Source organism: Pristimantibacillus sp. Z349TD_6, from assembly GCF_056173205.1.
Window position 1 is genome coordinate 5,363,650 of the sequence record NZ_CM149662.1, and the last position, 115,343, is coordinate 5,478,992.

The following is a 115,343-nucleotide window of genomic DNA, read 5'->3' on the forward strand; positions in this document are numbered from 1 at the left end:
CATCCCTTTTTTGTGCAGGTGCTGATATGATATACCCGCTACGACCATCAAAACCTGATTGATCAGGGTTCTTAGCATCTTTTGTAAATTTTAAAATTGTAAGTTTACTAAAATCGTCGTTAATAAAAATATTACCGTAAGAAAAATGTTTAGGCTGTCCCTTTTCATTATAGGTATAAAATAGAACTGCTTCACCATATTCGCTCAGTGTAATCTTTAATTTTCGGTGCTCTTCTGGAACAGGTATATTTTCACCTTTAATATCGATTATTCCTGTGAATGTTCTTACTCCTTTTATGCTCTTTTTCATTTTACCATTTACAAATATGGTATCTGGCTTCACAAAATCACTATTTTCTTCTCCCAATTGATACAATACCCCTTGAATCGTAAATTTATAGTGCTTTGGGTATGTATACATTAATATCCATACAATAAATGCCACTATAAGAAGTACAATTGGTATCCATAGTTTTTTCTTCAATTATCAACCACCACCTCAACTATCATTAAATGCAACTATCCGAAAGTACGATGAAAGGCTTGAATCACACCATTAAAGTATTGTAGCAGTGATTACAAGTATCCTGCCCGTATGCTCAATGAATGATCAACGCAGGGGCGAATGCCAGATACGTAAAGATGATATTAGACTTGAAATCTCCAAAGTGCTACTTATTATTTTTCAGGTGCTTTAAAATTGTTTTACCCCCACAAAAATCAGCCATCAATGCTGCAAGAACACACAATCCTAATAACTTAGAAAATTCGACATCTACTAGTATTGTAATAATCCAAGATACCAACCAAGTCCATCCCGCCTACCAAGATGAATATCCCAATTAAATAACGCTTGGTGAATCCGTAATTTTATAAAGTATTGTACCAACAACTAAGAAGCTAATGGATATATATAATTGCTCCAAAAAAAAACACTTTCATAATATTTGCAAACCTGCCTGAAGCATCGTCGCAGCGTCAGTCTACAACTTTATTTTCCTAATCTAACACTTTATTTTTCAGTCTAGAAATTATTTCCTTCTAACTTCTGCTACTCCTGTTATGCTTACGACTAATAAAAATTACTAGTCAGCTCCGTGCTTAATCCCCATAGTTTCTCCGAAATTTCGATGTCGATAGCGTATTTAGGATAGCTTCCTGAACCAAATATGTTCTTCAATTGCTCTACACCTTTTTCGCTTTTGGATGGTGCAACTATCTCTCGCTTGTGGTTAATTAGGTGGCCTGTCACATCGCGGAATTCATCCGAAGTACAAATATAAAAATAGTTGTCTGCCATGCCGGCTGGTGGCGGATTCGTTAAATTTTGAGCCGTAGCAAGCACTTTCCAAAATGGGCTAAGTTTGCTAATCGTTTCTTTTGATAATTTTACTCGGTTAATTTGAAGCGCATTGATTTTAATTCCTTTACTTTTCAATTTATCTGCTAATTTGAAGGTTAATATCAATAATGCCATTTTGGAGTCTCCGTACATCTTATATACACTGTGACGCTGCTTGTTTTGCAGTTCACCGCGCAAATTATCGAAATCGATTTTTCTTTTGGGATCGAAAAAATTTTTAATATTGGTCGTACAGGCATTTAGAATTCTCGGATCCTGCGATTTTTGAAGATGGTCTGTCAGCAAATTAGTCATTAAGAAGGGACCAAATGTGTTAGTAGCAAAAGATAGCTCAATATGTTCAGGACTAAGCTTATATTGCTTTTCTCCATGATTTAAGTAAGCTGCGTTATGTATTAAAATGTCCAAACGTGAGTATTTAGCTTTGAATGCAGCACAGAATAAACGAATAGAATCAAACGATGAAATATCCAGCTCCATCAAATCTACATTAACATTGTTTGCTACTAGTATGATTTCTTGTTGCACAGGTCTACTAATCTGCAAATTGCGGCAAGCCATGATAACATGATATCCTTCGGTAGCAAATTTCAGCGTTGCCGCTTTTCCGATCCCCGAATTTGCTCCTGTTATAATAACAATCTTAGCTTTCATGCCGAACCTCCTATTGGATATTTCACGGGATATTTTACGGTTACCCTTCAAAGTCTGGTTCCTACGAGCTTAAACAAATGGATTACATGATTAAAAAAACATTTTAGGTTGTAGTAGCTTGCAGAGCTTGTAGTGCTTTTAGTGCTTTTAGTGCTTTTAGTGCTTTTAGTGCTTTTAGTGCTTTTAGTGCTTTTAGTGCTTTTAGTGCTTTTAGTCAATTATGTCTTCTCTATTATGAAGGTATTATGGTGCGAAGGATTGTTTCGATTTTATAAGCTGAGTTATCAGTTGGGTTCTTGAGAAAAATTGATTAGATATCAATTGTTTTGGCGTGTTTCTCAAGCTGTATATCAATAATATATCGTATTTGTTCAATTAATAGTGCATCTTACAAAAACTCTGAGACACTTATAAATATTAGAAATAACAGCTATTGATGAAATAGTCAGCTGAAGATATACTGACAACATAGGTCGTGAAGAACACGCCGCTGCCATACAACCATTCCCTGCTTGGGAGTGTTTGTATGACAGCGGCATTTTTATTTTACAGAGGGGAAGTGTATGTTATGGCATCTCAATTTGAACACAAATATAAGGAATGGTTACAATCCAATATTGATTCAGAGAGTAATCATAGAAGACTTGAATTGCTCAATAAGGGACTTGGCCACGGCACAATTGAATTTCTACGATCAGTATGGTTCCCTGCTGTCGGACATTTCGATCATCTGCTGCCTGAATGGGAAGTGCGCGATTTCAATAATGGCTATCGATATCTGGATCTTGCCTATATGCCAGGTGGCGCAAAAGGTGGAATTGAGATTCAAGGTTATGCGTCCCATGCTCGAGATCTTGATGTAAAACGATTTAAAGATTTGTGTAGAAGGCATTGTTTGTTATCTCTTGACGGTTGGATGCTGCTGCCTGTTGCTTACCCCTCTATCACGGACGAACCGCAACAATGCCAGCAGCTCGTTCTTGCTTTCATAGGTAAATTCATTTCTTCAGATGTGCCTTCTCAGCTAATGAGCTCTGAAGCGGAAACATTACGACTAGCACGACGTTTGCTCCGACCCATAACTCCTTTAGAACTCGCAGAGCATCTCAGAGTAAGTGATCGACATGCAAGGCGTATTTTGTACAAACTCGTTGAACTCCAACTGTTAGAGGTATCAAGTGGACACCAACGTTGCCGTACTTTTAAAATTCCATTGTAACGGTATACGTCTAGTAGCATGAGAATAAGTAATGTGACGGTGATAGTCAAAATTACGTGGGTGTGGACTTGTGTCGGTAATGCTCAATGTAATATCGGCGTGGGGTTATTTCGGTAATACTCAATGTTGCTTGGACGTGGGTTTGTTCCGGTAATACTAGATGTAACTTGGGCGTAGGTTTGTCTCGGTAATACTCAATGTAACATCGGCGTGGATTTTTATCGGTATTCTCAATGTTGCTTGGGCCTGGGTTTGTGTGGGTCAAAGTTGCATGGGGCGTTTGAATTCTTACTGTGACAGAAGAAGCAGCTTGGGTGGCGGGTGTTACGGACATAGGTTCCGCTATTTAACAGATTTAGCTCTTTTTTTGATCTTAACGGACATAGGTTCCGTTATTTACTAAAAAACCAGAGTATCTGGAGTGTTTCAACACATATAACGGAACCTATGTCCGTAACATTCTCAAAAACCTCCCAAGGTTCTCAAATAGCGGAACTGATGTCCGTTAGAAAAACTTGAGCAGGTTACGATTGTAGATAAGCATACAGATGTTGTATTTTCGCCATTGAATGGTCAATGTTCCTACGGTTCTCCCTAATCATATCCATGGTTTGCTTAAACTCTGCGAAATGCAGCTGTTACAGGTATCATGTGGTAATCAACGTTTCCGGACCTTTAAAATTTGGTTGTAGTGATGTATATCATAATAGCATGGGAATGGTTTTGTGACGATAATACTCAAAGTTGCGTAGGTGCGGGATTCAGAAGGTGACAGATAAAGTAGCAGGGGTGGGATTAATAACTTCGTCGATAATATTGGAATATTCATAAATAAATTATAATAACCATCGTTTACAAGCGTCAACTACAGTCCGAAGTTACTTTTTACTAAAATTCCCCCAATGACAAATGCCCCGAGTGCTGTACACAGCAAAACAAAAACAAGAACCCCCTCGGACGAAGTGGTTCTTGTTTCTGTTCTTGTTTGTTGCGCCTTCTTAAGAAGACCTCATTAACAAATACAAAAAATAAGGAACGCTAAGCATCGTTACAAATATTCCAGCTGGCATATCAGGTCCTGACACAAGTGCCCTGACAATTGTATCCGCACTAAGTAGAATGATTCCACCGATCATACCTGATGCAGGCAATAGAAACTTATGGTCCGAGCCTACTAGCTTGCGTGCCAAATGCGGACTAATTAAACCGATAAAAAAAATCGAGCCTCCCAAAGCAACACTGCCTGATGCCAAAGCAACTGCTGCGAGCGCCAAGCTCACAAACGACTTTCGGACGTTCACGCCTACTCCTGTAGCTGTTGTATAACCAAGACCTATCGTATTCAGCAGGCTAGATTTATACCATACGTAACCGGATAAGAGCAAAACCCAAGGGGCTAGAATAGCGATATAGCTCCATTCGTCTCCCCACAGATAACCGGCTTGCCATTTTTGCGCGAATACAAACTGATCGTTATTAAGCTTAAGCGTCAGGAACAACGTTACTGCACCGAGTCCTACATTAATAGCGACACCTGTTAAAATAAGACGGGTTGGAGAAGGAAACGCTCCTTTTCTATAAGCCAGCAAATAAATCAATAATGCAGCCAGCAATCCGCCTACAAAGGCGAGCAATGGCAAAAAAATAGCAGAGGACATACTTGTAAGTCCGACAGTAGAAATAAAGAGTAATACAGCTAAGCCTGATCCCGCGCTAATGCCAATCATTCCCGGATCAGCCAGATCATTGCGAAGAATGCCTTGCATGACTGTACCTGAAGCGGCCATCCCCATGCCAACTAACACAGCCAGCACGATGCGGGGAAGTCTAAACTTAAATACGACCAACTCGTTTTTCGCTGTACCATTGCCAAATAACGTTTGAATGACATCGACTGGACCAAGCGACATTTTACCGAGATTCATACTGCATATCGCGCCAGCGATAAGAAGAACGAACAATGAGACCACGATAAAAATCCGTTTGCGCTTCGCTCGTTGGTTATATGGATCAGCTGCTGATGGCTTTATACGACTTAGCTCAGCATTCATTCAAGGTCACTCCTCACTCTGCTCGAAATGAACAGAAAAAGCGGGACACCAAGCATTGCAAACACAATGCCAAGTGCTACTTCATTCGGACGATTAACTAACCGCCCCGTCAAATCCGCAGCCAACATGAAAATGCCGCCATATACAGCTGATGCTGGGATGATATATCGGTAATCAACACCGACGATTAGCCTCATTAAATGGGGAACGATTAGCCCAACAAATGCTATAGGGCCAACAAGTACAACAGATAAGCCGGAAAGGATGAGAACCGCTAGCGTAGATAATAGCTTGATTTGCGTTATACGCTGCCCGAAGCCCACCGCAATATCTTCTCCAAGACTTAATATGGCAATGGAAGGAGACAAAACAAAAGCAAGAATCATTCCTCCTACAAACCAAGGCGCAATTAGTGAGAGCTCACTCCAAGTTGCCCCGGCCACACTGCCGGCTGTCCAATAGGAAAGCGCTTGTCCAACGTTAAATCGAATAGAGACAAAAGTACCCATTGCCCCAAACAGCATTGTAATGGACATGCCGGCAAGGACGAGCCGCTGGGGAGTCATGCCTCGTTTGTTAAGTGATGCGACTAGGTAAGTCATGACGGCTCCAAGACCCGCTCCTGCAAAACATACAAGCAGCTTATCCATATAACTAATACCCGGTATAAATGCAAGAACGAGCACCATGGCAAAAGCTGCCCCCGAGTTTACGCCCATTAAGCCTGAATCAGCAAGCGGATTGCGGGTCGTTCCTTGCATGATCGCTCCAGCCACCGATAAGCTGATTCCTACTATAATGTCAGCAACTGTTCGCGGAAACCTTAGTGCTTGAATGATTTGATGTTCTGGTATGTCCGGATTAAAAGAAAATACTGCAGTCCAAGCAATAGAAATATCCATTCGTGCTGCACCGAATGAAATTGATGCGGCAGCGGCTATCAAGAGCAGCAGTATGCCAAGGAGAAGAAATAGCCCAAAGAAAGCTCTGCCGCGAAATACGGGATTTAAACGGTTGGTTTTTATCGCAGCCATCCTAAATTACTTGCCTGCAGCCGTAGCTAACAAGCTATTCGTAATCATATCAAGCTGAGTCCTTAGGGAATAGATATCCGTGTAATAAAACAAACCAAAAGGAGCCTCTATTACACGCTTTTCCTTAACTGCAGCTATACTGCTCCAAACCGGATTGTCTGACAAATCGTCCATACCTTCCCACGAACTACGCAGCAATATATCCCCAACATATTGCGGCATTACTTCCATAGAGATCGTTTGGCTTTCAGCTGCTTTCGACTTTTCAAGCTTCTTCTGAATGATCTCTGGTCCTTTCATGCCTAAATAATCGTAAACGATTTGGGAGCCACGACCATACTGCTTGCTCTCGATAACCAGCATTTCCTTCTTGTCGCCTTCGACAATCGTGATCGTTTTATCAAGTATTCCAGCCGAACGAAGCTTCTCCTTGCTAAGTTCCACTTTGTTGTTGAAATCATCCAGAAACGCTTTTGCTTCCTTCTCCTTGCCGAATACCTCGCCTAGCTTCATAATCCGCTCTTCTGTAGATACCTGATCGGCAGCAATGAGAACAGTTGGCGCAATATCCTTTAAATTACTGTAGCTATTCTCAGAATTCACGATAATCAGATCAGGATCAAGCGCCATTACTGCTTCTGGACTCGTTTCATCCCAATGTCCTAATGATTCTGCCCCTTTCAATTGCTCTGAAAAAGCCGCCCCGTCATACACCTCGGAAATCCCGATTGGATTGACACCTAGTGCAACGATGTCTCCTAGCATATACAAAACAACAACACGTTTTGGGTTTGCTGGAACGATGACATCTCCTTTAATAGTAGAGATCGTGCGAGTGCCTTCTTCACTTACCGTCTCGGAATTTGGTGAAGCCGTTGCGGTAACGTTTACTGCAGATCCAGTAGAGTTAGTCCCAACATTCGTCCCCCCACCAGAGCAAGCGCCTAGCAGTAACGTTAAACTGAGCAGCGTGCTCAGGATTAGTAAAGATTTTTTATTCCTTTTCATACTAATAAAACCTCCGCTTTTGTATTGGTAATGATTATCACTACCAATTACACTATAGCGTCGTAATCTTGAGGCGCCAATGGACAATTTAGAACTGAAGCGCGGACTATCTTCCGATGTTGCCTTTTCTCGTTCCATGGCCTGATATCGTACTGGAGACAAACCGGTCTGTTTTTTAAACAGTCGGCTAAAATAATATTCATCCGCATACCCGACTTGCGACGCAATAACCCGCAAGGATGACCTCGTCTCCAGCAGCAGCTTTTTGGATTCATTTATACGGATCTGAATGAGATATTCAATGGGACTAGCTCCCGTTTGCTGCTTAAATTTCGTCGATAAATAACGAGGACTATAATTGTATTGATTCGCAAGAAAATCAAGCGTGATTCCTTCTTGATAGTGATTATGAAGATAACGTATCACTAGCTTCACGAGATCCTTTTGACCGTTTTTCGAATCGAACGTTTTTTGATTCCGCAATACCTCATGAACAAATTGATAAAATAAACCCTTTATCTCCACACTGCCAAGGCTGCCTGAATTTTTCAATGTCTGCTCCATCGAGGACATCAGAAATAACATGGCGCGCGGTTCCTCCGGTTCAAATCCATATTGGATTTCAAACGGACTTTTACGCTCGAGCCACTGCCTCATTTCCCTCCAGCCAGAAAAAGCGAGCTTCGCTCGATAAAATAAAAAATAAAACTCAAACTCTTCCTTCGCTTCAATCTCCAATATCATCCCTTTTGACCCGTGCAGCAAATAAGATCGCCGTGTCTGATGAATGACATCGTCAAGTATCAGATCCGCCGAGCCACGAACTCCAAAAATAAAGCCACTAGCGGGAAAGCGATAATTTAACATACACTCTCCGGCATTCATGACCGTGTGCCTAATATCAAATATTTTAGCAGCTGAATGATTCCAAATCGCAATTTGCTCTTCGAACTTCATGATGTTTCTCCTCTAATGCATTTCTTTTTTATTCATTATAATTGAAAATCGTTCTCAATTAAAGTGTGACCAACGAAATATTCGTTTATGGAGTTCCAACTAACATAAAAAAACACACCCGTTTCGATGTGTTTATCATGCGTATCCGTTATTTTTTTATTGCCTGAGCATCTATCGCCGATAAGTTAAATCCTTTTACAATCAGCCATATTGGAAAAATGATTTCAAAGATTGCCCCCGGAATATACAGTACCATTCCTACGTCATGGCCAATAATACCGAAACATCCACTTGCGAATAAAGCTGCGTATCCAATTAGTCCAATAATTGATATGATTCTTGGAATAAGTTTTGATCTATACAATAAATAACAAAATATCAAGCTACCCACGCTAAGAGCTAACATCCCCATATCAAATGCCGCAAAATGTCCTTTTACAGCTAAAGCTGCCACGGTCTGAAAGTCATTTCTATCCGCTGCTCCTGAAGCAATATACTGCTCACTTAATAGGACTAGCAATTTCAAGGCGACTATACTCACGATGAGAAGTACAGAATCAATAATTCTCGAACCAAAGTAACCAAGTGCCAAAGCCTCATCCTGTTTTTTCAGTATGGGATACATCAGCATGGCAATACCGACAACGGCTGCGCAATTTATCAATTCTAAAAACATACCTGTTATTACTTTCGTTCTGTCCGGGTAGAGATGTTCAAGAAACAACTGCTAGTTTATAACCGATTCTATAAGCCCATTTCCCGCCATATAGACAGTCGTTGCTATAAAAAACAATACCCCAACCGTTATTGCCGTCTTCCTGTTTGCATTCATATTCTAACTCCTTTGCATAATAATTACCCGCTCGATATAAGTAATATATCTACAAAGAAGTGATGCATATAGATACTAAAGTATGTTTTTGAAGTATGGTTTTGAGTCGACACCTTCACACTCAGAGTTATGGCGGAGAATAGAGTTCAGATTCATCCAGCAATCGCCTTTGTGGATTGGAAACATTGCATTCTCATACCATTACAGTTCCTTAAAAATAGGCCAAACCCCGCTGCACGAGCATGTTACGGGCATACGTTCCGCTCTTTACGTAAATCGCTCCGATTGCATGTCTAACAGACATAAGTTCTGCCATTTGTGTAAATTCGCCCACTTTTGCGTGTCTAACGGACATACGTTCCGCTATATACGTAAATTCGCCTACTTTTGGCTGTCTTACGGACATAGGTTCCGCTATTTGCTTTAAATCGAGTCTTTTTTGAGTGCTACAGCACAAATAGCGGATCTCATGTCCGTTAAAATGTCAAAACCCACTAAAATTCAAACTTAACGGAACTGATGTCCGTTAGCACTGCACGTCACCGTCCCTCGGCTCAAAAACGGGGAATTGGCAGCAAAATATACGTTTAAAAAAAGAGAAACCACTCCTACCAAAGGAGTGGCATCTAATCAAACTAATATAGCCTAATAACTAACTAATGTAGCTTAATAACTATTTTGTAATGAAGCCTGCGATAAAACCGCTTTTTCTCTCTTAAAACTTGCAGCAAGCAGAATTAGAAGGAAGCCTCCTCCGATGTACCACAACATGTACGCGTTGGAGCTGACTGCATCCAGTCCTCCGAAGTACATTACCTCCCTCATTCCTACAGCGGCGAATCGAAGCGGCGTCCAAGAATAGATCCAATCATGCGATGTTTGGGACAGAAACTCCGGTGCCATATTAAGCAGCGGCATAGAGAAAAACATAAGCAATACGAGAATCCCCATTGCCGGCATGCCAATCCAGTTCAGCAGTGCGGACTGCAGCATATAGAATGTCGCACCCACCAGCCATAGGAATAACCACGTATCCCACGCCTGCGACAGCTCCATCCCATACCAAGAAGAAGCCATCCAGACGAGAAATCCTGATGCAATACCAACAATGACAACTCCAGCTACAGGCTGCATCGAGATTGAGGACAATCTGCTTGCCCCAGCTTTCATCGCATTGCCGCAAGCCATAAACAGAATCAAAGCTGTCACTAAGCTGCCCATCCACATAATTTGTGTCAATAAACCTGGTGCATTGCCAGCAGCATTATTCGTACCGACCGCATGCACAGTCTCATCCTGTACATTGATTGGAGAGAGCAAGGCTTGGGCAACAGCGACCGGTACTTGCTGCGTCTTCTCACCCATTTGTACAAGCATCGACTTGGACAACTCTGCTCCAGTCATTTTCATCACTTGACCGAGACTTTGTTTGACTAGCGTTGCTGCTTGCGAGCTTGCTCCTTCACTCACAATAATCTGCACAGTTGCCGGCTTTGGTGACGGTCCAGCTAATGAAGCGATTCCTGCGCTCAAATCAGCTGGAAGAATCATTGCTCCATAATACTCTCTATTATCAATCCCCGCGCGTGCTTCTTCTTCCGAACTAACAATCGTCCAAGAAATGGGCAGCTGATCGTTTTCCGTCAGCTTTTGTTTCAACATTTCACCCACCGCAAGCGAACCTCCAGTTGGGATGTTCACAGATTGGTCGAGCGTGACAAGCGCCACAGGTACATCCTTAGGCTTTGTGCCAAGCACCGATCCCATCATTGCCGCTCCAAAGACGACGAGCACGACCAGAACGATCAACATTCCGATCCATGTTATTTTTTGTTTAAAAATCCCCATGATTTCTATCCGCTCCTTCTCTCTATTAATTAACAAGGTGTTGATTAGCGTTCATGTTGTTAATTATAATGAGATGAGGGAAAAGTACAATAATCACTTCTATCCGCAGTGTTCATTACTCATCATTCCTTTTAACGTCTGTTCATTAACTCGAAAAATAGGGGGATTATATACCTTGAGTGATAAACTTGATCGCAGGCAAATTCGCACCAAGCAGCTTTTATATGAAGCGCTGATGAGCTTGATTGAAGAAAAAGGTGCTGATACCGTCACTGTGACTGATGTTGCTAACCGGGCGAATGTGAACCGAGGCACTTTCTACTTGCATTACCGAGATGTGCCTGATATGCTACAGCAGCTGAAAGACGAAGTATTTGCCACCGTAGAAGCATGCGTCATGAAATTCGATATCATGGAAGCGAGAACGTATCTCGACAAAGATGAACCGTATCCGCAAAGCATCAAAATTTTCGAAGAGCTAGCCCGTCATGCCGATTTTCTTCGCATTATGTTTGGACCAAAGGGTGACATGTCGTTGGCCATTCAATTTCGCACATTGCTCGCTTCACATATTTATGAGAAAATCAAAATCTTGCCTCAGCATAAAGTCGTCATGCCGCCCGAATATGTCGTAGCCTATATGACATCGGCCAACTTTGGCATTTTCATGCACTGGATCGAATCTAGACTAAGCCAAACCCCGACGCAAATGGCCAAAATGATGATCCGAATCATGAACTATGGGCCCTTGGTATCATTTGGCCTTAGAGATGCGCCGTCTGGGAGTATAAATGACTTATAGGTTATCTGCCATCTTCTGTGACTTGTCATAAAAAAGACAATGAAGCCCCATTAGCTCCATTGTCTTCATCCCAACATACTCAATCATCCAACGTACGAAATGATCGCAAATAATTTTGGATGTCCCCTTGCGGGGTTTCAAGCAAGCCGGAAAGCATCCTTTGCATGCCATGCAGCTTTTTAACTTTTTCATCGATCTCCACAATTTTATTCCGTACTAAATCCTTTAACAGCTCCGCATCCATGTCTTGACTAAGCATTTGCAAACCTTCTTGGATTTCCTTTAACGAATAACCTAATGATTTCGCATCTTTGATGAATTTAATCTTTACGAGATAATCATCAGAATATATTCGGTACCCACTTGCTACCCGGCGGGGAGCAGGCAAAAGCCCTCTCTCCTCATAGTAGCGGATAGCAGCCATGCTTAATCCCGTTTGCTTTGCCAATTCACCGCGTGTCATCCCTTCCATGAGTGTCCCCCAGACTATTAGCAAAAATAGTTCAATTACATTCTCTTTTTTGTATAAACCTCATCAAACTTCACTTCGGGATACTCCGGCGACCACCCGTTAAGGAGTGCCTGCTGTTCACCTTTTAAATATTGATCAAAAAAGGCTCTTACATAGGACCGAGTTATATCAATATTATGCGCTGCTTTAATGCCCTTAGCAAAAATTGATGGCGATATAAGCGCTATATCCGTGAAGCTCTGGTGGTTAAAATGATCGATGGTCAAATAGTAAGTGTCATTTGTGCTTCTCGTCATCACCGACTCCAAATCAGGAGTAAACTCCTCATAGAAGTAATTGTTCTTTTTCGTATTCGTTGGATCTAAGCTCGCAGCTGTACTGCTTGACATCATATACATAAAGGGCTGCTGCAATCCGGTATGGGCAACTTCACCCCAGAAACCGCCTTCTAAGCTAACACCTGCCTTGAATCGCTTGTCCTGTGCGAGTGCTTCAGCAGTCGTTGCTCCTCCATAGGAGTGTCCAAATATGCCAACGTGATCTAAATCGAGCTTGCCTTCGAACAAGCCAATAGGGTCCGACGTGTTCCATTTTGTTATCGTATCCAGCACAAAGGATGCATCTGCTGCACGAATGCCAACGCCTTGGATGTTGTACTTGTATAGCTCTGCCGTAGTTGGAAACTCAGGTGTTGCTTCATAAAAAACAGAGCGTCCATCAGGAAATTTAACTTTTGCTGACGTATAGGGATGGTCGATACCGACAACAATATAACCGTGACTGACCAGCTCCTCGATAGCTGTCATGCTCTGGAACCGGGTTGATCGAATCCCTGGGGAGAACAGCAATACCGGATAGATGCTTTTATCTGAAGACAACTCCGCTCCAGCAACAGCATGCGTAGGAATTGCTGTGACATGACTGAATATCTGCTTCGGAATACCAAATACCAAACTGATCGCATCCCCGAGCTCAGCTGGATAATGCTCCACTTTCTTACCTTCCATTTTACTCCGATCAGCAGGATACCAAATATTCACCATAAGCTCCCGTTTGTCACTCAGGTCATCTCCAGTTAAGATCTCATCGCGCGTCACATCTGTTAAATGCTGTGAAATGGTCCCAATCCCATAACTCCCGGTTGGTTCAGGCATTGTAAATACGGGCAGCAGTCTGCTCAAATATACAGAAGAAACCGAAAGAGCCAATACGACAACAGTTAGCAAACTGTTTTTTAACAAACGCTTAGTGCGGACTTTGCTGTGCGGCTTAACCAATCTAAGGAGCAATACAAAGATTAGCATTAAAACAGCACCATAGGCCGGAACCATCTGTATGCGAAAATGATCGATTATTCCATGCAAGAATACAACCAACACTAAGGACATACATAACACTGCATTCAGCCGCCGCTCCCTTTTGCCAAATAGGATTCCCGCCGTGACTGCAATAATGAGTAAAATAACAACTACCTCTAATATTCGCATCATACATAACCTCCAACTTCATCTCAAACTTCAATTATGGATAGCCGTAATTGATAAGATAGAGCATAAATGTTGAAGTATACTTCAAGGTCAAGCTTTAATTGGGACATATAATAAGATTTCGAATTCACCATTTCTGACGACAACTTCCAGAAATATATCGTTGATCTCATATTTGTTGCTGAACCTTCACTTTCCATCTGCCTCGTTCTGTTTTTATCGCCTAATTAAATGTTAGAATAGAGAGATCAATTCAATCTATATTAGGAGCATGAAAAGTGCGAGGACATCCAATTCACATTTTACGAATCACAGGTTTTTTAGATGGTATTTCATTGCTTTTATTACTATGTATCGCTATGCCCTTGAAATATATATGGGGAATAGAGCAAGCCGTGACGCTTATGGGAAGTATTCACGGGGGGATTTTCAGTTTATATGCTGTAGCGATACTTTATGCAGCTATTCGAGTGAAGTGGAGTTTGCTTTGGCCTGCAGCAGCAGTAATTGCGGCTTTTGTGCCATTAGGCAACTTTTTGCTCGATTGGCAGCTTAAGAAGGCACAAGCCAAATATAGCGTAAAGCCTTTTAACTATGCCATATTAGTGTACAGTATCGTGTTTTTCTCTTTTATAGATTTATTTGCACAGCTGCCGGTTATGAGTACTTTTGCCGCTTCCGTTGGTGCAAGCTCGTTTATTGTAGGCATTGTTGTTGGGCTTTATTCGTTAACCAATACGTTTGGCAACATATTGTCTGGTATTATGACGGATAAGGTAGGGCCGTTCAAAATACTAATGATCGGTTTGCTTCTGACAAGCAGCGCACTGCTGTTATATCAATTTGTTGACTCTCCAGTCGTATTAATAATCGTACGAATCATTCATGGTTTTGTGGCCGGCTTAATTGTTCCAGCTGCGTTTACTTTCTCTGCAAATACTACGATAAATAATGAGCAAGGGAAAAAAGTTGCCTTCACAGGTACCTTTGTTGGATTAGCCGCCATTATTGGACCTGCTTTCAGCGGAATTATGGCAAGCAAAACTTCCGTACCCTTCGTTTTTACTTGTGTGGCTGTATTAGGGTTTGCACTCGCCATTTTGTCTGCTATTTTTCTAAGCAAGTACAAACCATTAAAGAAAGAAAAAGAAAAAACGGTCGAACAAGCAGCAGGCTCATTCTTTAATGCAGGTGTTGTAAAAGCTTATGGCGGTGCCTTTTTCTTAATGTTCTCTCAAGGTGTAATCGCATATTTGTTGCCGCTGCATGTTCAAACGCTTGGATATGATTCCAAATTAAGCGGTACGCTAATGAGCACTTTCGGGATCATTGCCGTTCTCATGTTTGTACTTCCTACAAACCGTATATTCGATCGCGTTTCCCCATCAAGAACGATGGCATTAGGCATGGGTTTAATGGGATTAAGTCAGCTGCTTATTAGCCAATCATCAACGACATTAGGACTTTATTTTGTTTTAGGACTATATGGTATCGGCTTTGCTTTCTTGTTCCCATCCATCAATACGATGCTCATTAGAGCTACGCCAGCTGAGCTTCGCGGGAAAGCTTATGGATATTTCTATGCCTTCTTCTCTCTTGGTGTTGTTGCAGGCTCATCCGTTCTGGGATGGCTTCCTTTCAACATTATCGAAGGGTTCATCTTTACTGGAATCATCCTTCTGTTATTTACTGTTTTCATCGCCTTGAACAAGCAAAAAGAGCAAGCCTTCAATCACTAGTGCATAGCTGCAAAAAAAAGACAGCCTTCCATTCAACTGGAGGCTGTCTTTTTCTTTCTCCACTTTAGCCGCCATTTACTGCTGTTCTCTCCAGCGGGGTTCGTCAGGACATTCTCCAACTCTAGCCGCAATGATTACCGATAAATAGTCTTGTATCATTTCACGGGTAACCTCCATTAGGACAAGATACAAATCTGCCAATGTTCTCTTTAATCCCCTAACCACTTTTATATCCTCTGTACCTTCAGGCACGGGTGTATACTCCACCAAAAATACAGTTCTTGCAACATCATATAAAAAATGTCCGTGGCACACATTCATGAAATCGATAACTTTGGTCTGGCCATTGGATAATAAAATATTGCCTGGATGAAAATCACCATGACAAAGTATGTCTCCATCCTTCAATTCACTCCATTTTTGCAATACACCTTCTTGTTCCACTCCATTAGCCGATGACGCATTTGTTATATTGTATTTTAAAAATGATTTGTAATCCGGCACATCGCTAGTGCTAACTCTGTTCTCTAAAATCGACTTATGAAGCTTGGACATATGTTCCGCGCATCCATGAAGATCACCTGTTTTCAAAACCCAATCGAGCAGTGATTCGCCCTCCACTTTGTCATAAATAATACCCATACGCTCTTCACAACTAATCATTTCATATGCCTTTGGTTTTGCGAAGTTCATTTCATTAATGGCTTGTGCGTTTCTAAACTCTATTTCTACATCACTTTTTGGATAACCGTGAACGAAAAGCTTAAGCACTGTACCTTCTTCCCATTCATATACCGATGCGGTATTGCCTTCACCGATTAATTTCCCATATTTCATTGATGTCATCTTTCCTTTCCAAATGGCTGATTCGTTTCATGATATCCTCTATACTTTTCTACCAATGATCATAGCATATTATGGAAATTCGTGGACTTCACTAGAGCTCACTATAAAAAAATAAAACAAAAAAACGGCATTTCTGCCGTTTTGATTAAAGTGATTGGTGGAGCTTGGCGCTAGCATCAAATGAACTCCACGCTGTTCATTATGTCCGGCGCATATAGGCACGAACCGTAATCGGTGCAAAGATCGCTACGATCACAATTGCTCCGATCAGAGAAATAGCCAAATCCCAGCCTACCGTTCCAGAGTTGGTCAAATCACGAACGGCACTCACAAGATGCGAGACCGGATTGATGTTGACAAACCATTGAAGCCATTTCGGCATTGTATCAACCGGTACAAAGGCATTGGAAAGAAACGTCAGCGGAAACAGCACAATCATCGATATCCCTTGTACGCTTGAGGCAGTACGGGCAATGACGCCGAAGAAAGCGAAGATCCAGCTGATTGACCAAGAACAGAAGATGACAAGTAGAGCAGCGATGGCCACATGATCGAGGCCTCCATCAGGACGATAGCCCATAATGTATCCCATAGTTAAAGTGAGTACAGTAGCAATCGTATACCTAATGGTGTCTGCAAGCAAAGCTCCAGCTAACGGAGCAATTCGTGAGATGGGCAATGACTTGAATCGATCAAATACACCTTTGTCCATGTCCTCGCGCAATTGAACGCCAGTAACGACTGAGGTCGTAATTACAGTCTGTACGAGAATGCCGGGAATGATGACGGGCAAATAACTGATTACGTCGCCTGAGATGGCACCGCCAAAAATATAGGTAAACATTAAAGTAAAGATGATTGGCTGAAGTGTAACATCAAACAATTGCTCGGGTGTACGCCGAATTTTAAGCAGGCCGCGATAAGCCATCGTTAATGAATTACGAATGGTTTGACCAAAGCTCGTGTGGTTTTTCAGCTCACGATCAAATCCTGATTGTATGGAAGTGCTTTTCATACTTTTACCGCCTCCGCTTTATTGGATACATCGGACGCTTGTGCAGTGTCCTCTTTAACACCATGACCTGTGATTGTGAGGAACACCTCATCTAGGGTCGGTTTTTGTACGCTCATTTCTGCCAAATGAATCCCTCTCTCACGCAGTGCGATAAGCAGATCTGTGACCAAATCGGCATCCGCCATAGGGGCCGTAATCATTCCGGCTTCATATAACACAATTGATTGTGTTTTCAGCACATGTTCAACCGTTTGACGAGCTGCTTCGATGTCCAGCGGGTTTACTACTCTCAATTGCAATGAGGAGGTACCTACTGAAGCTTTCAGTTCATCCACCGTGCCCTCTGCCACTACCCGACCGCGATCGATAACTGCGATTCTATCAGCCAATTGATCCGCCTCATCGAGGTACTGTGTCGTTAACAGCACGGTCGACCCCGTCTTTACCAACCGGCGAATCGTATCCCACATCTGAGCACGCGTACGCGGGTCAAGCCCTGTAGTCGGCTCATCCAAGAAGATAAGCGGCGGCTGTGCAATAAGACTAGCCGCCAAATCCAAGCGGCGGCGCATACCTCCGGAAAAGTTTTTCAAAGGCCGCTTCGCCGCTTCCGTCAAACCAAACTCCTCAAGCAATTCATCTGCTTTACGCTTCGCTTCTGAACGCCCAAGCCCTAGCAGCCTAGAGAAGATAACCAGGTTTTCTGTAGCGCTTAGTGATTCATCAACCGATGCGTACTGGCCGGTTACCCCAATTAATTGACGAACAATCTGCGATTCCTTTACTACATCGTGCCCGAAGATTCGCGCCGAGCCTGCGTCTGGACGAAGCAAGGTTGCGAGCATACTAATCGTTGTGGTCTTGCCTGCTCCATTCGGACCAAGCACACCGTAAATTGAACCCGCGCGTACATTCATATTCACGCCATCCACAGCCCGATTTTCACCAAAAGTTTTTACGAGTCCGTTCGCTTCGACAGCCCAGTCACCGTGGTTTGGCTCTATTTTCTTGTTATTTACATGAACCATTGTAATTCCTCCTATACAACTGTTGATAACGTGATGGTAACGTACCTTTGTAAACTGAATTTAAACAAAAAAAATCTGCAGTTTAAATCTTACGTTTTATCGAGCGCTAAAATTCTATCCCTGACCTTAAATCCACAGAAATAAAACATCCCACTTAAAAGCAGATCACCAAAAAAAGCCCCTATTTCTCTGCCGATTGCAGGAAATACGGACTTTCTTACTGACCGTCGATTTGAAACAGGGGCTGTTTTAGAGTTATGTCATAAACTTAAGGCTGTGATACGATCAGAGTATTTCAAAGCTTTTCATTATATTTCTTATAATTCTAAACGTAAGAAAAGCAGCTCAATCCTCTTGTCCGTAGAATCTAACAAAATAACAACCTCTTTCATAAATCAAGTTATATCGATAAACACTTGATTTTAGTTATGCAATCGAAGAGATCATAGATGCAGATGTCGTTATTGTCACTCATTTACATCCTGATCATTTTGACGACGCGGCGATTGAAGCATTGCCGAAAACTATTCCTATTATTGCACAGTCTGAAGATGATGTCGCAGTCATCCGAAAAGCAGGTTTTCAAAATGTACAATCGATAGATCGTATTTCGTATATAGAAGGCATTAGCTTAACTAGAACAAACGGAAAACATGGCATTGGTGAAATTGGAAAGATGATGGGCGAGGTTTCTGGCGTTGTCTTTAACCATCCGGATGAAAAAACGCTTTATCTTGCAGGAGATACGATATGGTGCAACGATGTTGAAGACAGCATCAGACTGCATCATCCTGACGTCATCATTGTAAATGGAGGGGCTGCACAATTTCTTCAAGGCGATCCGATCATTATGACAAAAGAAGACATTTATCAAACCTATATGGCAGCTCCGCAATCGACCATTATCGTTTCACATATGGAAGCACTCAATCACTGCTTATTAACTCGAAGAGAATTACAAGCATTCCTTGATGAAAAGGAACTTTCAAAACATATTTTAATACCCATTGATGGTGAATCCATCACTTTTTAAATAAAAATCATTTGCCTCTGGCGTAATTAGGCTGTCGAGAAACTCTCGGCAGCCTTCAATATGTCAATTTATATAAAACCTACCGCCTAGTAAAGGATTCAAAGTACTTTACATCTAACTATTTTGTTCCATAACCTTATAAACACAGTTTCTTCCGCCTGACAAAATATGCTCTACGCGTTCGATCTGAACTTCACTGCCTAGCACGGATTGAAAGAGGCTTAACTCATTTTTACATAACCCGGCACAAGCAGCAGCAGCTTCACAGATCGGACAATGCTTCTCTATAAACAACAGGCTTCCATCGCCTAGATCCTTGATCTCAGCCATATAACCTTCTTTTGTGCGAATATCAGCCAGTTTCTCCAGTTTTCCAATTAGATGAGGTTCCCCGCCAAGTTGGAAAAGATATTGCTCCAGCATATTTTTATTTCGAACCGCCAGCAGCTTATCCAGTCCCTCGATTCCGAAAGCCTCTCTCATAGATTGAAGCAGACTAACTGACAATTCTGAATACCCGCTTGGAAAAAATCGATCAGCTTCAGGCGTCAATCTCCACAGCTTAGCCGGTCGTCCCATCGGACGAGCTTCTTCTTCATACGTAACTAATCCTTCTTCTTTCAGCGCATTTAAATGCTGGCGAATAGCCATTCCAGATAATAGAAACTCTGAGGCTAATGCCATAACATCCATACCACCCTGCTGCTTCAGCAGATTAATAATTCCTCTTCGCGTCTTTGTTGAGGAATCTTTGTTCGTTTGACTTCCACTCATTATAGGGACCTCCTTTTGAGGCAACTGACTCTATATCACTCTCTACATTTTAAATAAAAATGTTGACAAAGTCAAAGCCGAACGGTAGCCTGAACTTTATAATGAAATATGTTTACTAAGTATCCGGATATGGCGTATACATAAAAAATTTTGTTGGAGGTTAAAGGCAATGCCGAATCATCAAAGCATTTTCAGTCCGCGTTACTTTGCACTATCGATAGGAATTATTTTGTCAGTGATGGCAGTAGGATTTGAGGGCTTAGCCGTAACTACGATCGCTCCTTCCATCGCCGGTGATTTGAATGGCATTCATCTCTTTGGCTGGATATTCAGCACTTATCTGCTTGCTCAGATTGTTGGCACCCTGGTTGTCGGTCGTATTATTGATAAAAAAGGGCCAGCAGCACCGTTTACGATTGCACTTGTTTTGTTTATAGCGGGTCTGATTGCTGCAGCTGCTGCCAGCGATATGTTCGTTATGATTGCGGCGCGAGCGCTGCAAGGCCTTGGTGCTGGTGCGATGATGACTTGCGTATACACCGCTATATCCTTAAGCTATCCCGATGAATTGCGTTCCAAAATACTCGGTGCATTCGGTACAGCCTACGTCCTTCCGTCTATGCTCGGTCCATTCGTTGCCGGTTTGATTGCAGAACAGTGGTCTTGGCGATTTGTGTTCTGGGGCATATTGCCGATTATTGTTTTGTCAGCCATTCTTAGCTTGCCGGCTTTTAGAAAATTGAAGGTACAAGGTACAAGGGAGGGAAATGGTGCCGCCGCTACGTGGATGGCTTTATTTTTAACGATAGGTACTGGTATTTTCCTCGTTGGACTTGGCATGCTGCCCAAAATTACAGGAGCTGTATTAAGCATTGCCGGCTTAGCCGTCATGTCATATCCACTGCGCAAGCTGCTGCCTACGGGCACACTACTATTCCGAAGAGGAATGCCGGCTATTCTAGCAACGCGTGGACTTTTCTTCGCCGCATATGTCAGTACACAAAATTTTCTTGTGTTAGCTCTAATTGATATCAAAGGCATTAATCCCGCTCATGCCGGATTAATTGTTGCCAGCGCAGCACTCAGCTGGTGTCTCTTTGCTTATTTGCAAGGGCGCTGGGATACAGCAGACCAAGGCCGCGGGCGCAACAGAAGAATTATTTTAGGCGTGCTGCTGCTCACATTAGGTTTTGCTTTAGTCGTTTGGATTCCAAACGTAACGGTTGCCTTGGCTGTAATAGGGCAAATCATCGCAGGAATTGGAATGGGATTATCCCATCCAACGAGCGGTGCGGTTGCATTTGCCCATACTAGTGATGACGGAGCTGGCGAGACGTCCGCTAATCTGCAATTTGCAGATTCTTTCACACCGGGTGTGGTCATCGGTATAGGCGGCGCTATCCTTGTCGTTAGTCAGGCTGCCGGAATGACGTTGCAATCGGGATTGATTGTAACGATGGGATTTAATCTTTTGTTAATACTAATGAGTTTATTTGCAAGTATTCGTATTTCTTCTAAGAAACCAATGGCAGGATAAAACGCGATGAGAGGATCTGGAGGAGGAGAGATTATCTCAAGCGAATGAATGAGTGAGTTACTCTGTCAGTTAGTTCATAAAGAAGACGAGGAGCCTAATTGCAGGCTCCTCTTCTATCGTGTACGACATTAATATAAAGTTTTTGTAGCGCCTGCGTCATAGCTCAGCAGCTCATCTGTTCGATTGTCGCGTATTTTGGCTGCCCATTCTGGATCAGCAAGCAGTGCACGGCCTATGGCTACCAGATCAAACTCTTCCATTTCCAGTCTTTCAATTAAGCTGTTCAGAATGGCCGGCTTCGCTGCGTCCCCGCTGCTGCTTCTAAATTCATTGTCCAGCCCAACTGAGCCTACAGTTATCGTTGGTTTTCCTGTCAGCTTCTTCGTCCATCCTGCCAGATTTAGATGAGAATCCTTGAACTCCGGCTCCCAATATCGCCGCGTTGAACAATGGAAGACATCCACTCCCGCATCAGCAAGCGGCGTCAAAAATTGCAAAAGCTGCTGAGGTGTTTCCGCCAATTTGGCATCATAATGACCTGCCTTCCATTGTGAGAATCGGAATACGATTGGAAAATCTTTTCCGACTGCACGACGGCAAGCCTCAACTATTTCAACGGCGAAACGTGTCCTCGCTGCAAAATCACCGCCATAACGATCAGTCCGTTTATTGGTTTGGTCCCAGAAGAACTGATCGATCAAATAACCATGCGCGCCATGAAGCTCAATACCATCAAAGCCGATTCGTGCTGCATCTGCCGCTGACTGTGCGTAAGCTGCGATAACATCCCCAATCTCTTTCTCCGTTAGAGGCTCTGTTATTTTCTCACCTGATAGATTAAGTCCCGAAGGACCAATTGGCAATGCTTCGTTATTGGGGAGGTCGCCAATTTTGCGCGTTAACCCAACATGCCATAGCTGCGGAATAATTTTACCGCCGGCTTCATGTACTTCTTTTACCACGTTGGACCAGCCGCTCAGCGCAGCCTCTCCATGAAAGTGAGGCCAATTCGGACTTGCAGCAGCAGCCTTATGATCGATTACGGTTCCTTCAGTAACGATAAGACCAACGCCATTCTCCGCCCGCCGACGATAATAAGCCGCAACATCAGCCCCTGGAACTCCATTTGGGGAGTATCCTCTTGTCATTGGCGCCATTACAATACGATTGGCAACCTGCAAATTTTTGGAGACAAAGGGCTTAAATAAAGCTTCAACCGATGTTTCATTTGTGGTATTAGACATGTACATTCCTCCTATATATTGGATTTGAGTTTAATTAGGTTTGTGTACTATAGATACTATCATGAATTACCGTGTATTCCCAGCACTTTACTTATTTTCAATGCTATAAAACCGAAAACCTTTTAATCTAAAATAGCCCTCTGATGGTATAATGGAAAAGGAATCCAAATAAAACAGTTGTCCAACAGGAGGGTTTGTATGGATTATCTTCGAGATTACACTATGTATGCAGCTATATTTGGCATGTTTAGTTTCAGTTGGTTTGGCTGGGCACAAGAAAATCCTAGAGCGAGTTGGCGCAAATACATTGGCATAGCTTCTGGCATTGCACTTCTAGTATGCTTGGCAGGCGTCTACCTAAGTATAACGAACTGGGACGCACCCTCCGCTTTGTCTAATCAATCATCTTTCAAAAACTATTTGATTTCGGTATATACTGAGATTATTTTGGCTGGTGCGGGTGCTTTTGTATTTATAAAAACAAAACGCAGCAAATACGTTTCCCCTTGGATTGCCTTTATTGTTGGTATTCATTTTATTAGTTTGAAACATGTTTTCAATGATCCCAGCTTATATGTACTTGCTGCGTTGTTGGTTGCCGTTTCCATCAGTACGTTATTCATATCTCCAAAGCTTAAGGTAGCCCATAGCGCAATTACAGGTATTGGTTCTGGTACCGTTTTATTTTGCTTCGCACTTTTAGGCTTGATTCGATATTTCTTGGTCTAATACGAGCCAAAACAACCATAACTGCATCTCTGCTGTTATGGTTGTTTTTTTTATTTATTTTCTATTTATTAAAATGGCGCAGCTTCTCTGGATTCATGACGATATAAATGTCCGAAATGACGTTGTCTTTGATATGGAAGGTAATAACCGAAAACGTAAGCTGACCAGACTTAATCACAATGCCGCTATTTCCATTTAGTTCAACAACATCACAAGTGAAATCTGAAGGAACTTCCGGCCTAATCGCCGTAAAATAACGGATAATAAGATTTTGCCCAACAATCGGACGCAGAGCCGCATTTGTTTTGCCGCCTCCATCCGTATACAATACTGTTTCCGTGGAAAGAATCGCCAGCATGCGATTGATATTGCCAGAAATGATCGCGTTTACGAATTCCTCCATCATAGGACTAGCAATCTCCTGCGGAGCCAATTTACTGCTGGAAGAGGACCCTATGCTTTTTTTTGCCCTATAAAAAATTTGCCTACAGTTTCCGCTGCTCTTATCGAGAATAGCGGCAATATCTTGAAATGGATAATGAAATAACTCTCTTAGTAGAAAAACAACACGCTCTACGGCGGTCAGCTGCTGCAATAACAGCAAGTATGCGGTAGACAACATTTCCTTCGAAATGTATAGTTGGAGCGGATCGTTTGAGTTAACACCACTCGTAACGAGAGGCTCTGGCAGCCATGGCCCCACATACAATTCCCGCTGCCTGCTTGTCGAATTCAACTTATTCAGGCATTTATTCGTAACTACTTTGCACATATACGCTTTAATAAACTGAATATGATCAGACTGATCTTCATGCAAAGAGATAAACGCGTCCTGAACAATATCCTCCGCATCCGCGACACTGCCCATCATTTGATAAGCGAGCGAAAATAATAACGGCTTCAATTCAACATAAAGCTGTTCCGTATTCACATGTCACTCCCATTCATACCTTTATGTTGTTTAATTACGGCTTGTGCGGCTCTTCTAGCGCCAGCAAGCACAGCATCTACCAAAGTTTCTCCAACATGACCGGTCCAATCTCCTGCAACATAAAGACCTGGGATTTCCGGAACTTCCGGCCCTGGATAAATGCCATTCTTATCAATAGAAGCAAAATCATGAGCAACCGTTATATTCGGTAAAAACTGACGGGCAGCTTCTACTTCGCGCCATCCCGGCTGCATAAGATCTAGCGCTTGCTCCAAGTGCTGTTCATCCTCTTTGGGATAGCTCGTATTTTCTCCAAGCTGCTTAATCATATGAATGACGACAGAATCCCCATCGTCGTTATGGCTCGCAACGGAGGTTGGGTTGTTATAAAAAATAGGAGCATCCAACCAGAAGCCAGCGATGAAGGACGCGCTTGGATTCGGTAGACGATGCAATACAAGATCCAAACAAGCCGCTTTTATCGTATGCGCTTGCTCCTTCCAATTAGAAAGCAGGTTCTGATTAGCGTCCTTTACAAGCTTGCATGCATCTCCTAGACCAGCGGCCACGATGACAGACGAAATCACCAATGACTCACCATCCGTAAAACTGACTCGCAAACCCTCTTTGTCTGGTACAATTCCAACTACTGAACGACCAGTCACAATCGTAACCGAGGCTTGCTCTGCTTTTTGCTTTAGCGCATCTACAAGATTTGCCCACCCCTTTTCAATATAAAATGCCTTTCCGCCAAACGTCCGCTGCAATTGCTTCACAGCGATTGAGGCTATTAGCAGCTCTGGGTGCGGTACAAAGGTGTTCATCCGACAAATCGAATAAATAACATGCCTAATCATCGGATCTTGAACTTCCTTTTCAGCCCATTCTCGGAATGTTACCCTTTCGAGTTTCGTTGTATCGATTTTAGCTAATTTCATCATAAACCGTGCAAGCTCTATTTTCCCAGTAAACGAGAACAATTTAGATGTCATCAATTGAACGGGTCCAGTTGGCAAAGGAAACACTTTATTGTTCCATATTGCGGCCACTGATGGTGGTGGATTGGCACCTTTTAGCTTAACATCAAGCTCTTTTAGCACTTCCTCGCCTACCCCATCCTGATAGAAAGCATGCACACCCAGGTTGAGATAAGCTCCTTTCTTTTTCACCGTTAATGCTCGCCCGCCCAATCGACTGGACTTTTCGACTAGCAGCACGCGTAATCCTGCTTTAGCCAAATAAATAGAAGCTGTCAGACCAGACAAACCGCCGCCAATAATGACAGCGTCATAGGCTGTTTTGAGCTCATTCATAATGATCACCTCATGTTTTTGCTTATATGACAAATAACAAAGGTGTTTTGTTACAGAAAAGTATTCATTTTTCTGCCCTGATCAGTGCTTAAAATGAGAATACTACGATCCTCCCACTTTTCTTTGGATAATTTAACGTTGGTTTGTTGGGTAAGAGGCAAGTTGTCGGTTAAACTCGCTCAGGCAAAAAAAGATTATTGAAATCATTTTCATTATCGTTATACTATCAATATAACGTCGGTCGTGAAGCACACGCCGCTTTGGCACATTATGCCCTTTTATGGGTGCATATGTGTTGAAGCGGCTTTTTCGTTTTTACCACCACTGATTGAGAGGATGAAAACTGCGATGTCAAGATTTGAACAAGCTTATGAGGAATGGATGCATTTAGCCATTGCCCAAGAACAAAATCATAGAAGACGGGAATTACTCGAGAAAGGACTTGGCCATGGCACTCTTGAATTTTTACGTTCCGTTTGGTTTCCTGCTGTAAAAAATTTCAACCATCTTTATCCTGAATGGGAAGTTCGTGATTTCAACAATGGATTTCGTTATCTGGATCTAGCTTATATGCCCAGCGGTGATGTTAAGGGAGGGATTGAAATACAAGGTTATGGACCTCACGCAAGAGACTTGGATGTGAGGCGGTTTAAGGACTTATGTTGGCGGCATTGTTTATTAGCACTTGATGATTGGGTATTTTTACCGATTGCCTATTTATCCATTATCGATGAACCGAAGCGCTGCGAGCAGCTCGTTCTTTCTTTTATTGGGAAGTTTATCGCTATGGATGCTCCTTGTGATTTGACTTGGCTAGAAGCAGAAACATTCCGTTATGCAAGGCGACTATTTCGTCCATTTTCACCATCGGAACTCGGATCCCATCTAGCAATAACTGACCAGCATGCACGGCGAATTCTTCACATGCTAGTCGATCTCCAGCTATTAACTGTAGTCAGCGGCAATCAACGTTATCGAACATACGGCTTACGAACCCAGTAACTCTTATCCTCAGCTATTGACTGTGGTCAGCGGCAATCAACGATATCAGAAAAATGGCTAACGAACCCAGGAACTCTTAACCCAGGCTATTAACTGTGGTCAGCAGCAATCAACGATATCAGACAAATGGCTAATGAACCCAGTAACTCTTATCACAGGCTATTGATTGTGATCAGCAGCAATCAACGATATCCGGCATTTGGCTAACGAACCCAGTAACGCTTATTTGCTCAAAATGTAACGATTTATTTTTCTTACGAACCTCACATTCGTTATTTCGAGTAAAACAGCTCATTTCGCGCTGAATATGATGCGATAACACCAATAGGGTTCGTTAAAATAAAAAAGATGTAGTTTTCTCCAACATAAGCGCACTACGGTTCGTTAGAAAGATCTGATGGATACAATTCGTTTACTCTTCAATCTTATATAGAGGGGGTGAAGCTAGGTGTTCGCCCCTTTACTAAAAAGGTTACATCGTTTACTCGGCATGTAATTACAGAGGGAATGGTAATCAACCTATGAATTACAGCAGAGTATGCGATGTGAATCCTCCATAATCTAGTCAATTTCAGTTACATACTGTTCTCATATTCAGCAGCAATCAACGTCATTAGATTAGCTACTTAAGAACTCTGTAACTTGTATACCCAACTTCTTACTGTACTCAGCCGAAATCAACTTTAGGGGACATCCAGCTAACGAATCCAGTAACGCTTATTTGCTAATAATGTATCAACTTATTGTTCTTACGAACATCACAATCGTTATTTCGAGTAAAACAGCTCATTTTGCGCTGAATATGGGTCGATAACGCCAATGGAGTTCGTTAAAATAAAAAAACCTTAGTTTTCTCCAGTATAAGCATAGTACGGTTCGTTAGACAGGTGCCGCCTTTCGTTAAAACAAATAATCCTTAGTTTTCTCCAATATAAGTATGGTACGGTTCGTTAGACAGGTGCTCATCATTCGTAAAAACACATAACCCCAGTCTTCGATAATATAAGCACGCTACGGTTCGTTAGACAAAATAAACACGTATACATTCCGTCTATCCTATAATCTCTCCTATATGTAAATCGTAGCATATTGTGTTTGGTCACATTTAATAGTGACCGACCGATGAAATACGACTTGTATGTTGACACTTTTCTACTTCATTCAGTCCAAAATGTTACTTAAAATGAGTCTGCATTCATTCGGCTAATCCTAAAAACGCTGCAGAGTTTTCATTTGCCTTCATTCTCCATAAGAACGCAGCCAAGCTTATTCGTTCAGAGTCTGTATAAAGCCACTGTTTTCTTCTAGACAACAAGAGAAAAGTGAGCTACACTTTGTTAGAATTTGGCAAGATCATGAGGAGAATGGAGCAGGTTGAAGATGCGTATTGCCGCAGATATGAAACGTTTTTTGCAGGTGGATGGTGCAGGCAGGATGCTTTTCACCTTATTTTGTTATGGCATCGGCATGGGCATTCTAGCACCGATGAATGCAATTTATTTAAGTGAGAGCATCGGGCTTTCAAAGAATGAAGTCGTATCGATCTTCGTTGTGTCGCTGCTGCTCAATATGGGAACTACGATTACAGTTGGACTGTTAAGTGATAAGCTGCGCAGCAGAAAGAGACTGGTCATTGCCGCTGCTTTGTTATGTCTCGTCGGTTTGTTCATTTACATGAACGCAGAAGGTTATGTCCAGGCACTGATCGGCATGTGTGTTGTGAGCGCTCCGTCCGGACTCATTATGGGACAATTGTTCGCTATATCTCGGAATCATTTTGCTAGACTTGCCGGGGATATTGTGGAGATGGCACAAATTTGGCTGCGCGCAGGGTACAGTGTTGGTTTTTTTTGCGGTTTGCTGGCAGGAGCGAATTTGTATTTGATTGCTACGTTTCAAGGTGTATTATGGGGCAATTTTGCAGGTTACGCAATGCTCGTTATCCTGCTGTTGTTCTACCGGGAACACTCTGAAGAGAAAAAACAAGCTAATATGGGGGCGAGCGAACCTTTTTCCCTCATTATGCTAATCGCTCTACTGCTGCTTGCATGCGCAGATGCCATTCGCGGATTGTATTTGCCGCTTGTTGTAAAAACGTTGTTCGGCAAGCCGGAATATATGGCATATATTTGGAGCTCCCAAGCCGTATTCGAGCTGTTGTTCATGACCATCGCCGGTTATTGGGCGGCGAAATACGGCAGCAAAATAATTATTTTAATCGGCGGCTTTGGGGCGCTTATTACTTATACGATTTATGCCTTGCACTCGCCATTGATCGTTTTTTTCCTCATTCAGCCGATTTATTCTTTTTTTGTATCCATCTTGTACGGAGTAGCGATGGGGTATGTGCAGCGCATGTTCGCAGGCCGGACCGGATTCGGCGCTAGCTTGTACGTTTTCATTTCACTAACGGCATCATTAATCGGATATTTGTTACCATTATTTATCGAAGGGTACGATCCATCCATATTCGTCATTCCAATTGCGCTAGTCTCTATTTCAATAACGATTATGTCTATCGTGCTGATAAGGGAACGTCGTCTGTCACAGCTGCCTCAATAACAAAACAAGCCTTGAGCCCAATCGGGTTCAAGGCTTGTTCTTTGTTGCACAATGAACCTCAACAATCACTTTTCAACCCCGCAATTAACGGTAAGTTGGATTTACGACGCCAATTGCACGCTCCACACTAAACTTGCCGTTCTCATAGGCCAAATACTCATTGCCTTTCACATGAAAAGGAATCTCTTGATTATTATAAATCATTGCACCCTGAATCTCACGCACACTCATACCAATGATCCCCTTCAATTGACCCTCACGATCGGTAATCACGCGAATGCCGCTTGGAAAACGGATGAAGCTTTCTCCATTCCGATACAACTCCGACCCCGTCTGCAAATTTAACAGTTCATAGGTAACACCATCCACGATTCGGCTGTAGCCTGTCTCACCAGTAATCTCTTCTCCATGATCCATATTGTAGGGTACAAGTCCCGTAAACCATAGTTCGCCGTCTGGTCTAGGCAAAATACCGCATAAACGCTCTACATAATCCAACAGGCACAATATCGATGGAGAATACGCCTCAGTAAATCCCTCGTCTCCCGTCCATGGGCTAACCGCCTGCGCAAAGCGGGTTGCTTTGGTAAATGAAGCTAAGATCGGGTACATCACCCAAGTGAGTTCAACGTGACGTCCATGATGCTCGAAAGCATGAGGTGCGCGAATCAAGCTAAGGAAGTTCGATGCGCCTCCCCAGCTATTGTAGCTAGAGAACGGATCAAAGCGCGGATCGTCCATAGCCATCGAAGTAAATGGATATTTGGCAAAAAATTTGCTTGTATTCAATAAATAACGTCTGAGCATCGTATCAAAAAAAGCCTGATCCCCTACTTCGCATGCCATTACGCGCAGCAGCACATCCGATTGTACTCGCACAAGCTCGTCGTTTCGGTCTCGATCATAGAAGAAATGATCCTCTTCATCAAAGCAATAACGATACAAGCTCTCTAAGCTCTCTTCGGCTTTCGCTAGCCAGTGCTGCTTGCTAGGAAGCCCAAGCTCTTCTGCAATTCGAGCCATGTAAAGACGTTGACAATACACATTTGCGGTTAAATCCGGCGCCAAAAAAGGTAATATCGGAGAATCAGGATTCATTTGCGCCGCATCATTAAAATGAGGGGTGTCAGGGACATGCCAGAACCGCGGTGAAAGATCATGCCCCGTATCAAAAGTACTGAATGCCTCTACACAACCTGTTCCACGGGTATTTCGGTACTGAACCAGCCACTCATCGTAGCTTGCCATCGCAGTATACATCGTTTGCAAAAACGGCTTCCCCGCTTGATTCAGCTTATAGTGGTTCCATATACTGCGTGCAAGCGGCGTCACGAGCTGAATCTGCCGAAATGCAGCACCATGCTCCGTTACTTTATAGGGCAACAAACCATCCTCACGCTGGTGCACGGCAAACGAGCGGAAAGTTGCATCCGATACGGATGGTATAAAGCGAGAAAGCAGCTCAGCATTAATCGTTCCTGTACTTTCCAGCCAACAGCCGAGATAGATTCCTCCTTCTTGCAAAATCGGCTCTTCGCCGCCCGTTGGAACAATACAATCAAGCAGTTTGCGCACTGCTGCATAATAGACCTGCTCAAGCTTGCCTGAACGTGTAGTAAAACGTATTCCGGATTGCTTCCATTCCTCAAGGCTATTTTTATGAGATGGAATCTTCAACTCGCCAATCTTCTCATCTATAGACAGCTCTCGAAGCTGCTTCAGCAATGATTCGCTCATCCTAATCGCCTCGCTTTTCCGATTTAAATGCTTTCTCGACTAAATGTAAAACAGACTGCCGCGAGGCAGCCTGTCTATTAATGCATTGCTAATCCCAACTCACAGGAAACTATTGATTGTTTTTGAATATTTTCAGAGTGCCATTATAAAAGTCCTTAACAGCCACTTCTACGCTCTTGCGTCCGAAACCAATTTCATACATCGTCGATTCGGCAAGCTTGGAATATTCAGAGAAGCCCGGAGGATTGTAGCTGACCGCAAACGGCTCCTTGTTTGTCGCTTCTGAAACGCGGCTCGTGTAGTCATAAACTATTTTCTCTACGCTGTTTGCGCTAGTTTCAAGAAGCTTGCGGTTAGCCGCAACCACTGGTACACCGCGATCATTGCCTAACAATTTAGCAACATCGGGATCATTAATGAAGAAACTCAACAACGTCGCTACCTCGTTTGGATGTTTGGTCTTGGCATAACCCGACAAACCTTGGCTTGACTCGAACACTACGCCTGTTCCCTTCTCGCCGCGCGGCAGCTGTACCATAATCAGCTCATCTTGCGTAAGTCCTTGCAATGCTGCCAATTGATTGGACGGAATTAAGCTCATCGCTACTTTTCCTGTGACAACTAATGATTTACTTGTATCGCCGGGAGGATTGGATACTTGCAGCTCGGAAGGGACAACACCGCCGGCTTTCATCGTTTCATCCCAATATTGGAACCATTTTAACACGTCAGCCTCTTCGAAGCCCAGCGTCCCTTTATCCATATCATAAAGCTGTTTACCTTGCTGCTTCAGTCCGATATCCATTCCATCAATGGACATGTTGTAAGTACCATAGACACCGCTGCCCAGTTTGTCCGAGATCTCTTTGCTGATTCGTGCAAAGTCTTCCCAATTCCAACCATCCTCAGGAACGGGAAGGCCCGCTTTCTCGAACATCGTCTTATTCACAACGACTCCGCGTGCATTAGCACCAGCAGAAATATGAAGAAGCTTGCCGCCGATCGTGCCGTAATGAATCATCGATTGATCCATATCGCTTAAATTAAGCTCTTTATCCACGTATGGAGAAAGATCTAGAAGCACTTCCTTATTCGCATAATCGACCACATTTCCTCCTAAGAAAAAAATGTCTGGCGCTGTGCCGGAAGCAAGCTGCGTATTAAGCTTATCGAAATAACCAGTGGATGGGGCAAACTCGCCAACAACCTTAATGGATGGGTTTTTCTCTTGGAAAATTTTCAACGCCTCGTTCGTAATATCCGCCCTCTTTTGATCTCCCCACCACATAATGCGCAGTTCTACTTGTTTTGCTTCACTTGACTCATTTCCGTTTTTCTCTTTTTCATTGCTTGATCCTCCACTGCCCGTACCACCTGAGCATGCCGCAGTGAACACCATTAACATTCCTAAAGCCAAAATAAGCAACCGCTGTTTCATTTTGATTTCCCCCAATACTCTATTATGAATTCGCTTTCACTTATGATGCTACCCTGATTTCCGTTTATACGGAATTTCATTCCTTCGGGTATTCATTATCAATTTTTTCGGTTATCAAGAAAGAATACACATTATCATTTCAAACCGGTAGTTGCGATGCCATCTAAGAAATAGCGTTGAAAAATAAGGAATATTAGCGTGATTGGCACAAGCGACAATGCCGACATGGCAAGCAGCGCGCCCCAATCCGATTGACCAGTAGGATCAAATAAAGAACGAATTCCCAGCTGCACTGTAAACAGCTTAATATCACTCAAGTAGATCATTTGGCTGAAAAAATCGTCCCAGGACCAAATAAATGTGAAAATAGCGGCGGATATCAAAGCGGGTACTAAGAGCGGAATGATAATGCGGAAATAAATTTGCCGCGGACTGCAGCCGTCAATCGTCGCACTTTCATCCAGCTCTCTCGGAATTCCGCGGATAAACTGCACCATCATGAGAATAAAAAAGGAATCATGCGCCAGCCATTTTGGCAGAACGAGCGGAAAATACGTATTGATCCATTGCAGCTCATTATAGATGACGTATTGCGGAACAAGCGTCACATGATAGGGAAGCATAATCGTCACCAGCATTAACGAAAACCAAAGCTTCTGAAACTTGAAATTCAAGCGCGCGAACGCAAAGGCTGCTAAGGAGCACGTAATCACATTGCCAAGCACGCTCAGAATCGATATCAGCCATGAGTTTGCAAAAAACTTACTAAATGCGATTCCCTGAAAGCCGCGCCAGCCGTTAATGTAATTATCCAGAGTGAATGAGCTTGACCATAATCCCGGCTGTGTAAAGATCAGCTCATTAGGCTTAAAAGAGCTGCTTATTAACCATAGTACCGGGTAAAGCATGGCAATGCCAAAGATGATGATGATCGTATGTTTAGTTAATCCGTTTAACTTTCTCACTTGCATAGCTGCCTTACCTCCCTTCCTTGCTGTCACCGTAAAATACCCAATATTTCGATGTTGCAAAAATAATGGCTGTAAACGCCCCGATGATCAGCAGCATAATCCAGGCTAACGCGGATGCATAACCCATATCGAAGAACGAGAAGCCTTTCATATACAAGTACAGGGTGTAGAACATAGTCGCATCAAGCGGGCCTCCACGGCCGTCGCCAATGACAAATGCAGGTGTAAACGCTTGAAAAGAATTAATAATGCTCATCACAAGATTAAAGAAAATAACGGGAGAAATCATGGGAAGCGTAATGCGAAAAAATTGACGCGCCTTGCCTGCTCCATCTACTTGAGCTGCCTCATACAGATCAAGTGGCACTTGTTTAAGGCCTGCAAGGAAGATTACCATCGCTGAACCAAATTGCCATACGGACAATGAAATAATCGTATAAACAATGTAGCTCGGATGGGAAATCCATGAAGGTCCTTGAATGCCGAACCAGCCAAGAAACTGATTCACAAGGCCGCTGCCATCAAAAATCTGTCTCCACACAATCGCAATAGCGACACTGCCCCCGAGCAACGAAGGGATATAGTACACGGTGCGGTAAATGCCTAGCGCTCGAATCCCTTTGTTTAGAACCATAGCGACCATCAGCGCAAAAGCAAGACGCAGCGGAACGGAAATGAACACGTATTTGATTGTAAGCCACAAGGAATTCGAGAAGGTTTCGTCATCTTTAAAAATGTTAATATAATTTGAAAAACCAATCCATTTTGGCGACGTTAATAAATCATACTTCGTGAGCGACAAATAAAACGATCCAAGCATTGGACCGAGCGTCAGGCAGAAAAACCCGATCAGCCATGGCAGCAAAAAGGTATATGCGGTTAAGTTATGCTGATTGCTAAGCGGCTTGAGGCTTTTTCTCATCATGAATACCCCTCTCTTATTGATGTAGTTCCATCATAAGGGAGGGGCTATGAACATAGAATGCTAATTCTTTGGGTGTTCACTATCATTTTTTTCAGATTTTAATTCCGATTGCTGCTGACGATAATCCGATGGAGTCATTCCGTACATCCTTTTAAATTTGGAGCTGAAGTAGCTTGCATTGGAGAATCCAGTAAGCTCTGCAATATCCCAAAGGTTCAGCGTTGTTGTTTTTAGCATCCGAACAGCCTCAGCAATTCGCACCTCATTCAAGTAGTGAATAAAGGTTTTGCCTACTTTAGCTTTGAACATTTCTGAGAAATAAGATGAATTATAATTGTACTTCTCTGCTATCATCGTCAAATTCAATTCATACATATAGTTCTCGTCAATAAACTGCTTAGCTGCCAAGATCAAGGATGGATCGCTTTCCTGAGAGTCGCTTTGCCGCTTGCGCTCGATTTTAGCTGCAATTCGCATCAGAAACCGCTCCGCTTTCTCTACTGTATCGAGTCCAAGTGTCATTTCCGGCCTTAGCCAAAGCTGTTCGCCGCTCTCCAAAGTGATTTGCGATTCATGCGCAATGGTCTCAAGCATCAAGTAAAGCTGGAAAATCAATTTGACAAAACGAAGCTGCGATTTCATTCCGCGCTGTAATTCTTGTCTAATCGCTGCTTCAAACGATGAAAGCTCTCCTCGAATTAAATACCGCTCAATAACCTTAATGGTATGCTCAGGTATAGCCGTATGCCCCTCAGAAGCGGGAGCTAGTCCAGCAACTTTGCCGTATGGCATGTTCCATGCCAGCAAAGAGCTAATATAACCTTCTTTCCACTGCTTAAATCCGCTTACCGTTTGACCGGTACCTATTTTAATTTCAAAGGCCATATACTTATTTACGCTTTGAGTCAGAAACTCAGCAAATTCCCGCTCCAATTCATGATCCGCAGCGATTACAAAATGCATGAGGCCAGGATAATTGGTATCACGAAAAACCTCCATCTTCCCTTGGAACTTGTCTGCGCATTCTCTTGATATGATATCGAACGGCAATCGAAACTTGTCCGGCGTACGGTCGACCGAAGTGTTGGATTCCCCTCGCTCCCATAGCCCTGCTGTTATAAACCTAACCTCACGTTTATCCCATGAATCCAGCTCAAACAATCGGGAACGATCTTTTATAGTACTTTCCTGCAAAATCTCTTCCTTTACGAGATGAACGATAAAATGCTCTTTCATTTCCTTATAATATTGGGAGAGCCGCCACTGCGTCATAGCCGCCTGATCATGGCTTTGCCTGTCCTTGTCCAGTTCCTTCTTTACGTTTGAAAGCGTGTCGGTCAATTCTTTTCTAGCAACAGGTTTTAACAAATACTCGCGAGCCTGATTGCGAATGGCTGCTTTCGCATAATGAAAATCCTCATAACCTGTAATGACGATTAGGCGCAGCGATGGGTACTGCTCGTGACAGGAATCTAAAAATAACATACCGTCCATCACAGGCATGTTCATATCTGTAATCACAATATCAATAGCCTCTGCCGAAAGCCTCTCGAGCGCTTCGACGCCATTAGAGGCTTCCCCTGCAATGATAAGTCCAATACTGTCCCAATCCACCTTAAGCTTTAGACCCTGACGGATCTCGGGTTCATCATCCACGATTAATACTTTATACATGTTGGTGTTCCTCCTGTGCTGGTAGTATGAGCTCTATCGTTGTACCCTCGCCAAGCGTAGAATCGATGCGGACCTCAAATAGTGATTCGTAGTAAAGACGGCAGCGTGCAAGAACATTTCCTAGACCAATTTGGCTGCTCCGGCTGGTAAGAATTTGCTCCAACTGAACGGATTCCGATCGCTCCAGCAGCTTCTTCTGCTGCTCGCTTGTCATCCCCGGTCCGTTATCTGACACGATTAGATGAACCCTTCCCGCAGCATGGCTTACCCGTATGCGGACGATTGCCTCGGATTGATGCATAAAGCTGTATTTAACGGCGTTTTCTATCAACGGCTGGAAAATAAATTTTACCGTCGACAATCTTAAAAGGTCGCCTTCCTCCTCAATCGTTATGTTCAGTTGATCACCGAAGCGAATTTTCAAGATCGACAAATAATAGTGCACATAAACAAGCTCTTCTTCCAACGGAACGAGATCATCGCTAATTTTAAGAGAGAAACGCATCATTTTCCCTAGTGATTCTATAACTTCAACCGTATCATCCGTCCGTCGCTGTATGGCTAAGCTGCTCATGAGCTCCAGCGTATTAAACAGAAAATGCGGATTAATTTGCATGAGCAGCGCTTTGTATTCCGCTTGCTGCCTAAGCAGCTTTAGCTCGAACTCGGTTTTGATATGCTGTCGCAATTTCGAAACCATGTTGCGGAATGTTTCAGTTGCAAAACCCACTTCATTGCGCACCCTCTTCTCAGGCGCCAACCGGCTCTCGGCAAGGACAAAATCGCCTCTTTGTACATGCCGCATTGCGAGCACCAGCCGTGAAAGCGGCTTCGTAATTCCATGCGAGAACCAAGTCGCCAGTATCAAAGACACAATTAACAAGACAGCCGCAACGATTAGAATCGTGCTTCGCAGACGAAAGAGCTGTGAATACAAATCTTTCTCTGATACGAACCCAACAAGCATCCAGTTCGTTTTCGGCAGTTTTTTGTATACTAAAATTTCTTTTTCTCCGCTTAAATTATTTAAATAAACGACGCCCTGCTTCCTCCAGCCTGTCCGTAAATCGTCAACCTGCCGTACCATCTCCGAATGGGCTCCGTATTCGTTCTGGGACAGCATTGGTTTGCCATGCTGATCTAATAAATAGATCGTTCCGCTCTCCCCAAGATGGATTCTGCCTAGCGGCTCCAGAAAATAGTCAGCGCTTACATTAATCTTCATCACACTTTTTGTCAGTGAAGGCTCAAATGAACTGATCGGCATCAACATACTGATTACCGGATGTTTGTTGTTATTTCGCAGCTCTGCGACATCCGTATGAGCCGGAATCCAGTATTGATCCTCGTTTTTAAAATCGAGATACCACTTTTCCTTCAGAAAGGAATCGTTAGACACAACTAAATTGCCGCTGCTGACCCACATGCCATCCTGACGATAGACGGCGACACCAGAAACACTGGAATAACTGTTCGTTGTCTGCGTCAAAAACTGGCTCATTCGGTAATGGGAAAGATTTTTTTCTCCCTCCGTGGATGCGGAATCAGACGCTACTGCATCCCAATTATTCGTAATATCGCTATTAAAAACGATAGAGGCTAAATCATAGATTTGTGTTTGAACCATATCAATGTAAGACCCGTATTCATCCATTTTCTCCAGTGCTGAAGATTCAATGTAAGAGCGAATAATGGAACGGGACTCATTAAATAAAAGAATGGACAGTGTGACGAAGGATAAAACGAATAGTAAACAAAAGATTGCAATCAAACGACTTTTCAACGAATAAAACATAGCCAGTCCCCTCTCATGCCAGCCTTTCTTCTAACGATGTTTAGCCCTGGTAATAAATCTAGGAATAAAGTTGCTGCAATCCCCTCTTCTTTAAACCTATTATAGTCGTCAATCTCATACATGCAATAAAATATAACAGGTAAACAGAATAGACATTAGCTCCTACTCTCCTCCCAATCCAATGGCAACCGAATATCTTTTCCTCAACAGGGAAAAGATGTAATCATTCGACACTTCACTTCGGATAGGAGACTCGCATGCGGAAATCGCCCAATTTTTCACCTAATCACACTTCATCCGACAAGCCATCTTACCCGAACATTTCTCCCCATTTGGAAGAAAACTTGAACGCGATCGAAGGTTTTTTTACCAACTGCAAAGACTTGATAATACATCGTTGGAGTTATGGACAGGGCTTGGAGCAATCAGCCTTTACCGTCTACTTCGATACGCTAACTAAAACGACCGTTACGAATTTCGCAAAGGATACGCTGCAAAATCTGGTGCCGCATGAGCTTGGTCCTGCCGAGACGGTAACAATAAAAGATGTTATCCATTATTTTGAGAATCATGGCATCGCTTCGCCAAACGTTGAGCTTATGAGCGAAATGGAGCAAGTCGTCAGAGGCATTCTGGACGGCAAAGTCGTCATTTTTTTTGACGGATGGCCTAAGGCTATCGCCTATTTTGCCTTTGATGTCGAGCAGCGTCAAACCTCAGAGCCCATCACGGAGCCTACCGTTCAAGGCCCGCATGTCAGCTTCATTGAAAGCTTGGACCGCAATATCGGTGTCATTCGAAGCTTGCTGAAATCGCCCGAACTTAAATTTGAGTATTTTATATCCGGGGAGAAGGTTCACAGAAAAGTGTCCTACGGCTATTTGGAAGGCGTCGTAAAGCCGGAGACATTAGAAGCGTTCAAGCAAAAGATTGAGGGTATAGATCAAGAAGAAATGATAGATATTTCCTTTCTGGAAGAGTGGGTTAATGATTCCAACTACTCCCCTTTTCCGCAAGTTCGGTATACGGAGCGCCCGGATACGACGGTTACTTCTTTGCTGGATGGCAAAATCATTGCATTAGTCGATGGAAGCCCTTCGGTTCTTATCTGTCCAGGGAAATTCATTGAGTTTTTTACAAACAGCGAGGATTATTACTATCGGACGATTTTTTCTTCGTTAATTCGATTGATTCGACTGGCTGCGTTCCTCATAGCGCTCATGCTGCCCAGCACTTATATCGCGTTATCAACATTCCACTCCGAACTCATACCGACGGTTCTTCTGCTAGCCATTTTAGATACACGGGAAGGCATCCCCTTCCCGGCTATGATTGAGGCGTTGATTATGGAGTTTTTCTTTGAGCTGCTGCGGGAGGCCGGCATTCGTCTGCCTCGGCCAATCGGTTCGGCCGTCAGCATAGTTGGGGCGCTGGTTATCGGCCAAGCAGCTATTCAATCACAGATTGCATCTCCGGTCATGGTCATTGTCGTGGCCTTGACGGGCATCGCTTCCTTTGCGCTCCCTCAATACAACATGGCCATCGCACTGCGGATTCTGCGCTTTCCGTTAATGTTTCTCGCAGCGACGTTTGGAGGGTTAGGCATCATGGTAGGCTTAATTCTCATTTACATTCATCTAGCAACTTTGCGATCCCTAGGTGAGCCCTATCTAGATTCGTTTGCTCCACTGGATTTGAAAAGGCTGCGAGATGCGATTTTCGTGCTGCCTAGACGATTGCTAGTTCATTCGCCTCGGAGTCGACATTTACATAAAAAATCTGCAGGAAGGAAGAAATCATAGTGAAGCCACTCCTCTCCTTTCTCGCTTCATTTCTTGTGCTTTGCTTGATTACTGGATGCTGGGATAATAATGAACTGGACGAGTATGGCTATGTGCAAGCGATATCGATTGATCGAGGCGAGGGTGATTTTGTTGATATTACAACCCATTTTTATAACCCTTCCAGCAAAATGCAATCCGATCCAGCAACGAGTATAGCAGCCAAAGGAATTAATATTCGTACAACGGGAGAAACCTTCTTTGAAGCGATGCGAGAGATCCCTGCAAAATTCGGACGTAAAGCCAAATGGGATCATATGCGTGTCATTATCATCGAAGAGAATTTAGCCAGGACGCTGAACATCCGTGAAGTGCTTGATTTTTTCTCAAGAGACCATGAGCCGCGGGGCACGATTCTTCCCATCATAGCTGAGAAATCGGCGGCGGCATTTCTCGATATTAAACCGTTTATCGAGCAAACCATTGGTCAACAGTATAGAAAGATGGAGACGACCGGAGCTCTCTATTCCGCGAAAACGTCTAACCTTCCGCTATATGATCTCGCTATTCAGCTAAGCAGCCCCTCCAAAACCTCTGCTATGCCTTACCTGCATAAAAAGAGCTTGGATAATAAAGCGTCAATTTCCGGGGTCGCTTTGATTCAAGACGGGAAAATGGTAGGAGTTCTTACGGAGAAAGATACTGAAACGCTGATGATGCTGACAGACAAATATAAGTATGGAGTATTTGAGTTCCCTTGCATGAATCATGAAAAAAAGAAGCAGATCTACAACAAAGAATCGCTTGAAATCATCAACTTCAACAGTCAATTGGTTTCGAAAGTGACAGATGAGAACGTAACCGTCGACATCCATATGACGATTGAAGGTACAACCGGAGAACTGCGATGCTCAGACCTGAAAACCAAGCAAGATATGGAGCGTTTTGAACAAACGATTAAGGAGCAAATCGAACATCAGATTCAACATGCAATCCGTACCTTTAAGGCAAAAAAAGTTGATGTGCTCGGAATCGGCAATCAAATTTATCGGAACAACCCGAAACTATGGAAACAATTAGAACCCATTTGGGATGATAAGCTTGCTCAAATGCAATTTCAAACCCACGTTCAAGTTCATGTGTTAAGTACGGGCATGAACGCAGGTACGATTTTTGGGAAAAAGGAGCACTAGCTGTGTTAGGAAAATTCATCTGCGTCCTGCTGTTAGCATCCGCTATGCTGATCCATGACATCCCGAAAGTGAAAACCGCAAGCAAACGAGATCGGCTTGTGTACATAGCGATGTTGGCGCCGCTCCTCTATCTTGCTGTTATCTTTTTAATAGCTAAGCCATGGCCTAACCTCGATATGATTTTTAATTTATTTACCGAACCGGCTAAACTATTCATTCGTTGGCTCAATCCCTTGCATACGTGAGTTTTATAAAATTTGGAGGAGACCCCATGAAACAAAAAGAACGTATCAGTTCGATTCAAATGTCCATGCTGTTCCTTTTTTTCATGACAGGCTCCTCCATCGTCATTGTCCCTGCGCCCTTAACGAACATTGCAGGCAATGGAGCATGGATCTCTCTTCTCATTGCCTCGGCGATAGGCATGCTTTTGCTGGCTGCTATTCTTTATTTAAACCGGTTAGCCCCAGAGCTTTCGTTGGTTGAGCAAGGCCGCTCCGTACTGGGAAAGGGACTCACCTTCTTGGTATTGATCCCTTTCACCTGTGTATTGCTTTGGAATATTTCGGGCGTTGTCATTGAAATCGGAATCTTCTTCAAAAATACGATGATGAAAGAAACCCCTACCTATGCTGTAAGCACATTGTTTTTCATTATGATCGGAGTAACAGCGATGGCAGGAATCGAGGTTCTTGCTCGGATGGCTGCTGTATTAATGTTTCTGATGTTCGGCTGTATTGTTCTTATCTGGATTCTAGTGTCAAACCTGTACAACCCGCAATATCTGCTCCCTGTGATGCCAGATGGAATTGGACCAATCCTGAACGCCTCTTATGTAGTTTATGGTTTTCCCTATTCCGAGATGGTCGTATTTTCGGTCATCTTATCGTTTGTACGCAAGGATGAGAACGCTCAACTGCGTAAACATATGTACTTTGCGCTTGTTATCAATTCCTTGACGCTAATTGCCTCGGTCATAAGCAGCATTATGGTACTGGGACCACTGTCCGGTGATTTGAAATACTCCTTGTACCAACTAGCCCGGCTAATATCGTTTCAGGAGGTAATCGAGCGAATTGAATCCATCATCGGATTCTCGCTCATCATCGGCTTTTATTTCAAAGCTTCTATTCTTCTGCTCATCCTGATCAAAATGTTGAAAGAACTTCTAGGCTTGAAAAATGAACGCTTGGTCGTATTTCCCTTAGCATTCATTTGCCTCATGCTGTCGTTAACCACCTATACGAAGGAATCTCAATTGGAGGAGTTCGTCAATGTGACATGGCCGCTGCTCAATAATCTTGCCTATACCTTACCCGTTCTTCTGATTTTAGTGCTCACAGTGATTAAGCATCATAGAAAACGGAGGAAGAAGCAATAGTTGTCATTGACTTGTTATTCAAGCTAGCAATTAATAAAAAAAGAGGCAATCCCATCGGTCACTTAAGACCTTCTGGGACAACCTCTAGAATTGATTTACCGCTTAATTATGACTGAATTTCGTTTACGATTTGACGGAGAGCCTCTTCGAGCGGCGTGACTGGACGACCAAGTAGCTTCTGAAAATCATTGCTTTCCACTTCCAATGCTCCATCGCGAATCGCACTTTGTATCTGAACCAGGATAGGAACAACCGGTTCAGGTACGCCTGCACTGCTCATGATGCCGGCATAAGTAGCATCATCCACTTGTTGAACAGGAATTTCCCGTCCCAAGACAGCGGCAAGAATGGAAACCAGTTCTTCTTGCGTCGCAAGCTTGCCGGACAACTCATACACGGTATTCTCGTGGCCTTCGCCAGCGAGGACCGCCGCAGCTGCCACTGCATAATCGCGACGCGTTGCCCAGCCTACTTTGCCTGAACCCGCTGATGTCAGCCAAGGCGCACCTCCAAGGACCGCTTGAATGCTGCTGATCTCGTTCTCCAAATACCAGTTATTGCGCAGGAAGGAATAAGGAATTCCTGTGTTCTTAATAGCTTCTTCCGTAGCGCGATGTACTGGTGCAAGAAAAAGCGAGCTCTCGCTTGCATTTCCTACACTGGTATATGCAATAAAACCAACATTAGCGCGCTGAGCGGCTGCTATGGCATCCGCATGCTGACGAATTCTCGTTTCGTTATCGCCGTCAGTGGACACGATCAATAGACGGTCGATACCCGCGAACGCTTTGTCTAACGTTTGTGGCTGGTCAAAATCCCCATGACGTACATCCACGCCCCGCGCACGAAGGTGTTCGGCTTTCTCCGGATTGCGGACGCTGACAGCCAGATTCTCTGCCGGTATAGTCTCCAATAAAGTCTCTACAACAATTGCTCCAAATTTCCCTGTTACACCTGTCACCAAAATTTTCATCGTAATTCCTCCATTTAGTTTAATGTATTATGATTGCCCTTTAGTTATAACCACTTTGGTTACAACTTAGGTATAAAAAAAGCTCTATGAGCTTTTTTGTTACACAAAATGAGCTGCGAGCTGGCTTAAGTTTACTTGAGCTAGCCTTTGTTCCATCGCAGATTGAGCTTCCTTCATTTCCAAACGAAGAGCTGCTTCAATGTTTCGGCCAACCGGACACTTTGGATTCGGATTATCATGAAAATTAAACAGTTGACCATCCTCAATGACTTCCACGGCACGGTAAACGTCCAAAAGTGTGATCTGATCCCGATCTCTCAGCAAGGAAGCGCCCCCGACTCCTGGCCGAATATCCACCAAGCCAGCCTTCTTGAGCATTCCCATAATTCTGCGGATAATGACAGGATTCGTATTCACGCTGCCTGCAATATAATCACCTGTACAATCATTGGAGCTGACGGCGATTAGAGAAAGGATGTGGACAGCAATGGAAAATCTGCTACTAATTTGTTTCACTTAGCATCACCACCGTTGTAACCATTGTAGTTACTACGAAGCAGATTGTCAATCCTTTAGAAGAAGATAAGCTTATTATATTCAAAATAAGCTTTTTTAGCCTGCCAAAGCAATTTTCATTTGCATAAGAAAAAAATTTTTGATAATATAACTGACGAACGTTCGTTAATGTGAGGTGATCTTATTGAAAAGCCAAGAAATTAAAGACATTGCTTTAAAATTTTTCACAATTCATGGGTATGAGGGTGCATCTCTGTCTCAAATTGCCGACAATGTCGGAATGAAAAAACAGTCTCTCTATGCTCATTTCAAAGGAAAAGATGATCTGTTCCTACAAGTATTACAAGATGCTAAAGAAGCAGAAGTCTCATCGAAGCTAAACTATTTCAGTAAAGTGGGAACCCAAAATCCTAAAGAGGATTTATTTGGATACCTGCAATTAGTCATTGATTTGTTTCAACAGAGCGAGCAGTTGAAGTTTTGGCTGCGTATGTCTTTTTTTCCGCCTCTCCATTTGGCGCCAGCCATTAATGAGGAAGTATTCGATTCGGAAAATAAGATTCAAACCGTACTCGAAGGCAAATTTCATGATTGGATCGCGGCGAAAGCCATTAGGGAAGATATAGCCTCCATCCCTACACTTGCTTTCTTAGGTGTAGTTGATTCCATGATGTTAGAGCTTGCTTATGGGAATAATGAAAAACGTCTACAGGATAAATTAAATGCCTCATGGACTGTATTTTGGAGAGGTATTTCACAGCTATGATTTTACAGAGAGAGGTATTACTTCATGAAGAAACCATTGAAAGAACAAAAAACCGTCTTATTTATCCTACTAAGTAATATATTCATTGTTTTTCTAGGCGTTGGGCTAATCGTTCCGGTTATGCCATCCTTTATGAATATTATGCATTTATCTGGCCAATCGATGGGTTATCTAATGGCGGCCTTTGCGTTTGCGCAATTACTCATGTCTCCCCTTGCAGGACGGTGGATTGACACTTTCGGCAGGAAAAAAATGATCGTTATCGGCTTATTCCTCTTTAGCATATCAGAGGTAATCTTTGGACTTGGCACACATGTATCCGTTCTTTACTTTTCCAGAATTTTAGGAGGTATTAGTGGTGCATTTATTATGCCCGCCGTAACCGCTTTTGTTGCTGATATTACCTCTGTGGAGGAAAGGCCCAAAGCGATGGGTTATATTTCTGCCGCGATTAGTATCGGTTTTATTATTGGTCCTGGCATCGGAGGTTTTATTGCTGAGCTGGGCGTGCGTGCCCCATTCTACTTTGCAGCTGGCTTCGCATTAATTACCTGTATTTCATCCCTGTTTATTTTAAAAGAACCGCTATCCAAACAGGAGCTTCTGGAAATTAGTCAGCTCAAAAAAGGGACCAACTTTGTATCTGATTTGAAACGATCTCTTCAACCACAATACATTATCGCCTTTATCATTGTGTTTGTACTGGCCTTTGGCTTATCCGCGTATGAAACAGTATTCAGTCTTTTTTCTGATCATAAATTTGGTTTCACTCCTCAAGATATTGCAGCCGTTATTACAATTAGTGCAATCTTCGGCGTTGTCGTTCAGGTCTTTATGTTTGGTAAAATGGTAGATAAACTCGGTGAGAAAAAACTTATCCAAATATGCTTGATTGCTGGCGTATTTTTTGCAGTAGTATCCACCATGATCTCCGGCTTTTTAGCTGTTTTGATAGTCACGTCCTTTATCTTTCTCGCATTTGACCTGCTGCGGCCAGCATTAACGACCTATTTATCCAAAACAGCCGAGAAAGAACAAGGCTTTATCGCTGGAATGAACTCCACCTATACTAGCCTAGGCAATATCGTCGGACCTGCGCTTGGCGGAATATTATTTGATGTAAACATCAACTATCCGTATCTCTTTGCTGCTGTCATCATGTTGATTGGCCTTGTCATTACAATGATGTGGAAAGAAAAACAATCAGCTGGCAGCTTGGCAAAATAATGTATGGAACGCTAATTAAAAACGAACGCATCTTCCTTCTTCACAATACGCATTATAAAAAAAATCCGACGTCTTTTTGAAAGACATCGGATTTTTTTGCAAAATAATAGTTATCATTAATTAGCAATATTTATTCGGGTTGCGTCTTTTTTAAATAAGCCCGCCACGTAATGCACCATTGCTTCGGATCATCGAGGGATGATTCATCATTACGGTGTACGGTGCTGCTATGCGGAGCTGATTTCACAATTTCCGGCTGCGTATAAGCTTCGTTCGAGATATGCTCCAGCGCGTGAATGTATTCGTCCAAATCTTCTTTGGAATAGGACTCTGTCGGCTCTAAGGTGAATGGCTGCTTCACGATATACGGATGATGGGAAGTCCAATAATGGAGTCCAAAATCGCACATGCGACGAGTAATATCCTCGGTTGTGACACCTGTTTCCTCGGTAAGCTGCTTCCAGCTGTAACGAACCTGCTCTAGGCGTCGACCTTTGATGTAAGGTGCACTTGCACCGCGAATTTGAAGTATTTTGTGATAAAGATAGTTATTGTTAAGAACTGCAGTCTGTGCAACATCCTTTAGTCCATCTGGACCTAGACTCATGATCCAAGCATAAGAACGAAGCACCGTTTGAGCAACACCATGGAAGCTGCGAACTTTGCCAATACTGCTTTCTGACTGATTCGCTAATACATACTGGCCATCAACATAATCAACGAGCGGCCCCGGCAAGAAAGGTTTAAGCGCTTCGCTCACGCCTAACGCACCTGTAGCTGGGCCGCCGCACATATGAGGAGCAGCAAAGGTTTTATGCAAGTTGAAGAAACACATATCAAAGCCAGCTTCCTTCGCTCGAGTAATGCCGAGCAAGCCATTAGCATTAGCTTGATCATAGAAGCAGATGCCGCCCGCTGCATGAACCAAATCGGTAAACTCGCGAATACGGTGATTGAAAATACCGGTATCTTCCGGATTTGCTACGACAAATCCAGCGGTCCTCTCCGATATCGCATTTCTCAGCTTCTCCAAATCAGGGAATCCGTCTTCGTCCGGATGAAGCGTAATGATTTTGTATCCTTTAACTGCAGCTGTCGCAGCTTGAGATGGGTGGGAGAAAATTGTTGTAATGATTTCATCCCGTTGATCTCCCTCCCCACGCGAATCATGGTAAGCACGAACGATGGAAGCCATCGCAAGCAAAGCTTGCGTCCCGCTGCTTGGCTGAAACGAGAAGGCATCCATTCCGCTAATTTCACGCATGGCCAGGTCCATTTTATAGAAAATTTCTAATATGCCTTGAACAGAACCTGCATCCTGCAACGGATGGAGCTCCGTCATATGCGGCGTGCGGATCAGCATTTCGTTAATACGCGGAATATATTTCATCGTACAAGTACCTTGACCGATCTCAACGTTCAAATCGGAGCCTAGTGTCTCTTGCGAGAGGCGCAAATAATGGCGAAGTACTTTTGCTTGACCAATTTCGGGAAGCCCCGGCGCATTGCTGCGACGCATGGATGCAGGTATGCGCCGGGTGCCATCTCCTACCTCAGCAACAATCCCAGCCTCAGTTCCAGGCGGAATAACACCTCGCTCGCCCTGACGATGAAGTTCAAATATGATCGGCTCATCCCATTTGGCTTGATGGAAATTTCGGACTTTATGGTCCCTGCGAATTCGTTTCATGGCGCTTTCGTCCTTCCTCTGTATAAGTCAAACCTCATTTGCGAACGATCGTTTGAATCGTGTCTGCCAGGCGATCTAGATCAAGCTGCGAATGAATTTCCGTCACGCAGTACAGTGCAGTTTGTCCCCACTGCGGGAAGGCAGCCGACAAATCCTTGCCTCCAAAAATTCCTGCTTCCAAGAGCTGAGCGTTTATCTGAGCGACCGTTAAGCCAGTATGATTAAAATCAACAACAAACTCTTTAAAGAAGGCTGCTTCTCCGAATCGAAGAGTAACGCCTGGAATAGCTGAGAGCTTCTTCGCTGCATATTGCGACTTCTGCATGATCGTCTCTCCGACCTCTTGCATGCCGGTCGGTCCAAGCAAGGACAAGTAGACGCCAGCTGTTATTCCCCACAATGCAGTTTGGGTGCCAACTGATTCCTTCCCTTTCTCACGCAGCGCAAAGGAAGTTCGCTCATATGCCACATCGCCAAAGCCATACTCGCCTTCTACCTCCGTAGGCACAATGCCGAACAATCTTGATGGATACTCCATGACATACTTCTCTTCATCACGGGTTGCAATAAAACCGGCTTGCCCCCCGCCATAATTCATGTGCATTCCAAGAGGCTGCAAATCTCCGCATACGATATCAGCGCCGTACTGGCTCGGCGGCTGAAGAACGCCAAGCGAGATCGGATCAACACCAACGATCGAAATCGCATCTACTGAATGCGCAAGCTCTGATATTTCATGCCCTTGATCTTCGATAATACCTAGATAACCAGGATTCTCGAAGTAAACCGCAGCGATATCGCTCGATAGCTTGCTGCGCAAATCATCTAAGCTCATTTTGCCCGTTGCCTCGTCGATTTCAACGAATCGAAGCTCCATCACAGGCGTGCAATAATTGTTGATGATCATCACTTTGTCTGGATCAACCGACCTTGGAAGCAAGGCAACTTTGCGCCCTGTCATGCGCCCTGCCATCCGAATCGAAGTAGATGCAGCTTGCGCCCAGTCAAAAGTAGGGACGTTTACGACATCCATATCAACTAGCTCAGCCATCAAACTTTGATACTCAAACAACGTTTGGAAGCGCCCATGATCTTCATAGGGCTCACCTGCATAAGCCGTTACAAATTCGGAACGCTGATTGATCTCATCACAGACAGCTGGAATAAAATGCTGCCAGCAGCCCGCTCCTAAAAAATTCAGATAAGCTGCACCATGCTTATTTTTTGCAAGCAGGCCATCGATATGACGGCGCAGCTCATATTCCGTCATCGCAGGAGGAAGGTTCATCTCATGATTCAGCTTTAAGCTCTCTGGTATGCCGTCGTGAAGCTGGTCCATCGAGGTGAGTCCAATTTCCTTCAGCATCGCTTCGCGAACTTCAGGTACAGTATTCGGTATATAAGGATGGGCATACGTTCTGTTCTTAGGCAAAATAAACGCCTCCATTCATCGTTGTCAGAATTAGTTGTATCCTTTAGCCGTTCTTAAGCAATACCGCCGCCATCCACAACGAGCACGCTTCCTGTTACCCAAGAAGACATATCGCTTGCTAAGAACAGAACTGCATTCGCAATATCACGCGGCGTTCCAAGCCTTTCAAGCGGACGACCGCTGGCAGAGGCGACAAGGAATGCTGCCTCGTCCTGCTTCAGCTGCTTTGCTTCATCGCGCAGGAGCGGAGTATCCGTATCGCCAGGTGAAACGCAGTTTACACGTATATTGGCGATTCCGTGATCGATAGCCATCGCCCTCGTCAAATTCACGACACCAGCCTTGGCTGCGCAATAAGCTGCAGCCCGATCTCCGCCTTTTAGACCCCAGCCCGAACCCGAATTAATGATACTTCCTCCACCGCTGCGTTCCATGATAGGAATGATATATTTCGAGAGCAGATAGACACCCTTCAAGGAAACATCCAATACGAGATCCCAGTCGCGTTCTTCCAGCTCCACGACAGTCTTGCGACGAATAACGCCAGCATTGTTGAACAAGATATCTACTCGGCCATGAGCAGAATCAATTTCTGCTGCTGCACGCTGGCAATCTGCTGAAGAGGTCACATCACAGCGCTGAAAGCTCGCTTGGCCTCCCTTTTCCCTTATACCTTTAACCGCCTGCTCACCCATCGCCTCATTAATGTCAATAAGGATAGCAGTTGCACCGAAGCTGGCAAGAAGTTCAGCTGTCGCAAGCCCAATTCCAGAGGCGCCTCCGGTGATTACGGCTACTTTTCCCGATAGATTAAGCATGTCTTGTGTATGAAGCATCATTATTTCTCCTCCTGTTGTAGTAGATTCGCTTCCTGTCTCATGTGATGGCTGAGCCTCTCGGGAGCCATATCTTCAGATAGATAAGGCTTCAGCAGCAGTCTGAAACGGAATTCCTCTGCCGCAACTTTGTTTTCCAGTGATTGAGAAGGTCCACAGCTATTGCTGCCAAGACCATTCTGGCGATAATCCAAATTAAGTGTAATAAAATCCCGCGGAATAAGATCACTTGCATGCTGCGCTGCTTCTAAGTCGCCATCCGTATAACGTCGAGCGCTGAATTCAAGCACCTTTACCCCTGCCGCCAGCAGCCCAATTCCACTGCCGTCTGTAATAGATACAAAGCGAACATCCATACGATTCCCGTTCTCTTGTGGATAGATATATGGGGTAAATAGTTCATCAACTGACTTGGTATACACGCCAAATCTTCCTGCTTCCTTGCTGTCGGAATAATTTTCTCCCGGACCACGGCCATACCATTTGACATTATTCATTTCTGACGGCATTTCCAATTGAAATCCAATCTTAGGAAGCATAGCAGGTGGCTTGCCTTCAGGTACGCCATGCACATCAATAATGATTAAGCCCGTGCCTGTTACAGTGTAAGTCGTTTCACAGCGGAAGCCCCAATCGTAAACGGGCGGAGCAATTCGGGAGGACCAGCTGATCCGAATCGTCCCTTCATTTAATCGCTCCCAATGGAAATCATCGATTCGTTCCGTCAATTTATCGAGATGCGCCTTGCGCCAATCGGGCAGGACATACATATCGTTGTCAATCGGGGCTCGCCAGAAGTTGAGACGCGGCCCTTTATTTATTAACTCTTGTCCGTTTATTCGGAGTGAGCTGATCCCTGATTGCCGTGAATCGAATACCAAATTGAAATAATCGTTCCCAATGCTAATCTGTCGTCCATCCTCCATGCACGATAAGCTAGGAATAGGTAGACTTACGGCTGCTGCTAAAGTCAATCCTTCATTGGCATGATCCCCGTCCGCTCGGGTATTTGCGCAGCTCCGCGCAGGTTCAATAGCAAGCTGAGCCCATGCGATCTCGTGCCCTCTCTCTCCCCACATGCAAGATGCTGCAAGCGAGAAGCCGATATTCAGCCAGCGCTCCGCCCCCTCCACGGATAAGGACAACTGCGAATCATTTCGCATAGGGATACAAAGCTCTGCACTTTCACCGGGTGCTATCCTAGGCAGCGATAGTACACCACTTTGGACGATCCGTCCTGCTACTGTCACATTCCAATCTGCATATAAATGATCCAGCGTTAGGAAGTCATACCGATTTGTAATTCGTATACGATCATTATTTATATACAAGGCTCTGACAGGCTCGATAATCTTCTTATATTCAATGAGCCCGGGAGATGGCGTTCGATCTGGACGAATAAGGCCATCAATAACAAAATTGCTGTTGTTAGGAACATCGCCATAGTCTCCACCATAAGCATAATCAACTTTGCCATCGGCTGTTTTCCTGCGAATGCCGTGATCGATCCATTCCCACACAAAGCCGCCCTGCAATCTTCGATAAGCATCAAAGGTATCAAAATAGGGTTTGAGACCGCCTGGACCATTCCCCATCGCATGAGCGAATTCACAAAGGATATGCGGCTTCGGATGATCAACCAGCTGTCCAAAACCTTCCATCTTCTCAACGGAGGAGTACATCGTGCTCACGATGTCGCACACTTCCGCTTCACGATCCTCTTCATAGTGAATAAGGCGGGTCGGATCGTTTTGTTTGCACCATTCCGACATTGCCCGGAAGTTGCAGCCAAAGCCAGATTCGTTGCCGAGCGACCAGAACAGAATGGAAGGATGATTCTTATCCCTCTCCACCATACGTCTCATCCGCTCCACATACGCTTCCTGCCATGCTGGGTCATCGCTTAGCTTAGCAATATTGCCCAAAAGCTCGAAGCCATGTGTCTCTAAGTCCGTTTCTTCCATAACATACAAACCGTATTCATCACAAATATCATAAAATCTCGGATCATTCGGATAATGTGCCGTTCTAACCGCATTAATGTTATGCTGTTTCATCATTTTCACATCTTGAACCATCGTCGATAGGGTGACTGTTCGTCCCGTATCAGGGTGATGGTCATGACGATTTACGCCTTTGAGCAAAATGGCTTTGCCATTCACCAGAAATTGGCCGTCCTTTACTTCTATCTTCCTGAAGCCCACCCGCTGAGCAACGGTCTCGATCATTTGTTCATTCTGATCCACAATACTAATTGTCAGATGATACAAAGCAGGAGCTTCCGCGCTCCAAAGGGCTGGCTTCACAATTGGCATGGCAAAACTTGCTACGAAAGTCTGACCATCAGCAGAAGCGATTGGATTCATCGCTGAACAAACAAATGCGCCTTCAGGGCCAAGCAGCTCCAGCCGAACTTCACCTTGCAGATCCTCTCCACTCAGTTCCACCTGTACCGATAACATCCCATCGCAATATTCACTATCCAAATCGGTAACGACTCGGTAGTCCACAATACGAACCGCTGATGGCTCCGAAATCAAATATACATCTCGAAAAATACCGCTCATATACCACATATCCTGATCTTCCAAGTAACTGCCGTCCGACCACTGGTATACACGAACAGCTAGACGGTTGATACCCGGCTTCGCATAAGACGTCAAATCAAACTCCGATGTCAATCGGCTTCCTTGGCTGTATCCCACGAATATCCCGTTAACCCACAAATGAAAGGCACTATCTACGCCATCGAACTTGACGGCAAGCTTTCTTCCATCCCAATGTGCAGGCAGCTCGAATTCTCTTATATAGCTGCCTGTTGGATTATCATTGGGTACATGAGGCGGATCGACAGGGAATGGATAATACAAGTCTGTATAATGCGGATTTCCATAACCTTTCAGTTGCCAATGACTTGGAACCTGAATATCATCCCAGCTAGATGTATCATAATGGTCTTCATAAAATCCATCCGGTGCCCACTCAGGCCCCTTCGCATAATGAAACTTCCAACTGCCATTTAATGAGCGGAACCAAGGGGAGCTCCCTCGGTCATAGCTCAAAGCTCCAGCACGATCGGAATACGGGATAAAATATGATCGGCTTTTCGCACGTCCACGTGCAAGTATGGCAAGGTTATCCCAATCGCGTTCTATTTTCTCGTTTCGCATCGATGCCGCTCCTCTCCTAAACCTATCTCTATCACTCTATCTATTCATGCTGCCTATCCCTTAATCCCCGTACCTGCTATTCCACCGACAATATAACGCTGTGCGAAAAAAAATACAGCGAGCGGAGGAATCGAGATGAGGCAAGTAATCGCCATAATCGACTGCATATCGACGCCGAACATGCCCTTGAACTGTGCTAATCCGAGCGTCAGTGTGTACTTTGACTGATCATTAAGGAAAATAAGCGGCCCCAGATAATCATTCCAGCAGCTCATAATTTGAAACACAGCGACTAAAATGAGCGAAGGTCCCATGAGCGGCACTATAATCCGCACAAGAATTCCAAATTTGCTCGCCCCATCTATAGTTGCCGCCTCATCAAGCTCACGCGGAATCGTAAGAATAAACTGCCTCAGCAAAAATATGAAGTAAGCTGAACCGAACCAAGAAGGTACGATAAGCGGTTTGAGCGTATTAATCCATCCCAAATAGTTGAACTCCATATACTGCGGAATCATCGTCACTTCCCAAGGAACCATCATCGTCGCTAGTACAACTAGGAAAAGGAGATTGCGACCCTTAAAATCAAATCTCGCGAACCCGTAAGCTACTAGAGTACAGGATATTAACTGGCCAATCGTAGACAACGAAGTTACGATAAGCGTATTTTTGAGAAATAAGTTAAAAGGCTGCGTTGTCCATGCTTCCGCAAAGTTGCTGAATTTCCAAACCGAAGGAATCCATTTTGGCGGAAAAAGATACAGCTCCGTCTGCGACTTAAGAGCGGTCGTTAACGCCCAAAATAACGGGGCAGCGAACATCAGCGAGCAGAAGATCAGCAGCGAATAAACGATGATCCGCCTCATACGGATCTCCCCTTTCCACTGGACTTCAATTTCTTCTCCGGCAAACGTTTCATTTCGCCTTCATAGAACACCCAAGCCTCTGACGACTTGAATACAAAAAAAGTCAATGTGAGCACAATGAGAAACATAAACCATGCGTTTGCAGCAGAGTAACCCATTTTGAAAAACTTGAACGCATTCTCATACATGTACATCGCATAGAAGTACGTAGATTTCATAGGCCCTCCGCCCGTGAGCAATAACGCGAGAGTGAGCTGTTGAAATGCCGCTATAATTGAAGTAATTAGGTTGAATAAAATCGTCGGCGTTAGCAGCGGGATCGTTACGCTGATGAACTGCCTGATTAAGCCAGCCCCATCAATCGATGCGGATTCATAAAGATCCTTTGGAATCCCTTTGAGCCCAGCGAGAAAGACGAGCATCATAGCGCCTTGTCCCCATAGGCTTGCGACAACCATCGCTACGAGAGACCACTGTGTTTCATTCAGCCAGTCCGGGCCTTGTACACCGACGAGTGACAGAAAATAATTCAATATGCCGTAATCACCGCTGTACACCCAAGACCAGATCATTGCTAAAGCTACACCTGAGATGACAGAAGGCAAATAAAATGCTGTTCGAAAAATCGCACTGCCCCGTGTCTTCTGGTTAAGAAGAATCGCAAGTCCGAGCCCAACTGCAATATTGAGCGGAACAAATAGCGCTGCAAACTTAATCGTGACGCCGAATGATTTCCAAAACAACGGATCATCTGTAAACATTTCTACATAGTTGCCAAATCCAATAAATTGCACCTTGCCCACGATCGGCCAATCAAAAAAAGAAATAATAAGTGAAAACAACAACGGTCCCAAAGTAAAAACGAGGAATCCAAAGATCCATGGAAAAATGAAGAGGTAGGGCACAGCCCCACCCCATCTGCGTTTCAGGCTGGCTGAATGTTTTCCTGCTGTCTGTGGGTAGGTCTGAGCCATCTCCTAACCTTCTTTCTGCAGCTATAATGTTATTTCAAGTAACGCTCGCTATCTTTTACCGCCTGATTCAATGCTTCCTGCGCATTACTGCCATGCATAACTGCTTCTACTGCCGCAGAAAGCTGTCTATTCACTTCATTCCACTTTGCGTTAAGCAGGAAAGCCGGTGTATTATCAGAACGTTCAAGCATCGTATAGTACGGCTTGTACAGAGGATCTTGATCTTTTTTGAGCTCTTCCACGACGCTTAATCTTACTGGCAGATCAGCTACACGCATCTTGATCGCTTCATTCGATACATAATATTTGATAAATTCCCAAGCCAAATCCTTTTGCTTGGAATCCTTCGCAATGGACAGCGCAGATTCTGCGACAACGCCTTTAACCTGCTTGCCTGGAAATGCTGGCATCTCCACGGTGCCTACATCAATGCCAGCTTGCTTGAAAGATTCGAGCGGCCAAATTCCGCTCTCCCACATAGCGATTTTGCCAGCTTTAAAAATATCCTCGCCGCTTTGTTGACCTTTACCACCTGCAAGCACGGCAGAGCCGTTCTTTAACATGTCGCCAAACATTTGAATCACACCTGCTGTTTCGCTGCTGTTCATGTAACCGTCTATTGTTTTACCGTCATCCGATATATAGGAGCTGCCATTGCTCCATACAAACCCTTGCAGATCATAAGTGTCATTCTCAGCCCGAACTCCGAAGCCATATTGCTTCTTTGTTTTGTCCGTCAGTTGCTTCGAGATTTCTTGGAACTCATCCCATGTCCAGCCATCCTTCGGATAAGGAATCTTCGCATCATCAAACATTTTCTTGTTGTAGTACACAACACGTGTCGTGAAACCTGCCGGAATGCCATAAAGGTTGTTGTCAATTGTCGCGTAATTAAATAGGCCGCTGTAGAAGTCATCCTTTTTCAGGTCCGCATCACTGTCTGCATAGCTGTTAAGCGGCTCAAGCGACTGGTGATAGGTTGGAAAATCCCACATGTACATGACATCGGGAGGATTTGTAGCCCCGAAGCCTGCAGCCAGCTTTTGGTCAAATCCATCTGCGTAAGCCTCTACTTGAACCTTCGTGCCAGGATGATTGGCTTCGAACTTCTTAGCGATATCCTGCTCAATCTTGAGCGCATCCCCAGTATCCCATGTAGCGAATCGAAGCGTTTTCAAAGCTGTAGAACCTTTTTCATTATCAGGCTTCGCAGTCGTGCCATTTGTACTTTCGTTATTACCTGAACATGCAGCAAGCATTGTCACAGTCATAACCGTCGTAACAATAATAAGAGAAATTTTGTTCTTCATTCTGGCAGCTCCCCTATCCGTGTAGTACTTCGTAATTGAACTGCTTTCATCTTAATAAAAATGAAAGCGCTACAAAACCGTTAAACATTCGAATGTTGGTGTGGTTTTGTTCGATTTACTTGGGAAGGTGCACATCTGTTTGGAGCGTACTGCCTTTTTGTTGGGTACGGTAGTAGCTGGGCGTTTGCCCCGTGCAGCGCTTGAACCATTTACTGAAATATTTGCTATCGCCAAGCCCTGTACGCTCGGCTATGTCCTGCATCGTAAGCGTCGTTTCTTTCAATAACACATATGCCAATTTCAGCTTGCGTTTATACTGATAGGCGACAAAGCTGTCCCCTACTGCTTTTTTGAACAGGATCGAGAAATGGCTGCGGCTGAGGCCGACCTGTTTGGCCACGTCGCTGACTGACCAATCTGCCGCTGGGTTATCATGCAGCAAGTTAACTGCTCGCCAAATTGCCTCCGGCCAATCCACTGCGGATACGCTGTGGGCTTTCTCCAGTTCTGCTTCTTTATGAAGCGCTGACCATGCTTGAAGTCGTTCATCCGCATGCATGAGCGGCCCTCTTTTGGCCCACTGCAGCTTCGTATTCTTGCTCTTTTGCTCCACTAGCAGCATGTCCAAGACATTTAATTTAGATTGCGGGACGATACAGTAGCAGCGTTCCTCCCCATAAGGAATAATCGTCCCTTCACAAATCCTTTGATCCTCGTATGTCACTTTCTTCAATAGGTCAAGCCAGGATGACTCGCAGCCTGAAGTCTTGACCAAATAGATATAGACAGGCTCGCCATGGAAAGACCACTCCTCGCGAGTACGTTTCTCCATCTCGCCAATAAATTTATTGTTATGTCCATTCAACCAAGCGTACAACAGGGTACTCAAGCGTTCTCCTTGATCAATGCCATTTTCTTCAGGCACCGCGGATTCCGAAGCCGCCCCCAGTTCAATTTGGAACTTCGCCAGCATTCCTTCCAGCTCTTCGTCCTCGAAGGCGGTTTTGAGCAGATAACCTGATGCACCCAGCTTCATGCCCTGCTGCGCGTATTCAAAATCCCGGTGGCAGCTGAGTAAAATTATTTTTGTATGAGGAGCCTTCTCCTTTACTTTCCGTGATAATTCGATGCCATCCATCTCGGGCATGACAATATCTGTTATGAGAATATCAGGCTGATGTTCAAGAAAAGCATCCCAGGCTTTGCGGCCGTTTGGAGCGTCAGCGACCACTTCCATTCCATATTTATCCCAAGGAACGGTTGAGCGAAGTCCTTTGCGGACAATACTTTCGTCATCTGCGATTAACACCTTAATCATCTTGGTTGCTTCCATGCAGGTTATCCTCCTTTTTGGGCCATTCAATGATGATCGTAGTCCCTTCACCCTGAATCGATTGTACGGTTAACCCATACTGCAGGCCAAAATGCAGTTTGAATTTCTGATCGGCATTTTGCACCCCAAGTCCTCCTCGGCCCTTGCGATTCGTCATATTGGGCAATAATAGAAGCTTTAGCTTCTCTGGTGAAATGCCAGCTCCGTTATCAGATAAACTAAGCAATAAGTGATTGCCTTTTTCCTTTACGGTCAAATGGATCACACCCTTGCCATCCTCGAAGCCATGGAAAAAAATATTTTCGAACAATGGCTGCAGCGTCATTCGAGGAATCAGATAGCGTTTCAAATGCTCCTCGCATTCCAGCTCATACTCGAACGTGGAACCGTAGCGCACTTCTTGAATTTTCAAAAAATGATCAATCATCCGAAGCTCACGTTCCATAGAAATCAACTCCTGTGAGATATCCAAATTACCCTCAAGCACCATCGTAAGGTGATACAGCATCTGACGGATATCTTCTGCTCCTTGCAGCCTTGCTTTCCATTGAATCGAATTAAGCGTGTTAAACAGTAAATGGGGATTAATTTGATAATGGAAAGCCTTAAGCTCCGCCTCCTTCTTCAGTCGCTCGCTCCGTTCAACTTCGCCAATTAACGATTGTATCCCGCTGACCATATTATTAAAGCTTGTATCTAGGATGCCTAGCTCGTCATGGGATTCAACCTGAGTCCTTGTATGCAGCTTTCCGAAGCTTACCTTCTGCATCGCATCCTTAAGGCGGCGAATCCGTGCGGTAAACCGGGAAGAGAACAAGTATGCAAGTCCAAAGGCCAGCAGACAGGAGCCAAAAGCGACGATGACGGTATTCGAGCGTATAATGTCGGAAGAGCGATAAAAGGATGCAGCAGGCAATCTTGCCTCAATGCTCCACCCATTAACAGCAAGAGATTTAGTCCATAAGATGTCACTCTCTTTGGGCTCGAAGTCAGTTGCCGTCTCATAGATAATTCTTCCCTGTGGATCATCAATTTTGAGATGTGCCTTCGTATCATTCTCGAACAGCTTGAACATATGAAGCAGATCTTCGGCATTTTCTTCGATTAAAATTTTACTGCCTCGCAGCGCTCCGTAAGGACTATTAACGGGTACTGCCAAGCCAAGCAATGAGATCCCGTTCTCCATCGTTTCGCCCATAGCATGGTTCTGAGAGTAAAATCCTAACCAATACTTGCCGCCAATCGAATGGTTCATGGCTTGCCATGCGGGAATAAGGCTGAGCTTGGATACATCAAGATTATTTTCCCCATAATAATAGCCGGAACTGGTAATAATATAGATTCCAATCGTTCGATCAGATTTAAGCGCTTTCAAAAGTGCTTCGAAATCATTTTTATCCATGATATCTTTATACGTAGTCGGCACGCGATCACTTAGATCAACGCGCGCAGGATCAAGCAAATAGGAATAAATAGTTTCTGTTGTCTGATTCATTCGATTCAAATAAGAGCTCATCTGCTGTTCCAATTGAGCCACTGCATTATCTCCATATTTGCCAAACTGAGAATTAATGACCTTCGCGGATTGGTAATAAGACAAAGCTCCAAGCGAGAGCAGCGGAATAATGGTCACAATGAGAAAACAGAAGAGCAGCTTGGTTCGTATGCTCCGGTAAGAGCCAGACAAAAGAGGAAGTTTGAGTTTCTTAAGTATATGATTCATCATAATTACATCCTTCCTCCTCCACTCCATAATACTTGAAGTGTATCATGGACCTCTTTTACCAAACAATGAGAAGCAATTCCAGCAAATTTGCTGTGGACGACAACCCACCAATCACAACTGAGATCTTATTCCCATAAACGTCAAAAGCACCTCCCGTCAGCCTATTATTGGCTTATTGGAAGTGCAGTGATTCATTCGGTTGTATACTCATTACCCAAAATGAGGAACACGCTCGACGTCCATGTAAAAGCTCGATCACGTAAACCTTGACCCGTCATCGCATCAAAATTTTCGGCCATCCCGCTTCGGTCCAGCATGGCGCAGAACCGGCGTGAGACCATCTCAGCAAGCTCAAGATCTCCTGCAGCGGCAGCACCTTCAACCAGTATCATAGTCGAGGGCGCCCAGATTGGACCGCGCCAATAGCCGTCAGCACTATAGAAAGGACTATTCACACTCTCCGTCGCCCAGCCATTAGCAGTTAAGAATCTGTTCTCATCACGCAGCCCTTCTAGCAGTGCAGTACGGATATGCTCAGGTAGACGTTTGCCCAATATAATTGGAACGAACAATAATAGGCTGTCACCTTCGGATAGCTCATGCGTACCTGATCGGCAGGCTGTAAATTGACCATTTTTCCAAAAATGGCTGATCATTTTTTTCATTGTTCCCTCAGCAAGCTGTCTCCATTCGACTGCTTCTTCCACATGACCGAGCCGCTCAGCAATCTCAGCTAAAAGCTCTGCTTGAAGAATAAGAAAAGCTGCTAAATCAGGGCTCTCTACCGGAATGCCATTGTTAAACGCCGTACTGTTATCCCAGCCAGAGTCGTTGCCATGATTGTATTGCGGAATGCCATCGCTATCGCCATCGCGGTAGTTGAACCACCATTTTGTCCATTTGGACAAAGGCCCATAAACCTCTTGAAGCTGCGCCTCCTTGATAAAGTCCGTTCGTTCCATCATCCAAGCAAGTGTCCATCCATGAATGGGCGGTTTGTTGCAATTCCACAGTTCATATTTATCGTTGATGAAATCCGGGATAAGCCCGCTCTCGTCCTGCCGGTCAAAGAAAATCATAAACTGATCCCATGCGAGCTTCGGATCATGGCGAACAAGCGCCATCGCATTAAAACAGTGATCCCAGCTCCAAATATTCGTCATCCAGTTCTTTGACATATACATCGCTGGCCGAGTGAGACAGCCTTCTGCCGGAACGAGGCAGGACCACGTAATATAAGCGGCAAGTACCCGGCTTTCTTCCCAGCGTTGTGGCAGCGTTAAACTATTATTCAACCACAAATTAAACTCTTCCTTCACTTGCTTAACGACATCATCAAAAGGTTCCCAAGCCATCCGCGGCTCCAAAATGGTCCTAAACTCTTCAATAGCAAATTCTAATTTACCCGTTTTATTGTCCGGCAAGAAGTTTGCGATAACATATGAGCTTTTGATTTTGTCCCATGGAACTTCCATCCGCAGCTCGCCAACAAGCGCAGTAAGCATGAACCTGCATTCATGGGTGAAGCTGTTTACTTCCCAGCTGCTAGGTGACGCTTGATAGGCATAATCGTAAGCGGCCGTACGGAAGGTCAAGCGAATTCCGCAGCCGTTCGCGCGAACTCGGAATGTCCGGCTGTCAGATATACAAATTTCTGCCGTTAAGCCGCGTTCCGAGATCAACTGAATCCGCTCCGGGGAAGCTTTGGACAGAAAAGATACAGATTGGCCGCTTTCATCGAGCATATCGATATGGAAAGCTTCGCCGAATTTATCATCGCCACCGCGCACGGTGCGCATATATAGGCCTTGTTGTCTATCTTTGGCTTCAGGCAAAATGGAGATCGCTAGGAACGATTCTCTTCGACTGAAAGGTACTATACTTAAGTCAAAGTTCATATCTAATCTCCTTTACGGAATAGTATACGCTTTCATTGTATCGAAAGGCGTCTTCGGAAAAAACGGACAGTTGTTTCTGATGGGTGGGAAATTTGTTTCGTTAGAGGCTTTGTTTATCACGACGGGGGAGTTTTGTTCGATGAATGTTGTACTTTTGTTCGAATTGGTATTCAAAATAGTTCTTAAATTTGATCGTATACTTGAATGATTATTTTGATGGAGCCTTGTCCCCTTTTTTAAAATAGAATAAGTAAGAGGGTGTCCTCCTGCCATGAGATTGGCAAAGGCACCCTCTTTTTTCCAGATTAAACCTTATCATTGACAACTGTATACCCTAATCTCCACAACTTCCGCTCGCGGGCTGCCATTCGTACTTTCGACAACCAATCTTAGCTTATTGGTTTGTACTCCATTTATGGAATGAACTCTTTTTCTGGTTCGATTGTTTATTTCTCTATGCAAAACAGTCCACCCGTTGTTTGCCCAAGCTTCAATTCGGTAGTCTTTGACGAGCTCCGGAATAACTAAAAAAGGTGTTTCGTGATGATGGAGATTAATTAAATCCTCGTTTACGTCGTCGTTGAAGGTCACATGGATCTCGGACACATTCGTCGCTACAATTAAATTAACCTCAATCCATTCGTCAACACCGGCTTTCAGCGGTTCAGATACCCAAATATGAGGTCCGCCGAACGGTCTTGCGTAACCATCGTTTGCCTTGCTCGCCGCATAGGCTCCCGTTGCTGCCGAGAAACAAAATGGCTCGCGAACCAACCGCTTCATGCTCCATTCGGTGACTGGCGTATACCGCTCGTCATCATTGCGACTAGAGTGTTCTGTATGCATGCTCTCAAAAGCGAGTACGCCTGTTAACGGAACAGCCGACTTGAACAAGCTGATTCGGTCGTTTGCGCGGACGATGAGAAATGCATTTTTCGCCGCTTCATCGCTACCCTGCACGAGCGGAATCTCGACCCATTGCCGCTCACCCGTGCTTACTTTCACCTTCACACTATGACGCAACGTTGCCGGAATGTAGTTTTCCGCACGTCCGGTATCCCATAGCTCAACAGTAAGCTCACTTTCCCCGCTTGCTGACAGCAGCAGCTCGAACCTTCCGATCTCACCTTCAATTGGAAATAGCAAACCGACGTCCTTTGCAAGGGGGTACGCCTCCGATGGCTGATCCAAGCAAATTCGCGTTAAAGTACTCGAAGCGCTCATGGTTCCTCGCCTAGCCAAGTCCAATTCATCCATGTTCCGTAATCCGATAATCGAAGCGTCACTCTTAAGCAAGATCTGCTGAAGTTCGGCAATATGGTACTCACGCAGCTCGCGCGGGGTTACGCCTTTCATGACGGACAACGCGGCTCCTGCCCCCGCAGCTTCTCCGATTACCGCGCAAGTTGCCATTACCCTCGTCGTGCCAAAAGCAACGTGCGTCGCGCTGATGTTCCGTCCGGCAAATAGCAGATTGCTCACGTTTCTTGAATACAAAGAGCTGAACGGAATATGGTAGATTCCATCCGCATGCAAATGCTTAGATCCACTCTCAGACGCATACATGCCTTGAGGGGGATGCAAGTCGATCGACCATCCACCGAAGGCGATGCTGTCGTCGAACGGACGCTGCGCCAAAATGTCGTTTTGATTCAACACCGTGTCGCCGATAAAGCGGCGGTACTCCCGCTTGCCCGGGATCGAGCCCACCCATTCGAGCGTCATCGTCTCCGCATCGAATTGACCCGAATTTTTGATATAGTCCCAAATCCCATAAATGACTGACCACAGCTCATCGCGGATTCGCTCGTTCTCATGAACGGTATCCAGCTCTCCACCCCATTCGATCCACCAATAGTGGCAGCCCGAATCGCCGCTGCGTATGACTCGTTTGATTGGAATGGATGTCGTCAAAATATCTTTAGCAAATGACGGAGCGACAAACCGAACCGGCTTGCCGGTATCCTTCGTGTAAAACAACAGGGTGCTGCCTAACGTAATGTCGTCTGCGACCTCTGGCGCCCAATCCTCCTCGTATTCGTGCTGCGCTTCACGCCCTAGACGATAGGCGGCTCCCGCTAGGAAACCGACCAAACCATCTCCCGTGCAATCGAGGAACACTTCGCTCTCGAAGCGAATAAGCCGCTCCGAGCCCATCATCCATCCGGTAACAGCACGAATAACTCGCTTTTCAAGCTCTCCATCCGCTTCGACTTCCCGGACGTCTGTGTTCAAGTACAAGCTGATGTTCGGTTCCGCGCGAACGGCTTCCAGCAGCGTCAAATCCCACAAATAAGGATTCCCCTCGGGATTGCGGTACTGGTTCTGGATGAACAACTCTCCCATGATCCCCGTCTCACGGGCATAACGATTTACTCCATGACCGGTTGCACCGCATACCCACACTCTCACCTCCGAGCTGGAATTGCCTCCCAGCACTGGACGGTTATGAACAAGTGCCACTTTCAAGCCCAATCTTGCTGCGGCGATAGCCGCGCAAACGCCTGCCAACCCGGCTCCAACTACGGTAATATCCGTTTTCACTAACTCATTTCTCATGGCAATCTCCCCCTGAATATAAGTTGTGTGTATCTTCAATTTCAAATATATTGCTATTCAAAGTATAAGAAAATGCACTATAATGACTTCAAGGATATACTTTATTTCAAGGAGTTTATGAGAATGGATCATCCCGCGCTATGGTCGCACACACCGACTGTAATATCTTATAACTATTGGCAAAATATCGATCGATTCCAGCTTTCCGTGGACACTTACGCCAACTGGGTTATGTTCATACCTGAAAGTGGCCGATTTTCATTCCAGATTGAAAGCCAAGAGGGGGAATCCAGCTTCGGCAGCATCGTCATATGCCCTCCTCATATTGCATTCCATAGAGAAACGCTTGAAAAGTTAACTTTTCATTTCATTTTGTTTCATTTAGCCGAAACGAACGCCAACATCCCCACAACGACAGAAAGCTATCCACATGGCCAAGTGATTATCGGGGACCCGGATCGCCTAAGATCTAATCTTCGCATGCTTCGTAAGCTATCGGGGCATTCGAATCAACAAGCGCAGCTTTGGAAGAACACGATTATTCACGACATCCTCCTGCTTGCCAGCGATCAATTCAATCCATTTCAGGAATCCATGCCAAGCGCGGAAGATCCTATGCTTGAAGCCATACTCGAGCGTTTGCAAACGCTCGCCTATACACCTTTCAACATCAATAGAGTGGCCGCTGAATTTGGTTTAAGCGCTGTGCAGTTGACGAGAAAGTTTAAACAAACCTTCTCTATCAATCCTAGTGAGTACATCACATCCTTACGAATCAATCGAATAAAATCTCTTTTGATGGAAAGCGATTATACTTTGCAGGAAATTGCTGTACAGTGCGGTTATGACAACGGATATTATCTCAGCCGTATCTTCTCGTCACGTGTCGGAGTAAGTCCTTCTGACTATCGGAAAAATAACAAAGTATAACGATATGAAAAGCTCAATCTGACTGACGTGTTCTCCGGAAAGTGCCTACCTAGTAGATAGCATGCAGAGTATGGTTCCAAAACAGAAGCCCAGTCCGAATGGACTGGGCTTCTATTATAATAATAAAATTGTTGAAAGTTTCCGCGAGATTCGGGTCTAACCTGTATACCACAAAAAAGGAGATTACTCAAAAGTGGTAAGCTCGCAACCAAGATCATTCGCTTTCTTCTAAATCAGTTTCCGAGATAGTATCCAAAATTGAGAGGATCGCCTTTACTGCCTCTGCACGGGTAGTGAATTCGTTTCCTTTAAACCAATTATTGCCTCTACCTTGCAACAATCCTGCATTGACAGCAGCTGCAATAGACGGTTCGGCCCAGCCCATCATTTCTTGCGAATCGTTAAACGCAGTGCGGGGAACATCATTTGTATCCAGTTTTAATGTTCTAGCCATGATTACCGCTAATTCGCAGCGTGTAATGTCTCTAGCTGGCCGGAAGGTTTTGTCAGGAAATCCGGTTATAATCCCCTTTTCTACCAACGCCAACACACTCGTATTTGCCCAAGCTTGAATAACTTGCTGATCTTTGAATATAGTTTTGTTTTCTTCGGGATATAGTTCCATTGCTTTAGCTAGCATTGCAGCAAACTCTTCCCGTGTGATTGATCGGTCTGGGCGAAAGGTAAGATCCGGGTAGCCAACCACAAATCCTAATTCCAACGCGCGTATAATATTTTTCTCCGCCCAATGTCCGGCTATATCCTTTAATTGAATTTGAATCTGCGGTTTCAATTTAAAATCAATTTTTTTGCTCACATCGATAGTACTAGCATCCAGATCCCTCGTCATCAATTTCACTTTTGATAGTTCAGCTGTGATCGTTATCTCTACCTTTTTCTTGCTAACTACATCAAATTGAATTTTCGCTAGATCGAGATTCCCGCTATCTCCTTGCTGGTTCCCTGTTTTCGCACCAAATATAAGTAATTTCCCCGGTTCCTTGTCAAAAAGCTTGTGAAAAGATGCCGGACTGAATGCACTGACTAACTTTTTAAAGCGCAAATGCTCCGCAGGATATTGGATGGTTAGTTCGTAACCATAGACAAGTTTAGCATCTTTTGCAGAAACAGATAGCTCGATTGTATCTCCAGGCTTCACCTCATCGGTCCGACTAGTAAATTCAAATGTGGCATCGCTTGCTGCTGCTTGTACATTGTTTGATGGTTGCAGGATTGAGGCTGCGATGAAGCTAATGAGTAAAATAATTCTCATTGCAAAACGCGAATATTTCATCCTATGCTGTCCCTTCTTTGCCATAACTTAACGAAAGGGGGAATCCGAAATTCCCCTTTCGTTATCCGAACATGGTACGTCATCTCTTAGTTTAACTAGATGTGCATTCGCCTAGCTCTAACACTATTTATTCAGAATTAATCTAGCAACGAGTACAACATCTTCAAGACCAATTTCTCCATCATTATTGAAGTCCAGATGTTTCACTTGATTCCATTCAGGATCATGTTCCGTTATTCCATATGCCTCAACTAGCTTCACTAAGTCTCCAATAGTGAACTTGCCGTCTTCGTTCACATCGCCTGGTTTTGCAACATGAACCGCTTTGCTGAAGGTATTCAGTGCTTGCTTCAATGCTGTAATGGCAGCTTCCAACTCAGCTTTTGTTAATTTCACATTATCCGCGGCGGCTTGTGCTTGTTGTAATGCTTGTTGCAGTGCTGCTTTTGCTTCTGCTGGATATTGGCCTGGCAAGCTTCCCACTTGGGCATTCTCTAAGACTTGTTCCACTTCTGCAATTAATTCGTTCAGATCTGACTTATCAACTTCCTTCACGCCTTGAATCGTTACTTTATATTCTGTGCCGACACCGTAGATTTCCTCATCCGGCGCATTGGCAAGCTGCAATTCCGTTACTTTAATCGATGTAGCAGCATTTTCTGCCGTTGGCGCAATCGCTTTAAAACGAAGCTTCACAAGTTTTTTGTTGGATGATCCAACATCCTTCGATACATCTACGGCGATAAATGTTAGTTCTCCCTCGCCAAGCTTATAATCAACAATGATGAATCCTTCTTTCTCGCTCGGTTCAACGAAGCCTTCAAATTGTACTTGGGCAGGATCGAATTGTAACGTTGCCTCCTGGGCTTGATATAACTTTGTCCCTTCAGATAGACCATAGGTAACCTCAAAACTTTCTCCAATTTGAACTTGTTCGGGACCTGCCAATACAGCTTGATCGCTCGGCTCCTCTTTGATCTCAGCTGCCTTGAATTTAGCGATTGCCGCATTCAACTGCACCACCTCGGCATCTACCGTTGCCTGTGAGACTCCCGGATCGGCCTCAACTGCTTCTGCCGACTCAATAGCCGCTAGAAATTCGTTCTTCGCCGCAGCAGGGTATTGACCGGCTTGATCGCCGACCACGGCCGTATCATGCAGAAGTCTTGCCCCGTTAATTGCGCCTGTCAGCTCGCTTTTGTCAGCTTCTTGCACGGTTTCCCCCATAAACTGCATCGGACGCAGCTCCTTATGATCTTTCGAAGAGCCGATTCCGCCGCCCCATTCGAAGAAATCTCTCCGGCCCGCTCCGTCGTTCTCATTGAACAACAAGCTGAAGCTCAACATTCCCTTATCTGGATGAACCGGAGCAAGTTCGCTCCACGGCAAAGCAATATAGTAATACGTATATTTCGTATCTTCATCGCGTATCACTTTCGCTTCCGCATTTGTCACGTCTCCCGCTTCGACCCCCTGCGGAGCTACCCAGCGGTGGACGACACTCTGCCCGTTCGGACAAAGCGCAAATCCGTACTCGTACTTATCAGGTATTTCCTTGCCCGCTACACCTGAGAAGATTGCGAACTGGATCCCGTCGCCGGTCCAGGATGAGGAACCGCATTGATCCTGATAATGAATGTCGTCTTTAATCTTAGCTGTCAAATAAAGATGCTCCTCATCCCAATTCAACCAGAAGTCGCCGCTTAAATCATCTGGTCCCTTCCAGCCTTTTACACGATTGTTGCCCGATTTAATTAAATTCAGGGCATAATCGGGAATCTCAGTTTCCTGCAAATTCTCGCCGGAAGCCGTTTTCTTGATAATCGGATTAAACTCGGTGTAGCCATCTAATGCTACGGTCGCAGTTTCTTTAAAATTCAGCTTCACTTTGTAAGAGTAAGGTTTTCCGTATGCAGGAATCGGAATATCTACACTTCCTCGCCATGTGGAAGCAGGTGGAATCGCTTCATTATATGGTTGTGATCCAGAAAGCTCGCCCAGCTTCCAATCTAAGCTCGTTAGCGTATAAGCGGATACGGCTGAATTGTTCGTGTAAGAGATTTTCAACTGGCCCGTCTGTTCGTCCATGGATATGATATACGGCTCGACCGCCATGCCGAACGGTTCCTCGATTTGCGCGTTCACAAGCAAGTGAGCACGCAACTGGCCATCTACTTTCACATTGGCAATATAAGTCCGACTTCCAATCTCCGGAACCGCAGGCAGAGAGATAGGTACGTCAAGCTGCCCATTCGCCGGAACGGATACAGTCTGCGTGACGCCAGCCATTTCAACCTCGGCATCCATTGCTGTAGCGCTGCCCGTATTATCGAGTTTTACACGTACGCGAACATGATCGTTCACAGCTGCAACAACGTCATCCGCAGAGAATAAGCCACCAGCCTGAATGTCGGTAATGTTGCCTTTTACATAAAACACCTGATTGCCAAGCTTTAAATAGACTTTGTTATTCAAAGGCACAAGCGTCTGCTCTTCTCCGGTGAAATCCGTTACGATAACAGGACTATCCGTCGTCAAGACAACCTTTTGCGGGGTAAGAGACCATAGAACGCGTAGATCTTCGCCATTCTTGCGGAACAGATAGCTCCTTACGTTGCCGTACACCTGCTCCTGCTCAACATATTCCCCACCGGTCAGCTGCCTCGTCTGAACCGCATAAGTTGCAAAAGCAGGCTTGGCCGTATAAGCGCCCCGCTCATCTTCCTCGTTTACGATGATGCCGAAGTTATGCTCCCGGTTCTCAGGCTCTGTACCGTCATTTTTCAAATCGTACCAGGTGATATTTTCCACGCCTTCAGAGATCGCCAGCACATTATAACGGGTAAGATATTCCGCTTGTTTATCCTCCGAGACGCCATCTCCGCCAAGCTTCGTATGCCAGCCCGCTTCCGTCAGCCAAAGCGGTATGTCCTTGCCGCTGGTATTATACTTTGCAACCAGCTTGTTCAGCTTGTCTAAATCCAGATCGCCGCCTTCAGGGATTTGCGGAAAACGGTACGGGTGAACGGAAACGCCGTCCAAATAGTTCAGACCGCCAAGCGCAAACAGTTCTTCAATCCAGGCATAAGGAATAGTCACTCCGGCAGGGCCGATCACGCGTACATCCTCGCGAAGCTCCTTTACAGCATCGTACGTCTCTTTCACCAGCGGAAAATAATCCGATGCAGAAGCTCCGCCGCCAAAAGCGTTATATTCGTTCCATACTTCAACCTCTTTGATCTGTTCTCCGTAATGATTCAATACGGCGCGCGCGTAATTCGCAAAACCTGCTACCCCTGCAGGATCTTTAATATGAAAGCCGCCGGGATATAGATTATTGTTGTAACTCAGCACGATAAGCGGTGATATTTGTTGCTGCTTTAAGGCCGCCATATACGAATCGTATTGCTCCGGGAATTGATAAACGCCCTTTTGCGTCTCAATCGCCCCCCAATAAAGCTCGTCTCGTACCATGCTGACACCCAGTCTGGAAATAAGAGGAATCAATGTTTGATCCCAGCCTTGACCGAAATGGGTAGCCAGACTAAATGGCGATGATTGGCCAATCGTATCCGCGTTCGAAGAGAGCACCGTAATTGGAGTTGTCGTTCCTTTCACAATTCGTTCACCGTCTACAGCCGTTACATGGAGTTTATAGTACCCTTTGCTAAGTGTCGGCATGGACAAGGTTAGGTTACCGTTTTCTCCGACTGCGGCCGAACCTTCGCCGAAGGGGGTACCCCAATAATTTTCCAGTTTCCAATTGACCCGTTTTGCAACCGTTTTTAGATCAAGACTGATTGGTTCCCCCACAAGAAATACATTTCCCGTCGTCGTCGGAATAATCTTCATATCCCGCGTCTCTGGCACAAATTTGTTCACGGTGACCGCCGAGATCACGACATCCTGAGCCGTATCTACGGATGCTTTGGTATAATAAATACGATAATCCGTGCCGTTGGCACGATTGGAAAACTTGGCGTGAGGCAGAGTGACGATAAACGTCTTCCATGTCCCTGAATCCGTCAATTGAATCGGGTTTGCTTTCGTAAATCCGCCCTTTATGGCATCATACTCAGTCACAATCGTGCCTTTGCCAACATCGAGGTAAATCACCTCAACTTCGATCGGCATATCCACATCGTAAACATACGTATCGTCTACATTGAAATACAAGTACTTCGCGCCATTAGCCGTGTCCGTCGTCCAGCCTTCCTGCTCTGATCTTACAACGATCGGCGCCTTATTTTTGGCATTGTCTCCCGGGAACACATTAATTCCCTCGTACTTCCAGTCGCTATTTAACTGAGCTTTCACTGACTGCGCGTCGCTGTAGTTATCCAAAGGCCGGATTGAAACCTCTCTGAAATAAACATCCGACTCGCTGGTACCCATTTCGCCTGACCAAACGCCCAGACGCATGACTCGCTTCAAGTCCGCCTGCAGAACAATAAACCGCTCCTTTTTCCAACTGTTCGTACCCGTCAGTCGGATATGCTTCATATCACGCCAGCCGGTGTCATTCAGGTAGGACAAGGCGAACTTCCCAACAGGTCCGTCAAAATATTCGACCGTCACTTCGACGCGATGATTACCTCTAGAGACAAATTCCTCATCGGTCACTTCCATATAAAGAAAGCTGCGGGAATTGCTTTTATCCGTGCGCCAGCTGTCCTTGCCTCCAATAACTTCGGCCTTGCCGCTCTGATCTCGCAATTGCGGATCTCCTGGAAACATATGCAAGCCGCTGAATACGGGATTCGCACCTAATGTCGCCGTAACAACCTCATGACCTTGCTCCGGATCGTCAGCTTTCGAAACCTTAATGGAGCCGATGACGACATCTTCCCCGATCCCTGCCAATCGAATTGTCGTATAGTCGGCGTCCACGGGCTGAAAAACGTGTGTTTTCCACTCATTTGTCCCCGTCAATTGCACCGTATCCGAATCAGTACTGCTATTTGCTGCGGTGAAACGCAAATTAAATTTGCCTGTGCCGCGATCGAAATAGTCGACTGCCACTTTTTGATTTTTCCCGCTTCCATATGAACTATCGAGATCAAAGTACATGTAGGCGTAATTATTGCTGATTTGCGTAGACCACCCCTCCCTGGAAGCATAGGAGACTATCGGCTCAGCGTACTTTTCATTACCGCCCAGCCGCACTTTAATGCCCTCATAGGTCCTATTGCTTTTCAAAACTGCCTGCACCGAGCTTGCTGTACTGTAATCCGGCAGTTTGGATACAGTTACCGATTTAAAGAAGACATCCTCTTGGCTGCTCCCCATCTTGGGTCCGTACAGGCCCAGACGCATTTTTGTAATCAGAACGCCATCAGAAACGTAAAATCGATGCGTCTTCCAAGTGTTGCTTCCGGTAAGCTGAACATATTTCTCTTCCTGCCACCCGCCTTGCTTTAAATACATCAGATTAAATTTGCCGGTTCCGCCGTCGTAATAATCGACCGAAACCTCAACCCGGCTCTGCCCTTCGACGAAATAGCCAGGAGCCGCATTCAAATACATAAACTGAACTCCTCCGCTTTTGTTCGTCCCCCAACTTTGCTTGCCGCCTTTCACCGCCGCTTGCGGGGACGTAGAATTATCCCCGGGCAGCACCGTCAATCCGTTAAAAATTGGATCGTTTCCTAATTGCGCATATATCACATCCGGCGTATTTGCGGACGCCGATATCCCGCCTGGTGGAATAAGTCCTCCAGATACCAATAATACGGATAGCATGACGAACCATATACGAATTATCTTTCTGCTTATATTCATTACGCACCTCCTAGAATGAATGATTGTGTTACATCAAACAGATCAGTCACAGCTCACGGTAAAGCGCTTTCATTTTCTGGTTTTGAACTAATCTCATCACCTGTTGCTCCGGCATGAACATTTGTATTGCCGGAGCAAATCACCATCAGAACACTGACTACAATCATCATTGCTCGTTTCACACATAACTTTTTGCTTGCTATAATAATCGTTTATCCTTTGACCGCAGAACTGGAGAACCCTTGAATAATATACTTCTGGCCAATAAAGAAGACGATAAGCAGCGGTACGACTCCTGCTGTAGCGGCAGCCATCATCATGTTATAGTCCACTCCCGCTTCCAGCATGAAATTCTGCATACCAAGCGGTACCGTAAACAGTCTTTTGTCCAGCAAAAAAATCAAAGCGTTTTCATAATCGTTCCACGTCCATGTAAAATCAATGATAGCGAAGGTTGCCAGAACCGGTTTGGAAAGCGGAAGAAACAATTGAAAGAAAATCCGGAAATGGCCGGCTCCATCAATGAAAGCCGCTTCAGATATTTCATGGGGAATGCTCATAAAAAATTGCCTAATCATGAAGACGCCGAATACAGTAAACAAGCCCGGAAGAATGAGCGCCCAATGGGTGTTATAAATATTCATCCAATCAAACATGATAAATTTCGGGACAAACAATACTTGCTGCGGAATCATCATCAAACAAAGATAAAGCATAAAGATGGCATCCCTTCCCTTGAAGGGAATGCGGCTGAAGCCATAAGCGGCAAATGCAGCGAGCAATGGAGCTCCAATCATTAAAATGATCGATATTTTCAAAGAGTTTAAATAAAATAGAGCAAATCCATCGCCAGTCATCCACACTTTAAAGTGGTTGGTCCATACAGGATCAAGTGGAATCCACTGAATTGGAAAAGTGAAAACGTCCTTCGGCATCTTGAACGAGGTGCTGATCATCCAGATCATTGGCGACAACAACAGTAGACTCGCTAGTGCCATGAAGATCGTATTAAAGCTCTTGATTATTCGTTTTCTGATTATTCTGTTATTTCTAATTTCCATTGTGCGTCTTCCCCTCCGTTAGTAATGAACCCACTTTTTCTGGCCCGCCCACTGAATAAGCGAGATGCAAAGGATGATCAGGAACATGGTCCACGAGACGGCTGACGCGTACCCCATTTCATAAAAGCTGAACGCTTTCTTATAGGCGAAAATAGAGAAAACCGTCGTACTATTGGCAGGGCCTCCCTGTGTGATGGCATAAATCATGCCAAAGCCCTTGATGGAGCCGATGAAGCCAGTAATCATCAGAAAAAAGGTGGTAGGACTAACCAAAGGAAATATAATCAGACGCAGCAGCTGCCCAAACGTCGCTCCGTCCATCCTTGCCGCTTCCAGCTGCTCGGAGGACAATTCCTGCAGCGCGGCCAAATAAATAATCATGTTGTACCCAATTCCGCCTGCGGTCACCATGATCAGCACCGCATACATCGCTGTATCCGGGGAAGCAAACCATAGGGGAGGCTCCGAAATGCCAATTGATCGCAGGAATGCGTTAATCGGACCGTTGGAAGGCTGAAATAGCACCATCCATACAAAGGCAATGGCGATGCCGCTAGTGAAATACGGAGCGAAAAAGAACGCACGCAGCGTTTTCTGGAAATATGTCCGGTTGTTGAGTATGACAGCAATTAGAAATCCGAACATAATCGAAATCGGTACTGGGACCAACAACAGCAAGGTATTTCTGACTGATACAGCAAATAAATCATCTCTCACCATCATTCTAAAATTATCCAATCCGATAAAACGCGGGGTTTGCCCGCTAGCGAATACCCAATCCGTAAACATTAAATAAAAGGAGAACAGAGCCGGAACGAGCATAAATACCATCATTCCGATTAGATTGGGAGCAATGAATACATAACCAATCAGCCTCTGTCGCTTCATCCAACTCACGATCGGTCACCGCCTTTCTCTATTTATAATGTAGTTTGCAGTATCCAGCAGCTTGCGGCTAAGGGGATGCGGCGTCAAAGGTTCGCTTCCCCTTAGCCTGACGACTTTATTTAGATGTTGCTTGCAAATTCCCGTTATGCACCCGCGCTAATTCCTTCGCGCCTTCCTCAGGAGTCAGCTTTCGGGAAAACACGTTGTCATAAATTGCCTGCTGCTCGCTGCCTGTCTTCCGGTCCAGACGGCTCAGACCGAGTGGAAGGCTTCCGAACATGACCCGCTTAATCGAATCAAGGTCATAGGTATCCTCCACACCTTTGAACATAAGGGCAACAGCCTCATCGACTGGAAAGTCCTTGGATGAAGGCACTCTTCCGCCTGCCGCCATCGGCAGCATGCCACCGTCCGCATACCACTTGATAAATTTCCAGGCAGCTTCCGAATGCTTGGTGCGGGGATTGATAGCAACCACGTCTCCTAAGCCGCCAGCGTTAATGTAATCGGCCTGATCCATGTTAACCTTGGGAGCCGGCGCCGCCGCCACCTTGAACGACCGTGGGAACTCTGCCACATTGTTAGTCGTACGGAAAATCTGGTTCGTGGAAAATAGCATTGCGCTTTCTCCCTTCACAAACATCTGGTCCAAAGCGGGCTTCGAAGTAATCTGCTCCGTATGAGGCATCAAGCTTTTATCCGTAAACATCATGTCCGAATAAACCTGAAGCGCTTTGACCGTCAACGGATTGTCGAAAGCGGAAGTACCGTCCGGATTCGTCAGCTGCAAGCTTTGCTTCAGCATGGAACCGTTAATAGGCACATTGAAGTAATAATCGCTTTGCGCTAATCCCCAAACCTTATCATCCTTCAGCTTGGCGGCATAATCCCTGAACTCGTCCAGTCCCCATTCCGTAGGAACCGGCAGTCCCTTGGCATCGAGCATATCCTTGTTCAACCAGACAAAGGATAAGCCTTTCTGGGTTGGAACGCCATAATACTTATCGTCCACCTTCCAAAAGGCGGCACCTTCACCCATTTTTTCGTTCACATCATAGTCAGTAAAACTGCTTATATCAAGCGCGTTTCCTGCTTTTATACGCTTCTCGTAAAGGCTGTAATCATAGTTTACGTACATGTCTACGGGCTGGCCGGACATGAGTGCCGTATCCAGCTTCAGATTGCCGGCTTCATCATTGACGAACCGTACATACTCCACCTGAATATCCGAATTTTCTTTGTTCCAGTTGTCGACAACCTCTTGGGGTCCGTTCTCGGCCGGCACAGCTCCCCACATAGTCAGTTTGACCGGATCTGCGCCTGCAGTTGCAGTGGGCTCGGCGCTTGCGGATGTCGTTGGTCCATCTACTCCCCCATTGCTGTTACCGTTTCCGCCACAGCCAGCAAGCATCAGAGACACCGCCACAATCGAAGTCAAACCTGCAACCAATCTCTTTCTGTTTCTCATCTTTCTTGTAACCTCCCTAATCGGATGTTTAATACATCCCAACTATATCAACTCGCTCTTGGGTCTATAAGAGACGAAACTTGCGGATTGGCTGTATAAAACTTATATATTGTTCTCTTTCCTATAGGAGCTGGGTGTTTGTCCAACCAAGCGCTTGAACACTTTGATGAAGTACGCATCGTCAGTGAAGCCCGTCTGACTCGCAATCTCTTCTACACTGAGCTTGGAATGCAGCAGCAGACGTTTGGATTGTTCAATACGAATGTTTCGCAAATAGGCGATTGGCGTCAATCCCGTTTTTTTGCCGAATACGGTGCTCAAATAGTCTACATTGATTGCTACCAGACTAGCCAAATCCGTAACTTTAATGTTCTCCCTGTAATGCTCCAGCATATATTGAATCACCCGGTTCACCTCTGGATGGTCTGTATAGCTTATATGCTCCTCTTGCTTCTGCCGAATAAGCTCCCGTATTGCTTGCAGCATAAGCGCAAGCAGCGATTCATGGCTTACGGCAGAGTAGATGTCTGTCCGATCCTCCGATTTTCGTCCTGCCAGCATCGTCACAACATGAAGCAGATGAGCTGCTCGTTTTTTCACTTCCATATGAGAAAATGACGAGTCTTTCATGCACGACCAAATCAGCGTTGCTGCCTCCGTGCATTTTGGTTCATTCCTCTCTTCAAAGCAGCGAATCAGCTCAGCCTCCAGCTCCTCGATTGGCACCTGCACGTGTTTCTCCCCTATCGGATCAGAATCACGACCGTACCAATCGGCGTTTAATTGATTCAGCGCATGCAGCCAATCATCGGACAAACGGGACAATTTGCCAATAGGCGTTGTTTCAATCATCCGCTGGGATTGGATCTGGCTGACCGACTCTGACTTCTTCTGAAAGCTCCAGCAAAAGAAAGTGGTCTGACCCGCATCATGGAAGGTTTGGACAAGCAGATATTTTTCCGACCGGATTCCAATTTGATCCATGCGAGCAGGTGCGGCACCGCTTAGAGTGACTACAATCTCTAATCTCAGACTGCTGAATTTCTCCACCGCCAAGACAAGCTCCGCTGCATCTGCCTGAGCCGATACTCCTGCTCCCAAAATAACCGCCCACGTGCGGTGATAATAAGGAAAAAGCGCCTCTCCAGCCCCTTTAAGCTCTGCAAGCAAATCCTGCTTGATTCGTGCCAAACTTTCCAGCAAAACATCATCATTTAAGGATAGTTTCAGCAAATAGTTGGAAGCTCCGTATTGAAGCGCATCCCGTGCATAATCGAACTGGTTCATAGCCGTCAGCATAATAAAGCGGCTGCGTATCCCGGCTTTCCGTGTTTCCTTCAGCAATTCAATTCCGTCCATGCCAGGCATAACAATATCGGCGATGACGACATCTGGCTTCAAATCCACAATAGCCGAAAGCGCCTCATTGCCGTTCCCCGCTTCGCCGACAACACAAAAACCATGGCTTTCCCAGTCCAAAATTTCTCTGATGGCTTCACGAACAAACACTTCATCTTCCACCAATAAAATCGTCCACATGTCCGTCATCTCCTTTCTGTGAATAAGGCGCTGCAATCAATAATGGCATACGTATTCGAACGAGGGTTCCTTCCGCGCCCGATATAAGTTCAATCACTCCCTCACGCTTAAAGAGCAGCTCCAGCCTTTCTCTTAAATTGCTTAGTCCAATCCCGTGTCCGCTGCGTCTCCCCTTATTGCGGGCTGCCTCTTCCATGCCAATTCCGTTATCTTCCACTTCCAGAACAAGCTCGCTACCCTCCGCTCGCGCCCTGACCCATATAGTGCCACGACCTTCAGTCATGTTAAAGCCGTGGGCGATAGAGTTTTCTGTCAGAGGCTGCAAACTAAATTTGGGAACAAGCGCATACTGCACCGATTCCTCTGTTTCATATTCAATTGTAAATTGTTCTCTAAATCGAAACGCCTGTATGGATTCATAGGATCGCAGCAATGTGATCTCTTCTTTAAGTGGAATTAGCTCAATATCGGAATTGAGACTAGCCTCCAATATTAAGCCTAATGAAGTACAAATACCCGAAATGGCGTCCTGTTTCTCTTTTCTTGCAATCCATTTGACAGTGTTCAACGTATTCAAGAGAAAATGCGGGTTCATTTGGTAGAGCAGCATTTGAAAACGGACTACCTGCTTTTGCCGTTCTTCCTGTTTCAGCTTAGCAATTAGCAGCAAAACATCATCAATCATTCGGTTAAAGCTATCGCTTAGCGAACGAATTTCATCTGTTGCACCTTGGTTGATCGATATTTTAACATTCAGCTTCTTGTCCGACGCCTCTTCCATGCTTCGTTTCAAAACATACAACGGCTTCGTTATTCGAGACGCCAAAAAGAAGGTTACCGTGATGAAAACGATTACCAGAATAATGAGAAACATATAGATCATCAGTCTTAATTGCTTCACTTCACGCTGAAGTTCACTTAAGGGCATTTGACTAACGACATACCAATCCAGCTCCTCCACATAACTGTAATTGACTAGTGACAAAGCGCGTTCATCTTTGTAATGTCCATTTTTTGCATGTGAAGAAATGATCCTTTTCATGCTGTCCACACCGAAAGCAGATTCCTTATTTTGCAAAATGATTTCTTCTTGCCCGGTAAAAATGGTTAGATCCTGATTAACCGGATTATCTTTTAGCGTATTGTTGAACCATTCCTGAATGTTGATGCTGATACGTGCTAATCCGTAATTTCCCCGCAGCTCGTCGTCCAGCATCGTATACAGACTTAGCAGCTTATTTCCTTGACTTCCTCTTACATCATTCCAGTCGTTCGCTACCCACCGGTAAGGACGCAAGCCGGTTTGCAGCTTTTTTTGCCACTCCTGCAATTCTTTCCGTTCGTTTGTCAACTGGTCATTGGGAGCATAGGAGGTGTATACATTGCCGTTACGGTCGATAAAACGAAAATACAGCTCCGTCTGATGGAAAAAAAAGCTGTTGTTGATCCCAAACATTTTGCTTTCTATTATTTTCTTTCGTACAAAAGGATCATACTTATCAGGGGCGTGCATAATCTGGATCAGGCTTTCATCCTGACTCAGCATGGTATTTGCTTTATAAGAAAATGCCATCATATCCGTCAAGGATATATAAACCTGCTGCATACGCTCGGACATGCGGTCTATCATGTCATTCTGCCGAATCGTTTCGAAATGCTGAAAAAGGTAATAAATTGCGATGCACAAAGGAAGCATCAGTAATGTGATATACGCGATAAACAGCCTATATTTCAACGTATTGGGGAGCCATTTTCTCCTAGATTGCATCATTTGTGTATCATTCACTCCTCATATCGTTTTTGAGTCTATCAAACGCACCTTTCATTTTATCACACTCAAAAACTGAACCATCAGATTAAAAACTTGTATTTTTATATAACAATTCTTAGAAATTGAGCACTAAGGAGTTCATCTCGTCTAACTGACTTATCCAGCTTGAGTTGGGCATTCCAACATATAAAAAAATCACGTCCAATGGACGTGATTTTTTTATTTTGGTGCAGTCTAAAGGTGAATCAACACAAACCTCACCACATTAAATTACATACATTTCATCTGGATAGTTCTATAAATTACATTGAACTTATCCTTTCACAATTTTGAAAGAAATCCTAAGAACTTATTTTCATAATAAGAATGGAAGCATTTGAATTGATTTGAGTTCCCCCGGCATTGGTTTGTAAAGTAACGCTAGAGGCGCTGGAATGATTTCTTAAAGTTAGTACATCACTAGCGGCAGCAGTAATAATAATCATGCCTGGATTAGATTGAGTACCAGCACCGGAGCCATACACGCTTCCACCAACAGGGGCACCATTCTGATATAAGGTAAATTGATTACTTTCTACTGCAGTTACAATATAATAAACGGCATAGTCTCCAGCGTTATTTATCATAATTTGTGATGTATTCGGTGTATGGGTGATGTTATTTAGATTACCATTGCTATCGAAAATAATATCCGTTTCTACCGCCACTGACTGGCTACCTGTATTGAATACATAACCGTAAGCTGACAACCCTTCACCTGTCGCTCCTGTTGATCCTGTGACTCCCGTTTCACCTGTCGCTCCTATTGCACCCGTTACTCCTGTTGCTCCAGTTTCACCTGTCGCTCCCGTTACTCCTGTCACTCCTGTTGACCCCGTTGCTCCTGTCTCACCTGTCACTCCTGTTGACCCCGTTGCTCCTGTCTCACCTGTCGCTCCTGTTGACCCCGTTGCTCCTGTTTCACCTGTCGCTCCTGTTGACCCCGTTGCTCCTGACTCACCTGTCGCTCCTGTTGACCCCGTTGCCCCTGTTGCTCCCGTCGCTCCTGATAATCCTGTTGTCCCTGTCTCACCTGTCGCTCCTGTTGCTCCTGTTTCACCTGTCGCTCCACCTGGATTTCCTGTTGGACCTGTTACTCCTGTAACCCCAGTTGGACCTGTTGCTCCTGTAACCCCAGTTGCCCCTATTGATCCTGTCACACCTGGATCACCTGTCGCTCCTGTCGCTCCTGTTGTTCCCGCTACTCCGGTTGCTCCTGTCGCTCCTGTTGTTCCCGCTACCCCCGTTGCTCCCGTTGCTCCTGTTGTTCCCGCTACTCCGGTTGTTCCTGTCGCTCCTGTTGTTCCCGCTACTCCGGTTGCTCCTGTCGCTCCTGTTGTTCCCGCTACCCCCGTTGCTCCCGTCGCTCCTGTTGTTCCTGCTACTCCAGTTGCTCCTGTTGCTCCTTTAACACTCGCTGCTCTACGCTTTTCTTTGACATTTACTATAACTTCCTGTCTAATACCACACTTACAATTCCTTTCCTTACACTTATGGCATCGTTTTTTTCTAAATTGAAAATGCCTGTGATTGTAACGAGCAAAACGTTTTTTTACTGTTATCTTCTTCAGTGATCTCATCTCCTTAGCTGCACCATATGAATCAAAATAGTGTTAGAAAGCCATTATACAAAGCCTTCCTAAACAGCGATAACCCAGGCAATATCATATTAGACTGAACCTTGGTCCCATCCCTGACTACGACCGTTTTCCCTCTAGAACTGGTTTCACTTCTACACTATTTATTAATAAAGACGAGTCAGCGCCGCTGGCTTGTCTCGCCCATTTGAGAATAAAAGATTTGATTAACTTATCGATGTTTTGAATCTTCACTGACTAATCCACGCCAAATAAACAAGTAAATTAGGCTGGTGTTATTTTAAGCAGCTTCGGATTGCTTGAGCCATGAGCTGTTACACTCCGCACACTTTAAAAACAACTCACCCGGTAAGCTCCGTTTTTACTTTTAATAATCACATCACTCATTGAGCAATTGCTTATTCTGTCATTCAACATAAGGCACTGTATATCGTATGAATGACATTCGTGTAGGGCATGGGCCAATGTTCTAAAATGAATTTTATTACATGCTGGTTTGTTCCTTGGAGGTCTTTTCACTCCCCCCTCGGTGCCAATTCGACTCGATTAGCCCTTAATCGACAAAAGTATACCAAACTACGATAAACAAGAAATAAACAAACTCATCCATAAATTTCTTGTTATTGACATGTGAATGACTTCAATGATATATTGTGCATGCACAACATACACAATCTGCAAAGGAGTTGATTATATGCTTGCGTTAGAAATTAAAAATTTAAATAAAAAATATGAGCATTTTCATTTAAAAGACGTATCTTTTCAACTGGAAAAGGGTTATATTATGGGATTTATCGGAGCCAACGGCGCAGGAAAAACAACGACAATAAAAGCCATTTTGAATTTGATTCATAAGGATAGCGGCGAGATTAGTATTTTGGGCAAGGAGATGACCAAACACGAGCTCGAATTAAAACAAGAAATTGGCTCTGCCTTTGGTGACATCAATTTCTATACTCGTAACAAAGTCAAAACATTAACTAATGTAATCAAAAAGTTCTATCATAATTGGAATGATGAAGCCTATTACAATTATCTCAAGAGATTTAATTTAAATGAAAACAAAAAAATAGCTGAATTATCAACCGGGATGAAAGTGAAATACAGCTTAGCCATCGCTTTATCACACGGCGCAAAGCTGCTTATTCTTGATGAACCAACAAGCGGACTTGATCCGGTGGCAAGGGACAATTTATTGGATATTTTTCAGGAACTAGTAGAAGATGGTGAAATCAGCATCCTGTTTTCCACTCATATCACAACTGATTTGGAAAAATGTGCCGATTATATTACTTTTATCGATAACGGTCATATTATCAACAGCTCTGAGAAAGAAGAATTTATTGATACCTACCGCTTGGTGAATGGGAAAGAAGAACAATTGGATTTGATAAAAGACCAGTTAATCGCCTACAAAAAGAATTCATTTGGCTTTACAGCCTTGATCCATACTAAAGACTTTGATCCGTCTTGGAATATTAAATCAACTTTGCCTAGTCTTGAGGAGATTATGATCTATTTCGCGAAAAAGGAGATTATGCATGTATAATTTACTAATGAAAGAATTAAAGCTAGGCGTAAGCCCATTCTTTTATATCATGCCTTTTTTGACGGGTGCTTTAATGCTAATTCCTTCATGGTTGTATTTCCTTGTCATCCTCTACTTCTGTTTCCTCACGATTCCGAATATGTTTGCAGGGTATAAATCTCAGAATGATTTGATATTTACCAACATGCTGCCTGTAACCAAAAAAGACATTGTAAAAGCAAAGGTATACGTTATTGTTATTCTGGAATTAATGCACATCATTGTTGCCATGATATATGGTTTGATTACTATTCGCTTATATCCAAATCTGACCTATTTTTTCTTCAAACCATCCTTTGGTTTTTGGGGACTATGCTTCGTTATGATTGCGATCTTCAACATTATCCTTATATCGATGTATTATAAAACAGCCTATAAATACGGCGCAGCAACGATTGTGTCCATTACAGCTGCGATACTGTTTGCAGGAGGCGCAGAATGGCTCGGAATACAGAATTCATTTGTGTATGATCTTTTCAAAGGAAATGGTACTGATCATTTGGGAATTCATCTATCCATCTTGTTCTCGGGCATCGTCATATTTGCGAAATTTACGATAATCGCTTATCATATTGCAATCAAACGTTTTCAGAAAGTGGAAATTTAATGAACATAGCTATTTCGAACTCATCTGATAAACCGATCTATCAGCAGCTTTTTGAACAAATTAGCGCACAAATTCTAAAAGGTGAACTAGAAAATGGTTACAGCTTACCTCCCATACGACAAGCCGCCACAGAGCTTCGTGTTAGTATCATTACCGTAAAAAAAGCGTGGGAAGAACTTGAACGGCTTGGCTTGATTTATACCGTAACCGGCAAAGGCTGTTTTGTAGCCGAGCTCTCCCCTGATGAGATGCTGCAAAAACGCAACGAAATGATTATGAAGCAAATGGTTCTTGACACTTCCTATTACAAAACCTTCGGCCTTACTTTAGAGGAAGTTTTCGAGCTTTTGAAGGAAATCTATTGAATAGGTTTAAAACAAATCAACCACGTCCTATGGGCGTGGTTGATTTGTTTTATTGGTGAATTCCACTATCCTTACCCAAATAGATTGGACAGTTCATCTGCATATAATAGCACTACTGCAGCAGCTATCAAAAGATTTAATATGGCAGGGAATATTTTTCCGATTGGATGTTTGACTCTGAAATGCGTGAGGCACGCCAATAGCATCATGACGCCTACCAATAATGCGGTCCATGCCGCAATCCCCGCATACCAATAGCCGGCAATGAGTCCTATGCAGGCAACAATTTGAACGTAGCCCGTAATGACGCGAAACCATTGAGGAAGTTTAATCGAATCAAACAGTTCAACCTGATGTTTTGCTCCAACAATCTTGCTTCCTCCAAAAAAAGCCATAGAAAAAAGCAGCCAACTTTGAAGAATAATAGCTAGTATATGCATTTAAAATACTCATCCTTTCTATTTTTTAATCAGACACCATTCGGTGTCCTATTTCATAATAGTACACCCACATATGTCTTGTAAAGCATTTATTACGATGTAATTTATGAAAATTTTATCCATTTAACGGTTTGGATTCTTAATACTCCGCATGCCAGCTCATCATAAAACATGACGCTTTTATTTTGGCAATATTTTAATGGTGCATCTCCCCATAGGCTAATGAGCAGAAAACCACGTCCGATGGACGTGGTTGATTTATTTATTATGGTGAAGCTTAGAGGATCCCTGATTTCTGCCAGCTAAACGCTCTCCTCCTATGGTTAGTTTCCACTGCTCCGATCAACTTCCAAAGAAGCCTTTCTGTCTTAGAATATCACATGTATCATTCCATAATTTACTTTGCATCTCCTTTATTCCCCCAGGATGTACGGGTACTATGGGATCGCCGGCTCCAACATTATAATATCCGCCTGATTTTCCCTGATAGTTAGGATCAGTCATTAGACGAATAATGATATCGGCTCCTCTTCGCGGATCCCCAATACGAAAGAAATGGAGCAGACGCTCCAGCATCGAGGCAAACCATAATTCTCTTCCAAGACCCGTAACATTAAATCCCGGATTCAGTGCATGAATGCTGATTCCTGTTCCATCCCATTGACGTGCAAGTTCAGCAGTAAACATTATATTTAAAAGTTTGGTTTTCCCGTATACCGCGGATGAGCCTCTAGAAGTAAAAGGTGCTGTATCGAGTAAATCCGCCGGTATCTTAAGCTCCCCATGACGGCGAGAAGCCTCAGAAGCAACATTAACAACAGTTGCACTTCCTGCTTTTTTCAAGGAATGATGCAAGAGATGGGTCAATAACCATGGTGCAAAATAGTTCACAGCCATCATTTCTGCTAATCCGTCTGACGTAATTCTCTGTTCAAATGCATGTAGGCCAGCGTTATTTAATAACACGTCAATCTTGGGAACTGCGTCTGATATTTCTTGACCCAAACGATAGACATCCTTCAGTGATGACAAATCACCATAGAAAAAGTTAATTTCAGCTGTTGGCGTCCGCTCCTTGATCATTTTTTCAGTTGCTTCTGCACGGCTCTTACTCCTCGCGGTTAGAACAAGATGAGCGCCTCGCTTAGCCATTTCGATTGCAACAAGCTGCCCCAAGCCACTTGTAGCGCCAGTAATTACAATTATCGGATTTGCTGTCATCTTCATTCTCCTTTATATGGATTGCATGTTTTTCACGGTCATTTTGACATCTTATTGCCGAAAATATATAATTGATATATGTCCACTATATATAAGTGATTGATATATGTCAATTAAATATAGAATGTGCTATCTTTGAAAAATCTAGGTTAGGTGGTACCAATAATGAATGAAGAACGTAAAGACACGCTGAGAGGACAATTAGAGCTGAAGCTCGGCGAACAAATTAACGCCCTCATCAGCGCCTCGCATGCGCTGAATGTCAGAACTTCTGCTTATTTCGATTCCTCAATACAACCAGCGGCTTTCCATATTGTGAGATGGCTGTACTCCCATGGTCCAACAAGCGCCTCTATTTTGGCAGATTCAACTGCTATGGACCGAAGCTCGGTCAGCCGTCTCGTCAAACAACTAGAGATTTTGGGTTATGTAAAAAGGGAAGGTTCTCCGGATGATCGCCGAGCGATACTTTTTACTCTCACAGAACTTGGACGCAAAAAAACGTTTGATGCTCTGCGGGAAAAGGAAAACGTTTTTTATGAACGCATATCCCAATGGGATAATCAACAACTTGATACATTTATCGAAATGCTTAAGTCCATTAATGGATTTGAGCAAAATAATGAGATCCTTTGAATTGGCCAAGGCTAAAAAATGTACGACATGATCCTAAAAAATCGCCTAATTGGGCTTGCTCGATCATTGGATCCCCTTGCAAGGCCCCACCAAACAACAAATAAACCACTTCAGATGAAGTAGTTTATTTGTTGTTTGTGAAGTTTATTTGGAGCCTAACCTCTGACCTCATCGCGCAGCAAGCTTTCCAAATGGTTTACTCGAAGATTGATATGACTGGGCTTATTCATATTTATTTATCTCCTTTCATCATTTACGGGATCACTTGTCTTAAGTCTAATGGCCATCAATACATCTTCCCAATAAAGCTTCATTTGTTCACGCGTATTCGGATGATCCAGATTCTCTTGATGGAAACTGATCGTTGTTTTGTCAGGGTTATCGGATAGCAGCCGGATTTGCAGCGTCGATGGTTTCTCCCATTCGTTCTTCTCCCACTTTAACCGAAGCTGCTGAAACGGTTTTACAACCCTGAATTCACCAGAAATACCTTCAGGAGTCGTAAAAGTCTCTCCCTTGTGCAAGTTTAAGAAAGATAGGCTGCCGAGCCATAATTTCAGCCCTTCGGTAGAGGTAAGAAACGCCCATGCCTCTTCTCGCGAAATCGGAAACGTTCTCCGAACACCAACTTGATAACCCACCGATGCCGTTTGACCAACTATTTTTCCTGATACGGCATATTGTTTATTGCTCATTACAACACCTCCCAAATGGTTGTAGGTACTCACTAACTAATGCTTAAAAACTACGGAGTCAGAGCTCTAACAAACAATTCAATGCTCGATTGCATAAAATTTTGCTGGGTCACCTTAGTGATGGATGACGCACCAAATAGCTGTGTTATGAAAGCTCCATAATTCATCCACATGAAGGTAATCGCCTGTGTTTCCGCATCGGTTGCAATCAGTTTGTTCTTTTCCTGCATGTCTGCAAAATAATTCGTCAATAGCTCCAATAGTTTCCGCGGATGCTTCTGCGCCTTCTCACGAATCTCGGCCAGCTCGTTGTCGCTCAAAACAATAAGAAACAGTTTACGGTTTCGATCCATGATCTCATGATACATTTGGCTTATCATGAGCAAATCCGCTCTCAAATCCCAAATTACTTTTTCATGAAAAATCTTAGTCATTTCAATCGAATAATGATAATGATCGACTGCTTTGTCCAATAGATTTTGCTTGCTTCCAAAATTGCGGAACAAGGTCATCTCGCTGACGCCCGCCGCTGCAGCTATCTCTTTCGTTGATACGCCTTTGTAGCCTTTCTCAGCCATTAAATCGATTGCTGCCAGCATCAGCTTGCTTTTATTGTCCTCGTTGTTCCTCCGAGTGGCACTGCCATAGAAATTTCCAAACCACCAAATAATTATGGATTGCTCGATAAACGTATTTTTGGATCTACTTACTCACTCCAATAACTGATATGCTAGCGAAAATAAATCAGTATTGAAGGAGTGGTTGAGAATGGATATGGTTCGTTACAAGATTAGAGAGGTGCTCGATAGCAACAAAATTGAAGCTTTCCTGAGCAAAGCGCGAATTGGCCATCTAGGCATGGTTGATGGTCTGCTGCCCTATGTTGTTCCGCTCAACTTTGTTTGGGCAAATGAGAAGCTTTATTTTCATGGTGCCGCAGGCGGGAGACGCAATCAGGTCATGAGTGTAAACCCTGAGGTTTGTTTTACGGTTTGTGAAGAATATGGAACCATTACTGATCCAGTACCGGCTAAGACGGACACAGCTTATATGAGTGTCATGATTTTCGGCAAGGCCGAGCTCATCGTTGATCTGGATGAAGCTACATATATGTTGCAGGAAATGCTCAACAAATATGTGCCTGGTTATTATAACCGCCCATTGTCCAAACAGCATGTAGATAAATACAGGTCTGCTGTTTTCAATACATCTGTTCAGGTGTACCGAATTGATCCTCATCAAATAACAGCAAAAGAAAATCCGATTGAAGCAGAAAAAATGTACAAGTAAAAAAGTCTAATGGATGACTATACAGAAAAAACATTGCGCATAGTCTGTGCGTTTCCAGAAAGAAGGCTGAACGAACATGGTCCATTTCATTGAACAAAATCTAAGATCCGTAAGGAATCAGATGGAATTGGCTTGCCAGTACTCAGGACGCAAGAAAGATGAAGTGAAACTTTTGTTAGCGACAAAAACGGTTCAGCTTGAAAAGTTGCGCATTGCCATACAAGCGGGTGAAGTATTATTTGGCGAAAATAAAGCTCAAGAACTTCGCGAGAAATTCCCGCTAATGCAGCAGTACAACCAAGTAGAATGGCATTTTATCGGACATCTGCAAACGAATAAAGTGAAAGACGTTGTTAAGTATGTCACCCTCATTCATTCTGTGGATCGTTTGAAGCTCGGAAAAGCCTTGCATCAGCAGCTCCTTAAAGAAAACAAAACTTTGGATATCTTGGTACAAGTCAATACATCATTTGAAGAAAGCAAATTCGGTGTTTTACCGGAATCTGCACTGGAGTTGGTTCAACAATTGTCTCATTTTGAAACCTTAAATGTTAAAGGCTTGATGACTATTGGAAAACTGAATGCTACAAATGACGAGACAAGGCGTTGCTTCCGCTTATTAAAACAAATTCAATCACAGATTATAGAGAAGGAGCTGCCTAGGGTAACAATGGATATTCTCTCGATGGGCATGTCTGGGGATTTCAAGGTTGCTATTGAAGAAGGGGCAACCATTATAAGAGTAGGGACAAGCGTATTTGGCAAGCGATATTTACCGGATGAGTATTACTGGGATGAAACCGCACAAAACATTTAGAATGAGTAGAATAGAACAAGCTCAGCAGAAATAGTAGGAAACATGATCATAAATACAGAGACAGATCGACTCACCCAAGAGACGGAGATGTTCGAATTATAGCAGCATCTCCGCAAGACGATAAATCCCTTCTTTTATTGCTGACTCATCTACTTTAGCAAAACCAAGCACCCACCCTTTTCGATTACTTTCCAAACAATAATGGCTAAGCGGATAAACGCGTACTCCCTTTTCTAGCGCTTGGTTCGTAAAGGCTTGTTCGTTAAACGAGTCTTCCGCTTCTAAAAACATGTGTAGTCCCGTTTCTACGCCGCTTAGCTTGAATCGTTCTCCTAAGCCAGATGAGCTAATGGCTTTCGACATCGCTTCATGTCTGCGCCGATATACGTTTCTGACCCTTCTCATGTGACGCATGAAATACCCTTGTTCAATAAAGTGTGTAAGCGTTAATTGCTCCATAATCGGAAGGTGACGATACGTTAGCTCTTGGACTTGTGCTAGCTGGCGAATGGCTTTTTGGGGTCCAATGATTGCGGATATTCGTATACCAGGAGCAATCATTTTTGAAAAACTCATCATATACAATGTGTTCTGAGATTGCTGGCTAAACAACGTAGGCAACGGGTCGCCACGATACCGAAATTCACTGTCATAGTCGTCTTCCACAATCCAAAATTGCTGCTGTGAAGCCATATGTAGCAATTGTTGCCTCCGGGGCTCCGACAGGATTACCCCAACTGCACACTGATGTGAAGGCGTAACATAAACAAGCTTTGATTGTGGATGAATGTGATCTACCTGTAATCCGTAATCATCAACAGGGACAGGAACAACATCCATCCGCCGATATTTCATGGCCATCCATGCGGCGGGGAACCCGGGATCTTCTACGGAAACCGTTTCTCCTTCATTTAAAAGTGCTTGAGCGATCAAATCAAGGCTATGTTGTGCGCCCGAAGTTAAAATAATTTGATCGATATGCACGTGAATACCTCGCTCGAGTGACAGATAACGCCCAATCTGCTCGCGTAGTGGAACGAAACCATAAGCGTTGCCATATGTCCAACTGTCCAGGTCCGTTTCTTTCGAGGCTTGCAAAAATGAGTGTCTCCAGTTTTTCTGAAAATGTTGATCCAAATACGGCTCATGCGGGCTGAAATCGATCTCAACATTTTGATATTCTTTGCCTCTAAACCAGCTCTGCAAATGACTGACTGCCTCGTTTAATAAAGGTAACTCTGGGGTGATAGGCCCTGGAGGTTTCACATCCTCTGTAAAACTGGTTCTGCTGGTCCAGTCGCTCACCCTTGTTCCGCCGCGCCTTGAAGTAACCGTGTAGCCGCGACTAAATAATTCCTCATAAACAATCTGTATCGTTGAACGAGAGACACCCACTAATTGTGCGAGTTCACGAGAAGGCAGCAGCAACTCGCCTGGCGGCCATTTGCCGGTTGTGATATTATGGATTGCTTGATCAAGCAGTTGTTGCCATATTGGGCGCTTGTCCTCACGGTTAATTTTCAGCATCCCGTTCACCTCTAGTTGTATTCGGATTAATTTATGGATTGCTTAAATTTATTCTAGTAACCATTTAGTAACATTCCATTACTTGAAATACTATCATGCTTCTAGTTGCCCCAGCAATGCAGTTATAAAAAATCCGCTAAGTCAGGAATAGCTGACTCAGCGGACAAGTACGCTCTATTTTAAACTCCGTTTACCCTGCTTATACATCAAATACACAAAAAATGGAGCACCCAATACAGCCGTAAATATCCCCGCCGGTATATCCTTTGGAACAAAGACGGTTCTGCCGATAAGATCAGCCAGCAATAACAACAATGCACCGATTAACGCCGAAGCAACCAAGACCACATTATTATTATTGCCTACAATTTTACGAGCCAAATGGGGCGCCATTAACCCTATAAAACTAATTCCTCCTGCAATTCCAACAGCTGCACTAGCTAGAATGACACTTAATGCGATGAACAGGAATCTCTTCTTCTCCACCCTCACTCCTACGCCAGTTGCAATCTGATCGCCAACCTCTAATATGTTTAGCGTTCTCGATTGAAAAAAAGCGATAAGGCCGCAAATGATTACCCATGGCGCCAACACGATAACATGATTCCAAGACGTTCCATATACCGTTCCCGCCATCCAGCCTAAAGCCTGAGCTACCAAATAGATAGGGCCTGCAATTGTAAAATAAACCGTTAATGCCGCAAAAGCGGAAGAAATCGATACGCCAATCATCGCCATTCTGAATGGTGAGCTTCCATTCTTCCAAGCAAGCAAATACGTTAAAGCTGAAGCAACGCAGCCCCCCACCAATCCAGCCAGTGGCAGCCATGCAACACTTATTTGTCCATTCATTATCGTAATGAATGCGACTACCGCCGCCGTAGCTCCAGAAGTAGTCCCCATCAAATCAGGCGAAGCCAGCGGGTTTCTTACCAACGCTTGTAATATCGCACCGGAAATAGCCATGGCTGCGCCTACTAAAATAGCAGCAGTTATGCGTGGCAAACGCAATTCAAAAAGAATAAACTGATACTTCTGCTCACCCATGCCTAACATCGCTTTTATAACATCCAGTATTGAGACATGTAAACTCCCGATCCCGATGCTAAATATAAGCGCAACAACCAGAAGGAGAGCCAGCGCAACAATTTTTAAAGAAACGAATCGTTTGCTAGATTTAGCCAATTGTCTTCCTCCTTACGAGCATAACTACAAAAAAGACACCTAGTATTGCCGTGGTAACACCTACAGGCACTTCTTTGGAATCAAGCAAAAATCGGGATAACAAATCAGCCAGCAATAAAAAAGCAGCACCTAACACTGCACTGTAAGGTAAAACCCACCGATGGTCATTTCCAATTAACCAGCGCGAAATATGTGGAATCATAATGCCAACGAAGCTAATAGGACCAGCCAGAGCGACGCTTCCTCCCGCCAGTATGACCACTATCACTATCGTTATCACTCTAATCCATGCCATACGTTGTCCAAGCCCTGTTGCCACCTCATCCCCCATCGCCATAATATTGAGGGAGCGACACATAAATAGAGCGATCACCCATGCAATAATAAAATAGGGCAACATTTGAACCGTGTGGTTTATATTGCTATTGGAGAGGGAGCCTGTTAGCCAAAACAGCGCGCCTTCCAGTGTTTGATTGCTAATCAGCATTAATAATGAATTCATGGAAGAAGCAAAAGACGCCAAAGCTGATCCTGTTAATATCAGCTTTAATGGCGTCATGCCCTCATTACCTAACATGGCTACTATAAATATGAGACATGCTGTTATTCCCGCACCGATAAAACCAAACCACATCAACTCCGAGAAGGAAAACACGGCACCGTACCAATACAGCATCGCTACTATAGCCAGAGCAGCACCTGCGTTAACTCCTAGTATAGAAGGAGAGGCTAACGGATTTCTTGTCATCGCTTGCAGCAAGACTCCGCTTATTGCAAGGCTGCAGCCTATGACAGCAGCAGTCAATGCACGAGGCACTCTCGATGTTCGTATGATAAGCTGCTCATCGCTGCCAGTAAATGATGAATACGCTCCAATCACTGTGGCAAAATCAAAGCTTTTTAGTCCAAAAAGGACACTTGCAGCAGCAGATACGATAAGCAAAAGCAGTGCTGCAACAAGTCCTAGTGCTTTGCTTTTGTCACTGGACAAAAGAGAGTTCATTGCCTTTAAACTGGTACCCATACACTGGACACTTTGAAAAAAGGGTTTAGTGTATGGGTACCTTTTTTTGTATACTAGAGTGAATAGTGGGGGCGGTCATATGAGTAAAAAACACTTTAATCAATATGAACAAGAACAGTTAGCTAACAACCCGTATGTCTTACGAGTCAGCGAAAAATCAATTACGTATGCTGATGAATTCAAACGTGTGTTCATTGACCAATATGTATCGGGACGAACTCCGAGGGAGATTTTTGAAACCAGTGGATTTCAAGTGGAGATCCTCGGGTTGAAGCGGATCGAACAATGTGCAGATCGTTGGAAGAAAGCCTACGAAAAAGATGGGATTACGGGACTTGCGGACTCGAGAAAAGAAGCGGTTCTACGTCCATCAAAACGAGATTTATCTCCTGAAGAGATTATTGCCAGGCAGGATGCAAAGATTAGACTTTTGGAGGCTCAACTGGCATACGTAAAAAAGTTAGACAGGAACGAAAGGAGGCTAACAGCAAACGGAAAGATCCTAAATCCGAGTGATTGTTTTAACCTTATTCAGGAAGCTGTTCAACAAGGTTTGGGGCGAATGACACGTTACCTTTGTCAACTGCTTGACGTGTCACGCTCTGGCTTTTATAACTACCTTCACTCTGCTGACAAGCGTCAGAAGCGTACGTTAGCGGATGAGCAAGCAGGTGCACTTATCAAGAAAGCCTTTCATCGAAGAGGTTATAAAAAAGGCTCCCGATCCATTAAGATGACGCTCCAGAGCGAATATGACACCTGTTACAATCTAAAGCGAATTCAAAGGCTAATGAAAAAATTTGACCTCGTTTGTCCTCATCGAAAACCTAACCCGTATCGACTTATGACCAAAGCTACACTCGAACACCGCACGCTCCCAAATAAGCTGCAGAGGGACTTTAAGAAGGGAATCCCAGGCCTTGTTTTACTCACGGATATCACCTATCTTCCGTATGGAAAATCACAGACGGCTTATTTGTCGACCATTTTGGACGCCTCTACAGGGGAGCTTCTAGCCCGAAATCTCTCCGTATCCCTCCAACTGCCTTTAGTCACAAATACCATTGAATCGTTAATGAAGCAGAAGCGCGTAAAACTTCATAAGAAGGTCTTTATCCATTCCGATCAAGGGAGCCATTACACGAGCCCTACCTACCAGAAATTATTGAAGAGTAAGGGCCTTGGACAATCGATGTCACGTCGTGGAAACTGTTGGGATAATGCACCTCAGGAGTCCTTCTTCGGTCATATGAAAGATCATGTGAAGAGTCAAGACTGTACAACCTTGGCTGAATTAGAACGAGAAATTAATCGCTATATTCGTTATTACAATCATCATAGATATCAGTGGAAACAAAAAAGGATGACTCCTGTTCAGTACAGGAATCATCTCTTAAGTGTGGCTTAGTGCTCTTTTTTTCAAAGTGTCCTTGACTAAGGGCTCAGTTTACCTTCCTCCCCCTCTTTTATTAAGAAATAATTATTGCTAAGGTTTAATTGTTTCAAAATATTTTTCAATATCTGCAACTAATAGTTTAGCAGCAATAATTCCGCCGGATGAATTCCAGATCGCTTCATCTACTTGATAGCTCTGTCCGTTTTTGTTGACTTTCATATTTTGTGCAATCGGATCAGCAAGCCATTCTTTTGCCGTATCAGAAGCCGTTGTTTCACCACTGCGATCCGACGCGAAATAGAACAATACATCGCCATCTAGAACACTAATTTGTTCCTTTGTAATTTCTTCAGCAAATTCTTCTTTATTTTGTGCTTCCGTTCTCGCAAATCCCAACTGATCTAGCACGACACCTGCAAAGTTTTGCTTATAGTACGTTCTAGCTTTACCCGCTTGGAAACGCGCAAGCGAAACTTCTAGCTTTGTTTTGTCTCCAAGTCTAGCGGAAGCCTCTTCTATCAATTTATTGTAATCAGCAAGAACCTGTTGACCTTTTTCTTCTACATTCAATGCTTTAGCATACAATTCAAAATTTTCGATCATGCTATCACCAAGATTTTCAGTCAAAACGGTAGGTGCGATTGCATTTAATTGATCGTAAATCGTCTCTTGTCTAACCTTCGTACCTAAAATCAAATCAGGCTGAAAATTAGCGATCAACTCGAGATTCGGTTGTGTTTCATCGCCAATAACTTCAATGCCTTCCATTTGGTCTTTAATATGATCATACCAAGGATCACCAATCCAGGATTGAACAGCTCCAACCGGTTTAATCCCTAATGCTAGCAATGTCTCCGTACCTTGTGTTGTTAATACAACAATTTTTGCAGGTGTGCCTTTAACTACGGTTTCTCCCATGGCATGGGTAATCGTTCTTGACTCCTCAACCGCCGTTGGTGCTGGTGTTTGAGAATTTGCAGTTTTATCTGAATTAGCGCCATTGCTTCCACAAGCCGATATTATGGTTAGGACGATAATCATAAACGCCGAAACAAGCATTTTATGCGATGATTTAAACAACTTTTCCACAATCTCACTCCTAATTTCAATAATGAATATCATTATCAATTTCTGATGAAAAAAATGCATTTATCACTTGCCCGATGCGCATACGGTTCTGCAAATGTTACAATGGTAACAATAATATACTTGTACCCCCATAGCAATAGATCACTTACGGAAATGGACATAATGAAGGAAGTGTCACAGATAGACAATTTCATCGTAGGACAACAGCAATCCAAAGAATGGATCACCCTGTCTCTGCTTTATCTTATGGAAACTAAAACTTACTCTGATATTAAAATGACCGAGATTTCCAAAAAATCCGGTTTCGCCAGACAAACGATATATCGCAATTACCCAGGCAAGGATGATATTTTGTATGAATATTTATGTCATCAATTTAATCTCTTTGATAAGAGGATCAGCGAGGAGGAGTTGACTGGCGAAGCCGTATTAATTTCATTTTTTCAAATGTGGCAAGAATACATGACCTACCCGCTATTTCTAAATATTCACCAGTCTGATCGCAAAATTAGACAGATCATTTACCGAAGCCTAGAGTACTTTGTACAAACTATATATGTGAAGTATTTTATGTCATCCGTGCCGTTAACTCATGAACATTATATTTATGTTTTTCGCTCCTTAGCCTCGATCTTGCATGGCTTATTAATGGAATGGACTCTTCAACGCTATAAGCAATCTCCTGAAGAGTTCGGTATGCTTACCTATCAACTAACCGATTCCACACGACAATACTGCATTCAAATTTCTGCCCGTAATGAATAATTTGAAGCGGTTGAATTCAATTTAACAATAGAATTTAGATATGCAGCCTTTCGGAGTTTATTCCGAAAGGCTTTATTTATTATTTTTTAATGAAATATCATACACACAAAGATCAAAACAAAAAAACGGCATCGCTGCCGTTTCTGTAGTGAAACTATCTAGGTATTCCGTTTCATCCCTAATCACGCATTGTTTGCTACCAAACTTTTATCTTCGAAAGCCGTCGAGAGAACAATTAGCGTCGTTGAAAATCCGAATGGGCTGCACCTATCTAGAAAGTTGGTCATTGATTCTGTTGTTTCGGATAACACCTTCATTAAAAAGTTATACTCTCCGCTTATTCTGTAAAGATCGATAATCTCAGAGGATGATTCGCTGAATGTAATAAAATCATTGCAACAATTCGTTTTAAACAGTACAAAGGCAGTTGTATATAAGCCTAATTTGTGAGGATTAAGCTTCGCACGATAGGCAGTTATCATGCCTTGCTCTTCCAACTTTCGAAGCCTTTCCGTTACAGCTGGCTGCGACATCGCAATCATTCTGCTCATTTCAGAAATCGGAATCCGAGCATTTTCGAACATTAAAGATAAAATTTTGGAGTCAATTTGATCCATTAACGAAATCACCTCATTTTTAAAGGTTGTGAGCTTAGAAGAACTACATAATTTAGGTTTTGGATGCAATCTTCCTTAAGAATACTATGTAAATCATAGTTTTTATGCAATAAAATGTAAACACACATTTGAAAAGGAGAATACGCTATGGCATTTACATTAAATGATCCCCTGCCTCTGAGAGGGTTAACATTAAGAAACCGATTAATTATGGCACCTATGCAGCAGTACATGGGTACTTCCGAAGCTTTTGCCGGAGCTCATCACATTGAGCATTACAGCCAGAGGGCAAAACATGTCGGGCTCGTGATCTTGGAATCCACTGCAATCTCTTCAAATGGGAGGTTGTGGGGAAATGATATCGGAATTTTTACGGATCAGCATGTGGAACCTTTTAAAAAAATTACGGACGCTATCCACACAAACCAAACTCCCGTCTTTATTCAGTTATCGCATGGCGGACGAAAATCTTCACCCGAAGTGACGAAAACATTAGTCGCACCTAGTGCGATTGCATACGACGATCATTATGGCACACCTGAGTCTTTGACTGTTGCAGGTATTGAGCAAATCGTTGAGGAATATCGTCTTGCGGCCAAACGAAGTATGGCAGCAGGATTTGATGGTATTGAGATTCACGCAGCACATGGGTTTTTACTCCACCAGTTTTTATCACCACTATCGAATACAAGGCTGGATGCATATGGTGGTACTTCCGAAAACAGAACAAGGTTTCTGAGGGAGGTTCTCTTTGCAATTAGAAGAGAAGTTGGCAATAATTATCCGATTATCATTCGAATTTCTGCAACCGACTATTATGAAGGGGGGCTGACTCCCATAGAGTGGGCACGAATGTTAAAACCGCTCGAATCTGAATTGGATGCAATCCATGTCTCTACAGGCGGGAATATTCCCGTGCAGCCTAGTGACGTATACAATGCTTATCAGCTGCCGCATGCGGCTGCGATCAAACAGCATTTTAACATCCCCATTATTGCAGTTGGAAAGATATATACCCGCAGTCTTGCCAATCGTATACTCGAGGATCAACTAGCGGATGGAATCGCGATCGGTCGTCCTCTCTTGGATAATCCAGATTATGCCGAACATTTATTAATACGTCCATGAATGGATCGTCATAATAACCAGTACTGGTATGTCATAAAAAAGGCTGGAAACTGCTCCAAAAAGGAGCTGCGCCCAGCCTTCTTATTACTCCTCCATATAGAGGCTTACTTTGTTTTGAATCGTGTTGGCAACCGTTTCAGCCGATTTTTGCCCGCTAAAGAATGGTACCGTTTCATCGATTAAAATTTTCTTAATTTTTGGATCGAGTCCACTATAACGCTTCAGCTGCGGAAGAAGTTCCTTTGCCGCTTCAATAAATTCAGGGGTCATTTTCATATCTTTGTTTGCTGCCGAAGCATCAATTTGAACTTGATTTGCTTTTTTATTCACAGGCAGTCCTTCCAGCTCCGGCGAGGATTGCATCTCCTCCGAAATTAAAAATTGCAGGAACGACCAAGCCTCTGTTTTATTCTCCAACTTATTATTAATAGAAAGCAGCTTGTTCGACTCAAACGACCTTCCATCTTTTGGTTCGCTTGTAGGAGCTTGATAAAGCAGCGGTTTGTCAAAAAACATCGATGCGAAGCTTAGACTTGAATAGGTCATGATTTCAGACAGAGAAAGTGCATCCTTGAGTCCCATCGATTCTCCCATTCTTATCGCCACGCCTTGACCCGTAGGCTGCTCTGGCTCGTTAATAATTTTCTGATCGTAAAAAGACTTCGCTTGATTAAGCATATCGATAAAGGCTTGATCTTGAAACTTGGCTTTCTTCTCGTTGACATCCAAATATTTGTCCAAATCCTCGCTGACCATTTCAAGGAGCAGTCTATCCTGGCTTAAATAGCGCACGACAGGATCTTTAGTGCCGTCATTTGCAAGAGTTTTCATTTTCTCCTCGAACTCATCCCATGTCCATGCTTTTGCCGGATCGAGATCTACCCCAGCGAGCCGTTCCTGATTGCCAAACCAGATGCTCGTCGTTACACCATAAGGCAGGGCATATAAACCGTCGTTATACTTTAAGGCGTCTAAAACATTCATATAATAGTCATCCTGTTTAAAGCCATCTGCTTTGTCCATCAAATCGTTTAAATTGGCCAGAAGCCCTTTTTCAGCATATTTGTTATAAGCCAGTGCATCAACCGCAATAATATCAGAAGCATTGCCGTTCATCAGCTCTGCATTTACAGTCGTCACAAATTTCTCAACCTCAACGGGATCGACCCCTCCACGTGAAGTACGCCCACTGGATTCCGGTACGGTATAAGAGGGCTTGATTTCAATTTTAATATTGGGATTCGCAGCTTCAAATTTCTCTTTGGCCATCTCAAGGAAACGGGTGGATGTGATAACCGAAAGCGTAATTACTTTTTTCTCATTAGAATTTGGTTTATCTGTAGCTACCTGCTCTTTATTTGAAGGACTATTTGAAGAGCTGCATGCCGAGATTACAAGCATGAAAGAAATAAGAGTTAAAATAAGACCTTTTTTACCAATCCTGTTACGTTTCATATCGTACATCCTTTCGTTTGGGGCTATTATAAATAGCAGCGATTATACAAAATCCGAATATAGTAATCCATAGTCCGGGCTGAACCACCTGCGGCATTCCAGCAAGTATTAAGGTGAAATTCGTAAAAGTGTAACTAGCAGCCATGCAATAAAATAGTGTAGTCATTTGACCTTGCTTCGAAAGACCGGCGAGCCGCCATTCGCGAATCCCCATAAGAAACAACGGCAATCCAAGCACAACTCCGATCACAATCAACAAGGGTACAAATGAACGAAGTCTTGACTCCATGAGCTGAAATTGAAAGGCTTGCTCATCGAGTACAGGCTTTTCTCTCCAAAATTCAAACAGCTTCGATTTAAAAAAATGCAAGTCGATCCATCTCTCAGGTATCATTTCAGAAGGAATATAGAAGGAGTACCTGGTATACGGCCATAAAATAACCACCATCACGGCAAGACCCACACAAGCTATGGCCCGCGTCCATATGAATCTTTGTTCCTGTCTCCAAGCATCACTTGCATAGCCCGTTTGCAAAGCTGATCGGAAACGCCAAAAGATAAGAAGCAGCAGCTTTCGCATCAGCAGCAAGCTTAATCCAATAACCAAGAGGCCCGCCAAGGATGGAAGCAAACGCGGTAATTGTTGCATTAACCGCATTTTGTGATCTCCGATTTGGATGGTATAGCCATCAAGCGGTAATTTGTTTGCCTGCAGCACGACTTGCACATCTCGCTCACCGCTCAATATGGCATCAGATGCTTGAAGCTCGATCGTTCCCACCCGCAGCTCTGGCAACAGTTCGCTCAAAACGCCCGCTGGCAGAAGCGCCTCCGGCTTTGTGCCGGTTGTCATCCATTCCAGCAAATGATTATCTTTCCGATAGACACCTATAATTTGAAATTTTTTATTCAGTATCGTAATCTCCATGCCAACAACGTCAGTAGAGCCAAAGAGCCGTTCTGCCAAGCCTTCGCTTAATACAACAATATTAGAATCCTCAGACATCGATCGCTTCGTAATCATGCTGCCTTCCGATAGCCATAGCGTTGTAAAATCGGTATAATCCCCGCCGATCCCCGCAATCTGAACAGCTTCCGAGCGCTTCCCTGCCTGCACAGGTACCTCTGCTTGCATTTTATAGGAAGCCTTTCGCTGCCAAGCTTCAATAAGCTTGTTCGCCTCAGCATTCGAAAAACCCGATGCTCCGTCATTTCCTTGCACTGAGTTCACCTGCATGATGATTCTACTCGCACCAACGGAACCGCCCGATTGCTTCCATTCCATGATTGCCGCTTCGGAGAACCCGCTGCTGAAGCACATCAGCAAGATGCCGATAGCCGCTAGAAATGTTCCAAAGCGTATCGTTCTCACTCCTCTCCACCTGCAATCAACACTCTTTGACCGTCTTTGATCTGTTTATTGCTGGATATGACGATGCGCTCGTTTCCATTGAGGCCATCTTTGATCTGAGCATTTTGATCGTCAGCCTCTTTTACAACCACCTTTGTTTTGCGAATGAAGTATTCCTTGCCGAGCGAACCTTCCCTTTCACCGATGTAGTATACAAACTTCCCCTCCTCATTGCTTTCTCTTAAGGCAGCATTAGGAATGAGGAGTGCTCTCATATCTTCATCGTTATCAGGCTCCTGCTTCCATTCAAATTCCCCATACTCACCTCCTTGAAGTCGTTTATCATTCACAGCAACGCTAATCTCCTTCTTTCCAGTTGGAGGCTGTGAGTTGTCTGATTTTTCTGATTTTTTAGTTTCTATGGCGCTGATTTTCCCTTGAATTACGGAATCATCTAAGCTTGGGATGGTAACATGGATAGCTTGACCAACCTTAAGATACTTTGCTTGTTCTTCGGATACATCAGCTTTGAAGACATATCCTCCTGTTGACTTCTGAATGACGTTAAAAGCCGCTGTACCAGGAGGAATGGTCATCCCAACAGTCGCAAGCACTTCTTCAACCTTACCGTTCACCGTCGAAACGAGCTGTGCGTTTTGTGTGATTTGTTTCTGCAAATCATTTATTTTTCGTTTTTGTGCGTTGAGCGTTAATCCGCTGCTTTCTATATCAAGGGCGATGCTGCCAAGCAGCTTTTCATCACCGCTTTGAATTGCCTCTTTGTAGCTGATTTGCAGTTTTTCCAAGTTAATTTGCTGCTGATCATAGCTAAGCTGTTCATTAGCGACCGCTTCCTCAGCAGCCTTCGTATCAAACTCGATCAATACTTGTCCTTTTTTAATTTGATCTCCTACCTCTACCTTGACCTCTTTTACCGGCCATGACGTTTGTACGGCATTTATTTTGACCGTTTCTGCCGATTCAACAGCTCCGGATCCACTCAATTTAAAATTCAATCCGCCAAATGTCGGCATTTTAGCAGTAACCCTTGGTAAAGAATATTGAAGCAATGTATTCGACATCAACGTCAGCACCAGCATCATCAGAATAAAAGCAATGATTAGGCGTCCCGTTGTTTTCCTCATTGATTTGCCTGGTGCGGCGGTTTCTTCTGCAACAGCTGCGGCCATCGTTATGATCTCCTTTCTATCCTTTTATTCCTGACAACTGAACTCCTTCAACCAGCTCTTTCTCCGCATACAGCATGAGGAGAATCGCCGGAAGCATATATAAGACCGATGCTGTAAAGGCGATGCCAATATCCGCTTCATTGATATAACTGAGATAAACGGATAACGGCTGCTTGATCGCATCCTTTAAAAAAATCAGCGGCTGCTCCACCATATTCCAGTTATCGATAAAAGCCAGTACCGCGAGAGCCGCCATTCCTGACCGGCACATTGGAAGCACAATAGTTAACAAGATCGTGAAGTGGCCTGCGCCATCCATACGAGCGGCTTCTACGTAGCTGTAAGGAACAGCCTGCATGAACTGCCGCATCAGGAACACGCCAAAGGCGCTAAATATGCCAGGCAAAATAATCGACAACTCGCTATTTAGTAGTCCCATCCAATTCGCCATAATATAGTTCGGTACAAGCGTTACCTGAAATGGCATCAGCATGACAACGATATAAGCGAAAAACAAAGGTTCTCTCAAGCGAAACCTTAACTGAGAGAATGCATACCCAGCTAAGAGGGAAACAACAAGCTGCCCGGCAACAATCGGTATTGTCAGCTTCATCGAGTTCCAAAAAAGAAATAAAAATTGCGGTTGTCCTAATAAAATGTCATAGTACGCATTCAAAGTTACTTGAAACGGAACCCAGTGCAAGCGAACATACTGGCCTTCAGACAGCAGCCCATCGAGAGAATGGTCTTCCTCATCGGATTGAGGTCCCAAAATCGGCGCGAGCTCTATTTTTATTTCGCTTGGAGACATGAATGAATGGGTGACCGTAATGACGATGGGAAAAACGATAACCACAACAAGCATCAGCAGCATCAGCGTTAGCAAGCTTTTGTAAATCGCACTTCCAACACTTGCTTTCCGCTCTTGCAAACGCCTTATGATTTCCATCCCTATAACTCTCCTTTCACGAATCTAGTTGTCATGCTGCTAGATCCAACGACTAAAGCGACGTTCCACCATAAACAGGAACAAAACGAGCATGACGATAACGGTCGCCATCAAAAAAGCGGCCGAAGTCATTTTCTGATAATCAAGCTGTTGAAACATGTTGTTCATAAAATGCTGGAGCATATACAAGCTGGGATGCGGGTATGGGCCAGCCAGCATATACGTTTCTCGAAACACCTTAAACGAATTAATAATCGACATAATAAAGACGAAAAAAGTCGTTGGCGTCAAGTAAACGAGCGTAATAGATCGCCATTGCCGCCATCTTCCCGCGCCATCTATACGCGCAGCTTCGTAATGATCTATTGGGATGTTTTGCAGACCCGCGAGAAACAAAAGCATGTTGTAGCCGACATTTTTCCAGACATAGATCATGATTGCGATGTAGAGTGCTGAGCCGCCCTCCATCCAATCCTTAGGCGCCATCCCCCATGCATCCAGCCAATTGTTCAGAATCCCGTTCATATCGAAAAAGATTTGCCAAATCAGCACAATGGATGCCACAGGAATGACTAGCGGCGATAAAAAGGCAATTCGAAACCATCGTTGACCGAACACCCTTCCATTTAACAAAGAAGCGAGAATGAGCGACAGCAGCATATTTATAGGCACGCATAGAACAGTGAACAAAAACGTGTTCCACATCGCTCTGCGAAACGAATTGTTGCCAAGAAGATCAATGTAATTCCGAATCCCTACAATTTTCCCATCTATCGGTGTATCCACTAGCGAGTAATAAAACCCGATCCCAAACGGCAGGAAGAAAAAAATAGTCACTCCCACTAAGCTCGGGATCAGGAATAAGGCGGCATATGTTCCATCCGATCGGACCATTCTCAAAGCTGAGCGTCTAAGATTGCTGATCTTTCCCATCAACATCGGCACCGCCCTCCTCTGGCAGCGTCAACCTAAATGCGACCCCGCTATTTTTATTAACAATCTCGATTTGTGCTCCAATGTTATTTAAAATTTGCTTAACGATCGCAAGACCAAGCCCGAATCTGCCATGTGGTCCCATTTTAAAAGGATCAAATACGTCCTGAAGCAGTGAAGCCTCCATAGGCGGACCGTCATTATAAATTTCAACCGTTAATGCCCGAGCTATGTTGTCAATCTCCGCTGAAATCAAAATTTCGCTGGAAGCATAACGGATTTGGTTGTCGATTATATTTTCAAATACCACCTTCCATTGTTCCTCGTTCCCTGTGATAAACCAATTGGGCATTTCAAAGGACCAATGCAGCTCTGGACGCCGATAGCGCAGCCGCTCTACAACATCTTCCAGTACTGCCCTAATATCCATCGGTTTCATTGCAGATTGGCGGGCAGTGGACCTGATGTACTGCAGTCTGTTCAAGTTCAGCAAGCTGTGGATCTGTTTATCCAATCGCTCTGCTTCCGAGATAATCGTTTCAATACTATTTTCAATCGTTCCCTTCGGATAAAAACCATCCTTAATGGAATGAGCATAGCTATGGATGACCATAACAGGCGTTTTTAATTCATGAGAAGTATTTTGCAAATAAGATTGCTGCGCTTGATCCTGTTGAACGAGCCGCTGGCGCATCGTCTCAAAAGCTTTGGCCAATCGCCCTATTTCATCCTTTCGATCCAAATTGAAGGGCTCATGCCAATCATGCTCCGAGATGCGGTTAATTTGCTTTTCCATAACGGAAAACGGCTTGGACAAATAACGAGCAAGCCACATACAGGGAAGCCAGCTTACAAGCATTAAAGCGATTAACAGCAGGCTGAGATTTCGGAACAATGTCCCGATTTGCTCATTCCGATAGTTGTTTGAGGTATACGAGACTAAGAAGCCTGATTTGTTATCCTTCGGCTTTTGGATAATATATAAGATGCTCTGTCCACCAATTGTTTCTTCATAAGTCTCCACTGGTTTCGTTTGGCTGGCCGTCTCCTGCTTAAGCTTCTCAACAAAAGATTCTGGTAATTCTGTACTGGCTGCCACAGGAATTAACTGATCCTTATAAAAAAACAAATGTGTAATATCTGCTCCTCTAGGTACGAATGTTGTTGTAGTACGTGCTGGCAACGCCTGATCTCGACTATTCGAGCTAGGACTCGTTTCTAATACTGGCCTTCTAACGATAGGTACTAGAAAGAGTGAAGCCGCTTCGTTATCTTGAGTAGAGATGGTGATGGATAAGGTATCATTCTCCTCGCTTATCGTGAATCCAGCGAATAGCTTTTGCGAATCTTTAATCATTCCATATATTTGCCCGGTAAAAAAACTTCTGAGCATAGAAGGCATTAGCAGCGATACAGCTAAAAATAGACATAACATAACTGTTGCAAATACAGCCCAAATTTTGACTGCCATCGGCCAATGCTTCATAGCTTCACCAGTCTGTAGCCCGAGCCATATACCGTTTCCAGCCGCAGCTCCGGCATTTTTTTGCGCAAGCGCCGAATAAGATCATCGACAACACGATCTGTGCCGTAGTAGTCGTCTCCCCAAACCTGCTTCAAAACCTGCTCTCGCTGCATCAGTTGTCCTGTGTGAAGGGCGAAATACATTAACAAATCAAACTCCTTGCTTGTTAAATCTATTTTCCCTTCAAGGCCGCACTTCACGATTCGAGCTTTTCCTTCAATTAAATATGGTTCGATTTCTATGTTTTGAATCGGAGCCAGTTCCTTTTGAAAATTACCATAGACGCGATTGAGCAGCTTCCTTGTACGAATGACCAGTTCACGGGGCAGAAATGGTTTGGCCAAATAATCATCGCTCCCAAGCTCAAGACCAACAATTCGATCCAGATCAGCATCTCTGGCAGAAATAAAGATTATCGGTGTATCGTTATTGTCCTTTTTGATTTCCGTTAACAGCTGATAGCCATCCATGCCAGGGAGCATAATATCAAGAATCCACATATCCGGTTTTTGCTGAATAGACCGCCTTGCTTCCTCACCGTCCGTAAAACTGCTAACCTGCCAGCCTTCCTGTTTTAAGTAATAAGCAAGAATCTGATTCAAGTTCATATCATCCTCAACAAGATAAATCGTGTACATAGCGTGATCTCCTTCATGTTTCTGTGCTTAGTCTAACAAATGATTATCGCCAAATTACCAAAAAATTATGGGAAATTGTATGAAAAAAATAAAATATCTGCGAATCCAAACTTACACGTTAATTCAGATAACCTATATTATTTCAATTAATAAGTTAAAAAGATTCAAACAAGTTACAATTATTTTCCACTGTATACTCGTGTGCGCGGTCTGCCCAATCTTAGGCACAAATAAATAAACCACTTCAGCAGAAGTGGTTTGAATTTATGGTTTGATGGAGACTAGCGGGATCAAGCCGCCGACCTCTTGCAATATGCCCCTAACCTTAACATCACACAGAGAAAACTAAACGCCAAACTGCTTTAAATGATGGTCCAAGTGCTTGTAGATACCGATGCCCCACTGCTCGGAGGTAAGCTTGCCGAAAAAGGGGTGGGGATGAGTCGTGCACCTCTCCGGTCCATTTCGCTGAAATAAGTCGGTTTTTTGTTTCAATAATTCTCTTTCTTTATCGAATTCTCTTTCATCTGTAAATTTAATGGTCGGGATTGTTGACATATTGCGAGGTAATGTCTTGTCATTATACATTATTGGTTTCACGAAGCCTCCAATCACGATCCCAAGCCATCCTCTCTTTGGGAAAGAAACGCCCGAGGCAATGTCCTGGAATGCGGAGCAGTGAGCGAGCATTTGAGCAGCATTCATCTGCCCCCAATGTGGTTCTGAATGACCCTCTAACTTATCGATTCGTGCTAAAATCTCGTTCGTATAGTTTCGATCAAAAATACTTTTCATTCATTGCCGTCCCTTCTCCGTAGATGAGCAGTTCATAGAAACCATATCGTTCAGGAATAATCCATATGAGAATCGGACAAGCGAATCATCCGGCTTTTCAGTCGAGTTTGTCATGATTGCAGGTTACCATAATGACAACCTTCTGTCGATCATCCACCTTCCACTACTTCCGAGTGGTCGAAACGATAGGGGTATTGCACAACACGGAACTCAAGCAGATTACTACGATCATACAAAAAAGACTTCTGCATAGCAGAAGTCTCATTTCGGATTAACAATATTTATGAGAATGCAAGAGGTCATCAGTTCAAGCGCAGAGTCTTCATCCAAAAAGCATTCGTTCGACTTTTTTATTTTTCACGAATCCAAACCGTCATTTCACCCGGCTTCCGATTACCCCAAAATGCGTATGGCACAGCCAAAATTGGGACGCTCTTCTTCTTTCGCGTGACCGGCCTGTACAGGTCATCTTCCCAACAAAAATCTGAACGCAGCCCCTCTCCGTTTAACACGACAATACCGCCTAGAACATCCTCCTTATACACTGCCGTTAATTCAGAATCCTCGGGAAAGCAGATATCCGTAAGGTCCGGGCCGTTGTCCACTTCCTCCATACAATAAACGAGCGGACCGTATTGCAAAGCGATTTTGCCTGCATTCTCGTGCACTTTGGGGTTCGACTCAATGCGCTCAACGATCATTGGGAAATGCAGCTTGATTTCGTCGTTTTCCATCCACGTTCTGCTGATATGCGCATAGCCACTCTTGACGATCGTATCCAGCACTATCAAGTTCCCGTTAACCGTGATGTAAGGGTCTCTGCACCATGAAGGAATCCGGAAAGAAAGCGTGCAGTCGGTCGGCTCATCCGTTTGCAGTCGGATCTGGATATTTCCGTCCCATGGATAATGAGTTTCCGTATGCAATACCAGCTTTCTTCCTTGAACATCGAATGTACTCTCATTGGAAGCATAAAGATGCATAGCGATATCCGCACCGTTTTGCGTAAAGAAGTAAGTGTCCAAAGACGTCAGCAGCCTTGCAATATTAGGCGGACAACAAGCGCAGCCGAACCATGGCACGCGCTCGGTTCTGACGTGCTGCATATCGTAACGGTATTGAGTTACAGCAGGATGAACCTTCAATGGATTGACGTAAAAATAACGTTTGCCATCTAGCGACATCCCGCTCAGCACCCCATTGAATAGAACGCGTTCCAGCACATCCCCGTATCGGCTGTCAGTTTCAATCTGGAGCATTCTAAATGCCCACATGGCAAGTCCGATGGATGCGCATGTTTCAGTGTATGCCGTGTCGTTAGGCAGATCGTAATCAATCGTAAAGCGTTCGGCATGACCTTGCGAGCCAAGCCCTCCCGTTATATACATCCGCTTGGAAGTCACATGAACCCATAGTTTGCGAAGCGCTTCAATCAGCGTTTCATCTCCGTATGCAATCGCAAGATCCGCCATAGCCGAATACAAATACATGGCACGCACAGAATGTCCTTCTGCCGTTTCCTGCTCTCTTACGGGGGTGTGAGCCTGATGGTAATCCAGATCGAACCAGCGATCCTTGGATGGTCCGCCGAACTCGGGCTCCTCCTTCAGGAAACTCGGCTGCTTTCCACGCTCCTCTACGAAGTATCGGCTCAAATGCAAATACCTTTGTTCTTTCGTTGCCTTGAACAGCTTTACGAGCGCGAGCTCAATCTCCTCATGCCCGCAGTACACCTGCATTTTATCCGAATCTGGACCCATAATCCGGTCAATATAATCGGCGTAACGGCACATCATATCCACAAAAGCCCGCTTGCCCGTGGACTCGTAATAAGCCACCGCGGCCTCGATCAGATGGCCCGCGCAATAAAGCTCATGCCCGAATGAAAAATCCTTCCAGCGCTGTTCCGGTGCAGCGACTGAATAATAAGTGTTCAAATAGCCGTCTGACTGCTGGGCACGTCCCATCAGATCAACAACCGCATCGATGACGGCTTCGAGCTGCGGATTCGGAAAGTGCCGCAGGCTGTACGCGGCAGCTTCGATCCATTTCGCTACATCACTGTCCTGAAAGACCATTCCGTAGAAAGTTCCTGTCTGTTCTCCTGCCGAGATGCGGAAGTTTTCTACGGCGTGACTCGGCTCCGCGCCTTCGATTTCATCGTTCAGTGCCTTCCATTGATAGGGAATCGTTTCCTGGATAGTTTGCCGAACTCTGGGCTGCCAAAATTGGTCATTAAGCCTCACATTCATATCGATAATTCTCCTTTCAATGGGACAAAGCGACAATGATCCGAACTAATTTTTCAATCCGGTCATCGTGATTCCCTCTACAAAATACTTTTGACCAATTAGGTAGAAAATGACTCCCGGAGCAAAGGATAAGCACGTGGCGGCCATCGTCATCGACCAATCTTGCTTTAATTGACCTCTGAAATTGGTGAGCCCCAACGCTATGGTGAATTTATCGCTCGAATTAATGTAAATCATCTGTTGGAGCAAATCGTTCCACAAGCCGATGAAAATAAACAATGCGACGACGATCATGGCGGGCTTAATCGCTGGAATAATAATATTGAACAAGATGCGGAAGTATCCGGCTCCATCAATCGTTGCCGCTTGGTCGAGTTCTCTCGGTATGGAAAGAATAAACTGTCTAATTAAAAAGATATTAAACGCGCCGCCTCCGCAAAAATATGGCAAAATCAATGGCAGATAGCTGTCATGGACCCCCAACCCCCGCGTCCATCCAATGTACAGCGGAATGAGCGTAACCATGGTAGGCAAAAGCATTGAACCGACACATAGAGTCCAGATCAACTGTTTGCCCCGAAACCGCAGCCTCGCAAAGGCATATCCGCACAAGGTGGCCGTAAACGTTCCCGCCAAACAGGAAGGAACGATGATGATCATCGTATTGCCTAGATATTTCCAAAATTTAAAAACCTTCAGCGTATCTTCATAATTGGAAAACAACCAATTTCCCGGCAATAGGGATGGCGGATATTTGTAAATCTCGGGATTGGTCATCAGAGACGTACGAAAAATCCACCAGATCGGAAAGAGCACGATTAAGGCAAATAAAACAACGACTACAAACATAATCACGTTTATCGTTCGTTCACTGCGTTTCTTGCTCTTTAGTCTGACGTACGCTGCTTCACTCAATTGCCATCGCCTCCTTCAGAAAAGATCCACAGATTTGATGTCTTGAACAAAACACCGGTAAACGCGGCAAGGATGGCGAAAATTACAAAGGTTGTCGCGCAAGCATAACCCAGCCTGTAATTGACGAAAGCCTGATCGTACATTAGATAAGTCATGAACCTTGAAGAATTGCCCGGTCCGCCATTGGTCAGAGAAAGGGCCGGCGTTATGACTTGGAGATTAGCGATCAGGCTCATCAACAAGTTGTAAAAGATAATCGGCGTCATGCAAGGCAAGGTGATATGCCAGAAGCGTTTCCATCCGCTTGCGCCATCCATCTCAGCCGCTTCATGATAGACGCTCGGAACGTTCTGAAGCCCGGCCAAAAAAATAACGATCAAGTTCCCCGATAACCAGACCGCAATCAAAGAAAGCGAAGGAACTACCCATCTGGAATCCGCAATAAAGAGAATTTTGCTGAGCCCTATTTCGGAGAGGAGAAAGTTGAAGAAACCGAAATTCGCCTCGTAAAGCCAAGACCATCCTACGTATATAGCTGCAGCCGGCAAAACGAACGGCACATAAAATACGGCTCTGAAAAAACCTCTTGCGGGAATTTTACGATTCAACAACATCGCGATGAAAAACGAATAAATCATGCTTCCGGCTACGGATAATACGGCGAAGTAGATCGTTGCGATAATCGAATCTTTAATGTACGGATCGGTGGTAAACAGCTTGATATAATTATTGAGGCCAACAAATTCGGGTTTGGCTAACCCTGTCCAATTCGTCATGCTGATTCCGAGCACCCCCAGAAGAGGCAGGTAGGTCAGGAAGATCAGTCCGAGGAAGGCCGGAATCAAGCAAATATAAGCAACTCTTGCCTCGCTTGAGTAAAAGCGAGAACGACGCTTCAGCGGTTTGTTAATCGGTTCCATATCTCGCTCCCCACCTCATGTTTGAAGGAAGACCGCCACTTGCAATATATTGGCGGTCATTCCTTTTATCCGTTATTTATTGCCTGTATGAGCCGCATTCAAAGCATCGAGATTTTTGGTTATGGCTTCCTTCGCGGTCGTCTTTCCGGTCCAAACATCCCCCAGAGTTGATCCGAGCAAGGTGTTAAAGTCCGTTGTATGATTTGTATAGAACCATGAAGCAGGTCTCGCAGCGGAGGATTGCGCATAATCGACTACCGCAGACTTGTATTCGTCATACGGAGGGAAGTTCGGATTGTCGACCCATTTATGGGTGAGAGTTTCATCCGTATACCACTTTTGGAGCGTTGGCATCCAAATGCCTGATGAGATGAGCCCCCAGTTGTTTTCTTCGGAATTGTACCATTTGAGCCATTCCATCGCTTCTTTCGGATGCTTGGTCTGGGAGAATACGACATTGGCGCCGCCCGTGTTTAAAGTAACCTTTTCCTTCATATATGGCAGTACGGCAACGCCATAGTTCAAACCTTTCTCCTTGGCTGTATTCAAGCTGGTTCCTACATTCCACGCACCATTTGTGGCCATGGCAACCGTTCCTGCAATGATAGTGCGCTGAATGCCATCATCGGTCTGGCCAACCGACAACGGGGCAACATGATCTTTCAAGTATAGATCAGCAACTTTCTGAATCGCTTCCGTACTGGCATCTTCTCCGATTCTCACTTCGTTCCCGTCACTTGAATAGAAACCGCCGCCATTGCTAAGCGCCCAGGTTTCCAGCTGCCACGGTAGATTTTCAATAGAGGCGCCATACTGAACGATACTCTGCGATTTAAAACCATCCTCGTCAGGATGTTTGCCATTCTTGTCAACCGTCAGCTTCTTGGCCGCAGCTACGAATTCATCCCATGTCCATGCTTTATCCAGTGCGGATGGTGGATAAGCCACATTCGCTTTGTCAAACATGTCTTTGTTGTAATAAAGGAGGAGGATTTCATTGGCAGCAGCATAGGCTACCGTTTTGCCTTGATATTTGTAGGCCAAGCTATCGAGCGGCTTGCTGTCGCTTCCATCGTACATGGAGCTCACATCATTCAACATGCCGTCGGAGGACCACTGGATGACGCCATCCTCCTTCAATATCCCCGTATCCGGCAATTGGCCTGCCGTTGCCTGTGTATTCAATTTTGTCATGTAGTTTTCCCAAGGAATCGCTTCCACTTTTACTTCGATTTTGTCTTGGAAAGCATTAAACTTGTCTGCCGCCGCCTGGACGGTTTTCCCTTCTTCTTCGCTACCCCACATCGAATACGTAATCTTGACCTTCTCCGTTTTGGAAGGCGAATTCTCCGGTTTACTTGTAGCCTCTTCTGCCGATGGTGTTGTATTTGTCTCTTTGTTACCATTGTTCCCACAGCCTATTGCACTGAATGTCAGTGCAGCCAAGATTAGACCTACCCCAAGTCTCTTTCCTACTTTCATTGCCCCGTTCTCCCTTCATCAATTAAATGATGTTAAATGCTAATCGTTTGAATGAAACGTTTAGCCTTTCTACGCCTGACCAAACCGTCGTGTTTTTCCGTTGCAAGATGACATGATTCAGGAAAGCGCTTTAATAGAATTGTGACATGAAGTACCTTGAAAAAAAACAACATTTTCCAACCTGATTTTTAATATTTTCAACCTTCGTTCTTACGCCGCCGACTTCCCGATATCGGGCAATCGAACTTATGCCAGATGATCAGCAGGAAACTCTTTATTTAAAAGACAACTATGAAGTATTATAAAAATAACAATATTTTCTACCTTGATATTCACGATTCCAATCTTAGGAGGAAACAGTGTGGACTCTACGATTCTTCATTTTATCTCACCACCGATTCCCTATTTCGTGGATTGCGGTTATGCCTATTACGAGGTAGGAGATACCCATATCGACCGAAATTGTATCAATGTATTCGATCTGATTGTCGTCCGCAAAGGGGTTCTCCCCATTGCCGAAAATGACCATACCTGGGAAGTCAATGAGGGAGAAGGACTCATCCTTCTTCCGAATGCTCATCATTACGGCAACGCTCCATGCAAAGCCGATACGGAAATCATCTGGATTCACTTTCAAACCTTCGGCAGCTGGCAGATGTGCCGAGACATGAACGAATGCCAGAGCAACCAGCTGGAACTGATCGAGGAACACAAAAAGCTAGCGTATGTCAATCACGCCGATGTCTGCTCCATCTTCCTTCCCAAGCACATGAAGCTGTCGACGAAAGCGTTGGAGGCGCTTGAGACCTTCTTTCAGCAGGAGAATGAACCGCAGTCGCTTCGGAACTGGAAGCGGCAAGTTTCCTTCCAGTTATTTTTGCAACATTTGGATCGCGAGCTTGCTTCCCCCACGAACGCCACCGCGATTCAGCTCGCCGAGCAGATCGAACTGTTCATCCGTCAGAACTATGCCAGCGATATCACGAATTCGGTGCTGCAAAAGAAGTTGAACTATCACCCCAATTATCTGGCTAAAGTGATGCTGAAAATGTACGGAATGACCCCAATAACCTATCTTCAATATTACCGGCTCGAACAGTCCAAACGGCTGCTGCTGCAAACTTCCAAATCTATTGCCCAGATCGCAGATGAAGTTGGCTTCCATCATATCTCGCATTATTCCACCTGCTTCTCCAAGAAAGAAGGTCTCTCTCCATCAGGCTTCCGCAGCAAATTTGCAAAGAAGCGCTAGATGCAGCCAATTCAACCATCCATAATGATTCCGCAACTGGAGCTCAAAGGATTCGTGGTAACCAAGTAGGCATAAACCCAATCATTGATTTTTCCTAACTTTGCTGTGGGCATAATTCACCACATGCGCTCTTGTGATTTCACAAATAAAAAACACGCCCTCTATTGGCGTGTTTTTTATTTGTGCATGGTGATGCACGAACATTATTTGTTGTAAATTCTGTAGAGCAGCACAGCAGTCTCGGCTCTTGATGCATATCCAAGTGGATTAATGGTACTGCCGTTTCCGTTGACGATTCCGTTTTTGACTAGAGTAGCAATGCTTTGCCTTGCATAATCTGCAATATTGTCTTTATCTAAGAACGCATTAACATCAGCAGAGTTTCCGGCAAGCAAAGTCTTGTTGGCGAATGTCATCGCCCTTTCGATAAGAACCATCATATCCTGCCTTGTAATCGTCGCATCCGGATTAAACTTTCCATCGCCCATGCCGGTAGCTATGCCGATCTTCTTGGCTACGGCTACAGCTTCCGCATAATAAGCTACTGGATTCACATCAGAGAAGTTCCCTTCTGTTGTCGCGCTTAAGCCTAAGGCATTGACCAAAAGAAGAATGAAATCCGCTCTTTTAATTGGTGCGTCAGGTGTATATGTGTCAGTCGATGTACCGTTGATGACCCCTTTAGATGCCAAGACTTCCATCGCTTGCTTAGCCCATCCAAAGTTGGCAATATCGGTGAAGCTTTTCTTAACGTAAGCTATTGCAAAATCTCCGAAAAGCGTTGTGGTAAACGTGAAAGTACCTTTGACAGGGTCGTACTTTCCTGTTGGTACAGGGGTGACCTTGCCTGTCTCATCAATACCCCATACAACAATATGTTCGTGATCAGCCAATTCAGCTGACGAAGGCGTATAAGGAATCGATACCGTTACCGGTGCACTTGGATTGCTCCAAGACTTTGTAACACCATCCAGCTTGAGGTCAATTCCGATTACTGGTCTTGTAGATAGATTGGCCTGATCAGCAGCATCCAGTTCACTTGCATCCTTTTTCGTAATCACAATCGAAACGTTATGCGCTCCAGTCGTTTCAATCGTGCCGAGCATAGCTGCAGATACCGTGACAGTTCCGATTGGAGTCGTAATCTCGACTGTGCTAGTCGAATCTCCTGCTTTAAAGGCTGCTATTGGAACCGTAACATTATAGGCATTAGCGCCGTTAACGCTCGGGATCTCAATATACAATTGCTTGGAAGCATCCCTTGCTTTACGGAATGTCTCCGAATCAATGACGGTCGTTGCCGTGCCCGATGAATCTATCGAAGGTACAGGAGCCTTGATATGATTCGGTTTAGTTGTGACTGGAGGTGGCACCGATCCTCCATCGCCGCTTCCACTATCACCACCGCTTCCTGAACCCGAGGTAGTGGTTACGGATGTCGATGGTCCGTCAGTACTCCAGTTATTCTCTGCATCGCCCGCTTCAACCTTGAACGTATAGGTCGTGCTCGCAGATAATCCAGCCACGTCATAACTATTAATATTTCCTTGCAACGTAGCCAAAAGTTCCGTTCCGTTATACACTTTGTAACTTGTCACTGCAACATTGTCTTCTGCATTAGTCCAGTTTAGTGTGACCTCTTTGGAGCCTACGTTTGTTGCCTTGAGCGAGCTGCCTGCAGGCCATACTGGTGCAGTTGTATCACTAGGCGTTGTTTCGTCCGGTAACGTTGTAATTACGGCGACCGGTCCATCTATGCTCCAGTTATTGTCTGCATCGCCTGCTTCGACCTTAAACGTATAGGTCGTGCTCGGCGATAGCCCATTAAAGGAATAACTATATACGCTTCCTGTTACCGTGCTCATGAGGTCTGTTCCATTATATACTCGATAACCCGCTACTTCATTATCGCCAGCTGCCGGTGTCCACGTCAGTGTCAGCTCGGTACTGCCTACATGAGATGCAGTAAGCGTGCTTCCCGCAGGCCAGCTCGGCTGCACTTGTACGGGATTAGCCTCCAACTCAATAGGCAGCACTAGGTCAGTATCCACGCTAAAGCCAGCGCTTTGCGAAATGAAGCCAACCTTGCTCACGGTATACGTATACGCTCCTCCTTCCGGCAATCGGAAGGCTTTGCCATCGCCTGCCGAGCTGTACAAGTATCCTTCGGAATCCTCCACCGTAATGACAGCGTCAGCGGGCAAGACATCGAACGAAATGTCACGGTAAACCGTATAGTCGTCATTTGCCTGTAATACATTTAAAGTCGCATAGGATAAGTTAAACCCAGTTTGCGGCCAGAACAAATAAACATCTTTTACCCCGTTAGTCTTCGCAATTTCTGAGGTAAATACCTCTTTAAGCTGCTCCCAACCGTCTGTCGTTCCACTAATATTCAGCGTCGCGACTGTCACAGCTTCATTCACTGTCCCTACATCCGGTTCGGCGATGCGAACTTGGATTTCTCTCGTGGCGGTAGACGGTGAAGCATATCCGATCATGACATTTTGAATGCCATCCTTTAAATCTACTTTGTTGAACTTCAACCAGCCGTTGGAACCAAGGAATTGAACCCAATCGTTATTGAAAGTCATTTTTCCGTTAGAGCCGCTTCCGCCGGATTCCGCATTTCGATCAATCCCTCTGAGCTTGAGGGGCTGAATGACGCCAGAGACTAGTCGTACTGGAAGTTGCTTCGTCCATTGCGGCTCTTTGGAAGATGTAGCACTAACTACGATATCCTGCGTACTTGCACCTTCTTTAACTGACAGCTTGCCACCGCTGCTAATCTTCACTCCCGAATAGTTCCCGTTTAAACTCCATATCACGTTACTGCTGCCCGTTTCGGTCGAACCGTCACTATAGGAGATTGATGCAACATAGCTCACATCCGTTCTTCCTGTTGCTGGCAGGCCAACCAAAGTACTTCCCAAAATGTTTATCCCCGCGATTGCGGCGTTATCCTTGCTTGTGAAAAATTGCAAAGACTTCAGATTGCTAGGACGTGTAAAAGAAAGATACAGATCATGCGTACCGCTTACCGTATAAGGCAAGCTGGCGGATAACGTTTTGTATATCCCCATGTCACCGGTGTTGTCTGAAAGTATGCTCACGATGACCGGGGAGGTAGGGCTGTCCAGCCTCAGTTCAATGTTGCCCAAATCCTCAGGGACCTTCTTGTTCGAGCTGACCTGAAGGTGAACCTTGTTTGCTCCTTCATTGCCGAATTGAACATTTTTAAACATGGCATAATCTCCGGCAGCTGCCTCTTGCAGC

Annotated in this window: 91 protein-coding genes (2 of these 91 only partly in view); 25 read left to right on the forward strand and 66 right to left on the reverse strand. The window is 44.3% G+C overall.

Annotated elements, in window-relative coordinates; all coding sequences use genetic code 11:
* Both AC0VYE_RS23585 and AC0VYE_RS23590 read right to left on the reverse strand, forming a co-directional pair.
* A protein-coding gene (locus AC0VYE_RS23585) for a hypothetical protein (protein ID WP_475443064.1) crosses the window boundary here: on the reverse strand, positions 1-484 show its 5' portion. 62 nt of this gene lie to the left of the window's left edge; 484 of the gene's 546 nt are visible here — the first part of the coding sequence; it begins with the start codon at positions 482-484; its stop codon lies beyond the left edge, outside the window.
* Between the two features lie 588 nt (positions 485-1,072).
* Positions 1,073-2,017, reverse strand: coding sequence for an SDR family NAD(P)-dependent oxidoreductase (locus AC0VYE_RS23590; RefSeq protein ID WP_076270519.1), 945 nt, complete (start codon positions 2,015-2,017; stop codon positions 1,073-1,075).
* 568 nt (positions 2,018-2,585) lie between these two features.
* On the opposite strand from AC0VYE_RS23590, the gene AC0VYE_RS23595 reads away from it, so the two are divergent.
* Positions 2,586-3,236, forward strand: a complete 651-nt coding sequence (locus AC0VYE_RS23595; protein WP_475449708.1) for a transcriptional regulator — start codon at positions 2,586-2,588, stop codon at positions 3,234-3,236.
* A gap of 998 nt (positions 3,237-4,234) precedes the next feature.
* Here AC0VYE_RS23595 and AC0VYE_RS23600 read toward each other — a convergent pair.
* From AC0VYE_RS23600 to AC0VYE_RS23625, 6 genes are all read right to left on the reverse strand, one after another.
* Positions 4,235-5,287, reverse strand: coding sequence for a FecCD family ABC transporter permease (locus tag AC0VYE_RS23600; RefSeq protein WP_339203907.1), 1,053 nt, complete (start codon positions 5,285-5,287; stop codon positions 4,235-4,237).
* Positions 5,284-6,321, reverse strand: coding sequence for a FecCD family ABC transporter permease (locus tag AC0VYE_RS23605; RefSeq protein WP_475443065.1), 1,038 nt, complete (start codon positions 6,319-6,321; stop codon positions 5,284-5,286). The genes AC0VYE_RS23600 and AC0VYE_RS23605 overlap by 4 nt, the downstream gene beginning before the upstream one ends.
* A 6-nt stretch (positions 6,322-6,327) precedes the next feature.
* Entirely contained in the window at positions 6,328-8,286 is a 1,959-nt protein-coding gene (locus AC0VYE_RS23610) for an AraC family transcriptional regulator (protein WP_475443066.1), read from the reverse strand.
* Positions 8,287-8,434: 148 nt separating this feature from the next.
* On the reverse strand, positions 8,435-9,010 hold the full coding sequence (locus AC0VYE_RS23615) for a DUF4386 domain-containing protein (protein ID WP_475443067.1): 576 nt from the start codon (positions 9,008-9,010) through the stop codon (positions 8,435-8,437).
* Between the two features lie 319 nt (positions 9,011-9,329).
* A complete protein-coding gene (locus AC0VYE_RS23620; protein WP_475443068.1) occupies positions 9,330-9,524 on the reverse strand; it encodes a hypothetical protein in 195 nt (64 codons plus the stop codon).
* A gap of 260 nt (positions 9,525-9,784) precedes the next feature.
* The gene (locus AC0VYE_RS23625) at positions 9,785-10,966 is read right to left on the reverse strand and encodes a YhgE/Pip domain-containing protein (RefSeq protein ID WP_475443069.1); all 1,182 of its coding nucleotides are present in this window, start codon (positions 10,964-10,966) and stop codon (positions 9,785-9,787) included.
* Positions 10,967-11,141: 175 nt separating this feature from the next.
* On the opposite strand from AC0VYE_RS23625, the gene AC0VYE_RS23630 reads away from it, so the two are divergent.
* Positions 11,142-11,768, forward strand: a complete 627-nt coding sequence (locus AC0VYE_RS23630; RefSeq protein WP_076270515.1) for a TetR/AcrR family transcriptional regulator — start codon at positions 11,142-11,144, stop codon at positions 11,766-11,768.
* Positions 11,769-11,847: 79 nt separating this feature from the next.
* On the opposite strand, the gene AC0VYE_RS23635 is transcribed toward AC0VYE_RS23630, so the two are convergent.
* Together AC0VYE_RS23635 and AC0VYE_RS23640 are read right to left on the reverse strand one after the other, a co-directional pair.
* A complete protein-coding gene (locus tag AC0VYE_RS23635) occupies positions 11,848-12,240 on the reverse strand; it encodes a MerR family transcriptional regulator (protein WP_475443070.1) in 393 nt (130 codons plus the stop codon).
* A 35-nt stretch (positions 12,241-12,275) separates the two neighbouring features.
* Positions 12,276-13,730 (reverse strand): alpha/beta hydrolase family protein, encoded by a 1,455-nt coding sequence (locus tag AC0VYE_RS23640; RefSeq protein ID WP_475443071.1) that lies wholly within the window; start codon positions 13,728-13,730, stop codon positions 12,276-12,278.
* A 275-nt stretch (positions 13,731-14,005) separates the two neighbouring features.
* Between AC0VYE_RS23640 and AC0VYE_RS23645 the strand changes: the two genes are divergently transcribed.
* Entirely contained in the window at positions 14,006-15,466 is a 1,461-nt protein-coding gene (locus AC0VYE_RS23645) for an MFS transporter (protein WP_475443072.1), read from the forward strand.
* Positions 15,467-15,541: 75 nt separating this feature from the next.
* Here AC0VYE_RS23645 and AC0VYE_RS23650 read toward each other — a convergent pair whose 3' ends face one another.
* The 3 genes from AC0VYE_RS23650 to AC0VYE_RS23660 form a co-directional block, all read right to left on the reverse strand.
* On the reverse strand, positions 15,542-16,303 hold the full coding sequence (locus AC0VYE_RS23650; protein WP_475443073.1) for an aminoglycoside phosphotransferase family protein: 762 nt from the start codon (positions 16,301-16,303) through the stop codon (positions 15,542-15,544).
* 208 nt (positions 16,304-16,511) lie between these two features.
* Positions 16,512-17,327, reverse strand: coding sequence for an ABC transporter permease (locus AC0VYE_RS23655; RefSeq protein WP_076270511.1), 816 nt, complete (start codon positions 17,325-17,327; stop codon positions 16,512-16,514).
* A complete protein-coding gene (locus AC0VYE_RS23660; protein ID WP_475443074.1) occupies positions 17,324-18,355 on the reverse strand; it encodes an ATP-binding cassette domain-containing protein in 1,032 nt (343 codons plus the stop codon). The genes AC0VYE_RS23655 and AC0VYE_RS23660 overlap by 4 nt, the downstream gene beginning before the upstream one ends.
* Before the next feature lie 445 nt (positions 18,356-18,800).
* Here AC0VYE_RS23660 and AC0VYE_RS23665 point away from each other — a divergent pair, with 445 nt between their 5' ends.
* The gene (locus AC0VYE_RS23665) at positions 18,801-19,388 is read left to right on the forward strand and encodes an MBL fold metallo-hydrolase (RefSeq protein WP_475449709.1); all 588 of its coding nucleotides are present in this window, start codon (positions 18,801-18,803) and stop codon (positions 19,386-19,388) included.
* A gap of 114 nt (positions 19,389-19,502) precedes the next feature.
* On the opposite strand, the gene AC0VYE_RS23670 is transcribed toward AC0VYE_RS23665, so the two are convergent.
* Entirely contained in the window at positions 19,503-20,162 is a 660-nt protein-coding gene (locus AC0VYE_RS23670) for a helix-turn-helix transcriptional regulator (protein WP_076270508.1), read from the reverse strand.
* A gap of 169 nt (positions 20,163-20,331) precedes the next feature.
* On the opposite strand from AC0VYE_RS23670, the gene AC0VYE_RS23675 reads away from it, so the two are divergent.
* A complete protein-coding gene (locus AC0VYE_RS23675) occupies positions 20,332-21,699 on the forward strand; it encodes an MFS transporter (protein ID WP_475443075.1) in 1,368 nt (455 codons plus the stop codon).
* A 128-nt stretch (positions 21,700-21,827) separates the two neighbouring features.
* On the opposite strand, the gene AC0VYE_RS23680 is transcribed toward AC0VYE_RS23675, so the two are convergent.
* Complete coding sequence (locus AC0VYE_RS23680; RefSeq protein ID WP_475443076.1) at positions 21,828-22,943, reverse strand: NADH:flavin oxidoreductase; 1,116 nt, start codon at positions 22,941-22,943, stop codon at positions 21,828-21,830.
* A 198-nt stretch (positions 22,944-23,141) separates the two neighbouring features.
* Between AC0VYE_RS23680 and AC0VYE_RS23685 the strand changes: the two genes are divergently transcribed.
* Positions 23,142-23,672 carry a hypothetical protein gene (locus AC0VYE_RS23685; RefSeq protein ID WP_475443077.1) on the forward strand — a complete coding sequence of 177 codons (531 nt, stop codon included), beginning with the start codon at positions 23,142-23,144 and terminating at the stop codon, positions 23,670-23,672.
* Positions 23,673-23,733: 61 nt separating this feature from the next.
* Here the strand turns inward: AC0VYE_RS23685 and AC0VYE_RS23690 are convergent, their stop codons facing one another.
* Both AC0VYE_RS23690 and AC0VYE_RS23695 read right to left on the reverse strand, forming a co-directional pair.
* A complete protein-coding gene (locus tag AC0VYE_RS23690) occupies positions 23,734-24,603 on the reverse strand; it encodes an RNA polymerase sigma-70 factor (protein ID WP_475443078.1) in 870 nt (289 codons plus the stop codon).
* On the reverse strand, positions 24,600-25,916 hold the full coding sequence (locus AC0VYE_RS23695) for a phytoene desaturase family protein (RefSeq protein ID WP_475443079.1): 1,317 nt from the start codon (positions 25,914-25,916) through the stop codon (positions 24,600-24,602). The genes AC0VYE_RS23690 and AC0VYE_RS23695 overlap by 4 nt, the downstream gene beginning before the upstream one ends.
* Positions 25,917-26,264: 348 nt before the next feature.
* Here AC0VYE_RS23695 and AC0VYE_RS23700 point away from each other — a divergent pair, with 348 nt between their 5' ends.
* Both AC0VYE_RS23700 and AC0VYE_RS23705 read left to right on the forward strand, forming a co-directional pair.
* Positions 26,265-26,918: a transcriptional regulator gene (locus AC0VYE_RS23700; protein ID WP_475443080.1), complete on the forward strand. Its 654-nt coding sequence runs from the start codon at positions 26,265-26,267 to the stop codon at positions 26,916-26,918.
* Between the two features lie 1,380 nt (positions 26,919-28,298).
* Positions 28,299-29,480 (forward strand): MFS transporter, encoded by a 1,182-nt coding sequence (locus tag AC0VYE_RS23705; protein ID WP_475449711.1) that lies wholly within the window; start codon positions 28,299-28,301, stop codon positions 29,478-29,480.
* Between the two features lie 84 nt (positions 29,481-29,564).
* On the opposite strand, the gene AC0VYE_RS23710 is transcribed toward AC0VYE_RS23705, so the two are convergent.
* From AC0VYE_RS23710 to AC0VYE_RS23735, 6 genes are all read right to left on the reverse strand, one after another.
* A complete protein-coding gene (locus AC0VYE_RS23710; RefSeq protein ID WP_475443081.1) occupies positions 29,565-31,217 on the reverse strand; it encodes an MGH1-like glycoside hydrolase domain-containing protein in 1,653 nt (550 codons plus the stop codon).
* A gap of 109 nt (positions 31,218-31,326) precedes the next feature.
* Positions 31,327-32,655: an ABC transporter substrate-binding protein gene (locus AC0VYE_RS23715; RefSeq protein WP_475443082.1), complete on the reverse strand. Its 1,329-nt coding sequence runs from the start codon at positions 32,653-32,655 to the stop codon at positions 31,327-31,329.
* A gap of 134 nt (positions 32,656-32,789) precedes the next feature.
* Positions 32,790-33,626: a carbohydrate ABC transporter permease gene (locus AC0VYE_RS23720; protein WP_076270500.1), complete on the reverse strand. Its 837-nt coding sequence runs from the start codon at positions 33,624-33,626 to the stop codon at positions 32,790-32,792.
* 7 nt (positions 33,627-33,633) lie between these two features.
* Positions 33,634-34,548, reverse strand: coding sequence for a carbohydrate ABC transporter permease (locus AC0VYE_RS23725; RefSeq protein WP_076270536.1), 915 nt, complete (start codon positions 34,546-34,548; stop codon positions 33,634-33,636).
* Between the two features lie 63 nt (positions 34,549-34,611).
* A complete protein-coding gene (locus AC0VYE_RS23730) occupies positions 34,612-36,225 on the reverse strand; it encodes a response regulator (RefSeq protein ID WP_076270499.1) in 1,614 nt (537 codons plus the stop codon).
* The gene (locus tag AC0VYE_RS23735) at positions 36,218-38,020 is read right to left on the reverse strand and encodes a sensor histidine kinase (protein WP_475443083.1); all 1,803 of its coding nucleotides are present in this window, start codon (positions 38,018-38,020) and stop codon (positions 36,218-36,220) included. The genes AC0VYE_RS23730 and AC0VYE_RS23735 overlap by 8 nt, the downstream gene beginning before the upstream one ends.
* Before the next feature lie 257 nt (positions 38,021-38,277).
* Between AC0VYE_RS23735 and AC0VYE_RS23740 the strand changes: the two genes are divergently transcribed.
* The 4 genes from AC0VYE_RS23740 to AC0VYE_RS23755 are packed head-to-tail and all read left to right on the forward strand — an operon-like array spanning position 38,278 to position 42,375.
* Positions 38,278-39,822, forward strand: a complete 1,545-nt coding sequence (locus tag AC0VYE_RS23740; protein ID WP_475443084.1) for a spore germination protein — start codon at positions 38,278-38,280, stop codon at positions 39,820-39,822.
* A complete protein-coding gene (locus tag AC0VYE_RS23745) occupies positions 39,822-40,994 on the forward strand; it encodes a Ger(x)C family spore germination protein (protein ID WP_475443085.1) in 1,173 nt (390 codons plus the stop codon). Before AC0VYE_RS23740 ends, AC0VYE_RS23745 begins: the two co-directional genes overlap by 1 nt.
* 2 nt (positions 40,995-40,996) lie before the next feature.
* Entirely contained in the window at positions 40,997-41,239 is a 243-nt protein-coding gene (locus tag AC0VYE_RS23750; RefSeq protein WP_076270496.1) for a hypothetical protein, read from the forward strand.
* A gap of 26 nt (positions 41,240-41,265) precedes the next feature.
* Positions 41,266-42,375: a GerAB/ArcD/ProY family transporter gene (locus AC0VYE_RS23755; RefSeq protein ID WP_475443086.1), complete on the forward strand. Its 1,110-nt coding sequence runs from the start codon at positions 41,266-41,268 to the stop codon at positions 42,373-42,375.
* A 106-nt stretch (positions 42,376-42,481) separates the two neighbouring features.
* Here AC0VYE_RS23755 and AC0VYE_RS23760 read toward each other — a convergent pair whose 3' ends face one another.
* Together AC0VYE_RS23760 and AC0VYE_RS23765 are read right to left on the reverse strand one after the other, a co-directional pair.
* Positions 42,482-43,348: an SDR family oxidoreductase gene (locus AC0VYE_RS23760; protein ID WP_076270494.1), complete on the reverse strand. Its 867-nt coding sequence runs from the start codon at positions 43,346-43,348 to the stop codon at positions 42,482-42,484.
* A 99-nt stretch (positions 43,349-43,447) separates the two neighbouring features.
* Positions 43,448-43,864, reverse strand: coding sequence for an Rrf2 family transcriptional regulator (locus tag AC0VYE_RS23765; protein WP_475443087.1), 417 nt, complete (start codon positions 43,862-43,864; stop codon positions 43,448-43,450).
* Positions 43,865-44,039: 175 nt separating this feature from the next.
* Between AC0VYE_RS23765 and AC0VYE_RS23770 the strand changes: the two genes are divergently transcribed.
* Together AC0VYE_RS23770 and AC0VYE_RS23775 are read left to right on the forward strand one after the other, a co-directional pair.
* The gene (locus tag AC0VYE_RS23770; protein ID WP_475443088.1) at positions 44,040-44,630 is read left to right on the forward strand and encodes a TetR/AcrR family transcriptional regulator; all 591 of its coding nucleotides are present in this window, start codon (positions 44,040-44,042) and stop codon (positions 44,628-44,630) included.
* Between the two features lie 24 nt (positions 44,631-44,654).
* Positions 44,655-45,857, forward strand: a complete 1,203-nt coding sequence (locus tag AC0VYE_RS23775; RefSeq protein WP_475443089.1) for an MFS transporter — start codon at positions 44,655-44,657, stop codon at positions 45,855-45,857.
* A gap of 130 nt (positions 45,858-45,987) precedes the next feature.
* Here the strand turns inward: AC0VYE_RS23775 and gcvPB are convergent, their stop codons facing one another.
* The 11 genes from gcvPB to AC0VYE_RS23830 form a co-directional block, all read right to left on the reverse strand.
* Positions 45,988-47,547, reverse strand: a complete 1,560-nt coding sequence (gcvPB, locus tag AC0VYE_RS23780) for an aminomethyl-transferring glycine dehydrogenase subunit GcvPB (protein WP_475443090.1) — start codon at positions 47,545-47,547, stop codon at positions 45,988-45,990.
* 34 nt (positions 47,548-47,581) lie between these two features.
* Positions 47,582-48,994 carry an aminomethyl-transferring glycine dehydrogenase subunit GcvPA gene (gene gcvPA / locus AC0VYE_RS23785; protein ID WP_475443091.1) on the reverse strand — a complete coding sequence of 471 codons (1,413 nt, stop codon included), beginning with the start codon at positions 48,992-48,994 and terminating at the stop codon, positions 47,582-47,584.
* A gap of 38 nt (positions 48,995-49,032) precedes the next feature.
* The gene (locus AC0VYE_RS23790; protein WP_475449713.1) at positions 49,033-49,815 is read right to left on the reverse strand and encodes an SDR family NAD(P)-dependent oxidoreductase; all 783 of its coding nucleotides are present in this window, start codon (positions 49,813-49,815) and stop codon (positions 49,033-49,035) included.
* Between the two features lie 2 nt (positions 49,816-49,817).
* Positions 49,818-52,985 (reverse strand): glycoside hydrolase family 2 TIM barrel-domain containing protein, encoded by a 3,168-nt coding sequence (locus AC0VYE_RS23795; protein WP_475443092.1) that lies wholly within the window; start codon positions 52,983-52,985, stop codon positions 49,818-49,820.
* Between the two features lie 53 nt (positions 52,986-53,038).
* Positions 53,039-53,851 (reverse strand): carbohydrate ABC transporter permease, encoded by an 813-nt coding sequence (locus AC0VYE_RS23800; RefSeq protein ID WP_076270487.1) that lies wholly within the window; start codon positions 53,849-53,851, stop codon positions 53,039-53,041.
* The gene (locus AC0VYE_RS23805) at positions 53,848-54,825 is read right to left on the reverse strand and encodes a carbohydrate ABC transporter permease (RefSeq protein ID WP_475443093.1); all 978 of its coding nucleotides are present in this window, start codon (positions 54,823-54,825) and stop codon (positions 53,848-53,850) included. Before AC0VYE_RS23805 ends, AC0VYE_RS23800 begins: the two co-directional genes overlap by 4 nt.
* Positions 54,826-54,854: 29 nt before the next feature.
* The gene (locus tag AC0VYE_RS23810; RefSeq protein WP_076270486.1) at positions 54,855-56,135 is read right to left on the reverse strand and encodes an ABC transporter substrate-binding protein; all 1,281 of its coding nucleotides are present in this window, start codon (positions 56,133-56,135) and stop codon (positions 54,855-54,857) included.
* A 115-nt stretch (positions 56,136-56,250) separates the two neighbouring features.
* On the reverse strand, positions 56,251-57,468 hold the full coding sequence (locus tag AC0VYE_RS23815; RefSeq protein WP_475443094.1) for a response regulator transcription factor: 1,218 nt from the start codon (positions 57,466-57,468) through the stop codon (positions 56,251-56,253).
* The gene (locus tag AC0VYE_RS23820) at positions 57,446-59,194 is read right to left on the reverse strand and encodes a sensor histidine kinase (RefSeq protein WP_475443095.1); all 1,749 of its coding nucleotides are present in this window, start codon (positions 59,192-59,194) and stop codon (positions 57,446-57,448) included. The genes AC0VYE_RS23815 and AC0VYE_RS23820 overlap by 23 nt, the downstream gene beginning before the upstream one ends.
* A 191-nt stretch (positions 59,195-59,385) precedes the next feature.
* Positions 59,386-61,092 (reverse strand): amylo-alpha-1,6-glucosidase, encoded by a 1,707-nt coding sequence (locus AC0VYE_RS23825; RefSeq protein WP_475443096.1) that lies wholly within the window; start codon positions 61,090-61,092, stop codon positions 59,386-59,388.
* 315 nt (positions 61,093-61,407) lie between these two features.
* The gene (locus AC0VYE_RS23830; protein WP_475443097.1) at positions 61,408-63,651 is read right to left on the reverse strand and encodes an FAD-dependent oxidoreductase; all 2,244 of its coding nucleotides are present in this window, start codon (positions 63,649-63,651) and stop codon (positions 61,408-61,410) included.
* Between the two features lie 123 nt (positions 63,652-63,774).
* Between AC0VYE_RS23830 and AC0VYE_RS23835 the strand changes: the two genes are divergently transcribed.
* On the forward strand, positions 63,775-64,581 hold the full coding sequence (locus AC0VYE_RS23835; protein WP_475443098.1) for a helix-turn-helix domain-containing protein: 807 nt from the start codon (positions 63,775-63,777) through the stop codon (positions 64,579-64,581).
* Between the two features lie 214 nt (positions 64,582-64,795).
* Here AC0VYE_RS23835 and AC0VYE_RS23840 read toward each other — a convergent pair whose 3' ends face one another.
* The 8 genes from AC0VYE_RS23840 to AC0VYE_RS23875 form a co-directional block, all read right to left on the reverse strand.
* The gene (locus tag AC0VYE_RS23840; RefSeq protein ID WP_475443099.1) at positions 64,796-65,875 is read right to left on the reverse strand and encodes an S-layer homology domain-containing protein; all 1,080 of its coding nucleotides are present in this window, start codon (positions 65,873-65,875) and stop codon (positions 64,796-64,798) included.
* A 123-nt stretch (positions 65,876-65,998) separates the two neighbouring features.
* Positions 65,999-71,656, reverse strand: coding sequence for a cohesin domain-containing protein (locus AC0VYE_RS23845; RefSeq protein WP_475443100.1), 5,658 nt, complete (start codon positions 71,654-71,656; stop codon positions 65,999-66,001).
* A gap of 212 nt (positions 71,657-71,868) precedes the next feature.
* Positions 71,869-72,717: a carbohydrate ABC transporter permease gene (locus AC0VYE_RS23850; RefSeq protein ID WP_076270479.1), complete on the reverse strand. Its 849-nt coding sequence runs from the start codon at positions 72,715-72,717 to the stop codon at positions 71,869-71,871.
* Positions 72,718-72,735: 18 nt separating this feature from the next.
* Positions 72,736-73,605 (reverse strand): carbohydrate ABC transporter permease, encoded by an 870-nt coding sequence (locus AC0VYE_RS23855; protein ID WP_475449715.1) that lies wholly within the window; start codon positions 73,603-73,605, stop codon positions 72,736-72,738.
* Positions 73,606-73,720: 115 nt separating this feature from the next.
* Positions 73,721-75,073 (reverse strand): ABC transporter substrate-binding protein, encoded by a 1,353-nt coding sequence (locus AC0VYE_RS23860; protein ID WP_475443101.1) that lies wholly within the window; start codon positions 75,071-75,073, stop codon positions 73,721-73,723.
* 102 nt (positions 75,074-75,175) lie between these two features.
* A complete protein-coding gene (locus tag AC0VYE_RS23865; protein WP_475443102.1) occupies positions 75,176-76,612 on the reverse strand; it encodes a response regulator in 1,437 nt (478 codons plus the stop codon).
* Positions 76,584-78,383 (reverse strand): cache domain-containing sensor histidine kinase, encoded by a 1,800-nt coding sequence (locus tag AC0VYE_RS23870; protein WP_475443103.1) that lies wholly within the window; start codon positions 78,381-78,383, stop codon positions 76,584-76,586. Before AC0VYE_RS23870 ends, AC0VYE_RS23865 begins: the two co-directional genes overlap by 29 nt.
* Before the next feature lie 341 nt (positions 78,384-78,724).
* A complete protein-coding gene (locus tag AC0VYE_RS23875) occupies positions 78,725-80,002 on the reverse strand; it encodes a BclA C-terminal domain-containing protein (protein ID WP_475443104.1) in 1,278 nt (425 codons plus the stop codon).
* A gap of 712 nt (positions 80,003-80,714) precedes the next feature.
* On the opposite strand from AC0VYE_RS23875, the gene AC0VYE_RS23880 reads away from it, so the two are divergent.
* Genes AC0VYE_RS23880 through AC0VYE_RS23890 form a run of 3 tightly spaced genes read left to right on the forward strand, consistent with a single transcriptional unit; the run spans position 80,715 to position 82,580 of the window.
* Complete coding sequence (locus AC0VYE_RS23880; RefSeq protein WP_076270474.1) at positions 80,715-81,569, forward strand: ABC transporter ATP-binding protein; 855 nt, start codon at positions 80,715-80,717, stop codon at positions 81,567-81,569.
* Positions 81,562-82,215, forward strand: a complete 654-nt coding sequence (locus AC0VYE_RS23885; RefSeq protein WP_475443105.1) for an ABC-2 transporter permease — start codon at positions 81,562-81,564, stop codon at positions 82,213-82,215. Before AC0VYE_RS23880 ends, AC0VYE_RS23885 begins: the two co-directional genes overlap by 8 nt.
* Positions 82,215-82,580, forward strand: a complete 366-nt coding sequence (locus AC0VYE_RS23890; protein ID WP_441909306.1) for a GntR family transcriptional regulator — start codon at positions 82,215-82,217, stop codon at positions 82,578-82,580. Before AC0VYE_RS23885 ends, AC0VYE_RS23890 begins: the two co-directional genes overlap by 1 nt.
* A gap of 71 nt (positions 82,581-82,651) precedes the next feature.
* On the opposite strand, the gene AC0VYE_RS23895 is transcribed toward AC0VYE_RS23890, so the two are convergent.
* Positions 82,652-83,020 (reverse strand): DoxX family protein, encoded by a 369-nt coding sequence (locus AC0VYE_RS23895; RefSeq protein WP_475443106.1) that lies wholly within the window; start codon positions 83,018-83,020, stop codon positions 82,652-82,654.
* A gap of 342 nt (positions 83,021-83,362) precedes the next feature.
* Positions 83,363-84,241: an SDR family NAD(P)-dependent oxidoreductase gene (locus AC0VYE_RS23900; protein WP_475443107.1), complete on the reverse strand. Its 879-nt coding sequence runs from the start codon at positions 84,239-84,241 to the stop codon at positions 83,363-83,365.
* Positions 84,242-84,406: 165 nt separating this feature from the next.
* Between AC0VYE_RS23900 and AC0VYE_RS23905 the strand changes: the two genes are divergently transcribed.
* The gene (locus tag AC0VYE_RS23905) at positions 84,407-84,877 is read left to right on the forward strand and encodes a MarR family winged helix-turn-helix transcriptional regulator (RefSeq protein ID WP_076270469.1); all 471 of its coding nucleotides are present in this window, start codon (positions 84,407-84,409) and stop codon (positions 84,875-84,877) included.
* A 236-nt stretch (positions 84,878-85,113) separates the two neighbouring features.
* Here the strand turns inward: AC0VYE_RS23905 and AC0VYE_RS23910 are convergent, their stop codons facing one another.
* Positions 85,114-85,572, reverse strand: a complete 459-nt coding sequence (locus AC0VYE_RS23910) for an SRPBCC family protein (protein ID WP_076270468.1) — start codon at positions 85,570-85,572, stop codon at positions 85,114-85,116.
* 50 nt (positions 85,573-85,622) lie between these two features.
* Positions 85,623-86,171 (reverse strand): TetR/AcrR family transcriptional regulator, encoded by a 549-nt coding sequence (locus tag AC0VYE_RS23915; protein WP_475443108.1) that lies wholly within the window; start codon positions 86,169-86,171, stop codon positions 85,623-85,625.
* A gap of 169 nt (positions 86,172-86,340) precedes the next feature.
* Between AC0VYE_RS23915 and AC0VYE_RS23920 the strand changes: the two genes are divergently transcribed.
* Both AC0VYE_RS23920 and AC0VYE_RS23925 read left to right on the forward strand, forming a co-directional pair.
* Positions 86,341-86,862 (forward strand): pyridoxamine 5'-phosphate oxidase family protein, encoded by a 522-nt coding sequence (locus AC0VYE_RS23920; RefSeq protein WP_076270466.1) that lies wholly within the window; start codon positions 86,341-86,343, stop codon positions 86,860-86,862.
* A 76-nt stretch (positions 86,863-86,938) separates the two neighbouring features.
* Positions 86,939-87,679, forward strand: coding sequence for a YggS family pyridoxal phosphate-dependent enzyme (locus tag AC0VYE_RS23925; RefSeq protein WP_475443109.1), 741 nt, complete (start codon positions 86,939-86,941; stop codon positions 87,677-87,679).
* Positions 87,680-87,775: 96 nt separating this feature from the next.
* On the opposite strand, the gene pdxR is transcribed toward AC0VYE_RS23925, so the two are convergent.
* From pdxR to AC0VYE_RS23940, 3 genes are all read right to left on the reverse strand, one after another.
* The gene (gene pdxR, locus AC0VYE_RS23930; RefSeq protein ID WP_475443110.1) at positions 87,776-89,206 is read right to left on the reverse strand and encodes a MocR-like pyridoxine biosynthesis transcription factor PdxR; all 1,431 of its coding nucleotides are present in this window, start codon (positions 89,204-89,206) and stop codon (positions 87,776-87,778) included.
* Positions 89,207-89,380: 174 nt separating this feature from the next.
* Positions 89,381-90,391, reverse strand: a complete 1,011-nt coding sequence (locus tag AC0VYE_RS23935; protein WP_475443111.1) for a FecCD family ABC transporter permease — start codon at positions 90,389-90,391, stop codon at positions 89,381-89,383.
* Entirely contained in the window at positions 90,384-91,415 is a 1,032-nt protein-coding gene (locus AC0VYE_RS23940) for a FecCD family ABC transporter permease (protein WP_475443112.1), read from the reverse strand. Before AC0VYE_RS23940 ends, AC0VYE_RS23935 begins: the two co-directional genes overlap by 8 nt.
* A gap of 79 nt (positions 91,416-91,494) precedes the next feature.
* On the opposite strand from AC0VYE_RS23940, the gene AC0VYE_RS23945 reads away from it, so the two are divergent.
* A complete protein-coding gene (locus AC0VYE_RS23945) occupies positions 91,495-92,823 on the forward strand; it encodes an IS3 family transposase (protein ID WP_475442581.1) in 1,329 nt (442 codons plus the stop codon).
* A 78-nt stretch (positions 92,824-92,901) separates the two neighbouring features.
* Here the strand turns inward: AC0VYE_RS23945 and AC0VYE_RS23950 are convergent, their stop codons facing one another.
* Positions 92,902-93,870 (reverse strand): ABC transporter substrate-binding protein, encoded by a 969-nt coding sequence (locus AC0VYE_RS23950; protein ID WP_475449717.1) that lies wholly within the window; start codon positions 93,868-93,870, stop codon positions 92,902-92,904.
* A 192-nt stretch (positions 93,871-94,062) separates the two neighbouring features.
* On the opposite strand from AC0VYE_RS23950, the gene AC0VYE_RS23955 reads away from it, so the two are divergent.
* Entirely contained in the window at positions 94,063-94,665 is a 603-nt protein-coding gene (locus AC0VYE_RS23955) for a TetR/AcrR family transcriptional regulator (protein ID WP_475443113.1), read from the forward strand.
* 182 nt (positions 94,666-94,847) lie between these two features.
* Here AC0VYE_RS23955 and AC0VYE_RS23960 read toward each other — a convergent pair whose 3' ends face one another.
* Entirely contained in the window at positions 94,848-95,282 is a 435-nt protein-coding gene (locus AC0VYE_RS23960) for an Lrp/AsnC family transcriptional regulator (protein WP_076270460.1), read from the reverse strand.
* A gap of 147 nt (positions 95,283-95,429) precedes the next feature.
* On the opposite strand from AC0VYE_RS23960, the gene AC0VYE_RS23965 reads away from it, so the two are divergent.
* A complete protein-coding gene (locus tag AC0VYE_RS23965; RefSeq protein WP_475443114.1) occupies positions 95,430-96,410 on the forward strand; it encodes an oxidoreductase in 981 nt (326 codons plus the stop codon).
* Between the two features lie 84 nt (positions 96,411-96,494).
* On the opposite strand, the gene AC0VYE_RS23970 is transcribed toward AC0VYE_RS23965, so the two are convergent.
* From AC0VYE_RS23970 to AC0VYE_RS24025, 12 genes are all read right to left on the reverse strand, one after another.
* A complete protein-coding gene (locus tag AC0VYE_RS23970; protein ID WP_475443115.1) occupies positions 96,495-97,865 on the reverse strand; it encodes an ABC transporter substrate-binding protein in 1,371 nt (456 codons plus the stop codon).
* Positions 97,855-99,237, reverse strand: a complete 1,383-nt coding sequence (locus AC0VYE_RS23975) for an ABC transporter permease (RefSeq protein ID WP_475443116.1) — start codon at positions 99,235-99,237, stop codon at positions 97,855-97,857. Before AC0VYE_RS23975 ends, AC0VYE_RS23970 begins: the two co-directional genes overlap by 11 nt.
* Positions 99,234-100,406, reverse strand: coding sequence for an efflux RND transporter periplasmic adaptor subunit (locus AC0VYE_RS23980; protein WP_475443117.1), 1,173 nt, complete (start codon positions 100,404-100,406; stop codon positions 99,234-99,236). The genes AC0VYE_RS23975 and AC0VYE_RS23980 overlap by 4 nt, the downstream gene beginning before the upstream one ends.
* A gap of 16 nt (positions 100,407-100,422) precedes the next feature.
* A complete protein-coding gene (locus AC0VYE_RS23985) occupies positions 100,423-101,355 on the reverse strand; it encodes a carbohydrate ABC transporter permease (protein ID WP_475443118.1) in 933 nt (310 codons plus the stop codon).
* A 39-nt stretch (positions 101,356-101,394) separates the two neighbouring features.
* The gene (locus AC0VYE_RS23990; protein WP_475443119.1) at positions 101,395-102,294 is read right to left on the reverse strand and encodes a carbohydrate ABC transporter permease; all 900 of its coding nucleotides are present in this window, start codon (positions 102,292-102,294) and stop codon (positions 101,395-101,397) included.
* Positions 102,266-103,759 carry a HAMP domain-containing sensor histidine kinase gene (locus AC0VYE_RS23995; protein WP_475443120.1) on the reverse strand — a complete coding sequence of 498 codons (1,494 nt, stop codon included), beginning with the start codon at positions 103,757-103,759 and terminating at the stop codon, positions 102,266-102,268. Before AC0VYE_RS23995 ends, AC0VYE_RS23990 begins: the two co-directional genes overlap by 29 nt.
* Before the next feature lie 11 nt (positions 103,760-103,770).
* On the reverse strand, positions 103,771-104,451 hold the full coding sequence (locus AC0VYE_RS24000) for a response regulator transcription factor (RefSeq protein ID WP_475443121.1): 681 nt from the start codon (positions 104,449-104,451) through the stop codon (positions 103,771-103,773).
* Between the two features lie 345 nt (positions 104,452-104,796).
* Positions 104,797-105,246 carry a DUF1569 domain-containing protein gene (locus AC0VYE_RS24005; RefSeq protein WP_076270454.1) on the reverse strand — a complete coding sequence of 150 codons (450 nt, stop codon included), beginning with the start codon at positions 105,244-105,246 and terminating at the stop codon, positions 104,797-104,799.
* 350 nt (positions 105,247-105,596) lie between these two features.
* A complete protein-coding gene (locus tag AC0VYE_RS24010; RefSeq protein WP_475443122.1) occupies positions 105,597-107,498 on the reverse strand; it encodes a glycoside hydrolase family 127 protein in 1,902 nt (633 codons plus the stop codon).
* 45 nt (positions 107,499-107,543) lie between these two features.
* Positions 107,544-108,413: a carbohydrate ABC transporter permease gene (locus AC0VYE_RS24015; protein WP_076270453.1), complete on the reverse strand. Its 870-nt coding sequence runs from the start codon at positions 108,411-108,413 to the stop codon at positions 107,544-107,546.
* Positions 108,410-109,333 (reverse strand): carbohydrate ABC transporter permease, encoded by a 924-nt coding sequence (locus AC0VYE_RS24020; RefSeq protein ID WP_076270452.1) that lies wholly within the window; start codon positions 109,331-109,333, stop codon positions 108,410-108,412. Before AC0VYE_RS24020 ends, AC0VYE_RS24015 begins: the two co-directional genes overlap by 4 nt.
* A 72-nt stretch (positions 109,334-109,405) precedes the next feature.
* On the reverse strand, positions 109,406-110,815 hold the full coding sequence (locus tag AC0VYE_RS24025; RefSeq protein ID WP_475443123.1) for an ABC transporter substrate-binding protein: 1,410 nt from the start codon (positions 110,813-110,815) through the stop codon (positions 109,406-109,408).
* 361 nt (positions 110,816-111,176) lie between these two features.
* Between AC0VYE_RS24025 and AC0VYE_RS24030 the strand changes: the two genes are divergently transcribed.
* Positions 111,177-112,067, forward strand: coding sequence for an AraC family transcriptional regulator (locus AC0VYE_RS24030; protein WP_076270450.1), 891 nt, complete (start codon positions 111,177-111,179; stop codon positions 112,065-112,067).
* A gap of 203 nt (positions 112,068-112,270) precedes the next feature.
* On the opposite strand, the gene AC0VYE_RS24035 is transcribed toward AC0VYE_RS24030, so the two are convergent.
* Positions 112,271-115,343, reverse strand: the final stretch of a protein-coding gene (locus AC0VYE_RS24035; protein ID WP_475443124.1) for a glycosyl hydrolase family 95 catalytic domain-containing protein. Its footprint extends 3,128 nt past the window's final position; the window shows 3,073 of its 6,201 coding nt (coding positions 3,129-6,201); its start codon lies off the right edge, out of view; it ends in the stop codon at positions 112,271-112,273.

What these genes read in the sequence shown, in the direction of transcription:
- AC0VYE_RS24010 (WP_475443122.1), bottom strand. Translation starts at nt 107,498, where the DNA reads ATGAATGTGAGGCTTAATGACCAATTTTGGCAGCCCAGAGTTCGGCAA.
- AC0VYE_RS23700 (WP_475443080.1), top strand. Translation starts at nt 26,265, where the DNA reads ATGTCAAGATTTGAACAAGCTTATGAGGAATGGATGCATTTAGCCATT.
- AC0VYE_RS23860 (WP_475443101.1), bottom strand. Translation starts at nt 75,073, where the DNA reads ATGAGAAACAGAAAGAGATTGGTTGCAGGTTTGACTTCGATTGTGGCG.
- AC0VYE_RS23740 (WP_475443084.1), top strand. Translation starts at nt 38,278, where the DNA reads ATGCGGAAATCGCCCAATTTTTCACCTAATCACACTTCATCCGACAAG.
- AC0VYE_RS23895 (WP_475443106.1), bottom strand. Translation starts at nt 83,020, where the DNA reads ATGCATATACTAGCTATTATTCTTCAAAGTTGGCTGCTTTTTTCTATG.
- AC0VYE_RS23925 (WP_475443109.1), top strand. Translation starts at nt 86,939, where the DNA reads ATGGTCCATTTCATTGAACAAAATCTAAGATCCGTAAGGAATCAGATG.
- AC0VYE_RS23660 (WP_475443074.1), bottom strand. Translation starts at nt 18,355, where the DNA reads ATGGTTCATGTAAATAACAAGAAAATAGAGCCAAACCACGGTGACTGG.
- AC0VYE_RS23970 (WP_475443115.1), bottom strand. Translation starts at nt 97,865, where the DNA reads ATGAAACGTAACAGGATTGGTAAAAAAGGTCTTATTTTAACTCTTATT.
- AC0VYE_RS23775 (WP_475443089.1), top strand. Translation starts at nt 44,655, where the DNA reads ATGAAGAAACCATTGAAAGAACAAAAAACCGTCTTATTTATCCTACTA.
- gcvPB (WP_475443090.1), bottom strand. Translation starts at nt 47,547, where the DNA reads ATGAAACGAATTCGCAGGGACCATAAAGTCCGAAATTTCCATCAAGCC.
- AC0VYE_RS23695 (WP_475443079.1), bottom strand. Translation starts at nt 25,916, where the DNA reads ATGAATGAGCTCAAAACAGCCTATGACGCTGTCATTATTGGCGGCGGT.
- AC0VYE_RS23885 (WP_475443105.1), top strand. Translation starts at nt 81,562, where the DNA reads ATGTATAATTTACTAATGAAAGAATTAAAGCTAGGCGTAAGCCCATTC.
- AC0VYE_RS24020 (WP_076270452.1), bottom strand. Translation starts at nt 109,333, where the DNA reads ATGGAACCGATTAACAAACCGCTGAAGCGTCGTTCTCGCTTTTACTCA.
- AC0VYE_RS23720 (WP_076270500.1), bottom strand. Translation starts at nt 33,626, where the DNA reads ATGCAAGTGAGAAAGTTAAACGGATTAACTAAACATACGATCATCATC.
- AC0VYE_RS23620 (WP_475443068.1), bottom strand. Translation starts at nt 9,524, where the DNA reads ATGTCCGTAAGACAGCCAAAAGTAGGCGAATTTACGTATATAGCGGAA.
- AC0VYE_RS23755 (WP_475443086.1), top strand. Translation starts at nt 41,266, where the DNA reads ATGAAACAAAAAGAACGTATCAGTTCGATTCAAATGTCCATGCTGTTC.
- AC0VYE_RS23835 (WP_475443098.1), top strand. Translation starts at nt 63,775, where the DNA reads ATGGATCATCCCGCGCTATGGTCGCACACACCGACTGTAATATCTTAT.
- AC0VYE_RS23980 (WP_475443117.1), bottom strand. Translation starts at nt 100,406, where the DNA reads ATGGCCGCAGCTGTTGCAGAAGAAACCGCCGCACCAGGCAAATCAATG.
- AC0VYE_RS23795 (WP_475443092.1), bottom strand. Translation starts at nt 52,985, where the DNA reads ATGCGAAACGAGAAAATAGAACGCGATTGGGATAACCTTGCCATACTT.
- AC0VYE_RS23830 (WP_475443097.1), bottom strand. Translation starts at nt 63,651, where the DNA reads ATGAGAAATGAGTTAGTGAAAACGGATATTACCGTAGTTGGAGCCGGG.
- AC0VYE_RS23890 (WP_441909306.1), top strand. Translation starts at nt 82,215, where the DNA reads ATGAACATAGCTATTTCGAACTCATCTGATAAACCGATCTATCAGCAG.
- AC0VYE_RS23655 (WP_076270511.1), bottom strand. Translation starts at nt 17,327, where the DNA reads ATGAAAAGCACTTCCATACAATCAGGATTTGATCGTGAGCTGAAAAAC.
- AC0VYE_RS23635 (WP_475443070.1), bottom strand. Translation starts at nt 12,240, where the DNA reads ATGGAAGGGATGACACGCGGTGAATTGGCAAAGCAAACGGGATTAAGC.
- AC0VYE_RS23840 (WP_475443099.1), bottom strand. Translation starts at nt 65,875, where the DNA reads ATGAAATATTCGCGTTTTGCAATGAGAATTATTTTACTCATTAGCTTC.
- AC0VYE_RS23810 (WP_076270486.1), bottom strand. Translation starts at nt 56,135, where the DNA reads ATGAAGAACAAAATTTCTCTTATTATTGTTACGACGGTTATGACTGTG.
- AC0VYE_RS23595 (WP_475449708.1), top strand. Translation starts at nt 2,586, where the DNA reads ATGGCATCTCAATTTGAACACAAATATAAGGAATGGTTACAATCCAAT.
- AC0VYE_RS23760 (WP_076270494.1), bottom strand. Translation starts at nt 43,348, where the DNA reads ATGAAAATTTTGGTGACAGGTGTAACAGGGAAATTTGGAGCAATTGTT.
- AC0VYE_RS23820 (WP_475443095.1), bottom strand. Translation starts at nt 59,194, where the DNA reads ATGATGAATCATATACTTAAGAAACTCAAACTTCCTCTTTTGTCTGGC.
- AC0VYE_RS23670 (WP_076270508.1), bottom strand. Translation starts at nt 20,162, where the DNA reads ATGAGTGGAAGTCAAACGAACAAAGATTCCTCAACAAAGACGCGAAGA.
- AC0VYE_RS23715 (WP_475443082.1), bottom strand. Translation starts at nt 32,655, where the DNA reads ATGAAACAGCGGTTGCTTATTTTGGCTTTAGGAATGTTAATGGTGTTC.
- AC0VYE_RS23915 (WP_475443108.1), bottom strand. Translation starts at nt 86,171, where the DNA reads ATGCTGGCAGCAATCGATTTAATGGCTGAGAAAGGCTACAAAGGCGTA.
- AC0VYE_RS23730 (WP_076270499.1), bottom strand. Translation starts at nt 36,225, where the DNA reads ATGTATAAAGTATTAATCGTGGATGATGAACCCGAGATCCGTCAGGGT.
- AC0VYE_RS23940 (WP_475443112.1), bottom strand. Translation starts at nt 91,415, where the DNA reads ATGGGTACCAGTTTAAAGGCAATGAACTCTCTTTTGTCCAGTGACAAA.
- AC0VYE_RS23855 (WP_475449715.1), bottom strand. Translation starts at nt 73,605, where the DNA reads ATGAAGCGACAGAGGCTGATTGGTTATGTATTCATTGCTCCCAATCTA.
- AC0VYE_RS23905 (WP_076270469.1), top strand. Translation starts at nt 84,407, where the DNA reads ATGAATGAAGAACGTAAAGACACGCTGAGAGGACAATTAGAGCTGAAG.
- AC0VYE_RS23650 (WP_475443073.1), bottom strand. Translation starts at nt 16,303, where the DNA reads ATGAAATATGGGAAATTAATCGGTGAAGGCAATACCGCATCGGTATAT.
- AC0VYE_RS23685 (WP_475443077.1), top strand. Translation starts at nt 23,142, where the DNA reads ATGGATTATCTTCGAGATTACACTATGTATGCAGCTATATTTGGCATG.
- AC0VYE_RS23900 (WP_475443107.1), bottom strand. Translation starts at nt 84,241, where the DNA reads ATGACAGCAAATCCGATAATTGTAATTACTGGCGCTACAAGTGGCTTG.
- AC0VYE_RS23960 (WP_076270460.1), bottom strand. Translation starts at nt 95,282, where the DNA reads ATGGATCAAATTGACTCCAAAATTTTATCTTTAATGTTCGAAAATGCT.
- AC0VYE_RS24025 (WP_475443123.1), bottom strand. Translation starts at nt 110,815, where the DNA reads ATGAAAGTAGGAAAGAGACTTGGGGTAGGTCTAATCTTGGCTGCACTG.
- AC0VYE_RS23845 (WP_475443100.1), bottom strand. Translation starts at nt 71,656, where the DNA reads ATGAATATAAGCAGAAAGATAATTCGTATATGGTTCGTCATGCTATCC.
- AC0VYE_RS23995 (WP_475443120.1), bottom strand. Translation starts at nt 103,759, where the DNA reads ATGGCAGTCAAAATTTGGGCTGTATTTGCAACAGTTATGTTATGTCTA.
- AC0VYE_RS23680 (WP_475443076.1), bottom strand. Translation starts at nt 22,943, where the DNA reads ATGTCTAATACCACAAATGAAACATCGGTTGAAGCTTTATTTAAGCCC.
- AC0VYE_RS23675 (WP_475443075.1), top strand. Translation starts at nt 20,332, where the DNA reads ATGCCGAATCATCAAAGCATTTTCAGTCCGCGTTACTTTGCACTATCG.
- AC0VYE_RS23600 (WP_339203907.1), bottom strand. Translation starts at nt 5,287, where the DNA reads ATGAATGCTGAGCTAAGTCGTATAAAGCCATCAGCAGCTGATCCATAT.
- AC0VYE_RS23985 (WP_475443118.1), bottom strand. Translation starts at nt 101,355, where the DNA reads ATGGAAATCATAAGGCGTTTGCAAGAGCGGAAAGCAAGTGTTGGAAGT.
- AC0VYE_RS23955 (WP_475443113.1), top strand. Translation starts at nt 94,063, where the DNA reads ATGAAGGAAGTGTCACAGATAGACAATTTCATCGTAGGACAACAGCAA.
- AC0VYE_RS23920 (WP_076270466.1), top strand. Translation starts at nt 86,341, where the DNA reads ATGGATATGGTTCGTTACAAGATTAGAGAGGTGCTCGATAGCAACAAA.
- AC0VYE_RS23735 (WP_475443083.1), bottom strand. Translation starts at nt 38,020, where the DNA reads ATGTTTTATTCGTTGAAAAGTCGTTTGATTGCAATCTTTTGTTTACTA.
- AC0VYE_RS23965 (WP_475443114.1), top strand. Translation starts at nt 95,430, where the DNA reads ATGGCATTTACATTAAATGATCCCCTGCCTCTGAGAGGGTTAACATTA.
- AC0VYE_RS23605 (WP_475443065.1), bottom strand. Translation starts at nt 6,321, where the DNA reads ATGGCTGCGATAAAAACCAACCGTTTAAATCCCGTATTTCGCGGCAGA.
- gcvPA (WP_475443091.1), bottom strand. Translation starts at nt 48,994, where the DNA reads ATGGAGGCGTTTATTTTGCCTAAGAACAGAACGTATGCCCATCCTTAT.
- AC0VYE_RS23850 (WP_076270479.1), bottom strand. Translation starts at nt 72,717, where the DNA reads ATGGAAATTAGAAATAACAGAATAATCAGAAAACGAATAATCAAGAGC.
- AC0VYE_RS23590 (WP_076270519.1), bottom strand. Translation starts at nt 2,017, where the DNA reads ATGAAAGCTAAGATTGTTATTATAACAGGAGCAAATTCGGGGATCGGA.
- AC0VYE_RS23610 (WP_475443066.1), bottom strand. Translation starts at nt 8,286, where the DNA reads ATGAAGTTCGAAGAGCAAATTGCGATTTGGAATCATTCAGCTGCTAAA.
- AC0VYE_RS23625 (WP_475443069.1), bottom strand. Translation starts at nt 10,966, where the DNA reads ATGGGGATTTTTAAACAAAAAATAACATGGATCGGAATGTTGATCGTT.
- AC0VYE_RS23945 (WP_475442581.1), top strand. Translation starts at nt 91,495, where the DNA reads ATGAGTAAAAAACACTTTAATCAATATGAACAAGAACAGTTAGCTAAC.
- AC0VYE_RS23640 (WP_475443071.1), bottom strand. Translation starts at nt 13,730, where the DNA reads ATGATGCGAATATTAGAGGTAGTTGTTATTTTACTCATTATTGCAGTC.
- AC0VYE_RS23800 (WP_076270487.1), bottom strand. Translation starts at nt 53,851, where the DNA reads ATGAGGCGGATCATCGTTTATTCGCTGCTGATCTTCTGCTCGCTGATG.
- AC0VYE_RS23815 (WP_475443094.1), bottom strand. Translation starts at nt 57,468, where the DNA reads ATGGAAGCAACCAAGATGATTAAGGTGTTAATCGCAGATGACGAAAGT.
- AC0VYE_RS23705 (WP_475449711.1), top strand. Translation starts at nt 28,299, where the DNA reads ATGCGTATTGCCGCAGATATGAAACGTTTTTTGCAGGTGGATGGTGCA.
- AC0VYE_RS23870 (WP_475443103.1), bottom strand. Translation starts at nt 78,383, where the DNA reads ATGATGCAATCTAGGAGAAAATGGCTCCCCAATACGTTGAAATATAGG.
- AC0VYE_RS23790 (WP_475449713.1), bottom strand. Translation starts at nt 49,815, where the DNA reads ATGCTTCATACACAAGACATGCTTAATCTATCGGGAAAAGTAGCCGTA.
- AC0VYE_RS23910 (WP_076270468.1), bottom strand. Translation starts at nt 85,572, where the DNA reads ATGAGCAATAAACAATATGCCGTATCAGGAAAAATAGTTGGTCAAACG.
- AC0VYE_RS23710 (WP_475443081.1), bottom strand. Translation starts at nt 31,217, where the DNA reads ATGAGCGAATCATTGCTGAAGCAGCTTCGAGAGCTGTCTATAGATGAG.
- pdxR (WP_475443110.1), bottom strand. Translation starts at nt 89,206, where the DNA reads ATGCTGAAAATTAACCGTGAGGACAAGCGCCCAATATGGCAACAACTG.
- AC0VYE_RS23825 (WP_475443096.1), bottom strand. Translation starts at nt 61,092, where the DNA reads ATGAACTTTGACTTAAGTATAGTACCTTTCAGTCGAAGAGAATCGTTC.
- AC0VYE_RS23875 (WP_475443104.1), bottom strand. Translation starts at nt 80,002, where the DNA reads ATGAGATCACTGAAGAAGATAACAGTAAAAAAACGTTTTGCTCGTTAC.
- AC0VYE_RS23880 (WP_076270474.1), top strand. Translation starts at nt 80,715, where the DNA reads ATGCTTGCGTTAGAAATTAAAAATTTAAATAAAAAATATGAGCATTTT.
- AC0VYE_RS23805 (WP_475443093.1), bottom strand. Translation starts at nt 54,825, where the DNA reads ATGGCTCAGACCTACCCACAGACAGCAGGAAAACATTCAGCCAGCCTG.
- AC0VYE_RS23990 (WP_475443119.1), bottom strand. Translation starts at nt 102,294, where the DNA reads ATGTTGATGGGAAAGATCAGCAATCTTAGACGCTCAGCTTTGAGAATG.
- AC0VYE_RS23725 (WP_076270536.1), bottom strand. Translation starts at nt 34,548, where the DNA reads ATGAGAAAAAGCCTCAAGCCGCTTAGCAATCAGCATAACTTAACCGCA.
- AC0VYE_RS24005 (WP_076270454.1), bottom strand. Translation starts at nt 105,246, where the DNA reads ATGAAAAGTATTTTTGATCGAAACTATACGAACGAGATTTTAGCACGA.
- AC0VYE_RS23865 (WP_475443102.1), bottom strand. Translation starts at nt 76,612, where the DNA reads ATGTGGACGATTTTATTGGTGGAAGATGAAGTGTTTGTTCGTGAAGCC.
- AC0VYE_RS23950 (WP_475449717.1), bottom strand. Translation starts at nt 93,870, where the DNA reads ATGCTTGTTTCGGCGTTTATGATTATCGTCCTAACCATAATATCGGCT.
- AC0VYE_RS24000 (WP_475443121.1), bottom strand. Translation starts at nt 104,451, where the DNA reads ATGTACACGATTTATCTTGTTGAGGATGATATGAACTTGAATCAGATT.